Origin of the sequence: Streptomyces sp. NPDC001502, from assembly GCF_042894785.1 — a bacterium.
GTDB lineage: Bacteria > Actinomycetota > Actinomycetes > Streptomycetales > Streptomycetaceae > Streptomyces > Streptomyces kutzneri.
On sequence record NZ_JBIAVW010000020.1, the window covers coordinates 1 to 110323 of the forward strand.

Genomic DNA, 110323 nt, shown 5'->3' on the forward strand with positions numbered 1-110323 from the left:
TCCACGAACGCGGCACCGAACAACCCGGCCAGGGACTCGTCCCACTCGTCCGGCACGACGCCACGCACGTCATACGCCTTGACGATGTTCGAAAGGTCGGACATTTCCACTCCTTCAGGGGGTGACCGGCTGTGCTCAGGACGCTACCCGCCGCCCTGCTCCACACAGCCCGCCCACGCCCCATCCCGCTGAGGCTTTGGCAGATCGCCGTCAGCCCGGGGCGACCCCGCCTCTCTCCCGGTACCACCGGGCCGCCGGGCCGATCCGGCTCAGCGGGCCGGGTCCAGGTGCGATCCCGGCGCGTTCCCATGCAGCGTCGGCGCGGTACCAGTGGTCACCGGCCAGCAGCGTGAACTGACGCTCGCTCACCCATCCCGGGGTCGCGGCCAGGGCGTCCAGGCATCTGCGCCACGGCCAGTCGGCGTCAGGTCGCGCCGGCAGCACGCGGTGCTCGGCGAGGACGTCCATGAGGTCCCGGTTGCGCACCGGCTCGGGGTGGTGGGCGTGCAGGACGCCCGTGGCGTCGGCCGCGGCGCCGCCGCCGAGCGCGAGTGCCACGATGAGCCGCGCCAGGTCGTCGACGTCCACGAAGGAGGCGAGTCCTGCCCCTCCGTCCCACCCCGCCGGTACCCGCCGGAAGGCGTCGACGAGGGCCGGTACGGCCCACCGGTCGCCCCTCCCCAGCACGAGCCCCGCGCGCAGGACCAGTCCCCCCGCTTCGAGCACCGGCCCCTCCCCCGCCAGCCGGCTGCCGCTGGCGGCCGATACCGGAGCGGGCGTCAACTCGCCTACGTCCTGCCCCCGATGGGGCCCCGGACCGTAGACCGCGCAGGTGGACAGGTGGACGATCCGCCCCACTCCGGCCCGCCGGGCCTCGGCCACCAGGGCCGCGGTTCCGGCGGAGTTGACCGCGGTGCACCGTTCGGCGTCCGGTCCGACGTAGGAGGCCAGGGACAGCAGGACGTCCGCGCCGTCGCACACCCCGCGCAGGGACGGTCCGTCCGCCAGGTCCGCGCCCACCCAGTGCGCTCCGGATAAGGTCGCAGGGGCCCGCGTACGGGACACCGTGCGCACGCCGGCCTGCTGGTCCCGCTCGGCCAGTCGGCGCAGCACCGCCGACCCTACGAAGCCCGTCGCGCCGGTGACGACGATCCGAGGGGTACTCACGCCCGCTTCCCCGATGCCGACCTCGACCTCGGCCTCGGCTTGGTCTCCGCCTCCGGCTCCGGCTCCGGCTCCGGCCCCGGTTCCGGCTTGGGCTCGCTCGGCGGCAGCATCAGGCGCAGCCCGCCCCGGATGTCGTCGGCGGCGACCGCGGGCAGCAGGTAGCGCCACAGGGAGGCGATCCGCTGCGGCAGGTCGGCCCGGCCGGTGGACGCCTGGGAGAAGAGCTGTGCCCCGGTGAAGGAGCTGACCAGCACCCAGGCCAGTTCGTGGTCGTCGACGTCCGGCTGGAGTTCGCCCTTGGCCCGGGCGAAGCGCAGCTGCTGGCGGAACTCCAGCACCCAGGCCTGGTAGGCGACGTCGTCGCGCAGGCCGAACTCGCCCTGTTCCACGGCCAGTCGGACGCCGGCGCGGAGCACCGGATTGTGCTGGAGCTGCTCGGCGAGGTAGAGCGTGATGTCCACCAGGTGCTGCAGGCCGTCCTCCCCGGCGGGGAACTCCAGGCCGTCGCCCTGGCCGACCATGACGGCGTAGGCGAGCTCCTCCTTCGAGCTGAAGTGGAAGTACATGCCGCCCTGGGTGACGTCCGCCCGCTTCATGATCTTGCTGATGCTGGCTCCGCTGAAGCCGAACTCGTCGAAGACCTCGGCCGCTGCGCGCAGGATGGCCGCTTTGGTCTGAACTGCCCTGAGTTGAGGGGCACGTTGCTGCTTTCGCTCTGACATGAGCACCTAACTAATCTCGACAAAAAAAACGAACATCCTTTATTTTAGGACCTGCGCCGAACAAGCACCAGCTCATGTCCGACGTCCAGGGGGGCTCAACCATGACTGTGTCAACCGATCACTCCGCCTCACCCGTCGCCGCGCTCAGCAGCGCCTTACCGCGGGAGTACGTACACAAGAGCGCACACTCGGAGGTCCTGCTCACCGGGTGGCGCACCGTCGCGCCGGACGAATACGTCGTCACCGCCCAATGGCCCCGTACCCACAGCTTCTACACACCGGACGGGGGTCACCACGACCCCCTCCTCCTTGCCGAGTCGGTCCGCCAGGCCATCCCGCTCCTCAGCCATGTCGCTTACGACGTGCCCTTCGGCCACCGCCAGATCTGGGACACGTTCAGCTACTCGACCAACGCCGATGCCCTCGCCGTCGGTTCGACTCCTGCCGATATTTCGCTGCACATTCGCTGCTCCGGCATCTCACGCCGCGGTCGCAGACTCGCGGGTCTCACCATGCACGTGACCGCGACCCGCGACGGAGAGTTCCTCGGCACCGCCGAGGCCGGATACACCAACCAGCCCGAGGCCGTCTACCAGCGCCTGCGCGGCCGGAACGGGGACCTGGCCGAGGTGGCCGCCCGCACGATCCCGCTTCCGCCGCCGCTGACTCCCCGCCGCGTGGGCCGCGACCGCTTCCACGACGTGGTCCTCTCCCCCACCAGCTCCACGCGGCGTGCCCAGCTCCGGGCCGATGTCAACCACCCGATCCTCTTCGACCACCCCGTCGACCATGCCCCGGGCATGTTGCTCCTGGAAGCCGTGCGCCAGGCGGCGTACCGTTCCGCCTTCCCCCGGCGGGGAGTCCTGACCGATATGGAGATTCGTTTCTTCCGCTATGCGGAGCTGACCTCGGCCTGCTGGATCGAGACACTCCCGAACGCCGGGGCGGCGACCGCGCCGGACCGTCATCCCGTACGCGTCGTCGCCCGCCAGAACGGCGAGGTCGTCTTCGCCGCCACGGCGACCATCGCCACCGCGACAGCCGTCCCCCTCCGCCTGTACGCCGCGCGCTGACCGGCCGGCCCCGCCGGGGCGACCTCCGCCGATCACGTCGCCTCATGAGCGCGCCGGCTCATGAGCCGCCCGCCGGATCGGCTCCACCCCTGCGGAAGAACGACGAAGGCGCCTGATCGGGACCATGCCCGACAGGCGCCTTCGTGCTCCGCCGGCATCCGCCGACAAACGGCCGGATCCGGTCGGTCAGACCTTCCTGACCACGCTGGACTTCAGCTGCATCGCGCCGAACCCCTCGACCTTGCAGTCGATGTCATGGCCGTCGACGCCGTCGACCAGCCGGATGTTGCGCACCTTCGTGCCCGCTTTGATGCCGGACGGGCTGCCTTTGACCTTCAGGCCCTTGACCACCGTCACGGTGTCCCCGTCGGCCAGGACATTGCCGACCGCGTCCTTGATCACCCGCTCCTCAGGGAGGCCGCCGGACTCACCGGGGGCGTGCGGCCACTCGTGCCCGCACTCGGGGCAGACCAGGAGCGCTCCCATCTCATAGGTGTACGCGCCCGCGCATTCGGGGCAGGGAGGCAGGGAGTTCTCAGTCACCCCGACAGTATATTTCAGGGTCATCACCGCAGGTCGGCGCCCGATCCAGGGCCCGCAGCCCCTGCAGGAGCAGGGACAGTCCGAAATCGAAGTGCACCGCGAAGTCGCCACTGACGAGCGTGGGCAGCACGGCAGCGAGCCGCGGATACCGCTCGGGCTCGGCCGCCCGGCGCAGGCGCTCGGAATCCGCCACCCCCTCACCCTCCGGCGGCCGGAGCGCGGCCTGCTCCTCCAGCGTGTGGCCGATGGTGAAGTGGACCACCGCCATCAGCGTGCGCGCCGCGTCCTCCTCGCCGAAACCGGCCGTGCGCAGCACCCCGACGACCGCTTCGGCGAAGCCGAGGGTGTGGGGCCCGGTCGCATGTGTGCCGGCGTAGACCCGAGCGCCGTCGCGGCGGGCGAGCAGTGCCGTGCGCATGGCCCGGGCGAGGGCGGCCAGCCGTTCGCTCCAGTCGCCGTCGGTCCTGGTCGCCGCGAGGCCGGCCAGCATGCGTTCCGCCATCGCGGTCAGCAGGTCGTCCTTGGTGGCGAAGTACCGGTACAGCGCGCCGGCCTGGACGTCCATCGCATCGGCCAGGCGGCGCATCGTCAGCGCGTCGAGGCCGACTTCGTCCAGGAGTTCCAGGGCCGTGTCGACCGTCCGGTCGCGGTCGAGGCGGGCCGGGCGGCCCCGGGCCGGGGTTGACGGGGAGCTCATGGGCCTCAGTATAGTGAACATCGTTCACGTGAACGTTGTTCACTAATTGTGGGAGGCGTCACCGATGGATACCGATGTGATCGTCGTGGGGGCGGGACCGACCGGGCTGCTGCTCGCCTGTGAGCTGGCACTGGCCGGCGTACGGACCCTGGTCGTCGAGCGGCGCACCGAGCCCCACCAGAACTCCCGGGCGCTGACCCTGCATCCGCGCAGCCTGGAACTGATGGACCTGCGCGGGCTGGCCCCGCGCTTCCTGCAGCTCGGCCGGACCCTGCCGGGATGGCACTTCGCCGCCCTCGACACCCCGCTGGACTTCACCGCGCTGGACAGCCGCCATCCGCACACCCTGTTCCTGGCCCAGGCGCGCACCGAGGCCCTGCTGGCCGAGCGGGCACACGAACTGGGGGTGCGAATCCACCGCGGGCACGCGCTCACGGGCCTGCGGCAGAACGAGGACGGGGTAGAGGCGGAGGTGCGCGGGCCGGACGGGGACCCGCGACTGGTCCACGCCGCCTACCTGGTGGGATGCGACGGCGGGCGCAGCTTCGTCCGGCAGGCGGCCGGAATCGACTTCCCGGGCACCGACGAGACCCTGACCGGGGTGCTCGGGGACTTCACCACCGTCAGGGCCGACCCCGCGGCCCTCGCGACCGCGCGCGCCGCGGGCGTACTCACCGTCCCCCTGGAGGACGGACTCACCCGCTTCGTGTACATCGATCCGGAGCGGATGCGGACGCCGGCGCGGGTGCCGGTGACCCTGGAGGAGTTCCGTACGGCGCTGACACGGATCTGCGGCTCCGACTTCGGGGTCGACCGGCCCCGCTGGCTCTCGCGCTTCGGCAATGCCACCCGGCTGGCCGCCGCCTACCGCTCCGGCCGCGTCCTCCTGGCGGGCGACGCCGCCCACGTCCACTTCCCGGCCGGGGGCCAGGGCCTCAACACCGGGCTCCAGGACGCCATGAACCTCGGCTGGAAACTGGGGGCGGAGGTGCACGGCTGGGCCCCGCCCGGGCTCCTCGACACGTATCACGCCGAGCGCCACCCCGTCGGCCGGGCCGTCACCGAGAACACCGAGGTGCAGACGCTGCTGGCGGAGCTGCCGCTGGTGGCCCGCTACCGGCGGCCGGCCGCCGCGCTGCGCGGGCTCTTCGAGGAACTGCTGGGGATACCCGAGGTCAACCGCCGTCTCGCCGACCGGGTGTCCGCGCTCGGCACCACCTACCCGGCCGGCTCCCCCGACGCGGATCCGCTGGTCGGCCGCCGGATGCCCGACATCGGCCTGAGCGTGACCGGTTCGGACGGTTCCGACGGTTCGGATGGTTCGGACGGTTCGGACGGTTCGACTGGAGCGGACGCGACGCGGGTGTACGAGCTCCTGCACCGGGGTGGCTTCGCCCTGCTCCGGCTCACGGACGCGCGGGACCCGCACCCCCAGGCGTACGAGGCTCCCGCCACCGGACGGGGCCCGCGGATCGGCGCCGTGACCGCCCGCGCGACCGAGGAGCACCCGGAGCTCGGCGGGGTCCGCGAGGTCCTGGTCCGCCCCGACGGGCACGTCGCCTGGGCCACCAGGAGCACCGACGCCGGGCTGCGCCGCACCGGGCGCGAGAGCGCGCTCGCCGCGTGGGCGGCGCGGGCCGCCGCACCGTGAGCGTGGGTGCGCCGCACCCGGGCAGAGGGCGGCCTGGTTGCCACCTCCCCGCGGGCCGAGGCTGAGGGTCCGCATCCCCTCACGGCAGGACCTCCGCATGCCCCGCAATGACACCACCAGCCACGCCGTCCTCGACCGGCTCCGGCTCCGGGCCGGCGATCCGGGACGGCGCGTCCTGTTCACCGGAGCCACGATCGTCACGATGGACCCGGACCTCGGTGTCCTCGACCACGCGGACCTGCTGGTCGTGGGCGATACGGTCGCAGCGGTCGGGCCCGGCCTGAACCGGGACGGCGCCGTGGTCGTCGACGCCACCGACACGATCCTGACGCCCGGCTTCGTCGACACCCACCGTCACGCCTGGCAGACCCAGCTGCGCCGGATCATGCCGGACGTGGACGATCTCGGCGGCTACGTCTCGACCACCCTGGCCGGCTACGCACCGGTCTACCGGCCGCAGGACATGTACATCGGCACCCGCCTGGCCGCGCTGTCCGCCCTCGACAGCGGCATCACCTGCATGCTGGACTTCTCCCACAACGCACGGACGCCCGAGCATTCCGACGCCGCCGTCCAGGCCCTGCTGGACACCGGCATCCGCGGCGTCCACGCCTCCATGGCACCGCACTTCGGGGACTGGGACCGGCAGTGGCCGGGCGACCTGGCCCGCCTCAAGCAGCGCTGGTTCAGCAGCGACGACCAGCTGCTGACCCTGCGCGTGGCCGCACTGGCCACCGACGAGATCGCCGGTCCCGCTCTCGCGTACGGCCCTGAACTCGCGCGTGTGGCCCGTGACCTGGAGGTCGGTGTGAGTGTGGACGCGGTCTTCGGCGCCCCCTCCTCCCGCGCGGTGCTGCGGTGGGCGGCGGACGGCCTGCTCGGCCCCGGCCTGACCCTCATCCACGCCACCGGTCTGACTCCGCAGGCCTGGCGGGCGATCGGGGAGAGCGGCACGACCATCGCCCTGGCCCCCACCTCGGACGCGCAGATCGGACTGGAGACCGCGGTACCGGCCGTCGACGAGGCCCTGGCGGCCGGCATCCGGCCGGGACTGAGCATCGACGTCGAAGTCGCCCTGGCCGGAGACATGTTCACGCAGATGCGGGCCCTGCACACGGTCCAGCGGATGCGGGCGGTGAACGCCGTCCACGGCACGGACGGGCAACCGGAGCGCATCACCACCCATGACGTCCTGGATTTCGCCACCCTCCAGGGCGCCCGTACCAACGGCCTGGACGCGGTGACCGGCTCGCTCACTCCGGGGAAGAAGGCCGACCTGCTGGTCATCCGCGCCGAGGACCTCAACAACATGCCCCTCAACGATCCGATCGGGACCGTCGTCCTCGGCTCGGACGCCCGCAACATCAGCGCCGTCCTCGTGGGCGGCACGCCCCGCAAATGGAACGGACAGGTCCTGGACGTGGACCTGCCCGCCCTGCGCGAGGAGGTCCAGGCGTCCCGCGCGTACGTGCTCGGCGCCGCGGGGGGCCGGGCCGTCAGTCGGTCATGACGGCCGGGGGCCATGACCCCCGGCGGGTGGCGTGCAGGCTGCCGAGCAGGGCGAGGCCCCGGGCGCTCGGGCTTCCCGGTTCGGCGTGGTAGATCACCAGTTGCTGGCCCGGCGCTCCGAGCACGGCGAAGGACTGGAAGCCGAGCAAGAGCGGTCCGACGTCGGGGTGGTCGAGCTCCTTGGTGTCGTGGGTCTTGCCGCGGACGGTGTGAGCGGCCCAGAGCGTCGTGAACTCCGCGCTGACCTGCCCGAGTTCACGGACCAGGGCGCCCAGGCGCGGGTAGTGCGGATCGAGGCCGGCCGCGTGGCGCAGGCCGGCCACCACCGCCTCGGCCGCGCGGTCCCAGCGGACGAAGAACGGCCGGGCCGCGGGGTCGAGGAACGTCATGCGCGCGAGGTTGTCCCGCTGCGCGAACGGGGAGAACAGTGCGTCGGCCATCGCGTTGGCCGCCAGCATGTCGGTGGCGGGATTCAGGACGAACGCCGGGGTGCCCGTGTACCCGTCCAGCAGTTGGCGCAGAGGGGCGCCGATCGACTCCCTCGGCTGCGGCCGGTCACCGTCCGGCGCGGTGCCCGCCAGCCGGAAGAGGTGCTCCCGTGCCGCTTCGTCCAGGCGCAGGGCGCCGCTGATCGCGTCGAGGATCTGCGGGGAAGGGCCGCGTTCGCGCCCCTGTTCCAGCCGGGCGTAGTAGTCGCTGTTCATTCCGGCGAGGACCGCGACCTCTTCGCGGCGCAGCCCTGCCACCCGGCGGCGTCCGTAGGAACGGAGTCCCACGTCGTCGGGCTGCAGGCGTGCGCGCCGGGCACGCAGGAAGTCTCCGAGATCGTTGCTGGTCACGGCTTCAGAGTAAGGGGCGCACCCGAGCGGTTGCCTGGGTGCGGCGCACCCGGGCACGCGCCCCGCCGCAGCCGCCGGCGGGAACGGGATGTGCGGGGGGCGGCTCGCCCGTGTGGCTGAACTGGCGTTCGTAATTGGCGCGTTCCCGCTCATACCGGTAGCCGATCGGTCCGATGATCTTGCGTAGGCTCGTACCGCCCGATTCGTACGACCCCCCACCGAGGAGCATCGTGCCCCTGCCCATGAACCGTCGTCTGGCCCTCAGTGCGGCCCTGCTGGCGGTGATGGCCGCCGTGGCTCCGGCGACCACCGCCCACGCCGCCCCGACCACCCCCGATCTCGAAGCGCTGACCCAGGCGTTGCGGAACACGACCGCCGCCGGTGCGCCGGGCGCCTTGGCCCGTTTCAGCGGACCCGGCGGGGTCTCTGTCCGGACCGAGGGGGTACGGGACAAGACCACAGGCGCAGCGATGGACCCGCAGGCCCGCTTCCGGATCGGGAGCGTCAGCAAGACGTTCTCCTCCGTCGTCCTGTTGCAGTTGGTGAACGAGGGCCGGATCGATCTGGACACCGCCGTCAACCAGTACCTGCCCGGACTGCTGCCCGACGACCGGATCACGGTGCGTCATCTGCTGAGCCACCGCAGCGGGCTGGCGGACTACACGAACGCGATGTTCGAGCACACCGTGCCGGGCTTCGAGTCCGTGCGCAACAAGGTGTTCAGCTACCAGGAGCTGGTGGACCTCTCGCTCCGCGAACCCCGGACGACCGAGCCCGGCGTCGCGTACAAGTACTCGAACACCAACTTCGTGGTCGTCGGCATGCTCATCGAGAAGGCGACCGGCAACGGTGTGGCCAAGGAGTACGAGCGGCGCATCTTCAAGCCGCTGAAGCTGCGCAACACCTCCTACGTGCACCCCAGCGCGCAGATCAAGGGGCTGCACACGCGCGGCTACCTGCACCCCGACGAGGCCGGCGCGCCGCTGGTCGACTCCACCGAGCAGACGGTGTCGTGGGCCCAGTCCGCCGGAGCGGTGATCTCCAATCCCGCCGATCTGAACACCTTCACGTCCGCGCTGCTCGGCGGGCGGCTGCTGCCCGCCCCCATGCTGGACGCCATGCTCACGGCGACGCCGACCGATGCCACGAACACCCGGTTCTACGGGCTCGGCCTGCGCCGCTACGACCTGTCGTGCGGCACTTCGGTCTACGGGCACACGGGTACCGTGCAGGGCTTCTACACCTACGCCTTCTCCACCCGCGACGGGCGCCGCTCCCTCTCCGCGATGGCGAACACCTCGAACAAGGGCGAGGCGAACACGGCCCTCGGCGGGACCCTCGAAGCGGCGTTCTGCGGTAAGCCGGCCCCGAAGGCCACGAAGCGCGGATTCGGGATCGCCCCGGCCGAGATGGACCTGCTGGAGCACAACACGCGCTGACGCCACGGCGCCGTCGCCCCGGGCGGGGCGGACCCGGCTCGCGCACTCCTGCGCGTACCGCGCCGAGCCGGGCCGCTCCCCCGCTCACGTCTCCCTGCCCGGGGTCCTCGCCGGGCAGGGGCGGGCGCTCGACACCGGCCGGCCCGGCCCGTGAACGATGCGTGGCCCGTGAACGATGCGGCCCGACCCGTGAACGATGCGTGGGCCTTGTGAAGGAACGGCACATCTGATGAATCATCAGGTCAGCTGTCCCGGACTATTGACTCTGTCGATGGCAGTCGCGATTCTCGTCCCACTGTTTGTGGGGTCCATGACAAGTCACGCCTGTGGCCGTGGCTCGTCATGCCCCCGGACGGATCCGGCTCCCCGACCGCGCCATCCGGCTGACCTTAAGACGTGAGTGATGACCATTTCTCGACACACGCACCACAGGCGTAGGCCCCTGGCGGTCCTGTCATTGCTCCTCGCCGTGGTGGCCATGGTGCTCGGCCCCGTACCCGCTTCCGCCGCCGACCCCGGCTGGTGGAACCCGGTCGCACGGCCCGCACCCGACTCCGACATCAACGTCACGGGCGAACCCTTCAAGGGGACCGACGCCCAGGGACGGGTCCGGGGCTTCGTCGACGCGCACGACCACCTGATGTCCAACGAGGGCTTCGGCGGCCGCCTCATCTGCGGCAAGCCGTTCTCGGAGGCGGGGGTGGCCGACGCGCTCAAGGACTGCCCCGAGCATTACCCCGACGGCACGCTCGCGATCTTCGACTTCATCACCAAGGGCGGTGACGGCAAGCACGACCCGAACGGCTGGCCGACCTTCAAGGACTGGCCCGCCCACGACTCGCTGACCCACCAGCAGAACTACTACGCCTGGGTCGAGCGGGCCTGGCGCGGCGGTCAGCGCGTGCTCGTGAACGACCTCGTCACCAACGGCGTCATCTGCTCGGTCTACTTCTTCAAGGACCGCGGCTGCGACGAGATGACCGCCATCCGGCTCGAAGCGCAGAAGACCTACGACATGCAGGCCTACATCGACAAGATGTACGGCGGCCCGGGCAAGGGCTGGTTCCGGATCGTCACCGACTCCGCGCAGGCCCGCGACGTCGTCCAGCAGGGCAAGCTGGCCGTGGTCCTCGGGGTCGAGACCTCCGAGCCCTTCGGCTGCAAGCAGATCCTGGACGTCGCACAGTGCAGCAAGGCGGACATCGACCGCGGCCTGGACGAGCTGTACCGCCTCGGGGTGCGCAGCATGTTCCTGTGCCACAAGTTCGACAACGCCCTGTGCGGGGTCCGCTTCGACGAGGGCGCCCTGGGTACGGCCATCAACGTGGGCCAGTTCCTGTCGACCGGGACCTTCTGGAAGACCGAGAAGTGCACCGGCCCGCAGCACGACAACCCCATCGGACTGGCGGCGGCCGCGCCCGCGGTGCAGAGCAAACTCCCGGCAGGGGTGGCGGTCCCGTCCTACGCCGGCGACGCCCAGTGCAATACGCGCGGACTCACGGAACTCGGCGAGTACGCGGTGCGCGGCATGATGAAGCGCAAGATGATGCTTGAGGTCGACCACATGAGCGTGAAGGCCGCGGGCCGGTCCTTCGACATCATGGAGTCCGAGTCGTACCCGGGTGTGATCTCCTCGCACAGCTGGATGGACATGGACTGGACCGAGCGGGTCTACAAGCTCGGCGGGTTCATCGCCTCGTACATGAGCGGTGCCGAGGGATTCAGCGCCGAGGCGAAGCGGACGGACGCGCTGCGCGACAAGTACAACGTCGGCTACGGGTACGGCACCGACATGAACGGCGTCGGCGGCTGGCCCGGACCGCGCGGGGCCGACACCCCGAACCCGGTGCGCTACCCCTTCCGCAGCACCGACGGCGGCTCCGTCATCGACCGGCAGACCACCGGCTCGCGTACGTGGGACCTCAACACCGACGGCGCCTCGCACTACGGTCTGGTCCCCGACTGGATCGAGGACATCCGCCTCGTCGGCGGCCAGGGCGTGGTGGACGACCTGTTCAAGGGCGCCGAGTCCTACCTGACCACCTGGGGGAACTCCGAGAAGCACAAGTCCGGGGTGAACCTCGCCACGGGCTCCCCGGCCTCGGCGTCGAGCGCGGAGTGGTGGAACCCCTTCGTCAGCTTCTCCCCGGGCCGGGCCGTGGACGGGGACTCGGGCACCCGCTGGGCGAGCGAGTGGAACGACAACCAGTGGCTGCGCATCGACCTCGGGTCCGCCAACCGGGTGGGGCGCATCACCCTCGACTGGGAGGCCGCGTACGGGAAGGCGTACCGCATCGAGGTCTCCACGGACGACACGAACTGGCAGACCGTCTGGTCCACGACCGCCAGTGACGGCGGCCTGGACACGGCCCGCTTCTCCGGGGTGCCGGCCCGCTACGTCCGCGTCCAGGGACTCCAGCGCGGCACCAAGTGGGGGTACTCGCTCCACGAGGTCGGCGTCTACAGCAGCTGATCCCGCCGAAGACACGTCCAGGGGCCGGGGCCGGCCGGATCTGCTGATCCGGCCGGCCCCGGCCGCCATGGCATCGCACGGCACGCACCAGGCACAAGGCATCAGGCACCAGGCACCGCAGCACGAACCGAAAGGAACGCCCATGGCACGGATGCCCTCGGCCGAGCGGCGCCGGCAGCTGACCGAGGCCGCCATCCGCGCGATGACCCGCGACGGCGTCGCCGCGACGACGACCAGGTCGATCGCCGCCGAGGCGGGCGTGTCCCTGAGCGTCTTCCACTACTGCTTCGAATCCAAGCAGGCCCTGCTCGAATCCGTCATCGCGGCGATCACCGACCACAGCGTCACCCTGGTGAGGGAGGCGATCCAGCCGAAGGCCACCCTGCGGGAGACCGTCCGGGCGGGCTTCCAGGCGTACTGGGACCATGTGTCCGCCCACCCGGGCGAACACATGCTCACCTACGAACTCACCCAGTACGCCCTGCGCCGGCCGGACTTCGAACACCTGGCGCGGCGGCAGTACGAGCGGTACTGCGCCACCTACACCGAACTGATCGAGCAGCTCCGGCATCACATGGGCTTCGAACTCCGCGTGCCCGTGAGCGTGCTGGCCCGCTATCTGGCCGCCATGACCGACGGGCTGACGCTGAACCATCTCGCTCTGGGCGACGACAGGATCTCGACGGACATCCTCGACGTGATCACCGACCATGTCGCGGGCCTCGTCGGCGACGACGGTCCGGAAGAGACCGCGGCCTAGACCTCGGCGCGGACCTGCCGGGCCGCCTCGACCAGGTTCTCCAGGGAGGCCCGGGTCTCCGGCCAGCCCCGGGTCTTCAGTCCGCAGTCGGGATTGACCCACAGCCGCTCCGCCGGGATGGCCCCCAGTCCCTTGCGCAGCAGAGCCGTCGCCTCGGCCACGGAGGGGATCCGCGGCGAGTGGATGTCCCAGACCCCGGGGCCGACCTCGCGCGGGTAGCCGGCGCCCGCCAGTTCACCGGCGACCTGCATGTGGGAACGGGCGGCCTCCAGGCTGATGACGTCGGCGTCGAGGTCCTCGATGGCCTCCACGATGTCGCCGAACTCGGCGTAGCACATGTGCGTGTGGATCTGGGTGTCCGGGCGGACTCCGCCCGTGGTGAGCCGGAAGGACTCGGTGGCCCAGGCGAGGTAGGCGGCGTGGTCGGCGGCCCGCAGCGGGAGGGTCTCGCGCAGGGCGGGCTCGTCGACCTGGATGACCGGGGTGCCGGCCGCCTCCAGGTCGCCCACCTCGTCGCGCAGGGCGAGCGCCACCTGGCGGGCGGTGTCGCCGAGGGGCTGGTCGTCGCGGACGAAGGACCAGGCGAGCATGGTGACGGGGCCGGTCAGCATGCCCTTGACCGGCTTGGACGTCTGCGACCGGGCGTACGTGGTCCAGCGCACGGTCATCGGGTCGGGGCGGGAGATGTCGCCGGCCAGGACGGGCGGGCGGACGTAGCGGGTGCCGTAGGACTGGACCCAGCCGTGCTGGGTGGCCAGGTAACCGGTGAGCTGCTCGGCGAAGTACTGCACCATGTCGTTGCGTTCGGGCTCGCCGTGCACGAGGACGTCGATGCCGGCCTTCTCCTGGAAGGCCAGGACCTCCCGGATCTCGGCCCGGATGCGGTCCTCGTAGCCGTCGGTGTCGATGCGCCCGGCCCGCAGGTCGGCGCGGGCCGTGCGCAGTTCGGTGGTCTGCGGGAACGACCCGATCGTGGTCGTCGGAAGCAGCGGGAGGCCCAGGTGTGCCCGCTGGGCGGCCGTCCGCTCGGCGTACGGCTGGGCGCGCCGCCCGTCCGCGTCGGTGACGGCGGCGGTGCGGGCCCGGACCGCCGGATCGTGGGTGAGGGCGGAGCCGGCGCGGGAGGCCAGGTCGGCCCGGTTGGCGGCGAGTTCGGCGGCGATGGCGTCCGTGCCGCGGGCCAGACCCCGGGCGAGGGTGGCGACCTCCGCGGTCTTCTGGCGGGCGAAGGCGAGCCAGCGCCGGACCTGCGGGTCGATGTCCCGTTCGGCGCTGGCGTCCAGCGGCACGTGCAGCAGGGAGCAGGAGGTGGCCACGTCCACCCGGTCGGCGAGCCCCAGGAGGGTTCCGAGGGTGGCGAGGGACTTCTCGTAGTCGTTGATCCAGATGTTGCGGCCGCTCACGACACCGGCGACGAGGCGTTTGCCGGGCAGGCCCCCGACGGCGGCGAGGTCGTCGAGGTTTGCGGCCGCCGCCTCGGTGAAGTCCAGCGCGAGGCCTTCGACGGGTGCCTTGGCCAGCACGGGCAGGGCTTCGCCGAGCCGGTCGAAGTAGGAGGCGACGAGCAGCTTGGGCCGGTCGGTCAGGCCGCCCAGTTCCCGGTACGCGCGGGCGGTGGCGTTCAGCTCGGCCGGGGTGCGGTCCTGCACCAGGGCGGGCTCGTCCAGTTGCACCCACTCGGCTCCGGCGGCGCGCAGGTCGGCCAGGACCTGGGCGTAGACGGGCAGGAGCCGGTCGAGCAGGGCCAGCGGATCGAAGCCGGCGGCGACGCCGGGGGCGGGCTTGGCCAGCAGCAGGTAGGTGACGGGGCCGACCAGGACCGGGCGGGCGGTGTGGCCCAGCCCGCGCGCTTCCCCCAGTTGGGCGACCTGACGGGTGGAGTCGGCGGTGAAGATGGTGCCGGGGCCGAGTTCGGGCACCAGGTAGTGGTAGTTGGTGTCGAACCACTTGGTCATCTCCAGCGGCGCCACGTCCTGGGTACCGCGCGCCATCGCGAAGTACCCGTCGAGCGGGTCGGCCGCGACGGCGGCGCGGTGCCGCTCGGGGACGGCGCCGACCATCACGCTGGTGTCGAGCACGTGGTCGTAGTACGAGAAGTCACCGGTCGGCACCTCGGTGATGCCGGCGTCGGCCAGCTGCTGCCAGTTGGTGCGGCGCAGGTCGCGGGCGGTCTCCCGGAGGGCGTCGGCGGTGACGCGGCCCTTCCAGTAGCCCTCGACGGACTTCTTCAGTTCGCGGTTCTGGCCCTGGCGGGGGTAGCCGTACACGGTGGCCACGGTGGGCCGTCCTGCGGTGGCGGGGGTCTTGCGGGTCACGGAACTCTCCTTCGCGAGCGTTCTCCTGTGGACCCGGTGAGGGGCCGAGGGCGCGAAGGGATGACGAACCGGGCGGAGCCCGACCGGGTACGGGTACGTGCAGCTGCACGCGTCCGCGGTCGTCCGCCTGATGTGTCGCCGACCCGCCCACGAGGTCACCGGGATTTCCGTGCGCGATCGGTCGCGTACGGGCAACGGGCAGGTCTTCGGACTCGCGGGCACGTCTCGTCGTACGGATGCCGTACGAGACTCCTACTGGCCGTCGCTTCCCAGACCCGTCCGGGCCCAGTGCGTATGACGGCGGTCGTTCCCGCTCACCGCTGCGGGGCAGTCCCGGATTCCCACCGGGTTCCCTCTTACGACGCATCCCGCCTGGCGGACGGGGCGAACCAGCTGCCCGGCCAGAGTAGACGGCGTTCCCCGTCGGCGCGCGGAGTTGTCCGGCATCCGGATGGTGGGGTGAGACCCACGAGGGTCGAAATCCAGCCATTGAGTGAATTGCATCACTGAGACGCGAGTTGTGTCCCTCTTGTCCGTTTACCGGATCGAACTGCCCGGTCAGGGCAGTACGTTGCAGCTCTCTGCACCGAGATCACTCGATGACCACCGGAAGACCGAGGAAGTATGGGTTCCCCGATGAGCGCCCGGCCGAGGGCCGCCTTCGTCGTACGCGCCGCCCTGGTGTCCGTGCTGGCCTGGGGCGGTCTCACCGCCTGTGCCGCCGACGAGGAGAAGCTGCAGTACGCGACCGATTACGCGGGCCACGAACCCCTGGGCGTGGTCGGGTACCCCACCTCCGAGTCCCTCGGGATCACCCAGAAGCTGATCTGGCGGCTCGCCGACGGCAAGGCCGAGGAGGTGGAGGCGCTCGCCGACGACCCCGATGACGCGAAGGGGGACGTCGAGCGGACCGCCCGGAACTGGATCCGGGCCTTCCACGAGGGGGCCAAGGGGAAGGTGACCGCGGACTTCTACGACGAGGGGTCCGTGCGGCAGCTCGTCGTCGTGTACTTCCACGACACGGGCCAGACCAAGTCGTTCCTGGTGCGCCTCGCCGGAAGGACCGGAGAGGACGGCTGGCGCGTGACCATGCTGGAGCCGGATCCGAAGCAGGCCTCGGCGGTCCCCGACTGGGTTCCGAGGACACCCGGGAGCCTCGGCTCGAAGACGACGCGATGACCCGGTCCGGCCGCCTCGTCGCCAGGTGAAAGGGCGCCGTCCCGCGGATCACTCCGCCGGACGGCGCCCTCGTCTCTCCGGGAACGGGAACGGTCGGATCAGGACCGGTCCAGCAGCGTGGTCAGGACCTCGTGGAGGACCGCTGCCGGATCCGCCACCGCCTGCGCCGAGCGCCAGGCCACGAAACCGTCCGGTCGGACGAGGATCGCACCCTCCTCGGCCGTGCCGTGCACCTCGCTCCAGTCGCCGCCGTTCGCCGGGATCAGGTCGGCCTCCGGGCCGGTGCCGATCGCGTACACGTCCAGGGGCAGGCCCAGCAGTTCGGCGACGGACCGCCCCGCGGCACGCCACGGCGTGCCCTCGGAACACAGCAGGACGAAGGAACGCTCGTAGAGGTCCACGGTGGACTTCGGATCCGGATCCCCTGGACCGCAGAGCCACATGTGCGGTGCACGGCTGCCCGGATCCCCGCAGAGCCGCATCCGTTCGGGTACGACGGGCCGGTCCGGGTCGGCGCCCAGCACCGCGCCCCGGTTGTAGCGGTAACCCATGGCCACGGAGAGGACCCCGCCCTGCCGGCCGCCGCCCCCGCCCGGCGCGGAGTCCGGCCCGGCCGCGGGCGCGGCCCCGGAGGCGGACCCGGGCTCGGGCTCGGGCTCGTACCCCGGGTGGCTGTGCTCCGCCGAACGCGCCGAGGCGCGCTCGCTCGTCGCCCGGGCCACCGGCAACCGCTCGGCCTCGTAGGTCTGCAGCAGCCCCGGCCCGGCCGAGCCGTTCAGGACCGCGGCGAGTTTCCAGGCGATGTTGTGGGCGTCCTGGATGCCGGTGTTCGAGCCGAACGCCCCGGTGGGGGACATCTCGTGGGCGGAGTCACCGGCCAGGAAGACCCGGCCGACGGCGTACCGCTCGGCGACCCGCTCGGCGGCGTGCCACGGGGCCTTCCCGGTGACCTCGACGTCCAGGTCGGGGGCGCCGACGGCCCGGCGGATGTGCTCCACGCAGCGCTCGTCGGTGAAGTCCTCCAGCGTCTCGCCCCGGTCCGGGTGCCAGGGCGCGTGGAAGACCCACCGCTCGCCGTTGTCGACCGGCAGCAGGGCCCCGTCGGCATCGGGCTTGGTCAGGTAGCACACGATGAAGCGCCGGTCGCCGACCACGTGGGGCAGCATCTGCGACCGGAAGGTGATGCTCACGTTGTGGAACAGGTCCCCGGAGCCGCTCTGGCCGATCCGGAGCGCCTCCCGCACGGGGCTGCGCGGCCCGTCGGCGGCGACGAGGTAGTCCGCGCGCACCGTGCTGTGCTCCCCGGTCTCCCGGTTCTTCACGATCGCGGTGACCCCGCCCGGGTCCTGGTCGAAGGAGAGGAGTTCGGTGGAGAACCGCAGGTCGGCTCCGAGTGAGGGGGTCACGGACATCAGGACCGGCTCGATGTCGTTCTGGCTGCACAGACACCATGCCGCCGGGCTGAAGCGCGCGAGCGCGCCACCCGGGTCGATTTCCTGGAAGAGCCACTCCTGGTCGTCACCGGTCAGCGAGCCGCCCTGCATGATGCCGTGGTTGTCCGCCAGGACCGAGGCGGCCTCACGGATCCGGTCCTCGACACGGGCGACCCGGAACAGTTCCATCGTCCGTACGTTGATACCGCGTCCGCGTGGGTGCATCGAGGTACCCGCGTGCTTCTCGACCACCATGTGTCTGATGCCATGCCGGCCGAGGAAGAGCGAGGTGCACAGACCCACCAGCGAGCCGCCCACGATGAGGACCGGGACGTGGTGGTCGACGTTTTCCTTCATGGCTCTTCCATGCCCTGTACGAGCCCGGTTCCCTCGCTCGTTCACCCGCTTGGTTCTCTCCTCTCGCGCCGCAGGGATTACGGGACAACGATCGGTTCGGGTGGCGCCGCCCGTGGCGACCGTGTGGTCTCGAAGGAGTGTGAACGATGACAACCTTGTCGGAACGGATATCCCAGTCCGCCTTCGACGGCTCGAGGCTTCGGGTCGTGCTGCTGCTGGATCTGTACGACGGTGCGCAGAATCAGTTCCTGGAGGTGTACGAACATCTCCGCGAGCAGGTGTCCTCCGTCCCCGGACACATCCGCGACGAGCTGTGCCAGTCGATCGAGAATCCGTCGCAGTGGCTCATCACCAGCGAATGGGAGAGCGCACCGCGGTTCTTGGCCTGGGTCAACAGCGAGGAACACGTCGCGTCGGTGCAGCCGCTCCACGGCTGCGTACGGGACACCCGCTCGCTGCGATTCAGCGTGCTGCACGTGACAGGCAAGGGGCCGGGCCCCGGCTCCCTCTCCCCCACCGGCCCGCCCTCCGCCGCCTCTTCACCGGACGCCGCGGACACGGCCCGGGGCGGCCTCCGGGTCGCTCCGCGGCGCGGTGACGGCGTCGTCCGCCACGCGCTCACCTTCACCGTGAAGCCCGGCAGCGAGCCGGTGGTGGCGGAACTCCTGGCCGGGTACACCTCCCCGCAGGCCCAGGTGGACGAGAGCACCCGGCTGCGCCGCACCTCGCTGTTCATGCACGGCAACCGTGTCGTGCGGGCGGTCGAGGTCGAGGGCGACCTCCTCGCGGCCCTGCGCCACGTGTCCCAGCAGCCCGAGGTACGGGCGCTGGAGGAGGCCATCAACCCGTACCTGGAGCAGGACCGGGATCTCAGCGACCCCGGATCGGCCCGGATGTTCTTCACCCGTGCGGCGCTCCCGGCGGTGCACCATGTGGCGGCCGGCGGCCGCGAGCCCGCGGACGTCAGCCGGCACGCCCTCTTCTATCCCGCGAAGGACGGGTGCGGCATGGCGCTCGCCCGGCTGCTCGCCGGGCAGGACGAGGCGGCCGTGGACGACCCGACGAGTCCCATCGAGGGCAGCACCGTCTTCCAGCGCGACGACATCGTCGTGCGCCTCCTCGACCTGCGCGGCCCGCTCGACGCGCGCCCCGCACTGGCCCTCGGCGTCGAGGGCGGCCACAAGGCTGCTGTGCTCGCCCGGCTGCTCGACAGCGCCAAGGACGGCGTCCCCACCACCGACCAGGAGATCTCACGCTTCCTCGCGCGCTCTGAAATGCGCCTGATCACCGACCGGCGTGCGCCGGTCCAAGCCTGAGGAGTTGTCCGTCATGACCGCTCGACTGACCATGGAAGAACTGGCCGCCCTGATGAAGAAGGGGGCCGGCGTCACCGTCGACCCCGCGGCGATGGCGAGCCGCCCCGACTCGGGCTTCGACGAGTGGGGGCTCGACTCCCTGGGACTCCTCGGCATCGTCGGTGAGCTGGAGAACCGGCACAGCAAGCCCCTGCCCGCCGACGCCGACCGGTGCAAGTCGCCGCGCGAGTTCCTCGACCTCGTCAACAACGCCCTGGCGGCCTGACGCCGAGGCACGGAACACCGAAAACGCCCTCGAGACCGGCTTCGTGCCGGTCTCGAGGCGTGCGGTCCTATGCCGGCCGGCGTCACCCGGGCACGGTGCACTCGAACGCGTGCAGGTACGCGTTGACCGGCCGGATCTCGCCGATCACCAGTCCGGCGTCCTCCATACGGGCGCACAGGCTGGCCTTGGTGTGCTTCGCGCCACCGACGTTGAGCAGCAGCAGCAGGTCCATGGCCGTGGTGAACTTCATCGACGGAGTGTCGTCGACCAGGTTCTCGATGATGACGACCCTGGATCCGGGGCGGGCCGCCTCGACGACGTTGCGCAGGGTCCTGCGGGTGCTGTCGTCGTCCCACTCCAGGATGTTCTTGATGATGTACATGTCGGCGTCGACGGGGATGGCCTCACGGCAGTCCCCGGGGACGATGTCGGCCCGTGCGGCGAGCGGACCGTCCTCCCGCAGCCGCGGATCCGCCTTCGCCGCCACGCCCGGCAGGTCGAGCAGGACGCCTCGTACGGTCGGGTGCTTCTCCAGCAGGCTCGCCAGTACGTGTCCCTGGCCGCCGCCGATGTCCGCGACGACCGAGATCCCGGTGAGGTCGAGGAGCTCCGCGACGTCCAGCGCCGACTGCATGCTGGAGGTGGTCATGGCCCGGTTGAACACGTGGGCCGACTCGTGCGCGTCCTGGTGCAGGTAGTCGAAGAACCCCTTGCCGTACAGCTCGTGGAAGACGCTGCCGCCGGACCGGACGGCGTCGTCGAGCCGCGGCCAGGCCTGCCAGGTCCAGGGCTCCGTGCACCACAGGGCGATGTAGCGCAGGCTGTGCGGGTCGTCCTCGCGCAGCAGCCGCGACATCTCCGTGTGGACGAACTTCCCGTCCTCCGTCTCCGCGAAGATCCCGTAGCAGGACAGGGCGCGGAGCAGCCGTTGCAGGGGCAGCGGCTCGGAGTCGACCGCCACCGCGAGTTCGGCGGCGGTGGCGGGCGACTCCCCGAGGGCGTCGGCCACCGCGAGGCGGGCCGCGGCCCGTACGGCGGCGGCGCAGGCCGCGCCGAAGACGAGCTCCCGCAGGCGCATGGCCGGCTGGGGGGTGTGCTGGGGGGACGGGATCGGGGTCGGTGTGGGACTTACCGTGGTCATGAGGCCTCGATTCTGCTGATCAGGGGGGTCACGCGTCAGCACATCCCGGCCGGCACGGAGGATGCGCACCGGTTGTTGACGAACTGGTTGCCGGTGCCGGTCCCCTGGTTGGCCAGGTCCGCCGGCTTGTTGTCACGCACCACGTTGTCCCGGATGACGTTGTCGGTGTTCGTCGCGCCCACGAAGCTCTTGAACAGCAGGATTCCGCCCGACAGCGGGGAGGCTCCGACGTTGCCGCGGATGTCGTTCGAACGCACGACCGTTTCCTCGGCCCCGGTGAGGACGATGCCGACGCCCTGGATGTCGGGGAGGCGGCTGTTGCCCTTGCAGAACTTGTTGTTCTCGTGGATCCGGTTGTTGCGGATGGTCATGTCCCCGGCGCCGGGCTCGCCCTCGTCGCCGACGACGAAGATGCCGCCGCAGTTGCCGGTGAGGTTGTTGCCGTAGACGGAGAGGTTCCGGACGCGCCGGACGGTGACGCCGATCCGGTTGCCGGTCAGCGTGTTCCTGCGGACCACGGCGCCCAGGGTGTCGGTGGCACCGCCCTCCCGGTCGACGGTGTTGGCGATGAAGAGGCCCGACTCGACGTTGTCGCGGGCGGTGTTGTCGCGGAAGAGCCCGCGGGTGGAACGCTCCTGGGCGATGCCCCAGGTGCCGTTCTTCTCGGCGATCACGCGCTGGACGCTCAGCCGGTCGGTGTAGGAGGCCCAGATGCCGTTGCGCTTGAAGCCCGAGACGGTCAGCGACCGGATGTCCACGTCGACGACGGGCCGCTCCGCCGTCCCCATGACGCAGATTCCGGTGTCGGCCTGCGAGCAGGCGAGCGCCCGGCCGGACGGCGCCGTGGCCGCGGTCGGCGCCGTCGCCGCGGTCGGCGCCGTGGCCGCTCCGGGTGCCACCGGCGCCGCCGACACGCCGGGGGCCGGGGGTGCCACGGGGGCGACCGGCGTGACCGGCGTGACAGCCGTGACCGGCGGCTTGATCACCGTACGGGCACCGAAGCCGCGCAGGGTCAGCCGCTTGGTGATCAGCACGTTCTCGTAGTAGGTGCCGGGCATCACGGTGATGATGTCGCCCGGCCTGGCGTAGTTCACCGCGTCCTGGATCGAGTCGCCCGGATGCACTCTGCGTCCGGCCTCGGCGGCGGCAGTCGGCGCGAGCACGCCGAGACCTGCCGCCATGACGACTGCGATGCACGTGAGGGACTTGATTTGTCGGTTCGTCACGATTCTGAAGTTATGGGCGATTACGACCTATTGCCACACTGCATGGGCGGATGGATACATCCTGTGGGCAAACGGCCGCATTTTGCCGTCCGGAGGAGTGGATAGTCGTACTCCGGGAGACGGCCGAACGGGGGTGACGCCCGATCAGCTCCGGCCCTACGGCGTGTCGCCCGGCCCGGACGGACCCGGAGGCGCGTCACACGGCGGCGAGACTGGCCGCTCCGAAGGAGACGTCGAAGCGATCGCACCAGATGGTGACGCTGGTGAGCTCGGCGACGTTCACGTCGGCGGGCACCGGATAGTTCTGGTCCCCCTTGTTGCCCTTGAGCTTGCCGAGGCTCACGTGCTTGCCGTCGTCGAAGACGCGCCAGCCCGCCACGCCCTCCTTCACCGGGGCGTCGGTCAGCCACACCCGCAGGTCCGGGCCGTTGCTGGTGTCGAGGTTCGCCAGCCGCAGCGTGTGGGACCCGTCGGGGAGCCGGATGAGCTCCACCGTGCCGGTGGTGCTGTGCTCGTGGCTGATGAGCGTCCCGCGGGCCACGGTCACCGGGGCGGCCGCGGCACCCGGTACGGCCGCGGGCGCGCCCGGACCCGACGGCGCGGCGGCGGCCGGGAGCGCCTCGCGGACGGTCTCGTCCTGCCACAGCTTCCACGGCTGCAGCCAGTACAGCGCCACCGCCAACACCACCGCCGCCGCGATCGTTGCTCCGCCCCACAGCCGTCCGCGCCTGGTCCGTGTCACTGCCGTCCCTCTTCTTCGCCTTTGCCGGTCACTACCTACGGATTCAACGCGGCCGGGCCGCCGTGCGCCATGCCCGCACCGATGACGAAAGTCTTACGCCGCCCCGCCCGGCCGTTGCCCGCCGCTCTGCGTCCGGGCTGGTGGCAGGGAGTTTCCCGGGCTCCGCCGCGTTGGGCGACGGGCAACCCGTCGACCCCGGTGCGGGCCGAGGGCAGCCTGAAGCCGTCAGCACGAGGCCAGCACCACAAGGGGAAATCATGCGCAGGATCTTCCGCGGCGCCGCCGCGCTCGCCACCTCCGTCGTCGCCGTGATCGCGCTCAGCGGCACGGTCGAGGCCAAGCCGGCCGACGCGTGGGCCGGCTGCCCGGACGGGGCGGTCTGCATCTACCCTCAGAACCAGAACCCCGCCGTCAAGCCGACGCACGTCTTCTACACCTACGGGGCGCACAACCTGAGCAATCAGTTCGGGAACCACTGGGTGCTCAACAACCAGTACGGCGGTGCGACCGCAAATCTGTGCACGGGTTCCGGAGGTTCGGGCTGCGGCAGCCCCATCGCCGCCAAGACCGGTGTCCACGCCGACCTCACGCCCGTCAACTCGGTCCGGCTCAACCCGTAGCGGCGCCCCCTTCAGAGCGGCGCGCGGAGCCGCCCGACAGGCGGCTCCGCACACTCGTGTTCCGGTCATACCGGTTCGAAAAGGCGGCCGTCCGCCTCACCCCCGCTGTAGCCTGGGCGCTCCCGTACCGCTGCCTGGGCGCGCACTGCCATGGGGGATGTCTTGGGGGATCCGGACCGCCGGCCAGAGACCGACCGCCCGCACGGGTCCGACGACGCCGCGGTGCCCTTTCCCGCACAGCTGAGACGTCTGCGGGTGCAACGTGGCCTGTCCCTCGCGGACCTCGCCCGGCAGACGCATTACAGCAAGGGCTATCTGAGCAAGATCGAGACCGGCTCGAAGCGCGTCACCGTCGACGTCGCGCGACGCTGCGACGACGTACTGCGGGCCGGGGGTGAACTGGTGCGGATGGTGCGGGAAACGGGGCCGCGCGGCGACGGCGGGGCCGACGGCAGTGGCGGCGACGCCGGTCCGCAGGCCGACGGCGAATGTCCCTACCGGGGCCTGCCGGCCTTCACCGCGCGGGAGGCCCGCTGGTTCTTCGGCCGGGAGCGGGCGACGGCCGAGCTGATCGAGCGGGTCTTCGAACGGATCGGCGACGGGCCGCTGATGCTGCTCGCCCCGTCGGGCGCGGGCAAGTCCTCCTTGCTGAACGCCGGTCTCGTGCCGGCGCTGCGCGGGGGCGGCTTCCCGATCCCGGGCTCCGACTCCTGGCCCGTGCTGCGGTTCACGCCCACCGCGCACCCGCTGGAGGAACTGCTGGACTGCGCTGCGAAAGCCCTGGGCGGCGATCTCGGCGTCACCGTGGGCGAGGTCCGGGACCGGCCGCACGCGCTGCTCGAAGCCGTCCGGCGGCGCTCGGGCCCTCCCCCGGCGGACGGCCCGGACCGGACGCCGCCGCCCCCGCGTCCGGTGCTGCTCGTCGACCAGTTCGAGGAGCTGTTCACGCTGTGCTCCGACGAGGACGAGCGGCGCGCGTTCGTCCGGGTGCTGTGTGCGCTGGCGGCCGCACGTCCCGAGCCGGACGGCCTCCTACCGGACGGCCTCCTACCGGACGGCCTCGCACCGGACGGCCTCGAAGCAGAGGGTCTCGAAGCGGAGGGCCTCGACCCCGCCGTCGTGGTGCTCGGCGTACGGGCCGACTTCTCCGGGAACTGCCTGGACCTGCCGGAGCTGGCCCCGGTCTTCACCCGTGGACTCTTCGTCCTGCCCCCGATGTCCCTGGCGGAGCTGCGGGAATCGATCACCCGCCCGGCGGACCTCGCCGGCCTCACCCTCGAACCGGGCCTGTTCCCGCTGCTGATGAGCGATGCCGGACTGCGCGACGATCAGCCCGATCGGACCCCCTCCGGGGTGCTCCCCCTGGTCTCGCACGCCCTGCTGGCCACCTGGCGCCAGCGCGAGGGCGCCGCCTTGACCGTCGGCGGGTACGAGCGCACGGGCGGCATCCAGGGGGCGATCGCCCGCACCGCCGAGGAGGTGTTCACCCGCCTGTACCCGGCCGAGCAGAACACGCTCCGCCGCGTCCTGGTGCGGCTGGTGCACGTCGCCGACGGTACGGGCGCCACGCGCCGCCGGATGAGCCGGGCCGCCCTGATGGAGCAGCTGGCCGACGCGGGCCCCGCCGCGGCCGCGCTCGACACCTTCGTCCGGGCCCGCCTGATCACCATGGACAGTGACGCCGTCGAGATCACCCACGAGGCCCTGCTTCATGCCTGGCCGCGGCTGCGCGGCTGGATCCGCGCCGACCGGGCCGGGCTGCTGGTCCACCAGCAACTGGCGCACGCCGCCGCGGAATGGGAGCGCGAGGGCCGCGATCCGTCGGCGCTGCACCGCGGGACCCGGCTGGAGACCGCCCGGGCCTGGGCCGACGAGCACGACGGCAGGAGCCGGCTCGGCCCGGTGGAGGCCGCCTTCCTGCGGGCGAGCCAGGACGCGCAGGACAGCCGTGAGCAGCAGGCCGGGCGTCAGGTGCGGCTGCGGCAGTGGACGCTGGCCACGCTCGTGGTCCTGCTGGTCCTCGCGGTGGGCGCGGGCGGGCTCGCGTACCAGCAGCGCTCGGGCGCGCTGGGCCAGGAGCGCGTCGCCCGTTCGAGGGCGCTCGCCCTGCAGTCCGCGGCGCTGGCCTCGGGCCGGCCCGAGGCCTCGATGCTGCTCGCCGGGGAGGCGTACCGGACCTCGGCGACGAGCGAGGCCCGCGGGGCACTGCTGAGCACCCAGTCCCAGCCGTTCGTCGCCCGTCTGGGCGGGCACGGCGGGCCGGTCAACGCGGTGGCCTTCGGCCCGGGCAACGGCCTGCTGGCGACGGCCGGTTCCGACGGGACGGTGCTCCTGCGGCGGGTGGCCGACCGCCGGACGATCGCGACCTTCACCATGCCCGGGCGGGTGCGCGCGGTGGCCTTCAGTCCCGACGGGTCGATGCTCGCGGCCACGTCGACGGACGGGCCGGCGCGGCTGTGGGACACCGCCGGCCGTGGCACGGGGGCGCAACTTCCGGAAAGCACGGCGGGCGCCCGGGCCGTGGCCTTCGCGCCCGACGGGCGGAGCCTGGCCGTCGCCGGTGCCGACGGGACGATCGGGCTGTGGGACGCCACCGGGGACCACCATGCCCTCGCGTCCCTCACCGGCCACAGCGGGCGGGTGAACGCCCTGGCGTACGCCGCCGACGGCCGGACGCTGGTGTCGGCCGGCGCCGACCGGACCGTACGGCTGTGGGACCCGGTGGAGGCCGGTCCCGCAGCCGTCCTCACCGGGCACACCGACGAGGTGCTGGGCGTGGCCTTCGCCCCGGACGGCCGTACGGTCGCCACAGGGGGCGTCGACCGCACGGTACGGCTGTGGGACGTGGCCGGGCGCCGGACGACGGCCACGCTGCCCGGGCACAGCGACGACGTCAACGCGGTCGCCTACACGCCGGACGGGACGACGGTCGTCAGCGCGGGCGGCGACGGTACGACCCGGCTGTGGGACGTGGCCGGGGGCCGGGCCACGGCCACGCTCGCCGGCCACACCGACTACGTCCTCGGGGTGGCCGTGGACAGCGGTGGGGCCATGCTGGCCACCGCCGGTTTCGACCAGTCGGTGGTGCTGTGGGACCTGCGGGGCGCGGTTCTGGCCTCGCGGCCGTTCACGGAGGTCTGGCACGCGGCGTACAGCCCGGACGGGAAGTGGCTGGCCACCGCGGAGGCCGATCACGCGGTGCGGCTGTGGGACGTGGCGGGGCGCCGGGTCCTGGCGACGTTCGCGGGGCACGGCGAGACGGTGTTCTCCGTGGCTTTCGCGCCCGACGGGCGGACCCTGGCCTCGGCCGGTTCCGACGGCACGATCCGGCTCTGGGACACCGCGGCGCGCGGCCGGTCCGCCGTGCTCGACGGCCCGGGCGGGACCGTGTTCGCGGTGGCCTTCTCCCCGGACGGGCGGACCCTGGCGTCGGCCGGTTCCGACGGCACCGTACGGCTGTGGGACGTGGCGGGGCGCCGCCCGCTCGCCGTCCTCACCGGTCACACGGACTTCGCCAACGATGTGGTGTTCAGCCCCGACGGGCGCACCCTGGCGAGCGCCGGGGACGATCTGACGGTCCGGCTGTGGGACGTGGCGGGGCGCCGCCCGCTCGCCGTCCTCGCCGGCCACCGGGGCGCGGTGCGCGGTGTGGCCTTCAGCCCGGACGGGCGGACACTGGCGAGCAGCGGCAACGACGGGACCGTACGGCTGTGGGACGCGCGGCGCCACCGCTTCGAGGCGGCGCTGGCCGGGCACACCGGCTCGGCGCGGGGCCTCGCCTTCTCCCCTGACGGCCGCACGCTCGCGAGCAGCGGCAACGACCGCACGGTCCGGTTGTGGGACGTGGCCGGGCGCCGGACGGTGGCCACGCTGTCCGGCCACGCGAACGCGGTGTGGGGCGTCGTCTTCGCCCCCGACGGACGGACGGTGGCCAGCAGCAGTACGGACGGCACCGTACGGCTGTGGGACCTGGACGTCGGGGCGCGGCTGGCGGCGGTCGAGAGGCTGCGAACGTCCGGGTCCGCGGGGCTGGACGGGGGTCCGGCCCGGGAGGGTGCCTTGCCGGTCTGGCTCAGGCGTTCGCGATGACGAGCAGGGTGCGTGCCGCGGCCGGGCCCGACAGGCGGCAGCGGTGCGGGAGTTCGCCCCGGTGGTGGGCGCTCTGGCCCGCGCGCAGGGTCAGCGGGTCCTCGCCCTCGACCTCCAGGACGATCTCGCCCTCCAGGACGTAGAGGAAGTCCTCGCCGGGGTGTTCGAACCAGCCGCGCTCGCCCCGGCCGGGCTCGAAGTGGTGCTCGTAGGCCTCCATCACGGTGCTGCGCCCGCCGGGGATGAGCACCTGGGCGATCTGTCCCGCGGCCTCGTTCACGCGGATCACCTGGGGGTCGCTCTCGTGGCTGACGGCGCCGGGCCGGTCGGGCGGCCGCAGGAAGGTGCCCGGGGTGACGTCCAGGGCCTCGGCGATCCGGTAGATCGAGCTGAGGCTGGGCGTGGCGAGTCCGCGTTCCAGCTGGCTGAGGAAGGGCTGGGAGAGGCCTGAGCGGGTGGCGAGTACGGCCATGGAGACGCCGCGCTGCTTGCGGCAGCCGCGGATCACCCGTCCGACCTCGATCGCTTCGGGGGTGGGTTCTGGGCGAGACACGCAGGTGAACGTACCTCATCGGGTACGGCGTTCCGGGGGGCCGCGGGAGGTTTCGCACTGCCGCAACACTCCCGACATAAGCGTGGTCAATTATTGACCTCACTTATCAACGCGTCGGAACGAACGCGCCGAAACGATCGAGGAGCCGCCCCGTGCACGCCACCCCCTCACCCCCCGGCCGGGGCCTCGCCGGGCTCGGCCCGGCCCTGGGCGCGGCCGGCGTCGTACTCGCCCTCTGGTACCTCCTCGCCCACTCCGGCGGGGTCGCCCCGGGACTGCTGCCCACGCCCGGCGAGACCGCGGCCGCCCTGGCGGACAGCGCCCGCAGCGGCACCCTGGCCGCCGACCTCGGCGCCAGCCTGGCCCGCGCCGGACAGGGCTTCGCCCTGGGCGCCGTCACCGGCAGCGCGCTCGGCTTCACCACCGGCTACCTGCGAGAAGTGTCCGCCGCCGTCACCCCGGTCATCTCCTTCCTGCGGCCGATCCCGGCCATCGCGCTGGTACCGCTCGCGACCGCCTGGTTCGGCATCGGCGAGAGCGCCAAGCGCCTGCTCATCGCGTACGCCGTCCTCCTCGCCGTCTGGCTGTACGTCCACGACGGGGTGTCCCGGGTACCGGTCTCCCATCTGCGGGCGGCCCGGTCGCTGGGGGCCCCGCTGCACCGGCGGTTCACCGAGGTGCTGCTGCCCGCCGCCGCGCCCGCCCTGCTCGCGGCGCTGCGCTACGGGGCCTCGGTGGCCCTGCTCGCGCTGGTGGCGGCCGAACTGGGCGGTGCGGACAGCGGGCTGGCGTACCGGCTGCAGGTGGACGGCCAGTTCCTGCGGGTGGACCGGATGTTCGCGGGGCTGCTCGTCCTCGGGCTGCTCGGGGTCGCCGTCGACCTCGTCCTGGCCGCCGTGGGCCGCCGGTTCGTGCACTGGAGCGCGTCATGAGCCTCGCGGTACGGCTGGAAGGGCTCTCGGCGGGCTACGGGGCCGGCGCGCCGGTGCTGGAGCACACCGACCTGGAGTTCGCGGCGGGCTCGTTCACGGCGCTGCTCGGGCCCAGCGGATGCGGCAAGTCCACGGTCCTCAACACGGTGGCCGGCTTCGTACGGCCCACCGCCGGGCAGGTGACCGCGGGCGCGGAGCCCGTGCGCGGGCCCGGCCCGGAGCGGGGCGTGGTGTTCCAGCACTACGCGCTGTTCCCGTGGCGCACGGCCCGGGGCAACGTCGAGTTCGCCCTGGGGCGCCTCGGGCTGCCCCGTGCGGAGCGCCGCCGGCGCGCCCTCGCGGCGCTGGCCGAGGTGGGGCTCGCGGACGGCGCGGAGAAGTACCCGGCCCAGCTCTCGGGCGGGATGCAGCAGCGGGTGGCGCTGGCCCGGGCGCTGGCCGCCGAACCCGAAGTGCTGTTGATGGACGAGCCGTTCGGAGCGCTGGACGCGCTGACCCGGACCCGGATGCAGACCCTGCTGCGGGAGCTGTGGCAGCGCCGCGGCACCACCGTCCTGTTCGTCACGCACGACATCGACGAGGCGCTGGCGCTCGCCGGGCGCGTGATCGTCCTCGGCGGGAGTCCCGGGCGGGTGCTCGCCGACCACGCCGTGCCGTCCGGACCGCCCGATCCCGACCTGCGCTCCCTGATCGCCCGCCACCTCGGTTCCGAATGATCCCGCCCATGTCCACGGAAGGACTGTTCACCATGTCCGGATTCACCATGCTCAGACCCCGCGCGGTGGCCGCCGCACTGCTGGCCGCCCTGCTCTCCCCGCTCGCCACGGCCTGCGGCGGTTCCCCGTCGGGCCCGGCGGACGGTGGCCGTGCGGCCGTCACCCTCGCCGCGAGCGACCATCTCGGCGGCGCCCCCGTCTACGTGGCCGAGGAGCGCGACCTCTGGTCGGCCGAGGGCATCGAGGCCACCGTCACCACCCAGCCCACCGGCCGCGACGCGCTCAACGCCGTACTCGGCGGCCAGGCCCAGCTCGGCGTCGTCGGCGATCTGCCCGCCGTGACGGCCGCGCTGGGCGGGCGCGAGCTGCGGGTCGTCGCCGACCTGTCCCGGTTCTCCGACTGGCGCCTGCTCACCCGGACCGACCGGCAGATCACCGGCTTCGCCGCGCTGAAGGGCCGCAAGGTCGGAGTCCCGCAGGGCACGAACGTCGAGTACGCGCTGTCGCGGATGCTCGCCTCGGCGCAGCTGACCGCGGCGGACGTCACCGTGGTCAACCTCGCCCCGAACCAGGTCACTTCGGCGCTGGCCCGCGGGGACGTCGATGCCGGGGTCACCTTCCCCAGCTTGTACGACGCCGCGCGCACCGCTCTGGGCGGCTCCTACGCCGAGCTCCCCTTCACCGGGTACACGGCCAGGACCCTCCTCGTCGCCGGGCCCTCGGCGAACGAGGAGAGCACCATCGCGGTCCTGCGCACGCTGCTGCGCGCCCAGCGGGAGCTCGGCGCCGACCCGGCCGGTGCCCGCAAGGCCGTACTCGCCCAGTCCAAGGGCGTCCTCCAGGCCGCCTACGTCGACACCTACCAGCCGCGCTACACCTACGGCGCCACCCTCTCCCCCGAGCTGCTGGCGCAGCTGGAGGAGGAGGCCGCCTGGGCCAAGGCCGCCCAGAACCTGCCCGGCGCCGCCGACCGCGCCGCACTGCTGCGGTACCTGAACGCCGGCCCCCTGGCGGCCGTCGACCCGGCCGCCGTCACCGTCCGCTGAACCACGCGCACGTACACGCAAGCGCACGGGCACACCCACACCCACCCACCCAGGAGAGATCCCATGACCGTCGACCAGAACACCCTGCGCCGCCGCGGCGTCGGCCTGATCGCCCACGACCCCGAGCGCAGCTACGGCGGCCTCACCCTCTACACGCCGATCACCAGTGCCGGCGAGATCCACCTCGTCGACATCGAGGGCCGGCCGGTCCACACCTGGAACTCCCCGCACCCGCCCGGCCGCCAGGCGCAGATCCTGCCGAACGGAAACCTCTTCTACGCGGCCAAGGACACCGGCGGCCCGACCCTCTTCCCCATCTGGGACGTCTACCACGGCGGCATCTTCCAGGAGCTGGCCGCGGACTCGACGGTGATCCGCGAGGTCCGGCACCCCTTCCACCACCACGACGCCTCGCTCCTGCGCAACGGCAACCTGATCATCGGGGCCGTCGAGCCGCTGGACCCGGCCGACGCGGCCCGGATCCGGGGCGGCATCCCCGGATCCGAGGCGCCCGGCGGGGTGATCTACGGGGACGTGGTGTACGAACTGACCTGGGACGGGGAGATCGTGTGGCGCTGGGCCGCCATCGAGCACCTGGATCCGGAGGAGGTGCCGCTGAACCCGCACTTCGCCCGCAACCACTGGCCGATGGCCAACACCGTCAACGAGAGTGCGGACGGCTCGATCGTGGTGGGCTTCCGCAGTGCGTCCACCACCGTGTCGGTGGACCGCGCCGACGGGTCCGTGCGGTGGCGCATCGGCCCGGACGTGCTGGCCCAGCAGCACCATCCGCACGAACTGCCCGGCGGGACCCTGCTGGTCTTCGACAACGGCACCTACCGCGACACCACTTCGGTGCCGTACTCGCGGGTGCTGGAGCTCGACCCGTCCACCGGCAAGGAGGTGTGGGCGTACGAGGACAACCCGCCGCAGAACTTCTTCAGCCCGTACATGTCCAGCGCCCAGCGCCTGCCGAACGGCAACACCTTCATCGCCGAAGGCTCCTTCGGACGGCTCTTCGAGGTGACCCCCGGCGGGGAGGTCGTGTGGGAGTTCGTGGTCCCGCAGTTCCGGTCCTTCGGGGAGGGCGTGGGCCTGGAGTCCTCGGCCGGCGCCCAGAACTCGGTCTTCCGCGCCTACCGGTACGCCGCGGAGCAGATCCCCTGGCTGTGAGACAGACCCTCACGCCCCGTCAGTCCCCCGTGCCCCACACGCTCCATGCACCCCGAATTATTGCGCCGGAAGGCGTTTCATGTACGGCTGATTAAATTGCCGCACGCTTATCCGGATACCGATCAGGAACGTTGACAGCCCTTCTCCGGGCTGCCTAGTTTACGCCGCAGATAACGACATCGGCGGCCTCTTCTTTCCGGCATGACGGCTGCTTTTTCGATTCTTCGATTTGTCGAAGCTGCTGGAGTGTCCGTGACCGAATCCCTTGTCCTCGCCGCGCCCACCGGCCCTTCCGGCCCGCCCGCGCCGGCCGAGCGGGTCCGCCCGCTCCGCCGTCCCGGGCGGTGGCTCGCCACCGGCGTCGTGCTGGTGCTCGCCGCCCAGGCCGCGCACGGGCTGCTCACCAACCCCTTCTACCAATGGGACCGCTTCGCCTACTGGTTCCTGCGGCCCGTCATCCTCGACGGGCTGCTCATCACCCTCCAGGTGGCCGCGTACAGCGCAGTGCTGGGCCTGGCCGGCGGTGTTCTGCTCGCCCTCGCCAGGCTCTCCGCCAACCCGGTGCTGCGGTCGGTGAGCTGGACGTACGTCTGGCTGCTGCGTTCCGTGCCGCTGATCGTCGTCCTGCTCTTCCTCTACAACCTCGGGGCGCTCTACCCCACCCTCGGCATCGGGGTGCCGTTCGGACCGGCCTTCCTCGCCTTCGACGAGTCCCGGCCGGCCCCCGACATGGTCATCGCGGTCGTGGGCCTGAGCCTGGCCGAAGCGGCGTACGCGGCCGAGGTGGTACGGGCGGGCCTGCTCTCCGTGGACCAGGGCCAGCACGAGGCGGCGGCCGCGCTGGGACTGCCCGGGCGCTACCGGTTCACCCGGATCGTTCTGCCGCAGGCGCTGCGCGCGATCGTCCCCTCGTACGTGAACCTGCTGATCGGGCTGGTCAAGGCCACCTCTCTGGTCTTCTACGTGTCCCTGCTCGACCTGTTCGGCTCGGTGCAGAACCTGGCCGGCACCTACTCGGGCGACGTGGTGCCGCTGTTGCTGGTGGCGACCGCCTGGTACGTGATCCTCACCAGCCTGATCTCCGTCGTCCAGTTCTACGTCGAGCGGTACTACGCGCGCGGTGCGCTGCGCACGCTGCCGCCCACCCCGGCGCAGCGGGTCCGGGCGGCCCTGCGCGAGCTGCGGGTCCGCTACCGGAAGGAGACGGCCCGATGACCGCGACCACGACCACGACCACGACCGATGCTCTCGCCGCGCCACCCGCCGCGATCGAGGTCCACGACGTGCACAAGTGGTTCGCGGGCCGGCCGGTCCTGGACGGGGTGAACCTGACGGTCCCGCCGGGCACGGTCACGGTCGTCCTGGGGCGCTCCGGCTCGGGGAAGTCCACCCTGCTGCGGGTCATCAACCACCTGGAGAGGCCCGAGGCCGGGTACGTCAGCGTGGGCGGCGAGCCGATCGGCGTCCGGCGGCACGGAGGGCGGCTGAAGGAGCTGAGCGAGCGGGCGATCCTCGCCCAGCGCAGCCGGATCGGCTTCGTCTTCCAGAACTTCAACCTCTTCCCGCACCTCACCGTGCTGGACAACGTCGCCGCGGCTCCGGTCGCCACCGGGCGGCTCCCCCGCGCCGGGGCCGAGGCCCTGGCACGGGAACTGCTGGACCGCGTCGGGCTCGGGGACCGGACCGGCGCCTATCCGCGGCAGCTGTCCGGAGGGCAGCAACAGCGGGTGGCCATCGCCCGTGCCCTCGCGCTGCGGCCGGGGGTCATCCTCTTCGACGAACCCACGTCCGCGCTCGATCCGGAGCTCGTGGGCGAGGTGCTGTCCGTGATCAAGGAGCTGGCCACCGGGGGCACCACGCTGGTGATCGTCACGCACGAGATCGGCTTCGCCCGCGAGGTGGCCGACGAGGTGGTCTTCCTCCACGACGGGCGCGTGGTCGAACAGGGCCCGCCCGCGCTGGTACTGGACCGGCCCGCCCACCCGCGCACCCGGGAGTTCCTGAGCAAGGTCCTGTGACCCCGCCCCTCCCCCCTCCCCCCTCCCTAGCTCCCACTCCCACTCCCGCAAAGGAACGCCATGCACCACGAGCTCACCCTGCGCGTCGGACTCCTGCGCGGCCTCGGCGCCGCGGCGGCCGCCGTGACCCTCGCCGGCGGACTCACCGCGTGCGGTGACGCCGAGGCCACCGGGACGGCGACGGCCTCCGGCAAGGTCACCGTCGGCGCGGAGTCCAACGGCGCCGCCCGGCAGACCGAACTGTCCGTCCCCGTCGTCGAGTCGCTGCGCGCCCGGCTGCCCGAAGCCGTCCGCGAACGGGGCGAGCTGGTCGTCGGCGTCGGCGCGCTCCCCGCCGGCTTCCCGCCGCTCGCCTACCTCGGCACCGACCAGAAGACGCTCACCGGGGCGGAGCCGGACCTGGGCCGGCTGGTGGCCGCCGCCCTCGGGCTCAAGCCGGTGGTGAAGAACTCCACCTGGGAGAACCTCTTCGTCGGCATCGACAGCGGCAAGGTCGACGTGGCCTTCACCAACGTCACGGTGACCGAGGAACGCAAGAAGAAGTACGAGTTCGCCTCGTACCGGCAGGACAACCTGGCCTTCGAGGTACTGAAGGACAGCCCCTGGAACTTCGACGGCGACTACCGCAGCCTCGCGGGCAGGACGGTCGCCGTCAGCTCGGGAACCAACCAGGAGAAGATCCTCCTGGAGTGGCAGAAGAAGCTGCAGGCCGAGGGCAAGGACCTCACCGTCAAGTACTTCCCCGACACCAACAGCGTCTTCCTCGCCCTGAGCGGCAAGAAGATCGACATCAACTTCGCCCCGAACCCCTCCATCGCCTACCACGTCACCCAGACCGCGAACGGCAGCACCCCCACGCGCAACGCGGGGGCCTTCTCCGGCGCCGGCGAGTCCTTGCAGGGCCTGATCGCGGCGACCGCCAAGAAGGACAGCGGGCTGGCCGAGCCGGTGGCCGCGGCCGTCAACCACCTGATCGAGAACGGCCAGTACGAGAAGCTGCTGGCGGCCTGGAACCTGTCCAACGAGGCCGTCAAGACCTCGGAGGTCAACCCGCCCGGCCTGCCCCTGAGCAACTCATGAGCACCCCCGCGCACACCTCGCTGTCCCCCCACGTCCTGGACAACCCGGCCTGGGCCTCCCTGTCCGGCGCGCACACCGCCTTCGCCGAGTACCCGGCGGGCGGCGCCGCCGACGGCGCCCCCGCGGCCCGCGCGGCCCGCGCCGCCCGCTACTCCCCGGACGTCTCGCCCTTCGCCGCCCTCGCCGACCCGGGCGACCCGCGTTCCTGGGCCGACCTGCGCGCGCTGACCGGCGACGGCGAGGTCGCCTCGCTCGCCGGGGTGCTGACCCCGCCCGACGGCTGGGAGACCGTCGGGCGGATCCAGGGCGTCCAGCTCGTCGACACCTCGCTGCGCGCCGAGCCGGCCCCGGAGGCGGTCCGGCTGGGCGCCGCCGACGTGCCGGAAGTCCTCGCGCTGATCCGGCTGACCGAGCCCGGGCCCTTCCTGCCCCGCACCGTCGAACTGGGCACCTACCTCGGCATCCGCCGGCAGGGCCGGCTGGTCGCGATGGCCGGAGAGCGGCTGCGTCCGCCCGGCTGGACCGAGATCAGCGCGGTGTGCACCCATCCCGACCACCGGGGCCAGGGCCTGGCGACGAGGCTGGTGCGGGCCGTCGCCGCGGGCATCCGGGAGCGCGGCGAGGTCCCGTTCCTGCACACCGCGGCGAGCAACACGCGGGCGATCCGGCTCTACGAGTCGATCGGCTTCACCCTGCGCCGCCGGCCCTTCTTCCTGGCCGTCCGGGCCCCGGGCAACACCGCTGCCAACTTCTCTTAATATTCCGGTCATTGTATGGCACCGCTATCGGGCGTAGCGTTTTCGAAAGAAATTGATGACGGGCCGAATTACGTGATCCCGCATCAGCTTCCCTTTTCCGTACGCCGAGCAGGAAGGCGCAATTCTCCGTGTCCGTTTCCTCATCGTCCCCGGCGCCCCTGCACCTCGCCGTCGCCCTCGACGGCGCGGGCCGGCACCCGGCCGCCTGGCGCGAGCCCGGCGCCCGGCCCGCCGAGCTCTTCACCGCCCGCTACTGGGCCGGTCTCGCCACCGAGGCCGAGACCGGGCTTCTCGACTTCATCACCTTCGAGGACGGCCTCGCCCTCCAGTCCTCCTCGCCCACCGGACCCGACGCGCGCACGGACCGGGTCCGCGGGCGGCTGGACGCGGTGCTCACCGCCGCCCGCGTCGCACCCCTGACCCGGCACATCGGGCTGGTCCCGGCCGTGACGGCCACCCACACCGAGCCCTTCCACATCTCCAAGGCGATCGCCACGCTCGACCACGTGAGCCGGGGCCGGGCCGGACTGCGGATCCAGGTGTCCGGGCTCGCCCACGAGGCAGGGCACTTCGGGCGGCGGACCGCTCCGTTCGCGGACGCGGAGCTGTACGCGGAGGCCGCCGACCACGTCGAGGTGATCCGGCGGCTGTGGGACAGCTGGGAGGACGACGCGGAGATCCGGGACGTGGCCACGGGCCGGTTCGTCGACCGCGCGAAGCTCCACCACATCGACTTCGAGGGCCGCCACTTCAGCGTCAGGGGTCCGTCGATCACCCCGCGCCCGCCGCAGGGACAGCCCGTCGTCAGCGCGTCCGGCGACGGCGAGGCCTCGTACGCGCTCGTCGCCCGGTCCGCCGAGGTCGGATACGTGGCCGCGCGCGACGACGGCGGCACGCGCGCCGCCGTGGCGGCGATCCGGCGGGCCCGGGAGGCGACCGGGCTCGCGGCGGAACCGCTGCACCTCTTCGGGGACCTCACCGTGTTCCTCGACGCGGACGCTCCGGCGGCCGCCGCACGCCTGGAGCGCCTCGACGCGCTCGCGGGTGCCCCGTACGACGGTGACGGCGCCGTCTTCACCGGGAGCCCCGGGCAGTTGGCGGACCTGCTCCTCGAACGGCGTTCGGCAGGCCTGTCGGGCTTCCTGCTGCGGCCGGGTGTGATCGCCCACGACCTGCCCGCCATCACCCGGGGGCTGGTGCCGGAGCTGCAGCGGCGCGGGGCGTTCCGCCAGGAGTACGAGGCGGACACCCTGCGCGGCCTGCTCGGGCTGGAGCGCCCGGCCAACCGTTACGCGCGGCCCGCAGCCTGATCACGGCCCGGCCCGCCGCCGGCCCGGACCCTCCGGAAGGACGAACCATGAGCAGCAAGCCGCTCAAGCAGATCCATCTCGCGGCCCACTTCCCGGGCGTCAACAACACCACCGTGTGGAGCGACCCGGCCGCCGGCAGCCACATCGACTTCGACTCGTTCATCCATTTCGCGCAGACGGCCGAGCGGGCCAAGTTCGACTTCCTCTTCCTCGCGGAGGGGCTGCGGCTGCGCGAACAGGGCGGTGAGATATACGACTTGGACGTGGTCGGCCGGCCCGACACCTTCACGGTGCTCGCCGCCCTGGCCGCGGTGACCGACCGCCTGGGTCTGACCGGCACCATCAACTCCACCTTCAACGAGCCCTATGAGGTGGCCCGCCAGTTCGCCACGCTCGACCACCTCTCGCAGGGCCGGGCCGCCTGGAACGTGGTCACCTCCTGGGACGCCTTCACCGGCGAGAACTTCCGGCGCGGCGGATTCCTGCCGCGTGAGGACCGCTACTCCCGCGCCCAGGAGTTCCTGGCCACCGCCACCGAGCTGTTCGACTCCTGGGACGGCTCGGAGATCGCCGCCGACGCGGGGTCCGGCACCTTCCTGCGCGACGCGCGGGCCGGGGCCTTCGCCCACCGTGGCCGGCACTTCGACATCGAGGGCCGCTTCAACGTGCCGCGCAGCCCGCAGGGCCGTCCGGTGATCTTCCAGGCGGGCGACTCCGAGGAGGGCCGGGAGTTCGCCGCCGCCGGCGCCGACGCGATCTTCGGCCGGTACGGGACCCTCGACGCGGGACGGGAGTTCTACGCGGACGTCAAGGGCCGGCTCGCCGGGCACGGCCGTACGCACGACCAGCTGAAGATCCTGCCCGCGGCCACCTTCGTCCTCGGGGACACCGACGCGCAGGCGCGGGAGATCGCGCACGAGGTGCGCCGCCTCCAGGTCAGCGGGCAGACCGCGATCAAGTACCTGGAGCACGTCTGGAACCGGGACCTGTCCGCCTACGACCCGGACGGTCCGCTGCCCGAGGTCGACCCCCGGGTCGGGGAGAACACCATCGCCCTCGGGCGGGCGAGCGTACGGCAGTTCCGCGATCCGCTCGCCACCGCCCGGCAGTGGCGCGAGCTGGCCCGGGCCAAGAACCTGTCGATCCGCGAGCTGGTCATCAGGGCCACCGCCGACCAGACCTTCGTCGGCTCGGCCGCCACGATCGCCGAGTCGATCAACACGCTGGTGCAGGCGGACGCCGCCGACGGATTCATCCTGGTCCCCCACATCACCCCGGGCGGTCTGGACGGCTTCGCGGACTCCGTCGTACCGCTGCTCCAGGAGCGGGGGGTCTTCCGCACCGAGTACGAGGGCACCACCCTGCGCGACCACCTCGGCCTCGCGGTTCCGGCCCCGGCCCCGGCCCCGGCCCCGACTCCGGCTTCGGCCCCGGCCCCGGCCTCGTGAAATTCCTCGCCATCACCCTGATCACGGACTCCCCCGACCCGGCGACGGGCGGCCTGAAGCCCGCCCGGGAGCGGTTCCGCGAGGTGGTCGCCGCCGCGCTGCTGGCGGAGCAGCTCGGCTTCGACGGCTTCGGCGTGGGCGAGCGCCACGAGCGGCCCTTCCTGTCCTCCTCGCCGCCCGTGGTGCTCAGCCACATCGCCGCGCTCACCCGCCGGATCCGGCTGTTCACCGCCGTCACCACCCTGAGCCTGCTCGACCCGGTGCGGGCGTACGAGGACTACGCGACGCTCGACCACCTCAGCGACGGGCGCCTGGAGCTGATGATCGGCAAGGGCAACGGCACGGCGCAGCGTGAGCTGTTCCAGGTGTCCCCCGAGGATCAGTGGGAACGCAACGCCGAGGGCTACGAGCTGTTCCGCCGGATCTGGCGGGAGGACAAGGTGAGCGCGCAGCCGCGCTTCCGGCCCGCGCTGAGCGGTGCGGAGGTGCTGCCGAGGCCGTTCCAGCGGGCCTTGCGGGTCTGGCACGGCAGTGCCACGAGCCGGGAGTCGGTCGATCTCGCGGCGCGTTACGGCGACCCGCTGTTCTCGGCGAACGTCACCCACCCGATCGGCCCGTACGCGGAGCTCATCCGCCACTACCGGGAGCGCTGGGAGCACTACGGGCACGATCCGGCCCGGGCGGTGGTCGGCGCGGGCACGGCCGGCTACCACGCGGCCCGCACCTCGCAGCTGGCGGTCGCGGCGTACCGGCCGGCGTTCGCGCGCTACCTCGCCTTCCACGGGCAGCTGGGCACGGCCCCCGTCTTCCCGACCCTGGAGGACTTCGTCGAGCGGAGCTCGGCACTGATCGGCAGCCCCCAGCAGGTGATCGAGAAGGTGCACCGCTACCACGAGGCCTTCGGCCACACGGCCCTGCACCTGCAGGCCGAGGCGGGCGGGCTCGCCGAGGCGGACCACCGCGCCTCGCTCGAACTCTTCCAGTCGGACATCGCGCCGGTCCTGCGCCGTGCGATACCCGACCCCTGCTTCCCCGACCTTTAAGGAGCCCGGACATGCCCGGCATCCCTCTCGGGGTCCTCGACCTCGTCCCCGTCCCGTCCGGTTCCACCGCCGCCGAGGCCCTGCGGCACAGCATCGATCTCGCGCGGCGGGCCGAGGAGTTCGGCTACGCCCGCTACTGGTTCGCCGAGCACCACCTCAATCCCGGGGTGGCCGGGACCTCCCCGGCGGTCGTGCTCGCGCTGACCGCCTCCGCGACCTCGGCCATCCGGCTCGGCTCCGGCGCGGTGCAGCTCGGGCACCGCACGGCGCTGTCGACCGTCGAGGAGTTCGGCCTGATCGACGCGCTGCATCCCGGGCGCATCGACCTGGGGCTGGGCCGTTCGGCGGGCCGGCCCCGGCCGTCCGACGGTCCGGGCCCGCAGCCGCCGGTCACCCCGGTCGTGGACGGGTACGCCCCGAACGGGCTGCGGATCCCCGACCCGTTCTCCTTCGCCCATCTGCTCGGCCATCCGCGGGTGGCCCTCCAGCAGAAGCTGCTGAACCTGCCGGGGGCCCAGCCGCAGGAGTACGGCGAGCAGGTCGACGACGTGCTCGCGCTGCTGCGGGGCGAGTACCGCTCGCCGGAGGGGGTGGAGGCGCATGCCGTCCCCGGCGAGGGGGCCGACGTGGAGGTGTGGATCCTGGGCAGCAGCGGCGGGGTGAGTGCGGAGACGGCGGGTCGCAACGGGCTCCGGTTCGCGGCCAACTACCACGTCAGTCCGGCGGCGGTACTGGAAGCGGCCGCGGGGTACCGGGCCGCCTTCAAGCCGTCGGCCGAGCTGGAGCGGCCGTATCTGTCGGTGTCCGCCGACGTGGTGGTGGCCGAGGACGAGGAGACGGCGCGCGAACTGGCCACCGGGTACGGGGCCTGGGTCCGCAGCATCCGGACGGCCGAGGGAGCCATCCCCTACCCCACCCCGGCCGAGGCCCGGGCCCTGCCGTGGACCGACGCGGACCGGAGGCTGGTGGCCGACCGGCTGGAGACCCGGTTCGTCGGCTCCGCCCGGACCGTCGCCGATCACCTGGAGCGGCTCCAGGCGGCGACCGGCGCGGACGAGCTGCTGATCACCACGATCACGCACGGACACGCGGACCGGGTGAACTCCTACCGGCTGCTCGCCGAGGAGTGGCACCGCCGGGCGCACTGAGGAGGTCACACATCCTGCCGAGAGCCGCCCGCTGCCGGAGGGACCCGGCGGCGGGCGGCTCGTTCGTCAGTTGTCGCGGACCGCGACGATGCCGTTGAAGACACCGACGTACGCGGTGCCGTCGGGGCCGAGGGTGATCGGGGCCCAGTTGTTGTCGTAGAGCGGACCGGTGCCGGTCAGCTGCCGCCAGCGGCGCTCACCCGTGCGGAAGTCCACGGCCGTGAGGTACCAGGCGTCGATGCCCCAGGCGTTCGGCTCCTTCTCGTAGAAGTAGAGCAGCCCGTTCGCGGTGGAGAGTTTCGGGACCACGGAGGGAGCGCGGATCGCGCTCTCCCAGACCGTGTCGCAGCCGCTGCCGTCGGCGCGGACGTCGATGCGGGCCACTCCGCCCACGACGGACTTGCCCAGCAGCAGGGTGGTGGGGTTCTCGTAGCCGTAGTTGTTCTCGACGACGATGCTGTTGCCCCAGGTGACGAGGGAGTTGTCGGTGGTCGAGGCGCCGGAGCCGAACACCGGCACCTTGCAGACCAGCCGCCGGTCGGCGGGGACGTCCACGCCCCGCTTGTAGACCAGGACGTTCATCCGGTCGTCGGCGTTGTCGGTGATGGCGACGTAGTCCTGGCCGAAGAGGTCCGGGGTGGTGCCCGAACCCTGGTTGACCGAACCGGGCTTGGACGCCGTGCCCCGGTCGTACGTCTGGCGCCACTGGATCTCGGGGGTGCCGTCGGTACCGGCACGGAAGCTGTAGAGCGCGTGGTCGGAGACGATGGAGACACCGTCCTCGGCGACCGAGAAGGAGTTCTGGATCTCCTCGCCCCGCAGCTGGACGGAGCGGATCCGCGAGGTCGCCGGATCCACCGTGCCGACCCGGCCCTGGCGGGTGACCCACCAGATGCGACCGTTCCAGTCGGGCATCACGGATGTGACGGGGTCACAGGTGCCGCTGGGCCACAGGTTGGTCCACGTCACGCAGTCGTGCGGGACCTGCCCGGTGAGGTCCCAGTCGTTGTCGACCGTGAACTTCCAGCTTCCGTCGGGGTTCTGGGAGTGGGCCAGGCGCAGGATGTGCTGGCGGGAGTCGGCCAGCACGGCCCGGTCCTGGTTGTCCAGGTAGAAGTAGGCACCGCCCGAGGTGTCCTTGAAGATCTTCGCGAAGTCGAGCGAGGTGATCGCCTCGACCGTCGAGGAGCGCTGCGGGAGCTGGTGTTCCGCGAGCGTGGCGAGCGTACGGGGCTCCAGGAGCTTGACCTTGAAGCCGGAGAAGGTGCCGCACACCGTGACGAGCCGGCCGGCCGAGTCGAAGGTCGCGGTCGCGCACTCGCCGCCGAGTGCGGCGATCTTCTCGCTGGTGACCTTCGGGTTCTTGCCGAGCGGCCCCGACCAGGGGGAGGTGGCGCTGCCCGCCGCGTCGGAGTGCATGCCGCTGCGGCCGTTGGGCGCGAGGAAGGGGTGCTGCGGCGGCGCCTCGCCGGGCAGGGGGGCGGCGGCCGCGGGGGCGCCGTCGTAGTGGGTGACGAGGCGGTGGCCGGGGGCCTTGGGTATCTCCTCGGCCTGGGCCGGCGAGCCGCCGTACATCACCGTGAGTGCGGCGACGACGGGCAGCACGGCGCAGTTCAGCGATCTTCGGAACATCCGGGCTTCCTCCATGTCTCTCAGCGTTGTTGACATTGCGTCTGATGTCGCGCCGCCGCCAGACGCTAGATCGCACCGCTTGAGGAGTCCATGGATGGACCGGATGATTCACGAAGGCGCAACAGTCGATCAAGGATGGAGGCTGGACACCACGTTCGCGGTGGCCGTCAGGCCGTCGTGGATGGTCGTGGCCATGCTGCTGCTCGCGAGGTAGAAGCCGAGCAGCGCGCAGACGACGGCGTGCGAGAACTTCAGACCGCCGCTGCGCAGGAAGATCCAGGCCAGGATGAGGAGCAGGACGACCACCGAGAGGGAAATCACCATCGAAACCTCCTTACTCGCCGCCATGGTGGCGCAGGAGGGGGTGCCTTCGGGCGAAAGACATGTCCGCCGTACGGGTGTTGACCGTCCGTGACGGCCGGTCGGTCCTTGACGAACGTCGCGGAGCGACCGGCGCGGGAGCGGAAGGACACGAAGCCGGGCACTCCGCGGGCCACCGGGCGCAGGGGTCTTGTCGGGCTCGCACCCGCCGTGCCATATATGTCTAGACCATTAAGGAAGCCGAGGAAGGCACCCCGTGCGACGCAGCGCCCCCACGCTCGCCCTCTGCCTGGCCGTCGCAGGCATCACCGGCATCACAGCCTGCACCGCGCCCGACACCGAACCCCCGCCCGCCCCCGCCGGACTGACCGCCCAGGCCGGCAGCGCGACCAGCGTGCACGTCATGTGGGACGCGGCGGCCGACCGGGACGGGGTGACCGGCTACCAGGTCTTCGAAGCCGGCCGCCTCGTCCGCGAACTCCCCGCCGAGAAGACCATGGCGGACATCACCGGCCTCGCCCCGCAGACCGGTTACGCCTTCACGGTCCGGGCCAAGGACGCCGCCGGGAACCTCTCCGGCCCCGGCCCGGCCGCCCGGGTGACCACCCCGGCCGCCAAGGCCGAGGACCGCACGGCCCCCACCGCCCCGGCCGCCACCACCGCCCGGGCGACCGGGCCCCGGTCCGCCCAGGTGTCCTGGACGGCGGCGACCGACGACACGGGCGTCACGGCCTACGACGTCTACCAGGGCGGCGTCCGGATCCACACCGCCGGCCCCGGCGAGAGCGCCACGGCCCTGAACACCCTGCGGCCGGACACCGTCTACACCTTCACCGTCCGGGCCCGCGACGGGGCGGACAACTCCTCCCCCGACGGCCCGCCGGTGGACGTGACGACCCCGCCCGCCTCCGGCGACGGTCCCGGCACGGCCCCCGCCGCATTCGCCGCGACCGCCGCCCCGGGCACCGTCACACTGACCTGGACCGCCCCGGACACCGGTGGCGAGACCACCGAGTACGAGCTGTACGTCAACGGACTGCCCACGACCGTCATCCAGTTCGGAGCGGGTGCGGTGCCCAGCGGCCGGGCGGAGCACCGGCTCACGGTGGCCGAGCCGACCGGCACGGTCTGGGCCGTGAAACTGCGGGCGAGACTCCCCGACGGCAACTGGGGATCCTTCTCCGCGGAGCGGCGGATCACACTCGTCGCGTGAAAGAAGACACCGATCCGGCCTGAACGGCACGGCCGCACGGGAAGATCGCGCACAATACATCCGTGTTCGGTGAGTACTCGTTCAATGACAATCAGGCAGACTCCGCGGACGGCGATCCCGGACCGGGTCCCTGCCCGGTGCCCGGCAACCTGCCCCCGGAACCTGCGAGCTTCGTCGGCAGGGTGGACGAACTCCGGCTGCTCGACGGCCTGTTGAACGAGCGAAGACTGGTCACCCTCACCGGGGTGGGCGGTGTCGGCAAGTCACGGCTCGCCCTACGCGCCGTCGCCGCCGCCCGCCAGGCGCGCCCCGACGGGGTCTGGTGGGTGGAGCTGTCGCCCCTGCGCGATCCGAGCCTGCTCACCGCCACCGTCGCCCACACCGTCGGCCTCGCCGACCACTCCCCGCGCCCGCCCGACGAAGAGCTGTGCGCGTGGATGGCCGACAAGAAGCTGCTCCTCGTGCTGGACACCTGCGAGCACCTGGTGGCCGACTGCCGCCATCTGGTCGGCGAACTCCTGCAGTCCGCGCCCGGGTTGACGATCCTGGTCACCTCCCGCGAGCCGCTCGGCATGCCGACCGAGGAGGTCGTCGAGGTCCGGCCGCTGCCCTGCGAGGGGCCCGACAGCGACGCCCTCACGCTCTTCCGGGCCCGCGCCCTGGCCGCGACCCCGCGGGCGGCGGCCGTCTTCGCCGACCCGGCGCGGACGGCGGTGGCCGCCGAGGTGTGCCGGCGCCTGGACGGCATCCCGCTCGCGCTGGAACTCGCGGGCGCCCGGCTGCGGTTGTGGACGCTGGAGCACATGGCCGAGCGGATCGGCGAACGCTTCGAGGTGCTGTCCGACGCCCGGGCCGCGCTGCCGCGCCGGCACCAGACCATGCGGACCACGATCGGCTGGAGCCACGAACTGTGCGAGCCGCTGGAACGGCTGCTGTGGGCCCGGCTCTCGGTCTTCACCGGCGACTTCGACATCGCCGCGGCGCGCGCGGTGTGCTCGGGCGGGCCGCTGCCCGCCGCCCGGGTGGAGCGCGTACTGGCGGGCCTCGCCGCCAAGTCCGTGGTCCTGCGCATCGAGGAGCGCGGGTCCGGGGCCCGCTACCGGATGCTGGACACGATCCGCGAGTACGGACAGGACTGGCTGGGCGAGCTCGGCGAGGTGGAGATCGTCACCGACCGGCACGCCCACTGGTACGCGGCGCTCTCCCAGGCCGCCGACCGGGGGTGGATGGGCCCGGGGCAGGTGGACTGGTACCGCAGGATCACCGCCGAGCACGCGCAACTGCGTACCGCTCTGGAGCACCTGATCGCCGCCGACCCGACGGCGGCGCTGGAGATGGCCGGGGCCCTGTGGTTCTACTGGTTCGCGTGCGGGCACGTGCACGAGGGCCGCGGCTTCCTGGAACGGGCCCTGCGGGGCGCCCCGCGCACGGGGGCCGCGTACAACCAGGCCGTGTGGGCCCTCGGACTCACCGCGCTGCTCCAGGGCGACATGGACGCGGCGCGGCAGCTCGGCGACGAGTGCACGCGCGACGCGGCCCGGCTCGCGGACCCCGAGCGGGAGCTGCGCGCGGGTTACCTGCACGCGGTGTCGGTCCTCATGCCCGGCGACCCCGTACGGGCTCTGCGGCTGGCCGGCCCCCGGGCCCGGGCGGGCCACGGCGGACGCGCCAGCGGCACGGGCTGGCTCCTGTGCAAGCTGGCCACCGGCTACGCCCTGTGCGACCTGCGGCGCTTCGAGGAGGCGACCGAGGAGGCGCGGTCCCTGCGGGAGGCCTGCGCCGAGCTCGGCGAGCGCTGGCTGCGGGCGTACGCGGACTACATCCTGGCGGTGGCGGCGCTGGGCCTGGGCGATCACGGGGAGGCCGCCCGGCACGTACGGGCGATGCTCTCGGGGAAACGGCTGCTCGGAGACCGCTTCGGCATCGCGCTCGGCCTGGACCTGCTGGCCGCGGCGGTGGCCGGGCTGGGCGACGGGGAACTCGCGGCGCGGCTGCTCGGCACCGGGCACGCCTGGTGGCGCACGGTGGGCCGGCCGCAGATGGGCTCACCCTCGCTGACGGCCCTGCGCGACCAGGGCGAGCGGCAGGCCCGCGCGGCGATCGGAGACGCCGCCTACGAGGCGGCGTTCCTGGGCGGCGCGGCGGCGCCCACCGGCTGAGTCTCGGCCGGTGGGTCTGGGGTACGGCCTAAATCCTGGGCTCCCGTCAGTACGGGAGGGGTCTGCCCGACGGTGTGCGCAGGTCCAGGTCTCGGGGGGCGGGCTTCGGGACGGGCTTACGGATCAGCTGCTGGCGCATGCTGCCTCCTCGCTCAGACCAGGGCCGGGCGGCGGGGTTCCACCGTGCGGCTGTCGGGGAGCAGTTCACCGGTGTCGTCGAACATCACGACTCCGTTGCACAGCAGGCTCCAGCCCTGTTCAGGATGGGAGGCCACAATGCGGGCGGCGTCGTGATCGGCGCTGTCGGCAGTAGGGCAGGGTGGCTGGTGGGAGCACATGGCGCACCTCCTCGCGAAGTGGGGCGGGAGGGCCGGTGGTCACCCGGTCGAATCCGCGATCCACGGTGGCGGTGAGTATTACTGATCGCCACCCCCGGACGGAACCCATATCCGCCGTCCAGTTCACGGTGTGTATGCCCGATTACCATGCGCTCATGCCCGCTATCCGGATCATTCACCGCACGTCTTTGCCGCCGGTCGAGGCGTGGCCGATGCTCACGGACTGGGAGCGCCACGGCGAGCAGGTCCCACTCACCCGGACGATCATCGAGACGGCTCCCCCGACCCACGTCGGAACGATCTTCACGGCTCGGACCGGCGTGAGCAGGATCACATTCGACGATCGCATGGAGGTCGTCGTGTGGCGACCCCCCGCGGAGGGTTTGCCGGGATTGGTCCGGCTGGAGAAGCGCGGCCGGTCGGTGACGGGCTGGGCGGAGATCGAGATCCGCCCCCTCGTCACGGGCGGCGCGGAGGTCCTCTGGCGGGAGGAGCTGCGCCTGCGCGGCCTTCCCCGCGCCCTGGATCCCGTGGTCGCGGCGGCGGGCCGTCTCCTCTTCGGCCGGGCCCTCGCACGGCTGCTGCGGCCTTAAGGTTTCGTGATCACCGTGCCGGTGATCACGAAGCGACCGAGGAGATCTCCGTGGCCACTCCGCCACAGCCGCAGCAGCAGGGCGCCGGCCCGTACAACCCCTACGCCGCGCCCGTCCCGCAGCAGGGCGGCCCGGCCGGCCCCGGGTACGCGGGACCGCAGCCCTACGGCACGTACGGGGCGTACGGCACGCACCCGGAGCCGGGCCGGTACGGCTGCCGGCTGTGCGGGGCCTGGCCTGCCGCGCACGCGACCGTACGCGGCCACCAGGGCCTGATCGTGCTGATGCGGTTCCTGAGCCTGCGCGGACCGTTCTGCCGCGACTGCGGGCTCGCCACCTACCGCCGGATGTCCTCGGACACCCTGTGGCAGGGCTGGTGGGGGCCGCTGTCCGCCTTCATCACGCCCGTGACGCTGCTGATGAACCTCGGCCCGCGGGCGGCCTTCCGCAAGCTCGCTCCCCCGGCGGGCGGCCACCGGCCCGCGCTCGACCCGGGCAAACCGATGTGGCGCCGGGCTCCGGTCCTGCTCTTCCTCCTGCCGGTCCTGCTCGTCGTGCTGGCGGTCCCGGCCCTCTTCGTGGCCGCCGCGGTGTTCGGCGACCCCAGGCTGTCCGCGGGACAGTGCGTACGCAACGAGGGCAGCTGGGTCGAGCAGGAGCTGGAGATCGAGTCCTGCGCCTCGCCCCGCGCCGAGTTCCGGGTCACCGAGCGCCTGGGCACGCCCGGTGCGCGATGCGCCGCGGGCGACTACGTATCCGACCCGAAGTACAGCCGGAACGATTTCACCACCTTCTGCCTCACCCCGCTGGGCTGAGGCGCGGGGTACGGGTACGGGGTACGGAGCGTTGTGCCCGTACCCCGTACCTCGCCCGTCCCGACCGGGCCCGTCGGCTAGCGGATCGGCATGCCGGAGATCGTGCGGGCGATCACCAGGCGCTGGATCTCACTGGTGCCCTCGAAGATCGTGTAGATGGCGCTGTCGCGGTGCATGCGCTCCACCGGGTACTCACGGGTGAAGCCGTTGCCGCCGAGGATCTGGACCGCCTGGGCGGTGACCTTCTTGGCGACCTCGCTCGCGAAGAGCTTCGACATCGAGCCTTCCGCCGACTCGAACGGCCGGCCCGCCACCGCCATCCAGGACGCGCGCCACACCAGCAGCCGGGCCGCGTCGATCTGCGTGCGCATGTCGGCGAGCTGGAAGGCCACGCCCTGGTTGTCGATGATCGGGCGGCCGAACTGGGTACGGGTCTTCGCGTAGTCGAGGGCCACCTCGTACGCGGCGCGCGCGGTGCCGACGGCCATCGCGCCGACGGCCGGCCGGGAGGCCTCGAAGGTGGCCATGGCCGCGTTCTTCACACGCTCCCCGCCGCCGCTGCGGGCGCGCTCGTGGGCCCGCGCGAGGCGCTCGTCCAGCTTCTCCTTGCCGCCGAGCAGGCAGGAGCCGGGGATCCGTACGTCTTCCAGCACCACCTCGGCGGTGTGCGAGGCGCGGATGCCGTGCTTCTTGAACTTCTGCCCCTGGGACAGGCCGGGGGTGTTCGGCGGGATGATGAAGGAGGCGTGCCCCTTGGTCCCCAGCGCGGGATCGACGACCGCGACCACGATGTGGACGTTGGCGATACCGCCGTTCGTCGCCCAGGTCTTGGTGCCGTTGAGCACCCACTCGTCCTTGGCCTGGTCGTAGACCGCCCGGGTGCGCATCGAGCCGACGTCGGAGCCGGCGTCCGGCTCGGAGGAGCAGAAGGCGGCGACCTTCACGTCGTCCGGGGTCCCGTACATCTGCGGGATCCAGGTGCCGATCTGCTCCTCGGTGCCGTTGGCGACGACGCCGATGGCCGCGAGTCCGGTGCCGACGATGGACAGCGCGATGCCCGCGTCGCCCCAGAAGAGCTCCTCCATCGCCATCGGAATGCCGAGGCCGGTCGGGTCGAAGAACTGCTGGGCGTAGAAGTCCAGCGAGTAGATGCCGACCTTGGCGGCCTCCTGGATGACGGGCCAGGGAGTCTCTTCGCGCTCGTCCCATTCCGCGGCGGCGGGGCGCATCACATCGGCGGCGAAGCCGTGGATCCAGTCCCGTACCTGCTTCTGGTCGTCGTTCAGCTCCATGGTGAACTCCGCCATGTCCCCTCCACCTGTCTGCACTCGTCCCTGCGGAAGTTACTAGCGGTAACCTACGCGAAGACCACAGTCTGTTACCGGCGAGTAAGCACTGTCAAGCACCGTCCGCACCGGCCACGACGCCGGACGGGGTGACCTCCGATTCGATCGACGGGGTATGCGGGGTGTTACGTTGCGTGGGCGTCACGCACATCGCAAGGGCGGGGAGAGAAACACGTCATGGAGACCACTCAGCAGGCCGGCGAACCGGGAGCGGCCGAACGCCGCCGGCGGGAGCTGCTCGAAGCCGCCGACCGGGTCGTGCTCAGGGACGGCCCCAAAGCCTCCATGAACGCGATCGCGGCGGAGGCAGGCATCACCAAGCCCATCCTCTACCGGCACTTCGGGGACAAGGCGGGCCTCTACCAGGCCCTCGCCGTCCGGCACACCGACGCCCTGCTCGACTCGCTGCGGGCCGCGCTCGACGCCCCCGCCGAGCGGCGCCGCCGGGTGGAGGCGACCCTCGACACCTATCTTGCCGCCATCGAGGCCCGCCCGCAGGTCTACCGCTTCCTCATGCACCCGGCCGAGGACTCCCACAGCGCCGAGCGCGGCTTCGACGTCGGCCTGCACTCGGCCCCGCTGCTGCGCCGGCTCGGCGAGGAGCTGGCCGAGGTGATCGGCGAACGCGTGGACCTCGGCCCGGGGGGCGAACGCCTCGCCCGGATCTGGGGTCACGGCATCGTCGGCATGATGCACGCGGCCGGTGACTGGTGGCTGGGCGAACGGCCCTGCGAGCGCGCGGACCTGGTCGCGGGCCTCACGGACCTCCTGTGGGGCCGCCTGGCCACTGCCGGCAACCGGGTCGACGGCCCGGGCTTCTAGCCGGATTCAGCCTCTCCTGGGCCACATTCAGCCCCGTCGGCGTTTGAGCAGGGGGCACCTCCCAGCGGTAGCTGGGGGAGGTCCGGGCGGAGCCCGGTGCCCGGCGGAGCCGGGTTTCCTGGGCCCCGCCCCAGACCCCGCTCCTCAAACGCCGGAGGGGCTGGACGTGCCCGGATCGGCGCCGGCGAGGCAAAGGGTCGACCGGGCTAGCCGCGCAGTGCCCCGGCTCCCCAAGGGGTCTTGCGGATGGCGCGCCGCAGGCGGCGGGATCGGAGGCCGGTCACGCGGTCCGCGTACACGATCCCGTCGAGGTGGTCGCACTCATGCTGCAGGCACCGCGCGAAGAACCCCGTCCCGGAGATCCGGACAGCCGCCCCGTCCGACGTGACGCCCTCGACCACCGCGTGGTCGAAGCGGACCGTCCCCGCCTCCAGCCCCGGCAGGGACAGGCACCCCTCCGGCCCCAGGAACTCGTCCCCGTCGGCCGTCACCAGCCGCGGGTTGACGATGTGCCCGACGTGGCGGACATCCTCGTCGTCGGGGCAGTCGTAGACGAACACCCGCTGTCCGACGCCGATCTGGTTCGCCGCGAGCCCGACGCCCTCGGCGGCGTACATCGTGGCGAACATGTCCTCGATGAGCCGGTCGAGTTCCGGGCCGAACGCGGTGACTTCCGCGCACGCGGAGTGGAGCACCGGATCACCCAGCAGGCTCATGGTGCGGACGAGGCCGGAGGTACCGGGGATGGGGCGCTGTCGCATGGCCTTAAGCCTACGACGGGCGACTATATGAGGAGATCCGCGGCGGGGCGGGGGCGCCGCGGTCAAGGCTCCGGCCGGTACTGGATAGGCTGGGGCCGACCGACGCAAGGAGGACAAGGGACGATGGCAGGCAACACGGAGCCGCTTTCGCCGCGGGCCAAGCTGGCCGTGACGGCGGGCAAGGCCGCGGCGGCGGTGTCGCGGGCCGCGGGACGCGGAAGCGGATCGGTGATCGGTGGCAAGGTCGCACTCAGGCTCGACCCCGATCTTCTCGGCGCGCTGGCGCAACATCTCGATGTCGTCCTCGTCTCCGCGACGAACGGCAAGACCACGACGACCCGACTGATCGCGGAGGCCCTGCGGGCCAGCGGTCCGGTCGTCTCCAACGCCCTCGGCGCCAACATGCCGGCCGGCATCACGTCCGCGCTGGCAGGCGGCTCGGACGCCAAGTACGGCGTCATCGAGGTCGACGAGAAGTACCTGGCCGGAGTGGCCCGGGACGTCACCCCCAAGGTGATCGCCCTGCTCAACCTCTCCCGCGACCAGCTGGACCGCGCCGCCGAGACCCGCATGCTCGCGGAGAAGTGGCGCGAGGGCCTCCAGGGCTCCAAGGCGGTCATCGTCGCCAACTGCGACGACCCGCTGATCGTGTGGTCCGCCTCCTCCTCCCAGAACGTGGTGTGGGTCGCGGCCGGCCAGGAGTGGAAGGACGACGCCTGGTCGTGCCCCTCCTGCGGCGGTGTCATGCAGCGCCCGGGCGACGACTGGTTCTGCGGCGAGTGCGGATTCCGGCGCCCGACCCCGACCTGGGTGCTCTCCGGCGACCACGTCCTGGACCCGCACGGCTCGGCCTGGCCGATCCACCTCCAGCTGCCCGGCCGCGCCAACAAGGCCAACGCCGCGACCTCGGCGGCCGTGGCCGCCGTCTTCGGCGTCCCGCCGCAGGTCGCGCTGGAGCGGATGTACCAGGTGCAGGCCGTCGCCGGCCGCTACGACGTGGTGAGCTTCCAGGGCCGTGAGCTGCGGCTGCTGCTCGCGAAGAACCCGGCGGGCTGGCTCGAAACGTTTTCGCTGATCGATCCCCCGCCGACCCCGGTGATCCTCTCGGTGAACGCGCGCGGCGCCGACGGCACCGACACCTCCTGGCTGTGGGACGTCGACTACCCGCGGCTGGCCGGTCACCCGATCTTCGTGATCGGTGACCGCAAGCTGGACCTCGCGGTCCGCCTGGAGGTCGCGGGCCTGGACTTCCGGGTGTGCGACACCCTCGACGAGGCCGTGCAGCTCGCGCCGCCCGGACAGATCGAGCTGATCGCCAACTACACCGCCTTCCAGGACGTGCGCCGCCGCGTCGGCAACTAGTACCCATAAGGACAAGAGCATGAGCGACAACAGCCTGCGTCTGGTGTGGGTCTACCCGGACCTGCTGAGCACGTACGGAGACCAGGGCAACGCCCTCGTGGTGGAGCGCCGGGCGCGCCAGCGCGGCCTGGACGTGCAGCGCGTGGACGTGCGCAGCGACCAGCCGATCCCCACCTCGGGCGACATCTACCTGATCGGCGGTGGCGAGGACCGGCCGCAGCGTCTGGCCGCGGAGCGCCTGCTGCGCGACGGCGGCCTGGAGCGGGCCGTCTCGAACGGGGCGATCGTCTTCTCCGTCTGCGCCGGGTACCAGATCCTCGGCAAGGAATTCGTCAACGACCAGGGGCAGCGTCAGGAGGGCCTCGGCCTGCTGGACGTCGTCACCCTGCGCGGTGAGGGCGAGCGGTGCGTCGGCGACGTCCTCGCGGACATCGACCCGCGCCTGGGCCTGCCGCAGCTGACGGGCTTCGAGAACCACCAGGGCGTGACCCACCTCGGCCCGACGGCCAAGGCGTTCGCCCGGGTGACCATGGGCCGTGGCAACGGCACCGGTGACGGCACCGAAGGCGCGTACAACGACACGGTGTTCGGCACGTACATGCACGGTCCCGTGATGGCCCGCAACCCGCAGATCGCGGACCTGCTGCTGAAGCTGGCCCTCGATGTGAACGCGCTGCCGGCCATAGACGACCGGTGGTACGAGGCGCTGCGCGCGGAGCGCATCGCGGCCGCGACGCAGCCCGCGTAGCGCCCCGCGGACCGCTCATCGGGGCGGCCCCCGCATCATGTGTTCGGCCCGGTTTTCCCTAGGGGGAACCGGGCCGACATCGTTTCGTACGACGAGTACGACCAGCATGTGGAGGATGGTTCAGTCCACCTCTCCACCGCTTGTAGGGTGGCCGTAGTTCCAACCGGACGACGTGGTCCGGTCGTCGGCCCACGTTGCAAAGGTCCGTTCCTGCCATGCGCATAGGTGTGCTCACTTCCGGTGGCGACTGCCCCGGTCTCAACGCCGTCATCCGCTCCGTCGTGCACCGTGCCGTGGTCGACCACGGCGATGAGGTGATCGGCTTCCTCGACGGCTGGAAGGGCCTGCTGGAGGCGGACTACCGCAAGCTCGACCTCGACGCCGTCGGCGGCATCCTCGCCCGAGGCGGCACCATCCTCGGCTCCTCCCGGGTCCAGCCCGCGCACCTGCGCGACGGCGTGGAGCGCGCCCGCGGCCATGTCGCGGACCTCGGCCTCGACGCGATCATCCCGATCGGTGGCGAGGGCACGCTGAAGGCCGCGAACCTGCTCGCGCAGGCCGGCCTGCCGATCGTCGGCGTCCCGAAGACCATCGACAACGACATCGCCTCCACGGACGTCACCTTCGGCTTCGACACCGCCGTCGGGGTGGCCACGGAGGCGCTTGACCGGCTGAAGACCACCGCCGAGTCCCACCAGCGCGTGATGGTCGTGGAGGTCATGGGCCGCCACACGGGCTGGATCGCCCTGCACTCGGGCATGGCGGCCGGCGCGCACGCGATCGTGGTGCCGGAGCGCCCCTTCGACATCGAGCAGCTGACGGAGATCGTCGGCGAGCGCTTCTCCGCGGGCAAGCGGTTCGCGATCGTCGTGGTCGCCGAGGGCGCCAAGCCGAAGCCGGGCTCGATGGACTTCGAGGAAGGCGGCACCGACATGTACGGGCACGAGCGGTTCGCCGGGATCGGCAACCGGCTCGCCGTGGAGCTGGAGCACCGCCTGGGCAAGGAGGCCCGGCCGGTGATCCTGGGCCACGTCCAGCGCGGCGGCACGCCGACCGCGTACGACCGGGTCCTCGCCACCCGCTTCGGCTGGCACGCGGTGGAGGCGGCGCACCGGGGCGAGTTCGGCATGCTGACCGCGCTGCGCGGGACGGACATCGTGATGGTGCCGCTCTCCGAGGCGACCTCGACCCTCAAGACGGTTCCGGCCGACCGGTACGACGAGGCGCAGACCGTTCTCTGACGTCCCTTTTGTGCGCCCCTCTATCCTGGGCCGCCCCCGCGCGCAAGAGCGTGCGGGGGCGGCACTACTGTGGTGGGGCACCACGGTCAAGGGAGTGAACAGATGGATCACAGCGGGCACGGCATGGACATGCACATGGACATGGACCTGCCGCCGTTCACTCTCGGGCGCGGACTGGAGTTCTCCTTCGACGCCTTCTTCCTGATCGGCTCGCTGGTCGGGCTCGCCCTGTACGGGTGGGGCGTGCTGCGGCTGCGCCGGCGCGGGGACTCCTGGCCGCTGGGCCGGACCATCGCCTTCACCGTGGGCGTGCTGACCGTGATCCTCGTGATGTGCACCAAGCTGAACGACTACGGCATGGTCATGTTCAGCGTGCACATGGTCCAGCACATGGTGATCAGCATGGTGACCCCGATCCTGGTGCTGCTGGGTGCCCCGGTGACGCTGGCGCTGCGTGCGCTGCCGCCCGCCGCCCGCGGTCACAAGGGGCCGCGCGAGCTGCTGCTGATGCTGCTGCACAGCCGGTACATGAAGGTGATCACCCACCCGGCCTTCACGATCCCGATGTTCATCGCGAGCCTCTACGCCCTGTACTTCACCCCGCTCTTCGACTTCCTGATGGAGAGCCGGACCGGGCACATCGCGATGATGGTCCACTTCCTCGCGGTCGGCCTCATCTTCTTCTGGCCGATCATGGGCATCGACCCGGGTCCGCACCGGCCGGGCTATGTCATGCGGATGCTGGAACTGTTCGCGGGCATGCCCTTCCACGCCTTCTTCGGCATCGCCCTGATGATGGCGAGCCAGCCTATGATCAAGACGTACGCGAACCCGCCGGCGTCCCTCGGCATCGACCCCCTGCTCGACCAGCAGTGGGGCGGCGGCATCGCCTGGGCCTTCAGCGAGATCCCCTCGGTGCTGGTCCTGATCGCCCTCGTCTACCAGTGGTACCACTCCGAGCAGCGGGCCGCGCGGCGCTCCGACCGGGCCGAGGACCGCAGTGGTGACAAGGAGCTGGCGGCGTACAACGCGTATCTCGCCTCGCTCCAAGCGCGTGGCCAGTAGCGCGACACCGCCTTCGCGCGCGACCATGGGGCATGACCGGATCCGTTAAGGCGATGGCTGTCATGACCTTCGCCGCTCTGGTGGCCGTCGCCACGTATTCCGTGGCCCTGGGCAGCAACGGCTGGCTGTGGTTCGGCTGGGTGGTGCTGGGGCTGCTGACCGCCGGGATGGCCGCCACACGCAATGTCTGAGTAAGTCCCCTCCGCCCCCTGCACCCCGTGGCTCACCGTCCGTAAAATGGCTGTGACAACGGGATATCGACAGGAGCGGCCTGGTGTTCTACCACTTGCTCAAGCACGTGTTGCTCGGCCCCCTGCTGCGACTGCTGTTCAGACCTCGGATCGAGGGTCTGGAGAACATCCCCGCCGAGGGTGCCGCGATCGTCGCGGGCAATCACCTGTCCTTCTCCGACCACTTCCTGATGCCCGCCATCCTCAAGCGGCGGATCACCTTCCTGGCGAAGGCCGAGTACTTCACCGGTCCCGGGATCAAGGGCCGGCTCACCGCCGCCTTCTTCCGCAGCGCCGGGCAGATCCCCGTGGACCGGTCGGGCAAGGACGCCGGGCAGGCCGCCCTGCGCGAGGGGCTGGCGGTACTGGCCAAGGACGAGCTGCTGGGCATCTACCCGGAGGGGACGCGCTCGCACGACGGCCGGCTCTACAAGGGCAAGGTGGGCGTGGCGGCGATGGCCCTGGGCGCCGGGGTGCCCGTGGTGCCCTGCGCGATGGTCGGCACCTTCGAGATCCAGCCGCCCGGGAAGAAGATCCCGAAGATCCGGCGGGTGACGATCCGCTTCGGCGAGCCGCTGGAATTCTCCCGGTACGCCGGGATGGAGGGCGAGCGGGCGGTCCTGCGGGCGGTCACCGACGAGATCATGTACGCGATCCTCGGACTGTCCGGCCAGGAGTACGTCGACCGGTACGCGGCCGAGGTCAAGGCCGAGGAGGAGGAACAGCGGAAGAAGGCCCGGCGCACCGCGCGCTGAGCCTTCTCCCGCTCGTCCTGGCCGCTCCCGCCCGTCCTTAACGGACGGCGGGGAGCTCCTCCGGCGCCGGGAAGACCGAGGACTCGGCCGGGGCGTCGGACGACAGGGACTTCGCCGCGGCCGGGGCCGGGGCCACGGGGGTGGCGTGCGGGGCGCACGTCACGTCCTTGGCGTCGACCTTGCCGGTGAGCAGGTAGCTGTCCACCCGGGTGTTGATGCAGGGGTTCAGCAGGCTGGTGACGCCGTGCGAGCCCGCGCTCTTCTCGGTGATCAGCCGCGAGCCGGCGAGGCGGCGGTGCAGCTCGACCGCGCCCTTGTACGGGGTGGCGGCGTCGCGCTCGGACTGGACGATCAGTACGGGCGGCAGCCCGTGCTTGGCGCCGACCGCGATCGGGGTGCTCTGCTTGGCCTTCCAGGTCGCGCAGGGGAGGTTCATCCACGCGTTGGACCAGGTCAGGAACGGGTACTTCTGGTGCAGCTTGGTGTTGTCCCGGTCCCACTTGGACCAGCTGGTGGGCCACTTCGCATCGGCGCACTCGACGGCGGTGTAGACGGCGTTGCCGTTCTCCGACGCCGCGTTGCCCTTGACGTCGGTCATGTCCGGGGCGATGGCGTCGACGAGCGCCTGCTCGTCACCGGCCTCGTACGCGGCCCAGGTCTGGGCGACGGGCACCCAGGAGGAGTCGTAGTACGGGGCGCCCTGGAAGAAGCCGATGAGCTCGGCCGGGCCGACGATCCCGCCGAGCGGGTTGGCCTTGGCCTTGGCGCGCAGCTTCTGGTAGCGGGCCTCGACCTTGGCGCGGGTGTCGCCGAGGTGGAAGACGGCGTCGTTCTTGGCGACCCAGTCCTGCCAGTCGTTCCAGCGCATCTGGAAGGCGACGTCCTGGCCGAGGTTGGCCTCGTACCAGATGTTGTCCTGCGACGGGTCCACCACGCTGTCGACGATCATGCGGCGCACGTGGGTCGGGAAGAGGGTCGCGTAGACCCCGCCCAGGTAGGTGCCGTAGGAGACGCCGAGGTAGTTCAGCTTCTTCTCGCCGAGGCCGGCCCGGATCACGTCGAGGTCGCGCGCGGTGTTCGGCGTGGTCATGTGCGGCAGCATCTCGCCGCTGCGCTCCTTGCAGCCGTCCGCGTACTCGGCGGCGAGCTTGCGCTGGGCGCGCTTGTCGGCCTCGGAGTCCGGGACCGGGTCCGCCTTGGGGGCCTTGACGAACTCCTGCGGGTCGATGCAGGAGATCGGCGCCGAGTGGCCGACGCCGCGGGGGTCGAAGCCCACGAAGTCGTAGGCCTTGGAGGTGTTGACCCACAGCGGGCTCTTGGTGGTGACGCGGCGCGGGAAGCGCATGCCGGAGCCGCCGGGGCCGCCGGGGTTGTAGACGAGCGCGCCCTGTCGCTCCTCCTTGGTCCCGGTGCTGCCGATCCGGTCGACGGCGATGTCGATGGTCTTGCCGTACGGCTTCGCGTAGTCGAGCGGGACCTTCACCCAGCCGCACTGGATGGGCTTCTCGAAGCCCCAGTCCGCCGGGCAGTCCTTCCAGTCGATCCCGGTGCGGGCGGCGCGGGCGGCGGCGATCTGGACACCCAGCGCCTCCGGGAGCCTGCCGTCGCTGCCGGCCGAGGCCGCCGCGGCCGGCGGGGCCAGCAGCAGGCTCGCCGCGAGTGTGCCGGTGATCAGTGTGGCGGCGCTCCCCAGCGCCGCGTTGCGTATCACGTGGTTGTTCCCCCTGCGTCAGGTGCCGCCGTGGGCGGCCGGGTTGGTCGGGTTCGGTCGTCGGCGTGCAGGGGGATCCTGTCGTCTGACCGGGACCCGGCGACAGGGCCGGATCGACTTCTTTGCCAACCCGATAACCGGAAAGGCGTGTACCGCTGAGCGGTGCCTGTTGCGTCCCGCTTTCACCACCCGTAGGTACGGCAGGCCTCGTCGAGCAGCTCGCGCACCAGCAGGGCGTCCGCGGCCAGGACCGTCACCAGGACGGCCGGGCCGGTCAGCGGCGTCACCGCGGCGAACTCCCCCAGGACCGCCGCGGCGGGCGGATTCTCGGCGAAGACGGGGTCCACGACGAGGAGTTGACCGAGCGCCCGGTATCCGGCGAGGCCCGCCGGGCCGTCCCAGCCGCCGGGAGCGCCGGGGCCGCAGGCGAGCTCCTGGTCCAGCAGCGGACGGCCCCCGCGGTCGACGGTGAGGCGGCTGCTCAGCAGGCCCGGAACCTCCCCGGTGCGGCCCAGCACCTGCTCCTCGCGCAGCACCAGCCGTGCTGTGGGGGCCAGTCGGACCCGGGTGCGCACCCTCAGGTCGCTGCCGCGCACCGAGACCAGCGGTTCGGGCAGCCACCGCACCGACGCCCCCTCCCCCAGGGTGAGGTGTACGTCGTAGCGCGCGGGCTCGCCGGACCGGCCGGGCAGGGCCAGGGTGGCCGCCGCCGAAGCGAGGGTGAGCCGCGCCCCGGGCCCGGCGGTGGCCTCGACGGTGAGGTGGTCCCCGCCGAGCGGGGCGCTCATCGCGCCGACCAGCATGACCCCGGCCTCGGCGGCCGACGGCGAGCGGGTGCGGCGCAGCGCGAGTGGTCCCTCCCCGGCGAGCAGCGGCAGTGCGGTGCCGCCCCGCCCGTCGGCGACGGCGTGGATGCGGGCGGTGGCCCGCAGGCCCGCCGGGGGCGCCGGGGGCGCCGGCGCCGTGTCGGTGGTGGTCGCGGCGCTCACCGCGAGGACCAGGCGGCGATCCGCTCGCGTACCCAGGCGGCCACCGGGCCGACCCCCTCGGGTCCGCGCAGCGACTGGAAGGCGACGGGGAGTTCGCCGCGCTGTGCGGCGGCGTCGCGGGCCATCCGGTCGAGGTCGGAGCCGACGTGGGGGGCGAGGTCGGTCTTGTTGACGACGAGCAGGTCGGCGGTGGTGACGCCGGGGCCGCCCTTGCGGGGGATGTCGTCCCCGCCGGCCACGTCGATGACGAAGATCTGGGCGTCGACGAGTCCGCGGGAGAAGGTGGCGGTGAGGTTGTCCCCGCCGGACTCGACGAGGATCAGGTCCAGTCGGCCGTTCTCCCGGAAGACGTCCTCCAGTTCCTCCACGGCTTCCAGGTTGGCGGAGATGTCGTCGCGGATGGCGGTGTGCGGGCAGGCCCCGGTCTCGACGGCGGTGATCCGCTCGGGCGGCAGGACGGCCTCGCGGAGCAGGAACTCGGCGTCCTCCCGGGTGTAGATGTCGTTGGTGACGACGGCCATGGACAGTTCGGTGCGCAGCGCGCGGCACAGGGCGGCGACGGTGGCGGTCTTGCCGGAGCCGACGGGTCCGCCGAGTCCGATGCGCAGGGCCCGCCGGGTGCCGTCGGGCCGCAGGGGATCGGCGCTGTGGGTGTGCCGGTGGGGGTAGGTCACGGCATGGTCGAGGTGCATGAGGGGTCTCCTTCAGGGGATTCAGGAAGCGAAGAGGCGTACCGGCCAGTCGGCATGGACCTCCGCCGAGATGTCCAGCAGCGGCGAGGAGGCCGCGGGCAGCGCGTCCGGGCCCTGCGAGCGGGCCTGCAACGCGGCCCGCTCCGCACGGGCCGCGACGGCGTCGAGCTCGGGGGCGAGCCGGGCCAGTACCCCGCTGGCCTCGAAGGGGTCCAGGCCCAGCAGCCGTACGGTCGCGGTGGCGGGTCCGCCGACGCTCTCGTACGCCGCCACGTGCGCGGCGTCCCCGGGCCCGAGCCCGGCCGCCCGGGCGGTGACGCCGAGCACCACGGGCTGGTGGGCTCCGCGCGGGAACGCCGCGGCCAGGGCTTCCAGTTCGGCGGCGGGCCAGGTGGCCCGGGCGGCGCGCAGCAGCTGCCGCCCGAGCCGCCGGGCCGCGGTGCGCAGCGCCGGCGAGGGGGTACGGGCGTCGGCGGCGGCGTCGAGCACGGCCGGGTCGAGCCCGAGGGCGGCGGCCGCGGCGAGCGCGGCGGCGGTGAGGCCGGTGGTGTGCAGCCGGCCCCGGCAGAAGTCCTCCAGGGTGGCGGCGTCATGGATCCGGCCCGCCTTGCAGGCGGCCTCGGCCCCGCCGGAGTGGGCGTGGCCCCCGGCGGGGAATCGGCCGTCGGCGAGGACGAGCAGCGCGGCGCGGCTCATCGGCAAGGACCTCGTCTCAGAACAGGAAGTAGCGCTGGGCCATGGGCAGTTCCGCCGCGGGCGCCGGTTCCACGGCCTCCCCGTCGATGGTGACCGTGAAGGTGTCGGCGTCGACCTCGACCCTCGGCATGGCGTCGTTGTTGCGCATGTCGGCCTTGCTCAGCTTGCGAGTGCCCTCGATGGCCACGAACTGCTTGCCCAGCCCCAGCCGTTCGGGCAGTCCGTCGTCGAGCGCGGCCTGCGCGGTGAAGTTGAGGGAGTTGAGGCCGGGGGCGCGGCCGTGGCTGCCGAACATGGGCCGGGGCAGGACGGGCTGCGGGGTGGGGATGGAGGCGTTGGCGTCGCCCATCTGCGCGTAGGCGATCTGGCCGCCCTTGATGACGAGTTCGGGCTTGACCCCGAAGAAGGCCGGGTTCCACAGCACCAGGTCCGCGAGTTTGCCGGTCTCGACCGAGCCGATCTCGCGGGCCAGCCCCTGGGCGACCGCGGGGTTGATCGTGTACTTGGCGACGTAGCGGCGGGCCCGGTGGTTGTCGGCGGGTCCGTCGCCGGGGAGGAAGCCGCGGCGCTTCTTCATCACGTGGGCGGTCTGCCAGGTGCGCAGCACGACCTCGCCGACCCGGCCCATGGCCTGGGAGTCGGAGGAGATGATGGAGATGGCTCCGAGGTCGTGGAGGACGTCCTCGGCCGCTATGGTCGAGGGCCGGATCCGCGATTCGGCGAAGGCGAGGTCCTCGGGGACGGCCGGGTTGAGGTGGTGGCAGACCATCAGCATGTCGAGGTGTTCCTCGACGGTGTTGACGGTGTGCGGCCGGGTGGGGTTCGTGGAGCTGGGCAGGATGTTCGGCTCGGAGACCACGGTGATGATGTCGGGTGCGTGCCCGCCGCCCGCACCCTCGGTGTGGTACGAGTGGATGGTCCGCCCGGCGATGGCGGCGAGGGTGTCGGCGACGAATCCGGCCTCGTTGAGCGTGTCGGTGTGGATGGCGACCTGCGCGCCGGTCTCCTCGCACACCGAGAGGCAGGCGTCGATGACGGCCGGGGTGGCCCCCCAGTCTTCGTGGATCTTGAATCCGAGGGCGCCGCCGCGCAGTTGGGAGTGCATCCCCTCGCGGGACATGGTGTTGCCCTTGCCGAGCAGGCCGATGTTGACCGGGTAGGCCTCCAGGGCCGCGAACATCCGGGCCAGGTGCCAGGGCCCGGGGGTGACGGTGGTGGCCTTGCTCCCTTCGGCCGGTCCGGTGCCGCCGCCGACGAGGGTGGTGATCCCGGAGGCGAGCGCCTCCTCGATGACCGTCGGGGAGATGAAGTGCACGTGGGCGTCGACGGCGCCGGCGGTGACGATCTTCCCGTTGCCTGCGATGATCTCGGTCTCGGGGCCGATGACCAGGGCGGGGTCGACCCCGTCCATGGTGTCGGGGTTGCCGGCCTTGCCGATGCCGCAGATCCGGCCGTCGCGGATGCCGAGGTCGGCCTTGACGATGCCCCAGTGGTCGAGGACGACGACCCCGGTGATCACGGTGTCGGGGGCGCCCTCGGCCCGGGTCGTGCGGGCCTGCCCCATGGATTCGCGGATCACCTTGCCGCCGCCGAAGACCGCCTCGTCGCCGGCCCGTCCGGGGCCGCCGCCGAGGTCCTGCTCGATCTCCACGAAGAGGTCGGTGTCGGCGAGCCGGATCCGGTCACCGGCGGTCGGCCCGAAGAGGTCGGCGTACACCTGGCGGGAGAGCTCAGCCATCGAGCGGCCCTCCGGTCTCGCCGCGCAGCCCGGGTACGGTGCGCAGGCCCGCCAGCGGTACGAGTTCCACCGCGACCGGGATGCCCGGCTCGAAGCGGACGGCCGTACCGGCGGCGACGTTGAGCCGGAGCCCGCGGGCGGCGGAGCGGTCGAATTCGAGGCCGGGGTTGGCCTCGGCGAAGTGGTAGTGGGATCCGACCTGGACCGGCCGGTCGGCCGCGTTGAGCACGGTGAGACGGGTGACGGGACGGCCCTCGTTGAGGGGTACCTGGCCGTCCCCGTAGGCGATTTCGCCGGGGATCATGCGGGGGTACTCCGTTTCAGACGATCGGGTCGTGGACCGTGACGAGTTTGGTGCCGTCCGGGAAGGTCGCTTCGACCTGGACGTCGTGGATCATCTCGGGGATCCCCTCCATGACCTCCTCGCGGGTCAGGACGGTACGGCCCGAAGCCATCAGCTCGGCCACGGTCCGGCCGTCGCGGGCCCCCTCCAGGAGGTGCGACGTGATCAGCGCGATCGCCTCCGGATGGTTGAGGCGGACCCCGCGCGCCCTTCGCTTCTCGGCCACGTCGGCGGCCACGTGGATGAGCAGTCTTTCCTGCTCGTGCGGTGTCAGTTGCACTCGTATCACCAAGCTTCCGGGACAAGATCAACAAAGGGCGGGGCGACCCTACCGTCGTTCAACACTTTGTTGACCTGCGCATATCCGAACCAAGCGTCTCTTGCCCAACCCAGGGAAAGGCTTTCCGCCCCGACCACCGCCGCTTTACCGGATCATGGGTGATCATTGGCGGTCGAACGTGGCCGCCACGCTAAGCGCTGCGCTTTTCCGCTGAGTTAACCCACGTTTCGGGCAGGTACCCGGTTCAACTCCGGTGCCCCGCGGACCCGATTCCGTATACGGCTCCGCACACGGATCCCCATCGAGGAGACAGATGTTCATCAACCCCGTCCGGCACATCACCTTCGACGTCCTCGACCCCTACCGGGTCGCCGAGTTCTGGTCCGCGGTGACCGGCTTCACGATGCACCCCGACGACGTGGAGGGCGACGACGAGATCATGCTGGAGCCCGGCGCGCCCGGGGTACCGGGCCTGCTGTTCATCCGGGTCCCGGACGGCAAGTCCGTCAAGAACCGGGTCCACTTGGACATCCAGCCGCCCACCGGCACCCGGGACGAGACCGTCGAGCGCCTGATCGGGCTCGGCGCGAAGCTCGTGGACGACCGCCGCGACGCGGACGGCGTCGCGGGCTGGGTCGTGCTCGCCGACCCGGAGGGCAACGAGCTGTGCATCGAGCGCAGTGCGGCCGAACGCGGCCTCGCCTGAGCGGGTCCCGGCCCAGGTCCGGGCCCCGTTTCGGGTCCCGTTCCGAGTGCGGGTCCGGGCCCCGCTTCGGGTCCCGTTCCGAGTGCGGGTCCGGGGCCGGGTCCGGATGGGATCCGGCAGGTCAGTAGCCGGTGGCGCTCCGCGCCGGGGCCCCGACGCTCCACGGCAGCGCGATCCACACCGTCTTGCCGCCGTCCTCGGTCGGGGTGACCGAGAGCCGGCCGCCCGCCTCCGCCGTCAGCCAGCGAATGATGACCATGCCCCGGCCGTTGTCCTGCTGGACGGCGGCCGGGAGCCGCTTGGGCCAGCGCGGGTGGCTGTCGGTCACCCCGACGCGCAGCCACTCCTGGCGCTCCAGCCGGACGTCGACGGTGAAGGTGGGCGACTGGCCGAAAGTGTGCTGTACGGCGTTGGTCGCGAGCTCCGAGACGATCAGCCGGACACTGTCGGCGGTGTCGGCGTCATCGGGGAGTCCCCATTCGCCCAGCACCTCCGCGACGTAACGTCGGGCAGTGGCGACCGAGGCGGGATCGCTCGGCAGAGTGACGGATGCTTCCTGGTGATCTGCCATGGCGACGGTCCCTTTCCCACCGGGGCGAAAAGCCCCGGATCTGTGCTGGACGCCAGAGTGCCACCCATCGTGCCGTCACATCTGCCTTTCCCCCAAGATGTGCATATATCTGTCGCTCGATGCGGTGAACTCTGCTACGGAAGAGCGTATTTGGACGGCAGACTGGTGCGAGCTGTGCCGGTGGAAGGAGGCGGGTGTGCAGCACGGTCCCGCGGTGCGCCGACGCAAGCTCGGCGAGGAACTGCGTGCCCTGCGCGACCGGTCCGGACTCACCAGTGGTGAGGCGGCCCGGATCATGGGATGGCACCAGTCGAAAATCAGCCGCATCGAGACAGGCCGCAGCGGTGTGAAGCCGGAGGACATCCGGCTCCTCCTCGACGCCTACGGGGAGATCGTGAGCCCCGAGCAGCGCGCGCTGCTGGAGGCGCTGTCGGCCTCGGCCGCCGGCCCCGGTCCGGCGGGCGACACCGGGCGCGGCCGCCAGTGGTGGCACGACTACCGGGGGCTGCTGCCGCAGGAGTACCGGGACTTCATCAGCCTGGAGGCGGGGGCCAGGTCGGCCCGTACGGTGGAGTTGTCCGTGGTGCCGGGGCTGCTGCAGACCCCCGGGTACGCGCGGGCCGTGACCCGGGCCGCGCTGGGCGGGCTGCCGGAGCCGAAGGTGGACGCGCTGGTCGACGTACGGCTGGCCCGGCAGTCGGTGCTGCGGGCCGATCCCCCGCTGGAGCTGAGCGCCGTACTGGACGAGGCGGTGCTGCGCCGGCAGATCGGCGGGCCCGGGGTGATGGCCGGGCAATTGCGGCATCTGGCGGAGGTGTCGAAGCTGCCTCAAGTACGCCTGCAGGTACTTCCGTTCAGCGTCGGAGGGCATCTCGGCCTGACCGGACCGTTCGTTATTTTTTCATTTCCGGACATCGCTGATCTGGATGTGGTGGTACTCGACCATTTGACGAGTAGCCTCTATCTGGAGCGGAAGGAAGACCTTGAGGCGTACGGCGCCGCGTTCCGCACCATCCAGGCGCACGCCCTCCCGCCCCAGGACTCGTCGGATCTCATCAGCTCACTCGCTGACGACGCGTAAGGAGGCACCCCCGTGTCCGCAACCCCCTTATCCACCAGCGGACTTCTGAACAGCGCGCGGTGGCGGCGGAGCAGCCGTAGCACCGGAATGAACAACTGCGTGGAAGCGGCCGTCCTGGACGGCGGCCTGCTGGCCGTCCGTGACTCCAAGCGGACGGACGGCCCGGCCGTGCTCTTCACCGGGCCGGCCTGGACCGGCTTCCTCGCCTCGGTACGGGCCGACGCGCACGCGTAGCCCCGTCCGGGACCACCCGGGAACGCCCTGGACCCGGGAACGCCCAGCACACGGGAAACGCCCAGGACCCCGGCCGATACGGCCTACCGGCCCTGGCCGTCCGTGGCTCCCGCGGGTGCGGTCGCCAGGATCGTCGCGACCGCCCGATCGATCTCGTCCCCCGTGAGATCGGCCCGGGCGGTCAGCCGCAGCCGGGAGATGCCGTCCGGCACCGACGGCGGACGGAAACACCCCACGGACAGACCCGCCTCGCGGCAGTCGGCGGCCCAGCGCAGTGCCGCCGACGCCGACGGGGCCCGTACCGACACCACGGCCGCGTCCGGCCGGGCCGCGGTCAGGCCGGACGCGGTGAGTCGCCCGTACAGCTGGGCGGCCACCTCGCGGGCGCGGTCCGCGCGCTCCGGTTCCCGCTGGAGCAGGCGCAGGCTCGCCAGCGCCGCCCCGGCGGCGGCCGGGGCCAGTCCGGTGTCGAAGATGAAGGTGCGCGCGGTGTTGACCAGGTGCCTGATCACCCGGGCCGGGCCGAGCACGGCTCCGCCCTGGCTGCCCAGGGACTTCGAGAGGGTCAGGGTGGCGACCACGTACGGTGCGCCCGCGAGCCCGGCCGCGTGCAGTGCGCCGCGACCGCCCGCGCCCAGCACGCCCAGCCCGTGGGCGTCGTCGACGAGCAGGGCGGCGCCCTCGTCCCGGCAGGCGGCGGCGTACTCGGCCAGCGGGGCGGCGTCCCCGTCCACGGAGAACACCGAGTCGCTGACCAGCAGCGCGCGGCCCTCGTGCGCGGCGAGCGTCTTGCGTGCGGTGTCCGGGTCGGCGTGCGGGACCACGGCCGTCTCGGCGCGCGAGAGCCGGCAGCCGTCGACGATCGAGGCATGGTTCCCGGCGTCGGACACGACCAGCGTGCCCCGGCCGCTGAGCGCGGTGACGGCGGCGAGATTGGCCGCGTAGCCGGAGGACAGGACGAGCGCGGCCTCGAAACCGCAGAAGGCGGCGAGTTCCCGTTCCAGCTCGGTGTGGAGTTCGGTCGTACCCGTCACCAGCCGCGAACCGGTGGCTCCGGCGCCCCAGCGCTCGGCCGCCTCCTGCGCACCCCGGACGGTCTCGGCGTGCCGGGACAGGCCGAGGTAGTCGTTGCTCGCGAGGTCCAGCAGCGGCGACACCGGCGGCCGGGGGCGCAGCGTGCGGACGAGGCCGGCCTCCTCCCGCGCGCGCTCCGCGTCGTCGATCCACGCGAAGACGTCCACCGGGTCGGGAGTGAGCTCGGGCATCGGCACGTCCTCGTGTTTTGTCGGCAGTCCACAGACCTGCCCCGACCCTAGCTCGCGTGACCGCTGCGCCAGGTGTGGTGATACACACACACCCATCCGGCCATGTTGTGCGATCTCTCCTTGGCCGGGAGCGGGGGTGTGGTCCAGGATCGGGTTCATGGACCTGCTGAACACCCTGGTGGACAAGGGGCTGCGGCGAGAGCTGCCGACCCGCGAAGAAGCGCTCGCCGTACTGGCGACTTCTGACGACGAACTGCTCGACGTGGTGGCCGCGGCCGGCAAGGTGCGCCGCCAGTGGTTCGGCCGTCGGGTCAAGCTGAACTACCTGGTCAACCTGAAGTCGGGCCTGTGCCCGGAGGACTGCTCCTACTGTTCCCAGCGCCTGGGGTCGACGGCCGGCATCCTCAAGTACACGTGGCTGAAGCCCGAGGAGGCCTCCCAGGCCGCCGCCGCCGGTGTCGCGGGCGGCGCGAAGCGGGTCTGCCTGGTCGCGAGCGGCCGCGGGCCGACGGACCGGGACGTGGACCGCGTCGGCAAGACGATCGCGGCGATCAAGGAGCAGAACGAGGGCGTCGAGGTCTGCGCGTGCCTCGGCCTGCTCTCGGACGGCCAGGCGGAGCGGCTGCGGGACGCGGGCGCGGATGCCTACAACCACAACCTGAACACCTCCGAGGCGACGTACGGTCAGATCACCAAGACCCACACCTACGCCGACCGCGTCGACACCGTGCAGAAGGCGCACGGGGCCGGCCTGTCCGCGTGCTCCGGTCTGATCGCCGGTATGGGCGAGAGCGACGAGGACCTGGTCGACGTCGTCTTCTCGCTGCGCGAGCTCGACGCGGACTCGGTGCCGGTCAACTTCCTGATCCCGTTCGAGGGCACGCCGCTGGCCAAGGAGTGGAACCTCACCCCGCAGCGCTGCCTGCGCATCCTGGCGATGGCGCGGTTCGTCTGCCCCGACGTCGAGGTCCGCCTCGCCGGCGGCCGCGAGGTCCACCTGCGCTCGATGCAGCCGCTGGCCCTGCACATCGTCAACTCGATCTTCCTCGGCGACTACCTGACCAGTGAGGGCCAGGCCGGTCAGGCCGACCTCGACATGATCGCGGACGCCGGTTTCGAGGTGGAGGGCGCCGGTACGTCGACCCTTCCCGCGCACCGCTCCGACGTCGCGGCCGCCGCCACCGGCGGGGGCTGCGGTTCGAACGGCGGCGCCTCGCTCTGCGGTTCGGGCGCACCCGCCGAGGGCGAAGCCGCGGGCTGCGGCTCCGCGTGCGGCGGCTGCTCCGGCCACGCGCCGGCGGACGAGGCGCCCGTACCGGTCCAGGCCGAGGCCGGCGAGGTCCGCCCGGAGCTGGTGGCGGTCCGCCGACGCGGCGCGGGGACGGATGTCGCCCCCAATGCCTGATCAGCGTGCATCGCTGGCCGCCGGCGCGGAACTGCTCGCACTGGACCGGCAGCACGTCTGGCACCCGTACGGCCCGATGCCCGGGCGGCAGGAGCCGCTGATCATCGCCTCCGCCTCGGGGGTGCGGCTGCGGCTCGCCGACCCGTCCCAGGGACACGGTCACGAAGAGCTGGTCGACGGCATGTCCTCCTGGTGGTCGGCGATCCACGGCTACAACCACCCGGTGCTCAACGAGGCCGCCACCGCGCAGCTGGGTCTGATGTCGCACGTGATGTTCGGCGGGCTCACCCATGAGCCCGCCGTCCGGCTCGCCGCGAAGCTCGTCGAGATCACCCCGCCGGGGCTGGAGCACGTCTTCCTCTCCGACTCGGGCTCGGTGTCCGTCGAGGTCGCGGTCAAGATGTGCCTGCAGTACTGGCGTTCGCTGGGGCGGACGGGCAAGACCCGGCTGCTGACCTGGCGCGGCGGCTACCACGGGGACACCTGGCAGCCGATGGCGGTCTGCGACCCCGACGGCGGGATGCACGAGCTGTGGCAGGGTCACCTGCCGCGGCAGGTCTTCGCGGACGCGCCGCCCGCGGGTTTCGACACGCCCGTGGACCCGGCGTACGCCGACCACCTGCGCGCGACGGTCTCCGCGCACGCGGACGAGCTGGCCGCGGTCATCGTGGAGCCGGTGGTGCAGGGCGCGGGCGGTATGCGCTTCCACCACCCCGGCTACCTGCGGGTGCTGCGCGAGCTGTGCGACGAGTACGGGGTCCTGCTGATCCTGGACGAGATCGCCACGGGCTTCGGCCGTACGGGCGCGCTCTTCGCGGCCGACCACGCGGGGATCACCCCGGATGTGATGTGCCTGGGCAAGTCGCTGACCGGTGGTTACCTCACGCTGGCGGCGACCCTGTGCACGGAGCGGGTGGCGAGCGGCATCTCCCAGGGCGAGGTACCGGTGCTGGCGCACGGGCCGACCTTCATGGGCAACCCGCTGGCCACGGCGGTGGCCCTGGCCTCGGTCGAGCTGCTGCTCGGCCAGGACTGGGCGACCGACGTCAAGCGGATCGAGGCGGGGCTGCGCGAGGGCCTGTCGGCCGCGGCCGGCATCCCCGGGGTGAAGGACGTACGCGTCCTGGGCGCCATCGGCGTGGTGCAGCTCGACCACGAGATCGACGTGGTGGCGGCCACCCGGGCGGCGGTGCGGGAGGGCGTGTGGGTGCGCCCGTTCCGGGACCTGATCTATGTGATGCCGCCGTTCGTGACCGGTGACGAGGACGTGGACCGTATCTGCCGTGCGGTGTGCGCGGCGGCGCAGGAAGGCTGAGATGTCCGTACTGATGGTGTCCGGGACGGGTACCGAGATCGGCAAGACGGTGGTCACGTCGGCGATCGCGGCCGCCGCGGTGGCCGCCGGCCGATCGGTGGCGGTGCTCAAGCCGGCGCAGACGGGTGTCGGCCCGCAGGAGCCGGGGGACGCCGCGGAGGTGGTCCGGCTGGCCGGTTCCTCCGTCACGGCGGTGGAACTGGTCCGCTATCCGGAGCCCTTGGCCCCGGACACGGCGGCCCGCCGCTCGGGGTTGGCGACGCTGTCCCCGGCACAGATCGCGGAGGCCGCGGAACGGCTGTCGCTGGACCACGACCTGGTCCTGGTGGAGGGTGCGGGCGGGCTGCTCGTCCGCTTCGACGAGTCGGGCAACACGCTGGCCGACGCGGCCCGCCTGCTCGGCGCGCCGACGCTGATCGTCGCCCAGGCGGGTCTGGGCACGCTCAACTCCACCACCCTCACGGCGGAGGCCCTGCGGGCCCGGGAACTGACCGCGCTGGGTGTGGTGGTGGGCAGCTGGCCGAAGGACCCGGACCTGGCGGCCCGCTGCAACCTGGCGGACCTCACGGAGTCCTCGGGCCTGCCGCTGCTGGGTGCGGTCCCGGAGGGCTCGGGAACCCTCGCGCCGGATCGTTTCCGCGCGTCGGCCCCGTCCTGGCTGGCCCCGCCCCTGTCGGGCACCTGGTCGGCGGAGTCCTTCCTGTCCACCTGGCCCCCACCCCCCTTCACCCCCGCCGGCGCACCCGGCCCCGCCGGCGTTTGAGGCGCGGGGCCGGGGGCGGAGCCCCGAGTCCTTGAGGCGCGGGCGCGCCCGGCATCACAGCCCAGCCCCGCCGGCGATTGAGGCGCGGGGCCCGGGGCGGAGCCCCGAGTCCTTGAGGTGTGGCCGCCCGACCAGGGGCGGCCACACCCACCAACCCAGGCACCGGCACGGACACGGGCACCGGCGGCTAGCCGAGCGGCTTGACCCAGCGCGTCCACTGCTCCTGGGGCCGGTAGCCCACCGCGTCCCACACCCGGTGCGCCCGCTCGTTGCGATCGAGCACCATCGCGTCCCCGCGCCGCCCGCCCAGCGCCACGAACCGCTCCTCGGCGGCGGCCAGCAGCGCGGCCCCGATGCCCTGCCTCCGGTAGCCGGGGTGCACGGCGAGCCGGTAGAGGTGACAGCGCCACCCGTCGAACCCGGCGATCACCGTGCCGACGACTTCCCCGTCGCGCCGGGCGAGCAGCAGCGCCCCGGGGTCGCGGTCGTGCAGCCGCTCGACCCCGGCGAGATCGTCGCTGATACTCGTTCCCTCCGCGGCGGTCTTCCAGAAGGCCAGGACCGCTCCCAGGTCTGCGGCCGACGCGGAGCCGATATGAAGATCAGTCATGGCCGAATCCCATCATCCGGGCTTGCTCCGCCAAAAGAATGATCCGTTCCCTTTGCTCGTCCTTTACCATGTGGTGAAAGGCCCCTCTTGAGTGAAAGGTGTGAGCGTCCGCCCATGGGCGAGCCTCCCAGTCCACGACATACGCGTTCGCGACATCGCGCGGTACCCCTCCTCCTGGCCGACCATGGGACGGAGGTGATCGACCGATGACCGAGGTGCTCCTGCTCGTCGTGGCACTGCTGCTCTGCCTTGCCTGCGGAGTCTTCGTCGCGGCCGAGTTCTCGCTCACGACCGTCGAGCGCAGCGAGCTCGAACGGGCCGTCGAACGCGGCGAGCGCGGGGCCGACAGCGCCCTGGCCGCCGTCCGCACCCTGACGTTCCAGCTCTCCGGCGCCCAGCTCGGCATCACCGTCACCGGCCTGGTCATCGGCATGATCTCCAAGCCGTCGATCTCCGCCCTGCTCCAGGGCCCCTTCGAGGCCATGGGCCTGTCGGCCGCCACGGCCTCCTCCGCCGCCCTGATCCTCGGCACCGCCCTCTCGACCGTCGTCCTGATGGTCGTCGGCGAGCTGGTGCCCAAGAACTGGGCGATCTCCTCCCCGCTGGCGGTCGCCAAGCGCGTGGCGACCACGCAGCGGGTCTTCAGCCGGGCCTTCCGGCCCCTGATCAGCCACCTCAACACCACCGCGAACCACCTGGTGCGCCGCTTCGGCATGGAGCCCGCCGAGGAGCTGGCCTCCGCGCGCACCCCGCAGGAGCTGGTCGCCCTCGCGCGTCACTCCGCGAAGGCGGGCGCGCTGGAGAAGGACACGGCCGAGCTCTTCGTCCGGACCCTGAACCTCGCCGACCTGACCGCGGAGAACGTGATGACCCCGCGCGTGCAGGTGACCGCCCTCGACGTGCAGACGACCGCAGAGGACGTGGCGAACGCGACGCTGGCCACCGGCCTGTCCCGCTTCCCGGTGTACCGGGGCAGCCTCGACACGGTCGTCGGCATCGTCCACATCAAGGACGTCCTGGCCCTGCCGGCCGCGGAGCGCCGCCGCCGTCCCGTGTCGCAGCTGCTGCGCGAGCCCCTCCTCGTACCGGAGTCGCTGACCGTGGACCGGCTGCTGGACCGGCTGTCCGGCAAGCAGACGATGGCCGTGGTCATCGACGAGTACGGCGGCACGGCCGGAGTGGCCACGCTGGAGGACATCGTCGAGGAGGTCGTCGGCGAGGTCCGCGACGAGCACGACCCGCACGAGACCCCGGACCTGGCCCCGGCCGGTACGGACGACTCCGGGCGCCAGCTCTACTCCGCCGACGGCGCGGCGCGCACCGACCAGCTCCAGCGGATCGGACTGCGCGTGCCGGACGGCCCGTACGAGACCCTGGCCGGCCTGATAGCGACCGTGCTCGGCCGGATCCCGGCGGTCGGCGACCGCATGGAGCTGAACGGCTGGCAGCTGGACGTGGTGGACGCCGGCGGGCGACGGGCGGCGCGCGTGCTGCTGCACGCCCCGGCCGGGCCCGCCGCGGGAACGGAGGAGAGCCGATGACCGTCATCCAGCTGCTGATCGGCCTGGCGACCCTGGTCGTCAACGCCTTCTTCGTCGGCGCGGAGTTCGCGCTGATCTCGGTCCGGCGCAGCCAGATCGAACCGTACGCCGAGCAGGGCGACCGGCGGGCCCGCGCCGTCCTGTGGGGACTGGAGCACGTGTCGGCGCTGATGGCGGCGGCCCAGCTGGGCATCACACTGTGCACCCTGGTGCTGGGCGTGGTGGCCGAACCGGCCATCGCCCATCTGCTGACCCCGCTGTTCGACCTCGTCGGGGTACCGGCGGGCGTGACCCACGCGATCTCCTTCGTGGTGGCGCTGACGCTGGCGACGTACCTGCACATGCTCTTCGGGGAGATGCTGCCGAAGAACGTGGCGCTGTCCGAGCCCGTGCGCACCGCGCTGCTGCTGGGGCCGCCGCTGGTGACCCTCACACAGGTGCTGCGGCCGGTGATCTTCGCGATCAACGCCTTCGCCAACGTCCTGCTGCGGCTGCTGCGGGTGGAGGTCAAGGACGAGGTGGCGGCGACCTTCTCGGACGACGAGCTGGCGCGGATGGTCAAGGACTCCAGTGACGCGGGGCTTCTCGACGGCCGGGCGAGCGAGCGCCTGCACGACGCGCTGGAACTGGGCCGGCGGCCCGTGACCGATGTGGTGCTGCCCGCGGACCGGGTGGTCCCGGCCCGGGAGGGCATCACTCCGGGCGGCCTGGAGCTGCTGTCGGCCGAGTCCGGGTACTCCCGGTTCCCGGTGATCGACGCGCAGCACAAGATCCTGGGCTACCTGCACGTGAAGGACGCCCTGGACGCGGACGACGAGGAGCGGGACGAGCCCTTCCCGGTGTCGGCGCTGCGGCCGATCGCCCAGGTGCGGGCGGAGACCCCGCTGGACGACGTGCTGACCGCCATGCGGCGCAGCCGTACGCACCTGGCGGCGGTACTCGGGGCGGACGGCGCCATGACGGGCCTGGTGACGATGGAGGACGTGCTGCGGGAGCTGTTCGGCAGGCCCGCGTCCACGTGATCCTTCGAGGCGTGCGGTCCCCGGCCCTGCGAAGCCGGGGTACCGCGCGGTAACATCACTCCGCCATGGAGATGAATGCCTCTTACACCAGTTTTGTCGCGATCGGTGACTCCTTCACCGAGGGCATGTCCGACCTGCTTCCGGACGGCTCCTACCGCGGCTGGGCCGATCTGCTGGCCGCCCGCCTCGCCGCCCGGGAACCGGCCTTCCGCTACGCGAACCTCGCGGTCCGCGGCAAGCTGATCGGCCAGATCGCCGAGGACCAGGTCCCGGTGGCGGCGGCGATGGGCGCCGACGTGGTGACCTTGGTGGGCGGGCTCAACGACGCCCTGCGCCCCAAGGTGGACATGGGCCGGGTCCGCGACCACCTGGAGTCGGCGGTGGAGCTCCTCGCCCCCTCCTGCAAGCGCCTCGTCCTGATGCGCTCGCCCGGGCGCAACGGGCCGGTGATGGAACGCTTCCGGCCGCGCATGGAGGAGCTCTTCGCCGTCATCGAAGAGCTCGCCGCCCGGCACGGCGCCGTGGTGGTGGACCTGTACGGGGCGTCCGTGCTCGCGGACCCCCGGATGTGGGACGTCGACCGGCTGCACCTGACCGCCGAGGGCCACCGCCGGGTGGCGGAGGCCGTCTGGCAGGCGCTGGGCCTGCCCGCCGAACTGGACTGGCGCACCGAACTGCCCGTCTCCGCTCCCCCGGGCTGGTCCGTACGCCGGGCCCAGGACCTGAGCTTCGCCCGGCAGCACCTGCTCCCCTGGATCGGCCGCCGCCTGACGGGCCGCTCCTCCGGGGACGGCCGCCCGGCCAAGCGCCCCGAGCTGCTGCCGCACGGGGACTCGCCGCTCTCGTAGCAAGGCACAATCCCGAGTGGTGGCCCTACCTGCGTAAACACACAGCGGTGGCCCAAGTAGAATCCCTCCACTGTTCTACCCCATTGGGCGTTTGGCCTGATCAGAGGCCGTGAGAGTGAGCTCCTGGGAGATCATCTCTCACAATTTCTCACGAGATGGCTGTGAGCTCACCTCCGTAGAACGTGTCGAGCGCGTCCGCGGCGACCCGCATGTCCTCGGCTTCGATGGACACGTACTTACGCTTCGTGAGCGCCGCGTTCGTGTGGCCGGCCCACGCGGCGAGGATGACGTCCGGGACGCCGCTGAGCGCGATGGCCTTCAGGGTCGAGTGGCGAGCGTCGTACAGGCGGACCCGGCGCAGCTCCGCCAGGCGCATCAGTCGGTACGTGTACTCGCGGAACTGGCGGGTGTTCAGCGGGATCCCGAGCTCGTCGACAGCGACGTAGCCGGAGTCGGTGTACCCCTCGCCCGCGGCTTCCTTCTCCTGCTCCTGCTGGGCCCGGAGCGCCTTGAGGGCGGCCCAGGGCCAGCGGGGCAGGGGCAACGCGCGCTCGCCGGCCGCGGTCTTCGTGTCCTTCTCCAACACCCGGTGGTTGCCCACCATGGTGCGGGTCTGCGTGATGTGCAGCAGCCCGTTGTCGAGGTCGATGTCCACCCACCGCATGCCGCAGACCTCGGCGGGCCGGAGGCCCATCAGGGACAGCAGTAGCGGCGCGAACAGCCGGTCTTCGAGGTTGCCGCGGATGAACGCCTGGACCTCGTCCACGGACCAGGGCTTTGCCCGGGCGCACTCCCGCTTGTCGGTCTTCTTGTCCGCCAGTGAGGGCCGCACCTCCTTGGCCACGTTCACGGCGACGAGCCGGCGGACCACGGCCCGGTCAAGGGCCTCCCGCAGGCGCGTCAGCAGCCCCTCGACCGTCGACACGGCGAGGCGGGTCCCCGGCTCACCGCCCTTGCGGCGCCCGGTGGCGATGACCTCGTCCACGAAATCGCGGACGTCGTCCTCGGCGAGCTCCTGGAGGCGGATGTGGCCGAGCCGGTCGTGTGCGTGGACGAGGGCCAGCCGGTACGTGCGGATGGTGGTTTCCTCGACGTCCCGTCGCTTGTACTCCAGCCACTGGTCGAGCCACTCACCCACCGTGATCTTGTTGGGGGCGATCAGCGTCCCGGCGGACCGTTCGGAGCGGATCCGGGCCCGCTCGTTCTTGACTTCGGTGATGGTGTCCCGGGTGATGGTGAGCTGGATGCGCTTGCCGGTCTCGTCGTAGCCGGCATCGACGACGGTGCGGTACCTGGTCTTACCGCTCTGTAGGACAACCTTCTTGATCTCGGCCATCGCTCCCCCTCCCCTGGCGCTCTCGGCCTACTGTGCGTCGCCGTCGGTGGTCCCGCCCTGGTGGGCGCGCCGCTCCTGGTGACGTCGGGCCAAGTCAGCCTGCGCCACTTCTGCGCGATCCAGCTCGTGACCAAGGCGCGCCAGGGACTCCCGCGCGAGGGACAGCCGGCGCTTGAACTCTTCATCCACGCCTGTGGTGTCTGAGGCGATCTGCGAGAACTCCAGCATCCGGAAAACGTCGCTGCGGAGAACCTCCGTCGCCCGCCCGGCCGGCTGGGCCCTGCCGTAGCGGAGGGCAGCGGGCAACGCGAGTTGCTCGAACTCTTCCTGCTTCTGCGGGTCCGCATTCTCCCAAAGTGGCGGCAGCGTCTCGTCTCCACGCCCCCATGCCCATACACGGTCGGCCTTCGCGGCGACCTCCGCCGTGACGTGCACCGTTGAGACGCTGTCCCCCTCCGGCGGAAGCAGCAGAGTCAACGGGCTCACGTTCATCGCGAGAGCGAAGGCGATGACGTCGTCGGTGTCGACCCTCCGTTCACCGCGTTCGATCTTGCTGATCACGGTTGCCAGGATCGGCCGGCCCACGGCGCGGAGCCGGTCGGACACGTCTTTCTGCTTCAGCTGCCGAGCCTTACGTACCCGCTCGATGTTCCGAGCGACCTGCGTGGGGGCCGATCCGGACTTCGGAATCTCCATAACCGAGATTCTGCACCATGGACTAGCGAAAGTACAGTGGACTGCGCTACGTTCTCTAAGACAGCGAATCGACTCCACGGAAACGAGAGTCGATGCCACAGTCTCGTGCCTGAAAACGGAGAGCCATCGTGAATGACCTCCCCACACTCGAAGAGATCCGAGGTTGGCCCGCGACCGTTGAGGTCCCCATGGCCGCAACGGCGATCGGCTGCTCGAAGAGCCACCTGTACGCGCAGATCAAGCGTGGCGATGCACCGGTTCGGGTGCTGACCTTCGGTACCCGCGTCAGGGTCGTAACCAGCAGCCTCGTCAGGCTCCTCGAAGCCGCATGAAAGCGGCCCCCAGCAGGTGCGCTAACACCTGTTCGCCGGGGGCCTGAAGCACCGCCGTCCTATCCGGAACAGCCAAACGGCCGCGCGGGAGTCGCAATCCCATATGCGCGGCCGTGAAGGAGCTTCAATGCCCAACGCTACCTCCTCCCTGCCCGTCCTCGCGAGCACGGAACTGAACATCTTCGACGCCGACCAGCGCAGCCGGATCCCGGCCGCCGCCGGCCTCGCCGCCACCACCCCGGCGAGCATCTACGCCGACAACCTGCGCAACCCCGAGCTTCGCGCGGCCTGCCGCCGGTCCACCCTCCCCCCGATGACCGACCGCGGCTGGCGCGTCCTCATCGAGATCGCGGAGATGAAGGTGGGCCAGCCCGCGAACTACGTGGCCTTCCTCGACCACCTCGCGAGCCTCATCTGGGACGCAGGCGACAGCAAGGCCGTCCTCGCCCAGGTCGCCGACCTCATCAGCCGCGTCCGCGCCGAGGCCGGCGAGTGACCACCAGCCGCACGACCGATCGCCCTGCCGCACCCGCGGCGGGGCCTTCGGGCGTGCCCGGCGGCGAATGGCCGCTCTGCCCCTACACGGACCCGCTGCTGAAGCGCGCACGCGCCGAACGGGCCCGCCGGGTACTCACCCTCGGCTCCATCCGGGCCGACCTCGAAGACCAGCCGTCCGCGCGCGCCGTTCGCACGGCCGCACGCCGCTGGGTCGCCGACCTCCTTGCCCTCGCCGAGGACGTCGCGACGGAGAAGACGGAGAACGCACGTTGACTGCGTACGACCGCGTCATCGACGCGCTGAACGCCCACGGCTGCCGCGGACGCGGCCGCGACTGGCAGTGCCCTGCCCACGAGGACCGCTCACCGTCCCTCTCCATCACCCGCAGCGAGAAGGGGGCCGTACTCCACTGCCACGCCGGGTGCGCCACCGAGGACGTCGTAGCGGCCCTCCAGCTCGCCATGCCGGACCTGTTCGATCAGCCGCTCGACCGGGCAGTCAAGCCGACCGTCGTCGCCCAGTACCCGTACGTCGACGAGCACGGCGAACTCCTGATGACCGTGAAGCGGCTGGAGCCCGGCTACGACGGCCAGCGCAAAACGTTCCGCCAGTACGCCCCCGACGGCAAGGCCAGCGTCCGGGGCGTCCGAAGGATCCTCTACCGACTCCCCGAGGTCCTCGCGGCTGCGCAGGCCGGCGGCCCCGTGTTCGTGGTCGAGGGCGAGAAGGACGCCGACAACCTTGCCGCCACCGGCGCCACCGCAACCTGCAACGTCGGAGGCGCGGGAAAGTGGTCCGACGACTACGTGCACGCTTTCAAAGGGGCCTCCGAGGTCATCGTCATCCGGGACCGCGACGAGCCCGGCGCCAAGCACGCGGCGGCCGTCGCAGCGTCGCTTCAGCGGGCCGGGATCCCCGTGCGCGTGCTGGAACCCGCCAAGGGCAAAGACGTCTCCGACCACCTGGCCGCCGGCCTCGGGTACGCAGACCTCATCGATACGACCGCCGCCCCGGCCGACCCGCCAGAGGAACCTACTGAGGAGCCGGAGGCCGCCGACCGGTTCCCGTCCCTCGACTGGCATGCCGCGTTCGCCACCGACTTCTCCCGCATCGACTGGCTTCCCGGCCGGTTCATGGAACGCGGCCAACAGGTCGCCCTCGTCGGCGACGGCAAGGTCGGCAAGACGCTCTTTGCCCACGACTGGCTCTGGCGGGCCGTCACCGGCCGCTCGTTTCTCGGCGATGAGCGACGGCCGCCGCTCCGCGTCACGTACTTCGACCGCGAGAACGGCCTCCGCGACATCATCACCCGCATGCTCGCACTCGGCGCCCGCCCTGAAGAGCTGGACGGCTGCTTCGACTACCGGATGTTCCCGAAGTTCAGCGGGGGCCTCGACGCCGCACAGATTGCCGCGGCCGAACTCCTCCGCATCGTGCAGGAGACAAAGCCCGACGTCGTCGTCCTCGACACCGTGTCCCGGTTCATCAGCGGCAAGGAGAACGACTCCGACACCTGGTTGCAGCTCTACGGCCGCGTACACGCCCCACTGAAGGACTGGGGGGTCGCCTGTACCCGACTGGACCACATGGGCAAGGACAGCGAGCGGGGCAGCCGCGGAAGCAGCGCCAAATCCCAAGACGTCGACCACGTCTGGGAGATGACCCGGCTGACCGAGACCAGCACGACCGAGGACGCCGTCGAGACCGTCGTCACCCAGATCAAGTTCAAGCGGACCCACACCCGCACCGGCCTCGGCAGCGACCTCATGAACATCACCCGGCGCGGCCGGAAGAGCGCGTCAGGCATGTGGCTGCCAGGCCAGACCCGCCACGAACTCACCGACGGCGGCGCAGTCCGGCAGCAGGACATGGTGATTCAGAGCTACGTGGACCACCTCCTGACCGCCGGCGTTCCCGGGGGCCTCGGCCGCGACGCACTCAAAAGGTGGGCGGACCAGCGCCAGATCAGCCTGCCCGGTGGAAGCAGCCCAATGGCCGAGGTGGTGAAGCGCGTCAAGGCCGCCCGGCAAGAGTCCGAGTTGTCCTAAAAAAGCTGCCCCCTTCCGAATCGACTCCCGCACCTGTCCTGGGCCTGTCCTCACCTGTCCCTCGAATTACGAAAACAGCAGGTCAGGCCCGTCCCCTCGCCTGTCCCCACCTGCACTCCCGCCGATCCTGGCACCTGTCCTCTCCCCCTCTCTCCCTAGGGAGAGGACAGGGGACAGCCCGGTACCGCAGACCCCAGGAGCATCCCGTGAGCGACCTCGCCCAACGCCTCGAACAACTCACCCAAGACGCCCACGCACTCTGGCAAGCCGGAGCTACCCAACACGACGTCCTCGTCCACGTCGCCGCTGGCCTCGGCGGCTGGACCCGCACCGACGAAGACCACCTGGAACTCCTCGCCGCCCTCGACCTCACCCGACAGCAGATCCACGACAACACCCCCGCCTGACGGCGCGCCGACCCGGTTCGACCCACCCTCGTGCGCACCCGCGCGCGTCCCCTCTCGGAGGACTCATGAAGCTCGCCCTGGCTCAGCTCGAATGGAACGACCGCGTGATCACGCAGGCCCGCAAGCTCGGGTGGCAGGCCTACCTTCAGGTCGGCGTGAACTCCCGCCCCGGTGACCCGTCGCTGATCCTCACCAACGGGCCGCGCGTGCTCCTGGTGTGGCTGCGGACCGGCCGCCGTCGCGGAGACCGTCAGCCGCCCGTGGAGCGCTTCCCCGACGGCATGGAGACCGCCTGCTGGTGGCCGGAGGACTGGCCGCGGGTGCTCGGCGCCCTGGCTGGCGGGCAGGTCTCCGGTGTCGGCGCCTGACGGGCCGCGGGTCCTGCCCGACGGGTCGGTCGTCGTACCGGCCCGGCTCACGTCCACCGTGTTCGCGGCCACGGCCCTGTACCTGTCGGCCCGTACGCGGACCTCGGGCGGTGCGCTGACCCCCGAGGCCCGCGACCTCCTGCGAGCCCTCGACGCGGGCGCCCAGGGCCCCACCCCCTCACCTGCAACTTCCTCTGAAGGAAGCGTGATCGGCGACTCAGCCACGCTCGGGGCGAGTGAGGTTGCACGGGTGCTCGGCTGCTCCAGACGCTGGGCTACCTATCTCCTGGGGTCCGGTCGGCTCAGCGCCTGGCGGGTCGGCCGGACGTGGGTGACAACACAGCGCGACCTCGACCGCTACCGCTACCGCTACCGCTACCGCTACGGCGAGGAGACGCACGATGACCGAACAGAGGACCCAGGATCAGCGCCCGCGGCCTGACCTGCTGGCCGCGATCCACGCGGATCAGACCCGCAGGCAGCAGGCCGCCGACGAGGCCGCCGCACCCGAGCGCGAGCGGTTCACCGCCGGCCTCGCCCGCGACGCGGCCCTGTTCGGTACCCCCGGCTGGAGCCGCCTCAGCGAGGCACGCCAGGCGCGGGTCGCCCGCTACGAGGCCGAGCGCGCCGAGCAGGGGGCGGCGTGATGACCCCCGACGAGGCCCGTGAGGGCCTGGACACCGCCCGTACCGAGGCCGAGCAGGCCGCCGAGGTCGTCGAGGCCCTGGCCGAGCGTGTACGCGAGGGCGACGAGGACGTCACCGGGGAGCAGATCCTCGCGCAACGTCAGCTCGCCGAGCTCGCCGGCCTCCGCGTCGAGGCCGCGGAGCGCAAGCTCGCCGCCGCCGTGGGCGCGGACCGGGACGCTCGCGCGAAGGCCATCGGTGCCGCCGCCCGCAAGCTGATCTCTACGGACGACACGCAGCCCGTCATCGACGCTGTACGGGACGCTGTGGCCGCGCTGGAGAACCTGCTTGCCGTCACCGCCACCCGCACCGCCCGGATTCACGAGGTGGCCGAGCAGGCCGTCCGGATCAATGACGAGCTGAAGAGCGTGGCAAGGGCCGCGGTTGAGGCCGAGGGCCAGGCCGAGCTGGCACAGGGCCGGGGCGTCCCGGTCCGTACGACTGCCGAGCAGGCGTGGCCGTCGGGTGCCTACGGCTTCCGCGCGCAGACCTTCCCCGCCCACGTCGCAGTCATGGGTGAGGGCACCGCTACAGCCGTCCGGCCCGGCCGCATGGCCGCCACCATCCTGGCGCTGGCCCTGAACGGTGACCGGTCCCTGATCGCTGAGGCCCGCGAGGTGTTCAATGCCCCGCTCGCGGCCGTCATCGAGCGGCTGAAGACCGAGGTGCCGGGCCTTGATGAGGCGCTGCTGGACAGGTGAGCGGTCAGATCCAGACCGACCACACGCTGGCTGCGGTCCCAGCGGCGAGCCCGAGGATGGTCAGCACGATCGACGCCGTATTGTCTGCCGCCTGCTCCAAGATAGCGAGGCGCGTCACCTGACGCAGGCGGTACACGTCCTCCCAAGTAGACGTCGTCGGCAGGGTTTGATCACACAGATCCTGCTTGGCTTCCGGCGTGAGCTCGCTCCGGTTGATGATGTGGATGCCCCGAAAACGCCATTGCAGATCCCGGAACTCACGCTTCAGGTGATGCACGCCGCGGATGACTCCAGCCCCGGCGACCGCACCGGCCGCGATCGCCAACACTGCGTTGCTGGTCTTGACGCCGGCGAACGCCCCGGCGACCGCAGGTGCCAGCACGACCAATGCCACCCCAGCCGCGATCATGGTTCTGTCCCTCATTGGCGGAACCTATCCAGAGCGCAGTCGTATTGGAAAGGTCGAGCGCCCAGGGAGGAGCAGTTACCGCAGGGCGGCGACCGCCCCTACGATCAGCGCCCGCGCGTCGGCCCCGTACACCGCCATCTGCTGGAGCCCGGCGAACGCCTTCTCGTAGAGGGCGATCTCGCTTGGCTGGGTGACCGTGACACGGGCTGAAAGCAGCTCGACGGACACGAGAGTGTCGTCGTACATGTGGAACGTCTCCAGCGGCCACTGGGCGCGCTGCGGGATGCCCATGGGGATGATGCCGAGGCTGACGGCCGGCATGGCGCCCACGGTCATCAGGTAACCGAGCTGGGCAGCCATGGCCTCGGCGTCGGCGAGCTGGTGGCGGAGCGCGGACTCCTCGACGAGGAGGACGTATCGGCGGCCGGGCTCGCGCAGGATCTGGTTGCGCTGCATGCGTGCGGCAACGGCCTCGGCGACGTCGTTGGGGATCTCCCGGAACTCGCTGATAGCGGTGAGCAGCCCTGTTGCGTACCCCTCGGTCTGCACGAAGTGCGGGAGGAGCGTCGCGGAGTAGACGCGGAACAAGCGGGTGGACCGGAACAGGGGGACGTAGCTGTGCTGTAGCTGCTTCAGGCCGCTGCGGGCCCGGCGCCGCCACTCGGTGTAGAGCGACTCGGCGTTCTGCGACTGGGCGATGATGTCCCGCGCCTGGCCGGCCGCGTTGCAGGCCTCACACCAACGGCGGATGTCGTCCGGGGTCGGTGGCGTGCGGGCGTTCTCGATGCGGGACGACTTGGAGTGCGTCCAGCCGCAGCGGTTGCCCAGCTCACTGCCGCTGAGACCCGCCTCCGCGCGCAGCTCACGCAGGCGGTGAGCCACGCTGCGGCGGGCCGCCTGCGCCGCGGATGACGGGGATACGGACATGAGCTGGGCTCCGCCTACCTGATCTCGAAACTGTCGTGCGGGATCGCGCGGGCCCAGACGGTCTCGAAGGCCTCCGCGCACAGCTTCGCCGCGGCCAGGTCTTCGCTCATCTCGCCGCCGGCTGACGCCCCGTCCCCGGTGAAGTGGTTCCAGCGGATGAGGCGCCCGTCGATGAGCCAGAAGTCGTTGCCGGGCAGGGCGATGTCACTGGCTCGCCGCCGAGGTAGCCAGCGCACGTCTTCTCCGGCGGAGATGTTCGTGAACGTCCCGTCGTACAGAAACTGGGTGTACTCGCTGACGGGCTCCGAGACGATACGGGCCCGTCGCACGGTGACACCGCGGGCGACGGTGGCCGAGATGAGGTCGAGCCAGGGTCGCCACCACGCCGCCGGGTCGGCTGGGTCGTGGCGGTGGCCTGCTCGCCAGTCCGCGAACGGGCCGGTCTCGTAGTCGACCGCGTACGCGTCGCGAGTCTCCAGGTGGACGACTGAGTGCTCGGCGGAGCCGAGGAGGTCGGGCCAGCTAGGGACGTTCAAGGGCATCGCAGGCCTCCCTGATCATGTGCACCATGCGCGCGGGGATCCGCACCACGGCTTCCCCCTCGGGAATGCCGGCCCCGTGGCCAGGGAGTTCCAGGGCAGCGCACTCGGCCTCCAGCTCAGGACTGGGCTTCCACCCCTGGAACACGAGCTCCTTGTGTTCCTTGTCGACCCACACGGTAGGGCTCTCGCCGTCGCTGCTGTTCGGGTCGATGCCCACGAAATCTAGCGCCATGGTGTCCTCCGTTGCTCGGGTTGTGCACGGATGAACACCACAGTCATGGCCGCAGGTTGAGTGGTCAAGAGGACGTCTTCAACGTCGTCCGAATCGGGCCTGACCGTGAACATCGGTGCACATTCGTGGCGACCGTGCGGCGCCCCTCGTCACGCTCTGAACACCATCCGCTGACGACGGTAGGGAGCCCCCGGCATGGCCACCCCGCGCGACGCGAACGAACACCTTCCCCACCCCCTCCTGTACCGGCCGGTTCGGGACATCGCGTCCGGCAGGCGGGGCGTCCTCATGGCGGTCGTCCACGAGGAAGTGGGCTATGGCCGCTGGCAGGACATCGCCTACATCCGGCCGCCTCGCGGGGGCCGGGAGACGACCACGGCCGTCGCGAACATCGAGGCGTGGGCGTGACAACCGACGAGGTCACCTGGCAGCGGCGCGACGTCCCGCCCCCGGAACCGTGCTCGTGCGGCGCCGAGCCCCTGCCACTCGGCGGCCCAGAGGGCGGAGCCCTGGTTCACGCCCCGGGCTGCCCTCACGGCGGCCGCCACGGGATCACCTGATCCCCACCCCTCTGTCCCTGCCTCAACGCCTCTGTCGGGCGCCCGGGGCGGGCCCCTCGCACCATCGGAACTCACCACCGAGGAGCACCTGATGACCGCTGCATGCGGTACTGGCCCGCAGAAGCCGCCTCCGCCCGGAGCGCTGGCCCTCAGGCCGACCAACCCGCGCGCCCTGCTCAGCGACGCCGACTTCAACGCGGCGATGCATACCGTCCTGGACAACAACCCCGGGATGGAGCCTGACATTGCCAGTCGCATCGTGGTGGACGCGCTCGCGTTCCTGGCCACCGCAGCCGCCAGTACAGAGCCCCTCGTGCCGTCGCGGGTCGTCGATGAGGGCTGGCATGCGCTCATCCTGCACACCCCGCTCTACGCCGACCTATGCGCCCGGTTGGGTGGCTTCGTCCATCACATCCCGGAACGCCCGGACCCCGGTCGGCGGTCCCACGGCGACATCGAGCGGACCATCGCCGCGATCGAGGCGGCCGGCTACACCCTCGACCGGGACCTGTGGTGATCACCACCGAGTACGTGACATCGACGACCGACGTCGTCGTCTGTGAAGCCTGCTGGGTCGAACTGGTCGAAGCCGTCCGCACCACAGAACACAGCCACGTACGGGACCTGCTGTGCATCCCCTGCGCCGAGGCCGGCTACCCGACCCGCGTCGACCTGTTCCCCCCGCTCGGAATCTACGGACTCAACGGAAGGAAGCTGAAGATGGGTAAGCACGGATCTGGAAGCCCGAAGATGCCGCCGAACCCCGGCCCTGCGCTGCCGTCACCGCCGCCCACGCCGACCCCCGGCCGCCCGCCGGTATAGCCCCCAGCTGCTGAACCCCTGGCCGTCCGTGGTCACGGCGGAACACGGCCGGGCCGGGCAACACTGGGCCCCCGACGCGATTCCTGCGCGTCGGGGGCCCAGTGTGCAACCAGTTGCAGAAGGGTGGGTCAGTGTCCGCAGAAGGGCTTCATCCACCAGCCGCAGGCCTCGCAGTACTCCGCGCGCAGGCAGGTCAACAGGCGCTGGATCATCGTTCGTTCACCTCCGCCCGGACCGGGTAGATGATCGTCAACCCCTCCCCCGGCCCCCTCTCGATGCGGTCGACTTCGACGCGCTCATCTGCGTAAACGTCGCCGAGAGGGGCCTCCGGTGGTGGCGGGGGAGTGGCGGACGAATCGGACAGCCACCACACGGCCACCAGCCACGCGACGGGCACGGCGTAGATGAACTGCGGGGCCCGGCCGAGGAGCAGCCCGTAGAAGACGGCACCCCCAAGGGGCGCGGCGATCCGGACCACCAGAGCGCCGAGGGTGGGCACGTCGAACCAGCGGGCGGGGGACTCCAGCAGCCGGCCGTTGCCGACCGCGAGACGGTGTTGAAGCACAGCCAGGCGGGACGGGCGGGGGCCGGTCACAGCAGGCCGGCCACGGCGTCTCCGGCGGCCGAGACGACCGGCGAGAGGACGTACCCGGCCACGCCCGCGACACCGGAGGCCAGGCCGAGGCTGATCCCGGAGATGATCGCGCGCACGATCATCCAGTTGAAGCCCCGCCGCTTCGTCCACACCGCGATCAGGACCACGGTGGCGATGATGACGACGGCGTGCCCGCCGGGGCTGAGAACGAGGTTCGAGGAGCGGGTGACGTCCGGGGTGTCGCCGCCGACTCCGTACTCCAGGACCGCGTCACCGATGGCGGAGGAGCCCCACAGGGACCAGTCGGCGCCCGCGCCGAGCAGGCCGCCGGCGGACAGGATGAGGAGCATCCCGTACAGCCAGACGAGGAGGAACGGGAGGAGCTTCAGGAGGTGCTTCGGCTTGCCGGCCTGCTTGGCGCCGGGCCACCAGCGGGTGATCTCCCAGCCGAGGAGGGAAAGGCCGACGGTCACGCCGCCGAGCGAGACGATCCCGTACGTGGGGAAGTTCATGAGGGTCCTCAGAGGAGGGCCGCGCCGAGCGCGGCGAGCAGCAGAATGAGGGCGCACGTCCCGAGGGCGGGGAGTGCGTACAGGCCGCGGGCGCGGGACGGGCCCGCGAGGCAGAGCCCCGCGAACCCGCCGGCGGCCGCCGCGGCGAAGAGCACAGCGAGCAGCACGAGACGCGCCAGTCAGCCGGTGGCGCAGGGGTAGCACTCGGCGAAGGCGTCGGCCTGCGCCGCGAGTGCGTCGGCTGCGGCGCGGAGTGCGCCCCACCAGCGACGGGCTGTCTCGTCGTCGGTGATCTGGTGCGACGGCCGTGCGTCAATCACGGCCTGAGCTGCGACGCTTGCCTGGCGCACCGCTTCCTCGGCGTGCGCCAGCTTCTCCGCCCGCAGCGCAGCGCGCGCCGTGGCGATGTCGTCGGGCTGGGCGAGGTCGCGGAGCACGGTGTCCTTCGAGACCCCAACCTCCTTGGCGATCTCGCGAGAGGATGCGCCGCCCTGCGCCAGCTGGCGCACCCTGACGCGCCGCTCTGCGACAGCCGTGGGAGTCGTCACCACGCACCTCCCGCGCGGAGCACGGCCAGGCGCAGCGCCAGTCGGCGGAGCTCGGCCGCCTGCTCGACGAGGACCGTGGCGAGGCCTTCGAGGCCGGGCGGGTCGAGGGTGACGTCCGGCACGTGCAGCTCGACGTGGACGCTCGCGGGTACCGGGGTCTCGCCGTACGGGAACGCGACGAGCTCGGCGCGCAGGGCGATCCCGTCGCCGTAGCGGACGACGTGCTCGGGCCCGGTGTGGTGGACGTCGCCGAAGACGTCCGGCGGGCCGGCGTGGCCGGTGCACCAGGACGGTTCAGGGATCGTGACGGGGCCGTGGTCGAGGGTGGGCACGGTGACCGTGCGGGCCGCGGTCATCGGCCGGCCTCGGCGTCGTACGCGTCGAGGAGGTGCCGGAGCGCGATCTCCAGACGGACGGCTGCGCCGAGCATGGCCCGGTCGTCGTAGATGTTGGCGGCCTGCTGCTCGGCGAGGGTCTCGCGGGCCGCTTCGAGTGCGACGTCGAGGGAGGGCGTCCAGCCGGAGGCCTGCGGGGTGTGCAGCGGGTCGAAGGGCGTGCTGTTCATCGGTCACCGCCTGCGGCCTGGCGGAGCTCGGCGGCGTACTGGCTGCGGGTGGTGCCCTTCTCGACGGCGGGCGCGTGGGCGAGGAGGAGCTCCTCGGCACGGGTGGCCCGGGCGGTGCCGTAGCCGTGGCGCCGGGCGGCGAAGGTGAGGGCGAGGGCCTCGCGGAGGCTGGCCCGCATGGGGTGCTGGGGTCGCTCGGCGGTGAGGCGTGCGGCGATCTGCTGGAGCAGGGCGCGGGTGTCCGCGTCCGGCTGGCGTGTACGGTCCTGCATGGGTTCGGTCTCCTTGATGCGAAGGTCCGGATCAAGGCCCTGGGTCGGTGTTTGCGTCACCGCCCGGGGCCGCCCCGTCTCACACGCGTCTCACAGACGGTGAGGACGGGGGTGGATCACAGACCTCTGATCAGGCAACCCATGGACGCAGTGGACGCTGCGGGACCGGCCTGGATAGCCGGTATGCTCCCTCCACGTGACTGCCAAGCCCCGCATCCCCAATGTCCTGGCCGGCCGCTACGCCTCCGCGGAGCTCGCCGTCCTGTGGTCCCCCGAGTACAAGGTGACGCTGGAGCGGCGGCTGTGGCTCGCCGTGCTGCGCGCCCAGAAGGACCTCGGTATCGAGGTCCCGGACGAGGCCCTCGCCGACTACGAGCGCGTCCTCGACACCGTCGACCTCGCCTCCATCGCCGAGCGCGAGAAGGTCACCCGGCACGACGTGAAGGCCCGCATCGAGGAGTTCAACGCCCTCGCCGGTCACGAGCACGTCCACAAGGGCATGACCTCCCGTGACCTGACCGAGAACGTCGAGCAGCTGCAGATCCGGCTCTCGCTGGAGCTCGCCCGGGACCGCACGGTCGCCGTCCTCGCCCGCCTCGGCAAGCTGGCCGGCGAGCACGCCGAGCTGGTCATGGCCGGTCGCTCCCACAACGTGGCCGCGCAGGCCACCACCCTGGGCAAGCGCTTCGCGACCGCGGCCGACGAGCTGCTGGTGGCGTACGCCCGCCTTGAGGACCTGCTGGGCCGCTACCCGCTGCGCGGGATCAAGGGCCCGGTCGGCACCGCCCAGGACATGCTCGACCTGCTGGGCGGCGACGCCGCCAAGCTGGCCGACCTGGAGCAGCGGATCGCCGCCCACCTCGGCTTCGCCCAGGCCTTCACCTCGGTCGGCCAGGTCTACCCGCGCTCGCTCGACTACGACGTGGTCACCGCGCTGGTGCAGCTGGCCGCCGCCCCGTCGTCGATCGCCAAGACCATCCGCCTGATGGCCGGCCACGAGCTGGTGACCGAGGGCTTCAAGCCCGGCCAGGTCGGTTCCTCGGCTATGCCGCACAAGATGAACACCCGCTCCTGCGAGCGTGTGAACGGCCTGATGGTCATCCTGCGCGGCTACGCCTCGATGACCGGCGAGCTGGCCGGCGACCAGTGGAACGAGGGCGACGTCTCCTGCTCCGTGGTCCGCCGCGTGGCCCTGCCGGACGCCTTCTTCGCCTTCGACGGCCTGCTGGAGACCTTCCTGACGGTCCTCGACGAGTTCGGCGCCTTCCCGGCGGTCGTCGCCCGCGAGCTGGACCGCTACCTGCCCTTCCTCGCGACCACCAAGGTCCTGATGGGCGCGGTGCGGGCCGGCGTGGGCCGCGAGGCCGCCCACGAGGTCATCAAGGAGCACGCGGTGGCTTCCGCGCTCGCCATGCGCGAGCAGGGCGCCGAACGCAACGAGCTGCTGGACAAGCTGGCCGCCGACGAGCGGATGCCGCTGGACCGGGCCCAGCTCGACGCCCTGATGGCCGACAAGCTGTCGTTCACGGGCGCCGCGGGCGACCAGGTCGCGGTGGTGGTCTCCCGTATCGAGGCGATCGCCAAGCAGCACCCGGAGGCCGCCGGGTACGCGCCGGGGTCGATCCTCTGACCCCCGACGAGCTGAACGCCGCCCGCGACCGCGTCCTCCCGGACGTGGTCGCGGGCGGTCTGCGTGTGCTCTTCTGCGGAATCAACCCCGGACTCCTCTCCGCCGCGACGGGCCACCACTTCGCCCGCCCCGGCAACCGGTTCTGGCCGGTCCTGCACCTCTCGGGCTTCACCCCGCGCCGCCTCGCCCCCGCCGAGCAGGAAGAGCTGCTGACCTACCGTCTCGGCATCACCAACGTCGTGGCCCGGGCCACGGCCCGCGCCGACGAGCTGAGCGCCGAGGAATTCCGCGAGGGGGGCCGCATCCTGACGGCCAAGGTGGAACTGCTGCGCCCTCAGTGGCTGGCGGTCGTCGGCGTCACGGCCTACCGCACCGCCTTCGGCGAGAAGAAGGCACAGATCGGCCCCCAGGAGCGGACCATCGGCTCCACCCGCGTCTGGGCCCTCCCCAACCCGAGCGGTCTCAACGCCCACTGGACCGCCGAGTCCATGGCCCAGGAGTACGCCCGCCTGCGCACGGCCGCCGAGGCGGACGAGGACCGGCCGGGGCCGACGCGGCCTACCGGCCAACAGAATCTCTAGGGCGGGTCGGTGACCGTGACCCCTGCCATCAGCTGGTAGGGGTCCTCGTCGGCCCACTGCGCCACGTAGGCCACCAGCCAGTGGGCGCCGACGCGCCACAGGTGCACGTGGTCGGTGCTGTGGCCCAGCTCGTCCCACGGCTGCGGTATCTCCTCCCCGGCGAATCCGCGGTCTCTCAGCGTCCCCAGGCTGAAGACCTGCGGTTCCCCCCACCGGTCGGCCGCGGCCTGGGCGAGCGCCCCGTACTCGGCGCCGATCTGGTCGGCTGCCTCGATCCGGCCCGAACCGTCGTCGTCCCAGAAGCCCCGCGTCCGGGCGAGCTGGACCAGGTGGAATCCCGGGCCGCTGCTGTTTCCTCCGGTCCGGACCGGCTCGGGCGGGAACTCCCTCGCCCGGAGCCGGTCGATCGTGTCGAGGTGCTCTGCCGTGGTCATACCGTCAGTATCCCGAGGGCCACTGACAACTGGCCCGGCGTCACGCGTCCCGGCGGCGCACCGCCAGCCAGCCCCCCAGCACCGCGGTCAGCGCCCACAGCGCCAGCACTCCGAGCCCGGCCCACGGACCGAAGTCGCCGTACTGCTGGCTGCGCATCATCGCCTGTCCGGCCCGGTCCGGCATGAACTGCCCCACCCCGGTCGCCGCCGCGCCCACGATGAAGGACACCATGACGACGAAGGGTATGAGAATGCTCAGCACGGCCACCCCGCTGCGCAGCACCGCCGTGAGTCCGGCCGCGAACAGCGTCATGAGCGTCAGGTAGAGACCGCAACCGACAACGGCCCGCACGGTGCCGGGGTCGCCCAGCTCAAGGGCGTCGGGGCCCATGAACGACTGTCCGGCCACGAAGGTCAGCAATCCCGCGAGCTGACCGGCCACGAGGGCGAGCGCGCCCAGCATCGAGATCTTCGACAAGTAGAACCGCGTACGGTCGGGCACAGCGGTGAGGCTGGTGCGCAGGGCTCCGTTGTGGAACTCGGCGGAGAAGGCGGTGGCCCCGAAGGCGATGGCCGCTATCTGGCCGAAGTTGATTCCGTAGAAGGCCGCGAGGAGCGGGTCGTCCCCCATGCTGCCCTCCCCGGCCCGGCCCAGGGCCGCTGCCACCAGCGCCTGGATGCCCACGGTGAGGACGAGGACGGATATCAGCGACCAGAAGGTGCCCCGGAGAGACCTGATCTTGATCCATTCCGAGTGCAGTACGGGGGTTGTGGGCAGTGCGGCGCTCATGGGGAGCCTCCAGAGGGTAGGGGAGCGGGCGGACGGTCAGTGGGCCGCGCTGAACTGCGCGTGATCGGCGGTGAGGTCGAGGTAGGCCTGCTCCAGCGAGGCGCGTTCGTCGGACAGTTCCAGCAGGGGAACCCCCTCACGGGCGGCCAGGCCGCCGAGCTGCCCGGCCCGTATGCCTTCGACGCTCCATCGCCCGTCGTCCGCGGCCACCAGCTCGAAGCCGTCCCGGGCCAGTGCGGCCCGCAGCCGGACCGGGTCGGAGGTCCGCAGGCGCGCTCTCGGGGTGCTGCGGGCGTCGATGAACGCCTCCATCGAGCTGTCGGCCAGGAGCTTGCCCTTGCCGAGCACGACCAGGTGGTCGGCCAGCGCCGACGTCTCCGACATCAGATGGCTGGAGACCAGGACGGCGCGTCCTTCGGCGGCGAGGGAGCGCATCAGCTCGCGGATCCAGATGATGCCCTCGGGGTCGAGGCCGTTGGTGGGCTCGTCCAGCAGGAGCACTCCGGGGTCGCCGATGAGAGCGGCGGCGATACCGAGGCGCTGGCGCATGCCGAGCGAGAAGGACTTGACCCGCCGCTTCGCGACGGAGGCCATGCCGGTCTGCTCCAGGACCTCGTCCACCCGGCGCATCGGGATCCGGCCGGCCGCGGCGAGCAGGCGGAGGTGGTCGTGGGCGGTGCGGCCGCCGTGGGCCGCGTGGGCGTCGAGGAGGGCCCCCACCCGGTGCAGCGGGTCCGTCAGGTCCCGGTAGGGCAGGCCGCCGATCGTGGCCGTGCCGGATGTGGGCCGGTCCAGACCCAGGAGCAGGCGCATCGTGGTGGACTTCCCCGCGCCGTTGGGGCCCAGGAAACCGGTCACCCGCCCTGGCAGGACATCGAAGGTGAGGCCGTCTACCGCACGGTGGGTGCCGTATCGCTTGGTGAGTTCTCGGATCTCGATGCTGTTCATGGCTCAAGACTCGCCGCCGGCCCCGCCCCCGTCCCTCCCCCATGCGAGGGTGTCGTCTCCCCCACGTGGGGGAGACGGCCGCGAACAGGGCGCTGCCACCATGGAGTCATGAACCGACTGCTGCGCGCCCCGTTCCAACCGGTGACCTATTCACGCTGGTTGCACCTCTGCGTGCCGCTGCTTCTGCTGGCGGTATGGATGTTCGTCATGCCCCGGTGGCCCTGGGTGCCGCTGCTGCTCGTCCTGCCGTTCGGGCTGGTGCCCTGGGTGCGACTGGCGGAAGGTCTTCAGGCACAGTTCCTGCTCACACCGCACGACCGCGGCTCCTCCGACAGCGCCATAAGCCTCGCTCCGTCGGCCCACTGGGGGGACCGCTGGCGAACCGTGCTGTGGCTGGAGACGCGGATGGTCATCGCGGTAGGTGCGTTCGGCGCCACGGTCTGGCTGTCGGCGATGGCCGTGGAGCTCGTCGCGATAGCCATCGGACATCCCCTGGGTCCGGACGACTTCCTGCCGTTCGTGCCCGGGCGGTGGGCCGCCGCACTGCTCGTGCCCGTGCCGCTGGTCGTCCTCATCGCCATCGTGGCCGTGCTCGGCGAGTTGATCACCGCGGCCGCCACCCGCCTGCTCAGCCCGTCCGCCGCCGAACGGCTGACCGCACTGGAGGCACGCACGGAGCAGCTGCTGGAGCGCACCCGCATCGCGCGGGAACTGCACGACTCCATCGGGCACGCGCTCACCGTGGCCGTCGTACAGGCGGGTGCGGCGCGCGCCGCGGGTGATCCCGCCTTCACCGACCGGGCACTGTGTGCGATCGAGGAGACGGGCCGGGCCGCGCTGGAGGATCTGGAACGGGTGCTGGGGGTGCTGCGGGAGTCGGGGCAGCCGCCGTCACAGTGGCCGACGCTGGCGGAGGCCGACCGGCTCCTGGAGTCGGCCCGGGCCTCCGGCTCCGCGGTGGACGCGCAACTGACCGGACCGCTGGAGAAGTTGCCGGAACCGGTCACCCGGGAGGGTTACCGGATCCTGCAGGAGGCACTGACCAACGTACTGCGTCATTGCGGCCCGGTGCCGGTGCGCATTCGGGTGGAGATGGCCGCGGGCCGGCTGGACCTGGAGGTGACGAACCCGCTGCCGGAACGCCCCGGGGTCACGGTCGGCGGCGGCAGTGGCCTGCGCGGGATCCGGGAACGGGCCGCGCTGCTCGGCGGAGAGGCCGAAACCGGGCTGTACGACGGCGGTTGGAGAGTGCGCGCCCGGCTGCCGCTGGAGCGAATACGCTGACCGGATGCCGGTTACCGTACTGCTCGTCGACGACGAACCCCTGGTGCGTGCGGGTCTGCGCGCCGTCCTGGATGCCCAGCCCGACATCGAGGTGGTGGGTGAGGCGGCCGACGGGGCCTCCGTGATCCCGCTGGTCCGGCAGTTGCGGCCGGATGTGGTGGCGATGGACGTGCGGATGCCGCTCCTCGACGGGATCGAGGCGACCCGTGCGGTACTGCGGACGGTGGACTCCCCGCCGAAGATCCTCGTGGTGACCACCTTCGAGAACGACGAGTACGTCTACCAGGCGCTGCGGGCGGGAGCGGACGGCTTCCTGCTGAAGCGGGCCAGGCCTTCGGAGATCGTGCACGCGGTACGGCTGGTGGCGGAGGGCGAGACGCTGCTCTTCCCGGCGGCCGTGCGGGCCCTGGCCGCAGAGTACGGGAACCGGCAGGCCCGGGCGGCGCTGGAGCGGGCCGCCCTGACCGAGCGGGAGGAGGCGGTCCTGCGGCTGATGGCGCGGGGGCTCACCAACGTGGAGATCGCCTCCGAGCTGATCATCGGCACGGAGACGGTCAAGTCCCACGTCAGCGCGATCCTGGCGAAGCTGGGGGCGCGGGACCGGACGCAGGCGGTGATCACGGCGTACGAGTCGGGGTTCGTCTCTCCCGCATGAGGGAAGGTCTGCTTCCGGCCGATGGGGGGCTGCTTCTCGCCGACGCAGCGGGCGGGCAGTACGATCCGGCTGACAAGCTCGCTACCTGGGAGGACACACGTTGGGGCAGCTGACCGGCGGGGACCCCTCTCTGCTCCGGCGGATCAATTCCGCCGTGGTGCTGCGCGCACTGCGGACGGCCGGATCGCCGACCCTCACCGACCTCACACGGCTGACGGGGCTCTCCCGGCCGACCGTCGAGGGTGTCGTGGAGGGGCTGATCGGGACCGGGCTCGTCGTCGAGGCGGACGCGGAGGAGGGCGCGCGGCGGCAGGGCCGCCCGGCCAGGCGGTTCCGCTTCCGGACCGAGGCGGGGCACCTGCTGGGCATCGAGATCGGCTCGCACCGGATCGCGGTGCTGCTGTCCGGGCTGGACGGACGCGTCGTCGGTGCCGGTACCAAGGACGTCGCGGAGACGGCGTCCGCCGATGAGCGGCTGGAGCGGGTACGTGCGGCCGTCGCCGATCTGCTGCGCCGCGCCGGCGTGCCACGGGACTCGCTGCGGGCGGTAGGTGTCGGCAGCCCCGGGATCGTGGAGGCGGACGGCACGGTCCGCCTCGGCACCGCGCTGCCCGGCTGGACCGGACTGCCGCTCGGTGAACGGCTGCGGCGCTCTTTCCGCTGCCCGGTCCAGGTCGAGAACGACGCCAATGCGGCAGCGGTCGCCGAGCACTGGAAGGGCGCCGCGCGGGACACCGGCGACATGGTGTTCGTGATGGCCGGGCTCAGCCCCGGCGCCGGCTCGCTGATCGGCGGCAGGCTGCACCGGGGCTTCGGCGGGGCGGCCGGCGAGATCGGCGCCCTGCACCTGCTGGGCCGTGAGGTCACGCCCGAGCGGCTGCTGTCGACCACCGGTGAGCCGCTGCATCCGCTGGACGAGGCTGCCGTCGCCGAGGTCTTCGCGATGGCCAAGCGGGGCGACGAGCGGGCGGTGGCCGCCGTGGAAAGGTTCCTGCAGCGGCTGGTGCACGACGTGGCGGCGCTGGTCCTGGCGATGGATCCGGAGCTGGTGGTCGTCGGCGGCTGGGCGGCCGGTCTGGACGGGGTCCTGGAGCCCCTCCGCCAGGAGCTGGAGCGCTACTGCCTGCGCCCGCCGAGGGTGGCCCAGTCCATGCTCGGCGAGGCCGCGGTGGCGACCGGCGCCCTCCGGCTCGCGCTGGACCACGTCGAGGAGGAGCTCTTCGCGGTGGAGAAGACGGTCACGGCCCGCCGCTGACCCCGCCCCGCGCCCTCCCGTCCACGCGGCTGCGGCCGGGCCCCAGCCACTGCTGGGGCCCGGCCGCAGCCGGGTCCGCGTGCTCGGAAGGATCGGGGACCGAAGCCGCCCCGGGCGGCGTCAGGAGGCGACGCGCGGCTCGTGGGTGATCTCGACGTTGCCCGAGTCACCGAAGGTGAGGCGGCAGGTGTCCGCGCGGTAGGTGGCCACCGAGACCGCCGCCGTGCCCGCGGTGGTGAAGTAGCGCGTGGTGACCAGGAGCACCGGGGCGCCGGGCAGGCGGTCCAGTTCCTTGGCGTCGTCGGCGCGGGCCGAGCCGAGCTCCACCGAGCGGTCCTGGCCGTCGAGCACCAGCCGCTGCAGTTCGCGCAGGACGGCGCGGGCGCGGGCCGGTCCGGCCGGGGCCTCGATGGCGGGGAGTCCGGGCACGGACGCGGCGGGGACGTAGAGCAGTTCGGCGGCGACGGCCTGGCCGTGGGTGACCCGGGTCCGGCGCACCGTGTGCACCGGCTGGTCGGCGGCGAAGGCGCCCCCGGTACCCAGGAGTTTCAGCACCGCGGCCGTCGGCAGGGTCTCGGCCGCGTCGACCGGCTCCCAGCCGTCGCCGCTCTCGCCGGGCCAACTGTGCTGCGCGCTGCCCACGGCGACACCGACACGCGGCGGGGCGACGGTGGTACCCACACCGCGGCGGCGCTGCAGCCGGCCTTCGAGCTCCAGCTGCTCCAGCGCCTGACGCAGCGTCGCGCGGGCGACACCGAAACGGGCCGCGAGCTCACGCTCGTTGGGCAGCACCTCGCCGACGGCGAAGTCCTGGTCGAGCGCCTCGCTGAGGACGGTCTTGAGGTGCCAGTACTTCGGCTCCGGTGCCGTTTCGAGCTGCGTGGTCCCCACCCTGACTCCTCCTGCCATCGCTGCACTCGCCGTGTGTTCCAGCGGCAGTTCCGCGCCCTTGTTTATTAAAGGTTCCTGCACTATCCCTGCGACGATAGGACGGCACACCCCCTTGGTCAAGACCAATGCTCATACCTTTGCCGGGCAGAACGGGCATACGTATCAAGCCGTTCATAGGATGTTCTCGTAGGCGCGGAAGGCTTGTAGTCAAGGGCTACCGGACGGTAATCATGGCGGTAGGCACTACTGACATCCTGTCTCGCACGCGTCCAACCGACGAGGAGCAGCATGACCGCCACGGTCTCCTTCACGATCGATTCGCCGCTCGGCCCCCGCCCCACCACCGTCGCCTACGAGCGCAAAGGCGCCGGCGAACCGCTCCTCCTGCTGCACGGCATCGGCCATCACCTCCAGGCCTGGCACCCGGTGATCGACATCCTGGCCGCCGAGCACGACGTGATCGCCGTCGACCTGCCCGGCTTCGGCGCCTCGGAGCCCCTTCCCAAGGGCGTTCCGTACTCCCTGGGGACCGTGGCTCCGGCCCTCGGGGCGCTCTGCACGGCCCTCGGAGTCGAGCGCCCGCACGTCGCGGGCAATTCGCTCGGCGGTCTGCTCGCCCTCGAAATGGGCCGGAGCAACCTCGTCCGCTCCGTCACCGCCCTCTCCCCCGCCGGGTTCTGGACCGAGGCCGAGCGCCGCTACGCCTTCGCCACCCTCCTCGCGATGCGCGCCGGCGCCAAGGCGCTGCCCCTGCCCGCCGTACGACGGCTCTCGCGCACCGCGGCCGGCCGCGCCGCGCTCACCGGCACCATCTACGCCCGCCCGTCCCGCCGTCCGGCCGAGGCGGTCGTCGCCGAGACCCTCGCCCTGCGCGATGCCACCGGCTTCGAGGACACCCTGGCCGCGGGCGGCTCCGTACGGTTCACCGACGACGTGCCCGGCCTGCCGGTCACCATCGCCTGGGGCACCCGTGACCGGCTGCTGCTGCGCCGCCAGGGCATCCGCGCCAAGCACACCGTCCCCGGCGCCCGGCTGGTCCGGCTCCCGGGCTGCGGCCACGTCCCGATGAACGACGATCCGGCGCTCGTGTCCCGAGTGGTGCTGGACACGGCCCGCAGCGTGCGGCTCGTGGCCGCCTGAAGGGCCACCCACCCGGGCGGACGGACCATGCGGACGGACCGGGCGGACCGCGCGGACGGACCGTGCAGGCCGGACGGACCGGGCGAGCCGGGCGGGCCGGATCCCGGACCGACCGATTCGGCCGAGTTGGCCGAATCGGCCGAATCGGCCAAACACCTGAACAGATGAACGAATGAGCGGCTGACGGCTGTTCATCCGCGGTTCGCGTGGGAGACGCGGCCGGGCCGGTGTGCGACGGCACGCTGGTCCGACCCGTCCTCGCCGGCCCCAGGAGACGTACCGATGGCATCGATCCCGCACACCCGACGGTCCCTCATCGGCGGTTCCCTCGCCCTGTCCTCCGCGCTGATCGCCGCCCCGGCGCTCGCCGTCCCCGCCTTCGCCCGCTCCGGCCGGCCGAGCGCGCTCTGGGGCGTCCAGTCCGGCGAGATCACCGCCCACTCGGCCACCGTGTGGACCCGCTCCGACCGTCTGGCGCGGATGTACGTCGAGACCTCCCCGAGCGAGGCGTTCCGCTACGCCGTACGCCGCCACCGCGGCCCGCTGCTCGGCCCGTCGAGCGATTTCACCGGAACCACCGTGCTGCGCGATCTGCCGCCCGGCCGGCAGATCCACTACCGGGTCGTCCTGACCGACCCCGACGACCCCCGCCGCAGCTCCGCGCCGGTCCACGGCACCTTCCGCACCACCCCCGTCTCCCGCCGCCACGACGTGCGCTTCCTGTGGTCCGGCGACCTGGCGGGCCAGGGCTGGGGCATCAACCCCGATCTCGGCGGCTACCACGTCTTCGAGGAGATGCGGCTGCGCAACCCCGACTTCTTCCTCTTCAGCGGGGACACGATCTACGCCGACGGGCCGATCAAGGCCACCGCACCGCTGCGCGACGGCAGCCTCTGGCGCAACGTCACCACCGAGGAGAAGGCGAAGGTCGCCGAGACGCTCGCCGAGTTCCGCGGGAACTTCCGCTACAACCTGCTCGATCGCAATCTGCTCGGCTTCAACGCCCAGGTCCCGGTCCTCGCCCAGTGGGACGACCACGAGGTACGCAACAACTGGTACCCCGGCCAGCTCATCGACGACCCCCGCTACACCGTCAAGGAGGCCGACACCCTCGCCGCCCGCGCCCGCCAGGCCTTCGGCGAGTACTTCCCCGTCACCGACCTGCGCGGAGGCCGCACCGAGGGCCGGATGTACCGGGTGATGCGGTACGGCCCGCTGCTCGACGTCTTCGTGCTCGACATGCGCACCTACCGGAACGCCAACTCCCCCGGCACCCAGACCGAGGACCCCATCGGCATCCTCGGCCCCGAGCAGCTGGCCTGGATCAAGCGCGAGCTGTCCCGCTCCCGCGCCACCTGGAAGGTCATCGCCGCCGACATGCCCCTGGGCATCGTCGTCCCCGACGGGGCCGCGAACTTCGAAGCCGTCGCCCAGGGCGACCCGGGCGCTCCGCTGGGCCGCGAGCTCCAGATCGCCGAACTCCTGCGGCACATCAAGCACCAGCGCATCACGGGTACCGTCTGGGTCACGGCCGACGTCCACTACACCGCCGCGAACCACTACGCGCCCGAGCGGGCGGCCTTCGCCGACTTCGCGCCGTTCTGGGAGTTCGTGTCCGGTCCGATCGGTGCCGGCGGCTTCCCGGCCGGGCGGCTCGATGCCACCTTCGGCCCGGAGACGGCCTATGTGCAGTCGGCCCCCTTCGCCAACATGTCACCGTCCGAGAACCCTCCGTACTACGGCGAGGTCGACATCGACGGCGGCAGCGGGGAGCTCACCGTCCGCCTGCGCCGTCAGGGAGGGGACGTACTCTTCACCCGGACGCTCCAGCCCGGGCGCGTGGGCCAGTAACGCCCGGGAGCATCCAGATGCCTCCGACTGCCCCCGGAAGTCTCCACAGCCCCCGGAACCACCGGCCCCTCCGGCCTCCGATCCGGAAATGGCCCCGAAAACTGGGTGAAATCGGCCAGATGGACACTTAACCAGTCGGTCACAGATCGTTCGTGATCACGCAACACCCCTGCGCCACAGTGGTGTGCATGACTGACCGTAACCCCGCCTCCGCCCACCGTTCCCACCGTCACCACTGGCGCCGCGACGTCGTCGAACTCGCCGCAATGTTCTGCGCCGTCGCGGTGGCCGACGCCATCGCCAATCTCGTCGCGCACGGCCCGAGGGGCCCGGTCCTGCTCGTGGCCTCGGCCGTCGTGCTCCTGGTGACGGCGGCCTTCCACACGTGGTGGGCACGGCGCCACAGCCATGCGCCCCCGCCGCGGAGCACAGCCCCCACCGATCCGGAGCCGCTCCCGTCGACGAGCCCCGGCGCGACCTCGACAGCAACGGCAACCGCGACCGCCAGCAGCACCGCCCTCTGGCGGATGCGCACGACCGTACGGGACGAGCCGGGCTCCCTGGCCGCCCTCTGCACCGCCCTCGCCCGCAACCGCGTCGACATCCTGACCCTCCAGACGCACCCGCTCCCCGAGGGCGGCACGGTCGACGAGTTCCTGCTGCGCGCCCCGCAGGAGCTGCCCTCCGCCGACCTCGCCCGGGCGATCTCCCGGGCCGGCGGCCACAGCACCTGGATCGAGCGCGCCGACGCCCACGACCTGGTCGACACCCCGACGCGGGTCCTCGGTCTCGCCACCCGCACCGCCCTGGACGCCGCCGAGCTGCCCCTCGCCCTGCGCCAGCTGCTCGGCCGCTGCACGATCCACTCGATCCCGGCGACCACCCTCTCCGGCCGCCCCAACGCCGGCGCGGACGCCCCGGTCGAGGGGGTCCTGGAGGCCACGGTCATGCGGCTGCGCGACCCCTCCGGCGGTGCCATCACCGTGGAGCGGCCCTACCTTCCCTTCACGCCGACCGAGTTCGCCCGGGCCCGCGCCCTCGTCGAGCTCGACGCCCGGCTCGGCCCCCGCGTCCCGCGCAGCCAGGACGTACTGACCCTGCCCGAGGGCAACGAGATCACCGTGCGCCGCGCCGACGGCTCCGACCTGCCGGCGGCCCGCGCCATGCACGACCGCTGCTCCGAGCGCACCCTCTCGCTGCGCTACCACGGCCCCGTCCACGACGCCGACCGCTACCTCGGCCACCTGCTGAGCCCCCGCTTCGGCCGCACTCTCGCCGCGACCACCGCCTCCGGGAAGCTCGTCGCCCTCGGCCACCTGCTGTGGGACGGCGACGAGACCGAGGTCGCCCTGCTCATCGAGGACGACTGGCAGCGCCGCGGCATCGGTTCCGAGCTGCTGCGCCGGCTCATCGCGATGGCCGTCGAGGCCGGATGCGACAGCGTGTACGCCGTCACCCAGGCCTCCAACACCGGCATGGTCGCCGCCATGCGCGGCCTCGGCCTCCCCCTCGACTACCAGATCGAGGAGGGCACCCTGGTGATCACGGCCCGGCTGGACGCGACCCCGGTCAGCTCCCGGCTGCCCTACGAACTTCCCTACGAGCACCCCCGCGAGCTCCCGCACGAGCGCCCGCACGAGCAGTCGGCTCCGCGCCGCCGCCCGTGACGATCCGCCCGGACCGGGGCCCTGCCCGGGCGCCGGCTCCGGCGGAATCCGGCCAAGCTACGCGCGCCACGCCCCCGGCGGTCTACGCCCCGGGGGCGTGAAGTCGCTTGTCCGGCAAGGTGGTTGAAGATTTCTCGCACGCATTGCCGACCCTGCTCCGGCCCACGTCAGCAGTCCGACGGCAATCGGTGATGACGGGAACCCGTCCCGCATACGAAGATGTCCGCATGTCAGAGACCCTCCACAACGGCAGTGCACCGCGGCTGCCTCGCCAGGTGGCCGACGCGTACGTCGACGACCTCATCGCCCTCGACCCGATCACGGGCACCTACCTCGGTGTCGCCGCGAGTTCGAGCAAGCTCCCGGACTTCTCCCCGGCGGGCCGTGCGGCCGTAGCCGAGCTCATCCGCGAGACCCTCACGCGCCTCGACGCCGCCGAGTCTGCGCCCGGCGCCGACAGCGACGCCGAACGCCGCTGCGCCCGGCTGCTGCGCGAGCGCCTCACCGCCGAGCTCGCCGTACTCGAGGCCGACGAGGACCTGTGCGCGGTCAGCAACATCCACAGCCCCGCGCACTCCGTCCGTGAGATCTTCTCGCTGACCCCCGCCGACACCGACGAGGACTGGTCGGCGATCGCCGAGCGCCTGCGCGCCGTACCCGCCGCCTTCGACGGCTACCGCGAGAGCCTCGGACTCGGCCTGGAGCGCGGCCTGTACGGTGGCCCCCGCGCCACCACGACCATGATCGGCCAGCTCACGACCTGGGTCGGCCAGGACGGCTCCGAAGCGCCCTTCTTCGAGGGCTTCGTCTCCGCCGGTCCGGACTCCCTGCGCGCCGAACTGGACGCCGCGGCCGCCGGCGCGAGCGCCGCCGTCGTCGAACTGCGCGACTGGATGAGCTCGGTGTACGCCCCGGCCGTCGAGGGCAGGCCCGACACCGTGGGCCGCGAGCGCTACGCCCGCTGGGCCCGTTTCTTCAACGGCACCGACCTGGACCTGGAAGAGGCCTACGCCTACGGCTGGTCGGAGTACCACCGGCTGCTGGCCGAGATGAAGTCCGAGGCCGCCAAGATCCTCCCGGGCGCCGGCCCCTGGGAGGCGCTCAAGCACCTGGACCAGCACGGCACCCACATCGAGGGTGTGGACGAGGTCCAGGCCTGGCTGCAGGGCCTGATGGACGAGGCCATCGAGAACCTCGACGGCACGCACTTCGAACTCGCCGAGCGCGTCCGCGAGGTGGAGTCCCGCATCGCCCCGCCGGGCGGCCCCGCGGCCCCGTACTACACGTCCCCCTCCGAGGACTTCTCCCGCCCGGGCCGCACCTGGCTGCCCACGATGGGCCTGACCCGCTTCCCCGTGTACGACCTGGTGTCCACCTGGTACCACGAGGGCGTGCCGGGCCACCACCTGCAGCTCGCGCAGTGGACGCACGTGGCGGACCGGCTCTCGCGCTACCAGGCCACCGTCGGCATGGTCAGCGCCAACGCCGAGGGCTGGGCGCTGTACGCGGAGCGGCTGATGGACGAGCTGGGCTACCTCAAGGACGCCGAGCAGCGCCTGGGTTACCTGGACTGCCAGATGATGCGCGCGGCGCGGGTCATCGTGGACATCGGCATGCACGTGGGCCTGGAGATCCCGGCGGACTCGCCGTTCCACCCGGGCGAGAAGTGGACGGTGGACCTGGCGCAGGAGTTCTTCGGCCTGCACAGCGGCCGGCCGGCGGACTTCGTCGAGAGCGAGCTGACCCGCTACCTGTCGATGCCGGGACAGGCGATCGGCTACAAGCTGGGTGAGCGCGCCTGGCTCCTGGGCCGGGACAACGCGCGTGCCGCGCACGGCGATTCCTTCGACCTGAAGGCCTGGCACATGGCGGCGCTGTCGCAGGGCTCGCCGGGACTGGACGACCTGGTGGACGAGCTGTCGAAGCTCTGACAGCCCGGCCCGGCCCCGGCTCAGCCCAGCTCAGCCCGGCCCGGCCTCGCCGGCGGCGAACGACGGACGGGCCGCTCATCCCCGGGGGGATGGGCGGCCCGTCCGCGTGGGCCCGGCACAGGCACTCGGCCCCGTACCGGCCCTCGGCCCCGTAAGGCGCTCACTTCAGCAGCCGCAGTCGTCCGAGTCGGTCGGCGCGGTCAGCGGGTCGGCCTCGGCGCGCTGCCGGCCGCCCTGCCAGGTCTCGACCTCGATGCCCTCCCGGATCCAGTACTCGATGCCGCCGAGCATCTCCTTGACCTGGAAGCCGAGTTCGGCCAGGGCGAGGGCGGAGCGGGTGCCTCCGTTGCAGCCGGGGCCCCAGCAGTACGTCACCACGGGGACGTTCTTGTCCAGGAGCCGCTCGGCCTGCTCGGGGATGAGTGCGGTGGGCAGGTGGACGGCGCCGGGCACGTGGGCCTGGTCCCAGGACGGGGTGGAGCGGGAGTCGACGAGCTGGAAGCCGAGCTCGGCGCCCTGCTCGCGGTGGGCCTTGAAGGCGGCGGCGACGTCCGACACGTCCGCGTGGAAGGCCAGGCTCGCGGCGAAGTACGCGGCGGCCGCGGCCGGGGAGGCCGGGGCCACCCGGAGCACGGGGTTGGTGGTGGCGGGGGCGGCGGAGCCCGGGGAGGCCGGCTGATTCGTGTGCGTCTGCGTCGTCGTCATGGCAAGAAATCTACGATCTGTTGATCATCGTCGGAAGTAGGATTCCCCGGGCTTTTCCTTGTCCGACCGGGGAATCCCCTGCTAGACCTGCACCATGACCGACTATTCCCCTGACGCCACCGACTGGCGGATCCTCGAAGCGCTCCAGCGGGACGGCCGCGCCAGCTTCACCGAGCTCGCCCGCTCCGTGTCCATGTCCGCGAGCGCCGTCACCGAGCGGGTCCGCCGGCTGGAGGAGACCGGCATCATCACCGGCTACACGGCGGTGGTGGACCCGGAAAGGCTCGGCAAGTCGATCCTCGCCCTGGTGCGGCTGCGCTACCCGCACGGCAACTACAGGCCCTTCCACGACTTCCTGGAGGCCACCCCGGAGATCCTGGAGGCCCACCACGTCACGGGCGACGACTGCTTCGTCCTCAAGGTCGCGACCCGCTCGATGTCGCACCTGGAGGAGGTCACGGGCCGTATCTCGGGGCTCGGTTCGGTGACGACGAGCATCGTCTACTCCTCTCCGCTGCCCCGCAGGCCGCTCAGTCCGTGAGCGCCGCCGTCCGGTGGCGCACCACGGAGCCGCCGCGCTGCTTGACGATCTCCAGCTGGGCCTGGACCCGCGTCCGCAGGTCGGCGACGTGGCTGACGATGCCGACACTCCGGTCCCGCTCGCGCAGCGAGTCCAGGACGTCGAGCACCTCGTCCAGCGCCTGGTCGTCGAGGCTGCCGAAGCCCTCGTCGATGAAGAGGGTGTCGAGGCGCATCCCGCCCGCCTCGTCGGTGACCACGTCCGCGAGGCCGAGCGCCAGGGCGAGCGAGGCGAAGAAGGTCTCGCCGCCCGACAGGGTGGCGGTGTCCCGCTCACTGCCGGTCCAGGCGTCGACCACGTGCAGCCCGAGGCCGGAGCGCCCGCGTCCGCCCGCCCGCGCGTCGGAGTGGACCAGGGTGTAGCGGCCGCCGGACATGCGCAGCAGCCGTACCGTCGCGGCGGCGGCCACCTGTTCCAGGCGGGCGGCCAGCACGTAGGCCTCCAGGCGCATCTTGCGCTCGTTGTCGGCGGAGGTGCCCGCGGTGAGTCCGGCCAGCCGGGCGACGCGGTCGTAGGCCTCGCGCAGCGGGCCGAGCGCGCGCAGTTCCTGCTCGGCCTGCCGGGAGAGCCGGTCGAGCTCGGTGCAGCGCACCCGGGCCGCGTCGGCCGCCGACCCTGCCGTACGAAGCTTCGCCGCGGCCCTGGCCTCGTACGCCTCGGCCGCCTCCGGTGCGGCCGGAGGCAGGGCTGCGGCTTCGGCGGCGCCGGTCTCGCGACGGCGGTCCGCCAGCAGGGCCTCCTCCGTCTGCCAGGCGTCCAGCCGGTGCTGGAGCGCGGTGCGCTCGTACTCGGGGAGCACGGCGTCGGCGGCGGCCTCGATGGTGTCGAAGCCGGCCTTGAACGCGGCGTCGGCGAGCTGGTCGTCGGCCTCCTTCAGCCGGGCCGCGGTGGTCTCGGCCCGGCGTAGCGAGGTGGCCGCGCCGGAGACCATCCTGACCCGGTCCTCCAGGGTGCGGGCGCGGGCCGCCACGCTGGGTGCGCCGTCCCGTACGAGGGCGAGTTCGGCCTCCAGCCCGGCCTGTTCGCGGTCCAGGGCCTCGCGCCGGGAGGCCCTGGCGGCTGCCCGGGTCTCGGCGCCCTGCCGGTTGGCGCTGCGTGCGGCGTGCTCCCGCTCGGCCCGGGCGAGCTGCTCGCGGGCGGCGTGCAGGCCCGCGGCCGCGGCGTGGGCGGCGGCATGGCGGGCGCTCAGGTCGGCGGTCAGGTCCAGGAGTTCGGCGGTCGTGGCCTCGCCGGCGGCGGCCGCGGCCTCGGCGCGGGCCTCCTGCGCGGCGGCGAGGCGGCGCTCGACGGCGGCCCGGGTCTGCTCGGCCCGTTCGAAGTGGGCGTGGGCCGCGTCCTCGGCCGCGCGGTCCACGTGGCCGGGGGCGGGGCGGGCCGGAGCGGGGTGTTCCGCGGACCCGCACACGGTGCAGGCCTCCCCGGCCACCAGTGCCTCGGCGAGCTCGGCGGCGATCCCTCGCAGGCGGGCCTCCTTGAGCTCCAGCCAGCGCTCCCGGGCGGCGGCCGACTCCTCGCGCAGGGTGAGCAGTTCGGCCGAGGCGCGCGCCGCGTCGGCGTCGAGCTCGTCCCGGCGGCGGGCGGCGTTCAGCTGCATGCGGGCGGGTTCCAGCCGGCCCGCGAGCTGCTCGGCCAGGGTGGCGGCCTGCTGGGCGGCGTCCGCGCGCTCCTGCAGCGCCGTCCGGGTCGCCTCCCAGCGCTCCAGCCATTCGGCGGACTCCTGGTGCTGCTCCTCGGCCGCCCGGCACTCCCGTTCCAGGTCGGCCCGTTCACGGCCGATCTCGGCGCTGCGCTGTTCGGTCCGCTGCGCCGCGCCGAGCGCGCCGAGGGCCTCGCGCAGCCGTTGCTCGATGTCGGCGAGCTGCTCGGTTCCCGCCTCCTTCAGCGTCGGCGGGAGCTGCGCGCGGGCGGAGGTCTCGGCGTGCGCGGCGGCGAGGTGTGCGGCGGAGGCGGCGCCGCGCAGTTCCAGGGCGGGGGCCACCAGGGCGCCGCGCCGGGCCCGGTCCAGCAGGCCGCGTACCCGGTCCCGCTCGGGCGCCGCCTCGGCGAGCAGGGCGGCCCGGCGGAGGGTCTCCGCGTGCCGGCGCTGCAGCCGGTCGAGCTCCCGGGCGTCCTCGGCCGCGTGCCGGGCGGCGGCGTGCCGGCTCTCGACGGCGGCCAGTGCGTACTCGGCGACGTCGAGGCGCTCGCGGGCCGCACACCGGGCGACGGCCGCCCAGGCCCGGACGGCCTCGGCGAGCCCGGGGTCGCCCGGCTGGTGTCCGGGCATGGGCCAGGCCCGCAGGTCGGCGCTGTCCCCGGCGGCCTGGGCGAGCCGCTGGGCGGTGTGGAGCACCTTCTCGTCGCCGGCCCGGACCCTGGCCTCGGCGGCCCGGCGGCGCTCGCCGAGCAGGGCCTCGACGGCGGCGAAGCGGCGGGTGTCGAAGAGCCGGCCGAGCAGCCGGCCGCGGGCCGCCTCGTCGGCGCGCAGGAAGCGCGCGAACTCCCCTTGCGGCAGCAGTACGACCTGGCAGAACTGTTCGCGGCTCATGCCGAGCAGCTGCTCGATCTCCTCGCCGATCTCCTGGTGGGAGCGGCTGAGCGGCTCCCAGCCCGCGCCGGTGTGCTCGCGCAGCCAGCTCTGGGCCTTGTCCTTGGTGGTGCCCGTGCCGCGCTTCTTCGGGCGCTCCTGTTCGGGCCGCCGGGTGATCTCCAGGCGGCGGCCGCCCGCGGTGAGTTCGAGGGTGACCTCGGTCGGGGTGTGGGCGGCGGCGTGGTCGCTGCGCAGGCTCGTGCCGGGGGCCTGGCGGGGGCCGGGCACGGAACCGTAGAGCGCGTAGCAGACGGCGTCGAGCACGGAGGTCTTCCCGGCGCCGGTGGGTCCGTGCAGGAGGAAGATGCCGGCGCCGGACAGGGCGTCGAAATCGATCTCCTGGGGCTCGGCGAACGGTCCGAAGGCGGTCACGGCCAGCCGGTGCAGCCTCATCGGTGGGTCTCCCGGTGGCTGTCGTCGGCGCGTACGTCGTCGAAGGCGCCCTGGAGGACGGCCCGTTCGGCCTCGTCGGCGTGGCCGCCGCCGCGCACGTGGGCGACGAAGTCCTCGGCGATCTCCTGGTCGCTGCGGCCCTTGAGCCGCTGGGCGTAGGAGGCGCCGGTCTCGTCCTGGCGGCCCTCGGGGTCGAAGGCGAGGGTGAGGGTGTGCGGGAAGCGTGCGGCGAGGCGTGCCATGGGGTCGTCGGGGCGGACCGGGTCGGTGAGGGTGGCCTCGACCCAGGCGTCCTCGTGGACCTGGTGCGCCGGATCCTGCAGCAGGTCCTCCAGCCGTCCGCGGAGCCGGGCGAGGGCGCGCGGGACGGGGGTGCCGATGCGCTCGGCGGCGGCGATCTCGCCTTGCGCGCCGAGTTCGATCAGCCACATGGTCTTGCGGTGGCCGGCCTCGGAGAAGGAGTAGGCGAGCGGGGAACCGGAGTAGCGGACCCGTTCGCCGATCGTCTGGCAGCCGTGGAGGTGGCCGAGGGCGGCGTAGTCCACGCCGTCGAAGACGGAGGCGGGTACGGCCTCGACGCCGCCGACGGTGATGTCGCGTTCGCTGTCACTGGCCTGGCCGCCCGTGACGAAGGCGTGTGCGAGGACGATCGAACGGGTGCCGGGCGCGCGGGTGGCCAGGTCGGCCCGGATCCGGTCCATGGCGGCGCCGAGGACCGCCTCGTGGCTCACCTTCTGCGCGCCGAACTGGTCCTTGACCAGGGCGGGCTCCAGATACGGCAGGCCGTACAGCGCCACGTCGCCGTGTACGTCGGCCAGGACGACGGGGTCGGCGCAGCCGGCCGGGTCGGTCCGCAGGTGGATCCCGGCCCGGTCGATCAGCCCGGCGCCGACGCCGAGGCGGCGCGCGGAGTCGTGGTTGCCGGAGATCATCACGGTGGGTACGCCGAGGTCGGCGAGGCGGTGCAGGGCCCGGTCGTACAGCTCGACGGCGGACAGCGGGGGCACGGCCCGGTCGTAGATGTCACCGGCGACGAGGACGGCGTCGACCTCGCGCTCGCGCACGGTCTCGACGAGGTGGTCGATGAAGAGCGCCTGGGCGCCCAGCAGGTTGACCCGGTGGAAGGCCCGGCCGAGGTGCCAGTCGGAGGTGTGCAGGAACTTCACTCGCCGGCCCCGCCGCGCATGCCGTCTCCCCCTGGTCGTCTCCCGCTCGCTGAACCCCTCTACGCTAACCCGTCCCCGGGGGCGCTTAGGGCGCGTACGTCTCTCCGCCGAGGGTGAGACCGGCGCTGCCCGCGGTGGTGTCGGCGAGCCAGGCCTCGAAGGCGGGCAGGTCCGCCTCCGGGAGGGCCACCTCGATCTCCACCTCGGCCCCGTAGCGCAGGTCCACCACGGTCCGGCCGGTGGAGCGCAGATCGTTCTGGGTCTTGCCGGCCCGCTGGTGGTCGACGGTGACGGTGGCCAGCCGGTAGCGGCGCCGGGTGACGGTGCCGAGCTCGTCGAGGGCCTCGCCGACGACCCCGCCGTAGGCCCTGATCAGGCCGCCGGCGCCGAGCTTCACGCCGCCGTAGTAGCGGGTGACGACGGCGACCGCGTAGCGGATGTCGCGGCGCATGAGCATCTGCAGCATGGGCACCCCGGCGGTGCCGCCGGGCTCGCCGTCGTCGCTGGCCTTCTGGACGGAGGCGTCCGCGCCGACGACGTAGGCGAAGCAGTTGTGCGTGGCGGTGGGGTGCTCCTTGCGGATGCGCGCGACGAAGTCCTGGGCCTCCTGCTCGGTCGCGGCGGGCGCGAGCGAGCACAGGAAGCGCGAGCGGTTGATCTCGGACTCGTGCACGCCCTCACGGGCCACCGTCACGTACTGGTCTGCCTTCACCTCACCACCCTAAGCGGTGCAGAACGGGCTCCCGCCCGTCCGTGGCAGGGCCGGGGGTAGGTTGGCGGACATGGAGCTGCGGGGGTGGCACTACCGGTACGTGGGACCGGCCGAGCTGAGGGCGCTCGTCCGGCCGGAGGGCGAGGGCCGGAGCATCCGCTCGGCCGCGGAGTTCGAGGACTGGGCCTCGGGTCCGGCGGCGGCCGAGCTCTCCGAGCCGGTCACGTTCGTCGTGGACCGTGCCGGTGTGCTGCGGCTCGCGCCGCGGCGGAGCGAGCACGTGGTTTGCGCCGGCGGCGGCGCGGTGCTGAGCGCCGGGGAGATCACCTTCGGTCGGGAGGCCGGGCGGTGGGTGGTCCGTGCGGTGAGCAACCAGTCGACCGGATACTGCCCGGACACGAGCTCGTGGCCGGCCGTCGCGGACGCCCTGGACGCGGCCGGACTCGGCCTGCGCCCGGTCGGCTTCACCCACGAGGTGGTCTTCCGCCGCTGCCCGGCCTGCGCGCAGCTGAACATCGTCCGGGACGCGCACTTCGTCTGCGTCTTCTGCGACGCATCCCTGCCACCGGTCTGGAACGTGGACCCGTCAGCGGGGTAGGCAGCCCAGCACGGCCCGGAACCTCTCGCGCCCCGACGCGACGCTCGCTTCCCACAGGCCCGCGGCGTCACCGCTCAGCGAGCGGGCCTGCAGCGCTTCCTCCTCGGCCCGGAAGCCGGCGCCACCGGCCAGGTTCTGGTCCAGCAGACCCATCGCGGTGAGTGCGGCATGACCGCAGGACAGCGCGTGGTCGGCCGCCGCCGAGGCGTTGGCCAGCAGTGCGTAGCGCAGGACGAGGACACCGAAGAAGGCATACGTCCCGGCGACATCGGTGATGCCCTCTTCGCACGGCCGCAGTTCCGGGAAACCCTCCAGCGCGCGCACCCGCTCAGCGGCGTCGGGCAGTGGCCGGTCCGCGTACCAGAGGCCGTGCACGGACTCCACGCAGAGGTCGAGATCGGCTGCGCGGTCCGGCATGCCCGCCCGCATGCCGATGAACAGGGGCGCCATGCGTTCGGCGCAGGCGGCCACGTACAGGCGGACCGCCTCGCCGTCACCCGTGCGCAGGGCCTCCACGACGGAGCCCGTCACCAGCCTGTCCACGTTCCGCCCCTCGTACCGTTCGAACGGATCGACAGAGTACAGAGCGGCTCCGGGGGAATGGCGCCCGGGAGTTTTCGGTTGACGCCGCTGAGCGCCGACCGGTCCGAGGCGGTGGAGAAGCAGCGGACAGGGCCGGCGGGGACAAGGGCATCAGGAGGCGGCACACGTGTACGGCGATCCGGCAACCATCCGCAAGATCCTCACCGAGCTCGGCGACACCTGGGCCGTGGTGGGGCTCTCGAACAACCAGGACCGCGCGGCCTACGGGGTGGCCCGTGTGCTCCAGCGGTTCGGCAAGCGCGTGATCCCCGTGCACCCCAAGGCCGAGACCGTGCACGGTGAGCCCGGGTACGCCTCGCTGGCGGACATCCCGTTCAAGGTGGACGTGGTGGACGTCTTCGTGAACAGCGAGCTGGCCGGCCCCGTCGCCGACCAGGCGGCGTCCGTCGGCGCCGAGGCCGTCTGGTTCCAGCTCGGCGTGATCGACGAGGCCGCGTACGCCCGCACCCGCGAGGCGGGGCTGACGATGGTCATGGACCGCTGCCCCGCGATCGAGATCCCGGCGCTCTAGCCGGCGGACGCGCCGGTGCCCTTGCCTTCGACCCCGTGCGCGCGTGCGGGGGCATGCGCGGGCACCGGTGCCGAGACCGGCGGGACCGACACCGCGAGGGTCATCTCCATCGGTACGGAGCCGTCGTTGCGGTAGGAGTGCGCGAGGTTCGCCTCGAACGCGGCCGCGGCCCCGGCCGGGACGCGGAATTCCTCCTCGCCGACCACCAGGGTCAGCTCCCCGGCCGTGACGTGCAGCATCTCGATGGTGCCGGACGGGTGCGGGACGGAGTCCGTCCCCTCGCCCGGCACCAGGTGCCAGGTCCACAGCTCCATCGGCCCACGCTCGTCGGTGCCGATCAGCATCGTCGTCGAACTGCCCGCCTCGCTGGACCAGATCCGC

General features: G+C 72.1%; 116 protein-coding genes and 1 riboswitch (1 of these 117 cut by a window edge). Of the genes, 67 read left to right on the plus strand and 49 right to left on the minus strand.

The features are described from left to right. Nucleotides 1-210: 210 nt before the first annotated feature. Both ACFY0D_RS29325 and ACFY0D_RS29330 read right to left on the minus strand, forming a co-directional pair. On the minus strand, nt 211-1167 hold the full coding sequence (locus ACFY0D_RS29325) for an NAD-dependent epimerase/dehydratase family protein (protein ID WP_390801035.1): 957 nt from the start codon (nt 1165-1167) through the stop codon (nt 211-213). Further along, complete coding sequence (locus tag ACFY0D_RS29330; RefSeq protein ID WP_390801036.1) at nt 1164-1889, minus strand: ScbR family autoregulator-binding transcription factor; 726 nt, start codon at nt 1887-1889, stop codon at nt 1164-1166. Before ACFY0D_RS29330 ends, ACFY0D_RS29325 begins: the two co-directional genes overlap by 4 nt. Before the next feature lie 101 nt (nt 1890-1990). On the opposite strand from ACFY0D_RS29330, the gene ACFY0D_RS29335 reads away from it, so the two are divergent. Next, entirely contained in the window at nt 1991-2962 is a 972-nt protein-coding gene (locus ACFY0D_RS29335) for a ScbA/BarX family gamma-butyrolactone biosynthesis protein (RefSeq protein WP_390801037.1), read from the plus strand. Nucleotides 2963-3148: 186 nt separating this feature from the next. On the opposite strand, the gene ACFY0D_RS29340 is transcribed toward ACFY0D_RS29335, so the two are convergent. Both ACFY0D_RS29340 and ACFY0D_RS29345 read right to left on the minus strand, forming a co-directional pair. Then, entirely contained in the window at nt 3149-3505 is a 357-nt protein-coding gene (locus tag ACFY0D_RS29340) for a zinc ribbon domain-containing protein YjdM (RefSeq protein ID WP_390801038.1), read from the minus strand. Continuing rightward, entirely contained in the window at nt 3498-4202 is a 705-nt protein-coding gene (locus tag ACFY0D_RS29345; protein WP_390801039.1) for a TetR/AcrR family transcriptional regulator, read from the minus strand. The genes ACFY0D_RS29340 and ACFY0D_RS29345 overlap by 8 nt, the downstream gene beginning before the upstream one ends. 64 nt (nt 4203-4266) lie before the next feature. Here ACFY0D_RS29345 and ACFY0D_RS29350 point away from each other — a divergent pair, with 64 nt between their 5' ends. Together ACFY0D_RS29350 and ACFY0D_RS29355 are read left to right on the plus strand one after the other, a co-directional pair. After that, nucleotides 4267-5853 carry a monooxygenase gene (locus tag ACFY0D_RS29350; RefSeq protein ID WP_390801040.1) on the plus strand — a complete coding sequence of 529 codons (1587 nt, stop codon included), beginning with the start codon at nt 4267-4269 and terminating at the stop codon, nt 5851-5853. Nucleotides 5854-5950: 97 nt separating this feature from the next. Beyond that, nucleotides 5951-7363 (plus strand): amidohydrolase family protein, encoded by a 1413-nt coding sequence (locus tag ACFY0D_RS29355; protein ID WP_390801041.1) that lies wholly within the window; start codon nt 5951-5953, stop codon nt 7361-7363. Here ACFY0D_RS29355 and ACFY0D_RS29360 read toward each other — a convergent pair. After that, entirely contained in the window at nt 7350-8201 is an 852-nt protein-coding gene (locus ACFY0D_RS29360; RefSeq protein ID WP_390801042.1) for a helix-turn-helix transcriptional regulator, read from the minus strand. The two genes, ACFY0D_RS29355 and ACFY0D_RS29360, sit on opposite strands and share 14 nt — an antisense overlap. 242 nt (nt 8202-8443) lie before the next feature. Here ACFY0D_RS29360 and ACFY0D_RS29365 point away from each other — a divergent pair, with 242 nt between their 5' ends. From ACFY0D_RS29365 to ACFY0D_RS29375, 3 genes are all read left to right on the plus strand, one after another. After that, the gene (locus ACFY0D_RS29365) at nt 8444-9640 is read left to right on the plus strand and encodes a serine hydrolase domain-containing protein (RefSeq protein ID WP_390801043.1); all 1197 of its coding nucleotides are present in this window, start codon (nt 8444-8446) and stop codon (nt 9638-9640) included. 403 nt (nt 9641-10043) lie between these two features. Next, nucleotides 10044-12113 carry a discoidin domain-containing protein gene (locus ACFY0D_RS29370; RefSeq protein ID WP_390801044.1) on the plus strand — a complete coding sequence of 690 codons (2070 nt, stop codon included), beginning with the start codon at nt 10044-10046 and terminating at the stop codon, nt 12111-12113. A 142-nt stretch (nt 12114-12255) separates the two neighbouring features. Further along, nucleotides 12256-12873 carry a TetR/AcrR family transcriptional regulator gene (locus tag ACFY0D_RS29375; RefSeq protein ID WP_390801045.1) on the plus strand — a complete coding sequence of 206 codons (618 nt, stop codon included), beginning with the start codon at nt 12256-12258 and terminating at the stop codon, nt 12871-12873. Here ACFY0D_RS29375 and metE read toward each other — a convergent pair. Then, nucleotides 12870-15188, minus strand: coding sequence for a 5-methyltetrahydropteroyltriglutamate--homocysteine S-methyltransferase (metE, locus tag ACFY0D_RS29380; RefSeq protein ID WP_390801046.1), 2319 nt, complete (start codon nt 15186-15188; stop codon nt 12870-12872). The genes ACFY0D_RS29375 and metE overlap by 4 nt on opposite strands. Before the next feature lie 179 nt (nt 15189-15367). Then, nucleotides 15368-15597: riboswitch (cobalamin riboswitch) on the minus strand. Between the two features lie 227 nt (nt 15598-15824). Between metE and ACFY0D_RS29385 the strand changes: the two genes are divergently transcribed. After that, on the plus strand, nt 15825-16367 hold the full coding sequence (locus tag ACFY0D_RS29385; RefSeq protein ID WP_390801047.1) for a hypothetical protein: 543 nt from the start codon (nt 15825-15827) through the stop codon (nt 16365-16367). A gap of 98 nt (nt 16368-16465) precedes the next feature. Here ACFY0D_RS29385 and ACFY0D_RS29390 read toward each other — a convergent pair whose 3' ends face one another. Beyond that, nucleotides 16466-18202, minus strand: a complete 1737-nt coding sequence (locus ACFY0D_RS29390) for an FAD-dependent oxidoreductase (protein WP_390801048.1) — start codon at nt 18200-18202, stop codon at nt 16466-16468. A gap of 101 nt (nt 18203-18303) precedes the next feature. Between ACFY0D_RS29390 and ACFY0D_RS29395 the strand changes: the two genes are divergently transcribed. Next, complete coding sequence (locus ACFY0D_RS29395) at nt 18304-19473, plus strand: SchA/CurD-like domain-containing protein (RefSeq protein ID WP_390801049.1); 1170 nt, start codon at nt 18304-18306, stop codon at nt 19471-19473. A 13-nt stretch (nt 19474-19486) separates the two neighbouring features. Beyond that, entirely contained in the window at nt 19487-19738 is a 252-nt protein-coding gene (locus tag ACFY0D_RS29400) for an acyl carrier protein (RefSeq protein WP_314251526.1), read from the plus strand. Nucleotides 19739-19820: 82 nt separating this feature from the next. Here the strand turns inward: ACFY0D_RS29400 and ACFY0D_RS29405 are convergent, their stop codons facing one another. From ACFY0D_RS29405 to ACFY0D_RS29415, 3 genes are all read right to left on the minus strand, one after another. Further along, nucleotides 19821-20879 carry a methyltransferase gene (locus tag ACFY0D_RS29405; protein ID WP_351161795.1) on the minus strand — a complete coding sequence of 353 codons (1059 nt, stop codon included), beginning with the start codon at nt 20877-20879 and terminating at the stop codon, nt 19821-19823. 35 nt (nt 20880-20914) lie between these two features. Continuing rightward, nucleotides 20915-22105: a nitrous oxide reductase family maturation protein NosD gene (locus ACFY0D_RS29410; RefSeq protein WP_390801050.1), complete on the minus strand. Its 1191-nt coding sequence runs from the start codon at nt 22103-22105 to the stop codon at nt 20915-20917. Nucleotides 22106-22301: 196 nt separating this feature from the next. Beyond that, nucleotides 22302-22847, minus strand: coding sequence for a DM13 domain-containing protein (locus ACFY0D_RS29415; RefSeq protein ID WP_390801051.1), 546 nt, complete (start codon nt 22845-22847; stop codon nt 22302-22304). A 257-nt stretch (nt 22848-23104) separates the two neighbouring features. Between ACFY0D_RS29415 and ACFY0D_RS29420 the strand changes: the two genes are divergently transcribed. Both ACFY0D_RS29420 and ACFY0D_RS29425 read left to right on the plus strand, forming a co-directional pair. Then, complete coding sequence (locus tag ACFY0D_RS29420) at nt 23105-23467, plus strand: hypothetical protein (RefSeq protein ID WP_390801052.1); 363 nt, start codon at nt 23105-23107, stop codon at nt 23465-23467. A 150-nt stretch (nt 23468-23617) separates the two neighbouring features. Then, nucleotides 23618-27556, plus strand: a complete 3939-nt coding sequence (locus tag ACFY0D_RS29425) for a helix-turn-helix domain-containing protein (protein ID WP_390801053.1) — start codon at nt 23618-23620, stop codon at nt 27554-27556. Here ACFY0D_RS29425 and ACFY0D_RS29430 read toward each other — a convergent pair. Next, nucleotides 27540-28109 (minus strand): XRE family transcriptional regulator, encoded by a 570-nt coding sequence (locus tag ACFY0D_RS29430; RefSeq protein ID WP_351161803.1) that lies wholly within the window; start codon nt 28107-28109, stop codon nt 27540-27542. The genes ACFY0D_RS29425 and ACFY0D_RS29430 overlap by 17 nt on opposite strands. Nucleotides 28110-28261: 152 nt before the next feature. Between ACFY0D_RS29430 and ACFY0D_RS29435 the strand changes: the two genes are divergently transcribed. The 12 genes from ACFY0D_RS29435 to ACFY0D_RS29490 all read left to right on the plus strand — a co-directional run bounded on the left by ACFY0D_RS29435 (nt 28262) and on the right by ACFY0D_RS29490 (nt 40781). Next, entirely contained in the window at nt 28262-29041 is a 780-nt protein-coding gene (locus tag ACFY0D_RS29435; RefSeq protein ID WP_390801054.1) for an ABC transporter permease, read from the plus strand. Continuing rightward, nucleotides 29038-29757 (plus strand): ABC transporter ATP-binding protein, encoded by a 720-nt coding sequence (locus ACFY0D_RS29440; RefSeq protein ID WP_390801055.1) that lies wholly within the window; start codon nt 29038-29040, stop codon nt 29755-29757. Before ACFY0D_RS29435 ends, ACFY0D_RS29440 begins: the two co-directional genes overlap by 4 nt. An 8-nt stretch (nt 29758-29765) precedes the next feature. Then, on the plus strand, nt 29766-30803 hold the full coding sequence (locus tag ACFY0D_RS29445; RefSeq protein ID WP_390801056.1) for an ABC transporter substrate-binding protein: 1038 nt from the start codon (nt 29766-29768) through the stop codon (nt 30801-30803). 63 nt (nt 30804-30866) lie between these two features. After that, nucleotides 30867-31976 carry an aryl-sulfate sulfotransferase gene (locus tag ACFY0D_RS29450; protein ID WP_390801057.1) on the plus strand — a complete coding sequence of 370 codons (1110 nt, stop codon included), beginning with the start codon at nt 30867-30869 and terminating at the stop codon, nt 31974-31976. A 201-nt stretch (nt 31977-32177) separates the two neighbouring features. Beyond that, nucleotides 32178-33191, plus strand: coding sequence for an amino acid ABC transporter permease (locus ACFY0D_RS29455; protein WP_390801058.1), 1014 nt, complete (start codon nt 32178-32180; stop codon nt 33189-33191). After that, a complete protein-coding gene (locus tag ACFY0D_RS29460) occupies nt 33188-33994 on the plus strand; it encodes an amino acid ABC transporter ATP-binding protein (protein ID WP_390801059.1) in 807 nt (268 codons plus the stop codon). The genes ACFY0D_RS29455 and ACFY0D_RS29460 overlap by 4 nt, the downstream gene beginning before the upstream one ends. A 60-nt stretch (nt 33995-34054) precedes the next feature. Further along, the gene (locus ACFY0D_RS29465) at nt 34055-35074 is read left to right on the plus strand and encodes an ABC transporter substrate-binding protein (protein WP_390801060.1); all 1020 of its coding nucleotides are present in this window, start codon (nt 34055-34057) and stop codon (nt 35072-35074) included. After that, nucleotides 35071-35832 carry a GNAT family N-acetyltransferase gene (locus tag ACFY0D_RS29470; RefSeq protein WP_390801061.1) on the plus strand — a complete coding sequence of 254 codons (762 nt, stop codon included), beginning with the start codon at nt 35071-35073 and terminating at the stop codon, nt 35830-35832. Before ACFY0D_RS29465 ends, ACFY0D_RS29470 begins: the two co-directional genes overlap by 4 nt. Before the next feature lie 128 nt (nt 35833-35960). Further along, a complete protein-coding gene (locus tag ACFY0D_RS29475) occupies nt 35961-37142 on the plus strand; it encodes an LLM class flavin-dependent oxidoreductase (protein ID WP_390801062.1) in 1182 nt (393 codons plus the stop codon). A 47-nt stretch (nt 37143-37189) separates the two neighbouring features. Continuing rightward, nucleotides 37190-38590 carry an NtaA/DmoA family FMN-dependent monooxygenase gene (locus ACFY0D_RS29480; RefSeq protein ID WP_390801063.1) on the plus strand — a complete coding sequence of 467 codons (1401 nt, stop codon included), beginning with the start codon at nt 37190-37192 and terminating at the stop codon, nt 38588-38590. Next, nucleotides 38587-39633 (plus strand): LLM class flavin-dependent oxidoreductase, encoded by a 1047-nt coding sequence (locus tag ACFY0D_RS29485; RefSeq protein ID WP_390801064.1) that lies wholly within the window; start codon nt 38587-38589, stop codon nt 39631-39633. Before ACFY0D_RS29480 ends, ACFY0D_RS29485 begins: the two co-directional genes overlap by 4 nt. Before the next feature lie 11 nt (nt 39634-39644). After that, entirely contained in the window at nt 39645-40781 is a 1137-nt protein-coding gene (locus tag ACFY0D_RS29490) for an LLM class flavin-dependent oxidoreductase (protein ID WP_390801065.1), read from the plus strand. 66 nt (nt 40782-40847) lie between these two features. Here ACFY0D_RS29490 and ACFY0D_RS29495 read toward each other — a convergent pair whose 3' ends face one another. Together ACFY0D_RS29495 and ACFY0D_RS29500 are read right to left on the minus strand one after the other, a co-directional pair. Continuing rightward, entirely contained in the window at nt 40848-42413 is a 1566-nt protein-coding gene (locus ACFY0D_RS29495) for a hypothetical protein (protein WP_390801066.1), read from the minus strand. A gap of 129 nt (nt 42414-42542) precedes the next feature. Beyond that, nucleotides 42543-42737, minus strand: coding sequence for a hypothetical protein (locus ACFY0D_RS29500; RefSeq protein ID WP_390801067.1), 195 nt, complete (start codon nt 42735-42737; stop codon nt 42543-42545). A gap of 253 nt (nt 42738-42990) precedes the next feature. Between ACFY0D_RS29500 and ACFY0D_RS29505 the strand changes: the two genes are divergently transcribed. Together ACFY0D_RS29505 and ACFY0D_RS29510 are read left to right on the plus strand one after the other, a co-directional pair. Further along, nucleotides 42991-43947 carry a fibronectin type III domain-containing protein gene (locus ACFY0D_RS29505; protein WP_390801068.1) on the plus strand — a complete coding sequence of 319 codons (957 nt, stop codon included), beginning with the start codon at nt 42991-42993 and terminating at the stop codon, nt 43945-43947. 62 nt (nt 43948-44009) lie between these two features. After that, nucleotides 44010-46106, plus strand: a complete 2097-nt coding sequence (locus tag ACFY0D_RS29510; protein ID WP_390801069.1) for an ATP-binding protein — start codon at nt 44010-44012, stop codon at nt 46104-46106. Nucleotides 46107-46258: 152 nt separating this feature from the next. On the opposite strand, the gene ACFY0D_RS29515 is transcribed toward ACFY0D_RS29510, so the two are convergent. Continuing rightward, nucleotides 46259-46444 carry a DUF5999 family protein gene (locus ACFY0D_RS29515; protein ID WP_030388211.1) on the minus strand — a complete coding sequence of 62 codons (186 nt, stop codon included), beginning with the start codon at nt 46442-46444 and terminating at the stop codon, nt 46259-46261. 155 nt (nt 46445-46599) lie between these two features. Between ACFY0D_RS29515 and ACFY0D_RS29520 the strand changes: the two genes are divergently transcribed. Beyond that, on the plus strand, nt 46600-47037 hold the full coding sequence (locus tag ACFY0D_RS29520) for an SRPBCC family protein (RefSeq protein WP_390801070.1): 438 nt from the start codon (nt 46600-46602) through the stop codon (nt 47035-47037). Nucleotides 47038-47087: 50 nt separating this feature from the next. Continuing rightward, a complete protein-coding gene (locus ACFY0D_RS29525) occupies nt 47088-47852 on the plus strand; it encodes a hypothetical protein (RefSeq protein ID WP_390801071.1) in 765 nt (254 codons plus the stop codon). 77 nt (nt 47853-47929) lie between these two features. On the opposite strand, the gene ACFY0D_RS29530 is transcribed toward ACFY0D_RS29525, so the two are convergent. Beyond that, nucleotides 47930-49159 carry an acyl-CoA dehydrogenase family protein gene (locus ACFY0D_RS29530; RefSeq protein WP_329104625.1) on the minus strand — a complete coding sequence of 410 codons (1230 nt, stop codon included), beginning with the start codon at nt 49157-49159 and terminating at the stop codon, nt 47930-47932. 216 nt (nt 49160-49375) lie between these two features. On the opposite strand from ACFY0D_RS29530, the gene ACFY0D_RS29535 reads away from it, so the two are divergent. Then, on the plus strand, nt 49376-50020 hold the full coding sequence (locus ACFY0D_RS29535; RefSeq protein WP_301372652.1) for a TetR family transcriptional regulator: 645 nt from the start codon (nt 49376-49378) through the stop codon (nt 50018-50020). 206 nt (nt 50021-50226) lie between these two features. Here the strand turns inward: ACFY0D_RS29535 and def are convergent, their stop codons facing one another. Continuing rightward, nucleotides 50227-50781: a peptide deformylase gene (gene def, locus ACFY0D_RS29540; protein ID WP_390801072.1), complete on the minus strand. Its 555-nt coding sequence runs from the start codon at nt 50779-50781 to the stop codon at nt 50227-50229. Nucleotides 50782-50904: 123 nt separating this feature from the next. On the opposite strand from def, the gene ACFY0D_RS29545 reads away from it, so the two are divergent. The 6 genes from ACFY0D_RS29545 to ACFY0D_RS29570 all read left to right on the plus strand — a co-directional run bounded on the left by ACFY0D_RS29545 (nt 50905) and on the right by ACFY0D_RS29570 (nt 56182). Further along, the gene (locus ACFY0D_RS29545; RefSeq protein WP_030010289.1) at nt 50905-52143 is read left to right on the plus strand and encodes a MurT ligase domain-containing protein; all 1239 of its coding nucleotides are present in this window, start codon (nt 50905-50907) and stop codon (nt 52141-52143) included. 19 nt (nt 52144-52162) lie between these two features. Next, nucleotides 52163-52891 carry a type 1 glutamine amidotransferase gene (locus ACFY0D_RS29550; RefSeq protein ID WP_150256333.1) on the plus strand — a complete coding sequence of 243 codons (729 nt, stop codon included), beginning with the start codon at nt 52163-52165 and terminating at the stop codon, nt 52889-52891. A gap of 215 nt (nt 52892-53106) precedes the next feature. Further along, a complete protein-coding gene (locus tag ACFY0D_RS29555) occupies nt 53107-54132 on the plus strand; it encodes a 6-phosphofructokinase (protein WP_351154518.1) in 1026 nt (341 codons plus the stop codon). Between the two features lie 102 nt (nt 54133-54234). After that, nucleotides 54235-55197 (plus strand): cytochrome c oxidase assembly protein, encoded by a 963-nt coding sequence (locus ACFY0D_RS29560; protein ID WP_373039141.1) that lies wholly within the window; start codon nt 54235-54237, stop codon nt 55195-55197. Nucleotides 55198-55229: 32 nt separating this feature from the next. Then, nucleotides 55230-55388 (plus strand): hypothetical protein, encoded by a 159-nt coding sequence (locus tag ACFY0D_RS29565; RefSeq protein WP_030010293.1) that lies wholly within the window; start codon nt 55230-55232, stop codon nt 55386-55388. A gap of 83 nt (nt 55389-55471) precedes the next feature. Then, nucleotides 55472-56182, plus strand: a complete 711-nt coding sequence (locus tag ACFY0D_RS29570) for a lysophospholipid acyltransferase family protein (protein WP_390801073.1) — start codon at nt 55472-55474, stop codon at nt 56180-56182. Between the two features lie 37 nt (nt 56183-56219). Here ACFY0D_RS29570 and ACFY0D_RS29575 read toward each other — a convergent pair whose 3' ends face one another. From ACFY0D_RS29575 to ACFY0D_RS29605, 7 genes are all read right to left on the minus strand, one after another. Beyond that, entirely contained in the window at nt 56220-57893 is a 1674-nt protein-coding gene (locus tag ACFY0D_RS29575; RefSeq protein WP_390801074.1) for an alpha/beta hydrolase, read from the minus strand. A 182-nt stretch (nt 57894-58075) separates the two neighbouring features. Continuing rightward, a complete protein-coding gene (locus ACFY0D_RS29580) occupies nt 58076-58882 on the minus strand; it encodes an urease accessory protein UreD (RefSeq protein ID WP_390801075.1) in 807 nt (268 codons plus the stop codon). Further along, the gene (gene ureG / locus ACFY0D_RS29585; protein WP_390801076.1) at nt 58879-59574 is read right to left on the minus strand and encodes an urease accessory protein UreG; all 696 of its coding nucleotides are present in this window, start codon (nt 59572-59574) and stop codon (nt 58879-58881) included. The genes ACFY0D_RS29580 and ureG overlap by 4 nt, the downstream gene beginning before the upstream one ends. Before the next feature lie 21 nt (nt 59575-59595). Then, nucleotides 59596-60270, minus strand: a complete 675-nt coding sequence (locus ACFY0D_RS29590) for an urease accessory protein UreF (protein ID WP_390801077.1) — start codon at nt 60268-60270, stop codon at nt 59596-59598. Between the two features lie 16 nt (nt 60271-60286). After that, entirely contained in the window at nt 60287-62008 is a 1722-nt protein-coding gene (locus ACFY0D_RS29595) for an urease subunit alpha (protein WP_390801078.1), read from the minus strand. After that, nucleotides 62001-62312 (minus strand): urease subunit beta, encoded by a 312-nt coding sequence (locus ACFY0D_RS29600; RefSeq protein WP_390801079.1) that lies wholly within the window; start codon nt 62310-62312, stop codon nt 62001-62003. The genes ACFY0D_RS29595 and ACFY0D_RS29600 overlap by 8 nt, the downstream gene beginning before the upstream one ends. Nucleotides 62313-62328: 16 nt before the next feature. Then, on the minus strand, nt 62329-62631 hold the full coding sequence (locus ACFY0D_RS29605) for an urease subunit gamma (RefSeq protein WP_030011137.1): 303 nt from the start codon (nt 62629-62631) through the stop codon (nt 62329-62331). 313 nt (nt 62632-62944) lie between these two features. Here ACFY0D_RS29605 and ACFY0D_RS29610 point away from each other — a divergent pair, with 313 nt between their 5' ends. Continuing rightward, entirely contained in the window at nt 62945-63337 is a 393-nt protein-coding gene (locus ACFY0D_RS29610; RefSeq protein WP_390801080.1) for a VOC family protein, read from the plus strand. Nucleotides 63338-63458: 121 nt separating this feature from the next. Here the strand turns inward: ACFY0D_RS29610 and ACFY0D_RS29615 are convergent, their stop codons facing one another. After that, complete coding sequence (locus ACFY0D_RS29615) at nt 63459-63908, minus strand: ATP-binding protein (protein WP_351154527.1); 450 nt, start codon at nt 63906-63908, stop codon at nt 63459-63461. A gap of 196 nt (nt 63909-64104) precedes the next feature. Between ACFY0D_RS29615 and ACFY0D_RS29620 the strand changes: the two genes are divergently transcribed. Both ACFY0D_RS29620 and ACFY0D_RS29625 read left to right on the plus strand, forming a co-directional pair. Then, nucleotides 64105-64989 carry a helix-turn-helix domain-containing protein gene (locus ACFY0D_RS29620; protein ID WP_390801081.1) on the plus strand — a complete coding sequence of 295 codons (885 nt, stop codon included), beginning with the start codon at nt 64105-64107 and terminating at the stop codon, nt 64987-64989. A 12-nt stretch (nt 64990-65001) separates the two neighbouring features. Continuing rightward, nucleotides 65002-65223: a DUF397 domain-containing protein gene (locus ACFY0D_RS29625; protein ID WP_390801082.1), complete on the plus strand. Its 222-nt coding sequence runs from the start codon at nt 65002-65004 to the stop codon at nt 65221-65223. An 83-nt stretch (nt 65224-65306) separates the two neighbouring features. On the opposite strand, the gene ACFY0D_RS29630 is transcribed toward ACFY0D_RS29625, so the two are convergent. Continuing rightward, the gene (locus tag ACFY0D_RS29630) at nt 65307-66488 is read right to left on the minus strand and encodes an 8-amino-7-oxononanoate synthase (RefSeq protein ID WP_390801083.1); all 1182 of its coding nucleotides are present in this window, start codon (nt 66486-66488) and stop codon (nt 65307-65309) included. Nucleotides 66489-66645: 157 nt separating this feature from the next. Between ACFY0D_RS29630 and bioB the strand changes: the two genes are divergently transcribed. Genes bioB through bioD form a run of 3 tightly spaced genes read left to right on the plus strand, consistent with a single transcriptional unit; the run spans nt 66646 to nt 69971 of the window. After that, nucleotides 66646-67893 (plus strand): biotin synthase BioB, encoded by a 1248-nt coding sequence (gene bioB / locus ACFY0D_RS29635; protein ID WP_382547546.1) that lies wholly within the window; start codon nt 66646-66648, stop codon nt 67891-67893. Continuing rightward, nucleotides 67886-69208 carry an adenosylmethionine--8-amino-7-oxononanoate transaminase gene (locus tag ACFY0D_RS29640; protein ID WP_390801084.1) on the plus strand — a complete coding sequence of 441 codons (1323 nt, stop codon included), beginning with the start codon at nt 67886-67888 and terminating at the stop codon, nt 69206-69208. Before bioB ends, ACFY0D_RS29640 begins: the two co-directional genes overlap by 8 nt. Before the next feature lies 1 nt (nt 69209). Further along, nucleotides 69210-69971: a dethiobiotin synthase gene (gene bioD / locus ACFY0D_RS29645; protein ID WP_390801085.1), complete on the plus strand. Its 762-nt coding sequence runs from the start codon at nt 69210-69212 to the stop codon at nt 69969-69971. A 187-nt stretch (nt 69972-70158) separates the two neighbouring features. Here the strand turns inward: bioD and ACFY0D_RS29650 are convergent, their stop codons facing one another. Beyond that, the gene (locus ACFY0D_RS29650) at nt 70159-70581 is read right to left on the minus strand and encodes a GNAT family N-acetyltransferase (protein WP_390801086.1); all 423 of its coding nucleotides are present in this window, start codon (nt 70579-70581) and stop codon (nt 70159-70161) included. Nucleotides 70582-70787: 206 nt separating this feature from the next. On the opposite strand from ACFY0D_RS29650, the gene ACFY0D_RS29655 reads away from it, so the two are divergent. From ACFY0D_RS29655 to ACFY0D_RS29665, 3 genes are all read left to right on the plus strand, one after another. Continuing rightward, nucleotides 70788-72122 (plus strand): hemolysin family protein, encoded by a 1335-nt coding sequence (locus ACFY0D_RS29655; RefSeq protein WP_390801087.1) that lies wholly within the window; start codon nt 70788-70790, stop codon nt 72120-72122. Next, a complete protein-coding gene (locus ACFY0D_RS29660; protein ID WP_390801088.1) occupies nt 72119-73144 on the plus strand; it encodes a hemolysin family protein in 1026 nt (341 codons plus the stop codon). The genes ACFY0D_RS29655 and ACFY0D_RS29660 overlap by 4 nt, the downstream gene beginning before the upstream one ends. Before the next feature lie 65 nt (nt 73145-73209). Continuing rightward, nucleotides 73210-73992, plus strand: coding sequence for an SGNH/GDSL hydrolase family protein (locus ACFY0D_RS29665; RefSeq protein WP_390801089.1), 783 nt, complete (start codon nt 73210-73212; stop codon nt 73990-73992). A gap of 148 nt (nt 73993-74140) precedes the next feature. Here ACFY0D_RS29665 and xerC read toward each other — a convergent pair whose 3' ends face one another. Together xerC and ACFY0D_RS29675 are read right to left on the minus strand one after the other, a co-directional pair. Then, complete coding sequence (xerC, locus tag ACFY0D_RS29670) at nt 74141-75328, minus strand: tyrosine recombinase XerC (RefSeq protein ID WP_390801090.1); 1188 nt, start codon at nt 75326-75328, stop codon at nt 74141-74143. 27 nt (nt 75329-75355) lie between these two features. After that, nucleotides 75356-76024: a helix-turn-helix domain-containing protein gene (locus tag ACFY0D_RS29675; protein WP_390801091.1), complete on the minus strand. Its 669-nt coding sequence runs from the start codon at nt 76022-76024 to the stop codon at nt 75356-75358. A gap of 128 nt (nt 76025-76152) precedes the next feature. On the opposite strand from ACFY0D_RS29675, the gene ACFY0D_RS29680 reads away from it, so the two are divergent. The 9 genes from ACFY0D_RS29680 to ACFY0D_RS29720 all read left to right on the plus strand — a co-directional run bounded on the left by ACFY0D_RS29680 (nt 76153) and on the right by ACFY0D_RS29720 (nt 81064). Further along, complete coding sequence (locus ACFY0D_RS29680) at nt 76153-76356, plus strand: DNA-binding protein (RefSeq protein WP_390801092.1); 204 nt, start codon at nt 76153-76155, stop codon at nt 76354-76356. Between the two features lie 127 nt (nt 76357-76483). After that, entirely contained in the window at nt 76484-76852 is a 369-nt protein-coding gene (locus ACFY0D_RS29685) for a hypothetical protein (RefSeq protein ID WP_390801093.1), read from the plus strand. 53 nt (nt 76853-76905) lie between these two features. Beyond that, on the plus strand, nt 76906-77127 hold the full coding sequence (locus ACFY0D_RS29690) for a hypothetical protein (RefSeq protein WP_390801094.1): 222 nt from the start codon (nt 76906-76908) through the stop codon (nt 77125-77127). After that, nucleotides 77124-78902 (plus strand): AAA family ATPase, encoded by a 1779-nt coding sequence (locus ACFY0D_RS29695; RefSeq protein ID WP_390801095.1) that lies wholly within the window; start codon nt 77124-77126, stop codon nt 78900-78902. The genes ACFY0D_RS29690 and ACFY0D_RS29695 overlap by 4 nt, the downstream gene beginning before the upstream one ends. A 206-nt stretch (nt 78903-79108) precedes the next feature. Beyond that, nucleotides 79109-79309: a hypothetical protein gene (locus ACFY0D_RS29700; protein ID WP_390801096.1), complete on the plus strand. Its 201-nt coding sequence runs from the start codon at nt 79109-79111 to the stop codon at nt 79307-79309. 65 nt (nt 79310-79374) lie between these two features. Next, nucleotides 79375-79677, plus strand: coding sequence for a hypothetical protein (locus ACFY0D_RS29705; RefSeq protein WP_390801097.1), 303 nt, complete (start codon nt 79375-79377; stop codon nt 79675-79677). Next, entirely contained in the window at nt 79664-80119 is a 456-nt protein-coding gene (locus tag ACFY0D_RS29710) for a helix-turn-helix domain-containing protein (protein ID WP_390801098.1), read from the plus strand. Before ACFY0D_RS29705 ends, ACFY0D_RS29710 begins: the two co-directional genes overlap by 14 nt. Next, nucleotides 80079-80324 carry a hypothetical protein gene (locus tag ACFY0D_RS29715; protein WP_390801099.1) on the plus strand — a complete coding sequence of 82 codons (246 nt, stop codon included), beginning with the start codon at nt 80079-80081 and terminating at the stop codon, nt 80322-80324. The genes ACFY0D_RS29710 and ACFY0D_RS29715 overlap by 41 nt, the downstream gene beginning before the upstream one ends. Next, on the plus strand, nt 80324-81064 hold the full coding sequence (locus ACFY0D_RS29720) for a hypothetical protein (RefSeq protein ID WP_390801100.1): 741 nt from the start codon (nt 80324-80326) through the stop codon (nt 81062-81064). Before ACFY0D_RS29715 ends, ACFY0D_RS29720 begins: the two co-directional genes overlap by 1 nt. Before the next feature lie 4 nt (nt 81065-81068). Here ACFY0D_RS29720 and ACFY0D_RS29725 read toward each other — a convergent pair whose 3' ends face one another. Genes ACFY0D_RS29725 through ACFY0D_RS29740 form a run of 4 tightly spaced genes read right to left on the minus strand, consistent with a single transcriptional unit; the run spans nt 81069 to nt 83174 of the window. Continuing rightward, on the minus strand, nt 81069-81488 hold the full coding sequence (locus ACFY0D_RS29725; protein WP_390801101.1) for a hypothetical protein: 420 nt from the start codon (nt 81486-81488) through the stop codon (nt 81069-81071). Between the two features lie 60 nt (nt 81489-81548). Further along, entirely contained in the window at nt 81549-82400 is an 852-nt protein-coding gene (locus tag ACFY0D_RS29730; RefSeq protein WP_390801102.1) for a helix-turn-helix domain-containing protein, read from the minus strand. Nucleotides 82401-82414: 14 nt separating this feature from the next. Next, nucleotides 82415-82942 carry a DUF6879 family protein gene (locus tag ACFY0D_RS29735; protein WP_390801103.1) on the minus strand — a complete coding sequence of 176 codons (528 nt, stop codon included), beginning with the start codon at nt 82940-82942 and terminating at the stop codon, nt 82415-82417. Next, nucleotides 82923-83174 carry a hypothetical protein gene (locus ACFY0D_RS29740; RefSeq protein WP_390801104.1) on the minus strand — a complete coding sequence of 84 codons (252 nt, stop codon included), beginning with the start codon at nt 83172-83174 and terminating at the stop codon, nt 82923-82925. The genes ACFY0D_RS29735 and ACFY0D_RS29740 overlap by 20 nt, the downstream gene beginning before the upstream one ends. A gap of 195 nt (nt 83175-83369) precedes the next feature. On the opposite strand from ACFY0D_RS29740, the gene ACFY0D_RS29745 reads away from it, so the two are divergent. From ACFY0D_RS29745 to ACFY0D_RS29755, 3 genes are all read left to right on the plus strand, one after another. Beyond that, nucleotides 83370-83582: a hypothetical protein gene (locus ACFY0D_RS29745; RefSeq protein WP_390801105.1), complete on the plus strand. Its 213-nt coding sequence runs from the start codon at nt 83370-83372 to the stop codon at nt 83580-83582. 243 nt (nt 83583-83825) lie between these two features. Then, nucleotides 83826-84251, plus strand: a complete 426-nt coding sequence (locus tag ACFY0D_RS29750) for a hypothetical protein (RefSeq protein WP_390801106.1) — start codon at nt 83826-83828, stop codon at nt 84249-84251. A gap of 14 nt (nt 84252-84265) precedes the next feature. Then, a complete protein-coding gene (locus tag ACFY0D_RS29755) occupies nt 84266-84556 on the plus strand; it encodes a hypothetical protein (RefSeq protein WP_390801107.1) in 291 nt (96 codons plus the stop codon). 208 nt (nt 84557-84764) lie between these two features. Here the strand turns inward: ACFY0D_RS29755 and ACFY0D_RS29760 are convergent, their stop codons facing one another. From ACFY0D_RS29760 to ACFY0D_RS29790, 7 genes are read right to left on the minus strand one after another with little or no spacing between them, the layout of a single operon-like run. Continuing rightward, complete coding sequence (locus ACFY0D_RS29760; RefSeq protein ID WP_390801108.1) at nt 84765-85121, minus strand: hypothetical protein; 357 nt, start codon at nt 85119-85121, stop codon at nt 84765-84767. 26 nt (nt 85122-85147) lie between these two features. Beyond that, complete coding sequence (locus tag ACFY0D_RS29765; RefSeq protein ID WP_390801109.1) at nt 85148-85663, minus strand: hypothetical protein; 516 nt, start codon at nt 85661-85663, stop codon at nt 85148-85150. A gap of 8 nt (nt 85664-85671) precedes the next feature. After that, nucleotides 85672-85830, minus strand: a complete 159-nt coding sequence (locus tag ACFY0D_RS29770; protein WP_371588260.1) for a hypothetical protein — start codon at nt 85828-85830, stop codon at nt 85672-85674. 12 nt (nt 85831-85842) lie between these two features. Further along, the gene (locus ACFY0D_RS29775; protein WP_390801110.1) at nt 85843-86211 is read right to left on the minus strand and encodes a hypothetical protein; all 369 of its coding nucleotides are present in this window, start codon (nt 86209-86211) and stop codon (nt 85843-85845) included. Continuing rightward, nucleotides 86208-86567 carry a DUF6907 domain-containing protein gene (locus ACFY0D_RS29780; RefSeq protein ID WP_390801111.1) on the minus strand — a complete coding sequence of 120 codons (360 nt, stop codon included), beginning with the start codon at nt 86565-86567 and terminating at the stop codon, nt 86208-86210. The genes ACFY0D_RS29775 and ACFY0D_RS29780 overlap by 4 nt, the downstream gene beginning before the upstream one ends. Next, nucleotides 86564-86776, minus strand: a complete 213-nt coding sequence (locus tag ACFY0D_RS29785) for a hypothetical protein (RefSeq protein ID WP_390801112.1) — start codon at nt 86774-86776, stop codon at nt 86564-86566. The genes ACFY0D_RS29780 and ACFY0D_RS29785 overlap by 4 nt, the downstream gene beginning before the upstream one ends. Continuing rightward, a complete protein-coding gene (locus tag ACFY0D_RS29790) occupies nt 86773-87048 on the minus strand; it encodes a hypothetical protein (protein ID WP_390801113.1) in 276 nt (91 codons plus the stop codon). Before ACFY0D_RS29790 ends, ACFY0D_RS29785 begins: the two co-directional genes overlap by 4 nt. Nucleotides 87049-87244: 196 nt before the next feature. Here ACFY0D_RS29790 and purB point away from each other — a divergent pair, with 196 nt between their 5' ends. Both purB and mug read left to right on the plus strand, forming a co-directional pair. Further along, nucleotides 87245-88678 carry an adenylosuccinate lyase gene (purB, locus tag ACFY0D_RS29795; protein WP_390801114.1) on the plus strand — a complete coding sequence of 478 codons (1434 nt, stop codon included), beginning with the start codon at nt 87245-87247 and terminating at the stop codon, nt 88676-88678. Next, nucleotides 88675-89259 carry a G/U mismatch-specific DNA glycosylase gene (gene mug, locus ACFY0D_RS29800; protein WP_390801172.1) on the plus strand — a complete coding sequence of 195 codons (585 nt, stop codon included), beginning with the start codon at nt 88675-88677 and terminating at the stop codon, nt 89257-89259. Before purB ends, mug begins: the two co-directional genes overlap by 4 nt. Here mug and ACFY0D_RS29805 read toward each other — a convergent pair. The 3 genes from ACFY0D_RS29805 to ACFY0D_RS29815 are packed head-to-tail and all read right to left on the minus strand — an operon-like array spanning nt 89256 to nt 91431. Then, nucleotides 89256-89693 (minus strand): hypothetical protein, encoded by a 438-nt coding sequence (locus tag ACFY0D_RS29805; protein ID WP_390801115.1) that lies wholly within the window; start codon nt 89691-89693, stop codon nt 89256-89258. The two genes, mug and ACFY0D_RS29805, sit on opposite strands and share 4 nt — an antisense overlap. Before the next feature lie 40 nt (nt 89694-89733). Continuing rightward, nucleotides 89734-90483: an ABC transporter permease gene (locus ACFY0D_RS29810; RefSeq protein WP_390801116.1), complete on the minus strand. Its 750-nt coding sequence runs from the start codon at nt 90481-90483 to the stop codon at nt 89734-89736. A gap of 36 nt (nt 90484-90519) precedes the next feature. Next, nucleotides 90520-91431 carry an ABC transporter ATP-binding protein gene (locus ACFY0D_RS29815; protein WP_390801117.1) on the minus strand — a complete coding sequence of 304 codons (912 nt, stop codon included), beginning with the start codon at nt 91429-91431 and terminating at the stop codon, nt 90520-90522. Between the two features lie 108 nt (nt 91432-91539). On the opposite strand from ACFY0D_RS29815, the gene ACFY0D_RS29820 reads away from it, so the two are divergent. The 3 genes from ACFY0D_RS29820 to ACFY0D_RS29830 all read left to right on the plus strand — a co-directional run bounded on the left by ACFY0D_RS29820 (nt 91540) and on the right by ACFY0D_RS29830 (nt 94625). Further along, on the plus strand, nt 91540-92715 hold the full coding sequence (locus tag ACFY0D_RS29820) for a sensor histidine kinase (protein ID WP_390801118.1): 1176 nt from the start codon (nt 91540-91542) through the stop codon (nt 92713-92715). A 4-nt stretch (nt 92716-92719) separates the two neighbouring features. Continuing rightward, the gene (locus ACFY0D_RS29825; protein ID WP_390801119.1) at nt 92720-93370 is read left to right on the plus strand and encodes a response regulator; all 651 of its coding nucleotides are present in this window, start codon (nt 92720-92722) and stop codon (nt 93368-93370) included. Nucleotides 93371-93470: 100 nt separating this feature from the next. Continuing rightward, nucleotides 93471-94625 (plus strand): ROK family transcriptional regulator, encoded by a 1155-nt coding sequence (locus tag ACFY0D_RS29830; protein ID WP_390801120.1) that lies wholly within the window; start codon nt 93471-93473, stop codon nt 94623-94625. A 120-nt stretch (nt 94626-94745) separates the two neighbouring features. Here the strand turns inward: ACFY0D_RS29830 and ACFY0D_RS29835 are convergent, their stop codons facing one another. Further along, entirely contained in the window at nt 94746-95516 is a 771-nt protein-coding gene (locus ACFY0D_RS29835; RefSeq protein WP_390801121.1) for a GntR family transcriptional regulator, read from the minus strand. A gap of 288 nt (nt 95517-95804) precedes the next feature. Here ACFY0D_RS29835 and ACFY0D_RS29840 point away from each other — a divergent pair, with 288 nt between their 5' ends. The 4 genes from ACFY0D_RS29840 to ACFY0D_RS29855 all read left to right on the plus strand — a co-directional run bounded on the left by ACFY0D_RS29840 (nt 95805) and on the right by ACFY0D_RS29855 (nt 102105). Beyond that, the gene (locus tag ACFY0D_RS29840) at nt 95805-96656 is read left to right on the plus strand and encodes an alpha/beta fold hydrolase (protein WP_373040071.1); all 852 of its coding nucleotides are present in this window, start codon (nt 95805-95807) and stop codon (nt 96654-96656) included. Between the two features lie 282 nt (nt 96657-96938). Beyond that, nucleotides 96939-98507, plus strand: coding sequence for an alkaline phosphatase D family protein (locus tag ACFY0D_RS29845; RefSeq protein WP_390801122.1), 1569 nt, complete (start codon nt 96939-96941; stop codon nt 98505-98507). A 188-nt stretch (nt 98508-98695) separates the two neighbouring features. Further along, a complete protein-coding gene (locus ACFY0D_RS29850; protein ID WP_390801123.1) occupies nt 98696-100174 on the plus strand; it encodes a GNAT family N-acetyltransferase in 1479 nt (492 codons plus the stop codon). A gap of 227 nt (nt 100175-100401) precedes the next feature. Then, a complete protein-coding gene (locus ACFY0D_RS29855; RefSeq protein ID WP_390801124.1) occupies nt 100402-102105 on the plus strand; it encodes a DUF885 domain-containing protein in 1704 nt (567 codons plus the stop codon). 165 nt (nt 102106-102270) lie between these two features. On the opposite strand, the gene ACFY0D_RS29860 is transcribed toward ACFY0D_RS29855, so the two are convergent. After that, nucleotides 102271-102810 carry a rhodanese-like domain-containing protein gene (locus ACFY0D_RS29860; RefSeq protein WP_390801125.1) on the minus strand — a complete coding sequence of 180 codons (540 nt, stop codon included), beginning with the start codon at nt 102808-102810 and terminating at the stop codon, nt 102271-102273. A gap of 94 nt (nt 102811-102904) precedes the next feature. On the opposite strand from ACFY0D_RS29860, the gene ACFY0D_RS29865 reads away from it, so the two are divergent. After that, on the plus strand, nt 102905-103351 hold the full coding sequence (locus ACFY0D_RS29865; protein ID WP_390801126.1) for an Lrp/AsnC family transcriptional regulator: 447 nt from the start codon (nt 102905-102907) through the stop codon (nt 103349-103351). Here ACFY0D_RS29865 and ACFY0D_RS29870 read toward each other — a convergent pair. The 3 genes from ACFY0D_RS29870 to ACFY0D_RS29880 form a co-directional block, all read right to left on the minus strand. Beyond that, nucleotides 103341-106352, minus strand: a complete 3012-nt coding sequence (locus ACFY0D_RS29870; RefSeq protein WP_390801127.1) for an AAA family ATPase — start codon at nt 106350-106352, stop codon at nt 103341-103343. The genes ACFY0D_RS29865 and ACFY0D_RS29870 overlap by 11 nt on opposite strands. Further along, nucleotides 106349-107518 (minus strand): exonuclease SbcCD subunit D, encoded by a 1170-nt coding sequence (locus ACFY0D_RS29875; protein WP_390801128.1) that lies wholly within the window; start codon nt 107516-107518, stop codon nt 106349-106351. Before ACFY0D_RS29875 ends, ACFY0D_RS29870 begins: the two co-directional genes overlap by 4 nt. An 85-nt stretch (nt 107519-107603) precedes the next feature. Beyond that, nucleotides 107604-108230, minus strand: coding sequence for a YigZ family protein (locus ACFY0D_RS29880; RefSeq protein WP_301372608.1), 627 nt, complete (start codon nt 108228-108230; stop codon nt 107604-107606). A 70-nt stretch (nt 108231-108300) separates the two neighbouring features. On the opposite strand from ACFY0D_RS29880, the gene ACFY0D_RS29885 reads away from it, so the two are divergent. Further along, the gene (locus ACFY0D_RS29885; protein WP_390801129.1) at nt 108301-108828 is read left to right on the plus strand and encodes a hypothetical protein; all 528 of its coding nucleotides are present in this window, start codon (nt 108301-108303) and stop codon (nt 108826-108828) included. Here the strand turns inward: ACFY0D_RS29885 and ACFY0D_RS29890 are convergent. Next, on the minus strand, nt 108817-109371 hold the full coding sequence (locus ACFY0D_RS29890; RefSeq protein WP_390801130.1) for a hypothetical protein: 555 nt from the start codon (nt 109369-109371) through the stop codon (nt 108817-108819). The two genes, ACFY0D_RS29885 and ACFY0D_RS29890, sit on opposite strands and share 12 nt — an antisense overlap. 166 nt (nt 109372-109537) lie before the next feature. Here ACFY0D_RS29890 and ACFY0D_RS29895 point away from each other — a divergent pair, with 166 nt between their 5' ends. Then, the gene (locus ACFY0D_RS29895) at nt 109538-109942 is read left to right on the plus strand and encodes a CoA-binding protein (protein WP_314251420.1); all 405 of its coding nucleotides are present in this window, start codon (nt 109538-109540) and stop codon (nt 109940-109942) included. Here ACFY0D_RS29895 and ACFY0D_RS29900 read toward each other — a convergent pair. Beyond that, a protein-coding gene (locus tag ACFY0D_RS29900; protein WP_390801173.1) for a cupin domain-containing protein crosses the window boundary here: on the minus strand, nt 109939-110323 show its 3' portion. 260 nt of this gene lie beyond the right edge of the window; the window shows 385 of its 645 coding nt (coding positions 261-645); the start codon falls outside the window, past its right edge; the stop codon is at nt 109939-109941. The two genes, ACFY0D_RS29895 and ACFY0D_RS29900, sit on opposite strands and share 4 nt — an antisense overlap.

Bases quoted from the DNA above. Each gene is read 5' to 3' on its own strand.
- ACFY0D_RS29330 (WP_390801036.1), bottom strand. From the start codon at position 1,889: ATGTCAGAGCGAAAGCAGCAACGTGCCCCTCAACTCAGGGCAGTTCAG.
- ACFY0D_RS29335 (WP_390801037.1), top strand. From the start codon at position 1,991: ATGACTGTGTCAACCGATCACTCCGCCTCACCCGTCGCCGCGCTCAGC.
- ACFY0D_RS29345 (WP_390801039.1), bottom strand. From the start codon at position 4,202: ATGAGCTCCCCGTCAACCCCGGCCCGGGGCCGCCCGGCCCGCCTCGAC.
- ACFY0D_RS29350 (WP_390801040.1), top strand. From the start codon at position 4,267: ATGGATACCGATGTGATCGTCGTGGGGGCGGGACCGACCGGGCTGCTG.
- ACFY0D_RS29355 (WP_390801041.1), top strand. From the start codon at position 5,951: ATGCCCCGCAATGACACCACCAGCCACGCCGTCCTCGACCGGCTCCGG.
- ACFY0D_RS29365 (WP_390801043.1), top strand. From the start codon at position 8,444: ATGAACCGTCGTCTGGCCCTCAGTGCGGCCCTGCTGGCGGTGATGGCC.
- ACFY0D_RS29370 (WP_390801044.1), top strand. From the start codon at position 10,044: ATGACCATTTCTCGACACACGCACCACAGGCGTAGGCCCCTGGCGGTC.
- ACFY0D_RS29375 (WP_390801045.1), top strand. From the start codon at position 12,256: ATGGCACGGATGCCCTCGGCCGAGCGGCGCCGGCAGCTGACCGAGGCC.
- ACFY0D_RS29385 (WP_390801047.1), top strand. From the start codon at position 15,825: ATGAGCGCCCGGCCGAGGGCCGCCTTCGTCGTACGCGCCGCCCTGGTG.
- ACFY0D_RS29395 (WP_390801049.1), top strand. From the start codon at position 18,304: ATGACAACCTTGTCGGAACGGATATCCCAGTCCGCCTTCGACGGCTCG.
- ACFY0D_RS29400 (WP_314251526.1), top strand. From the start codon at position 19,487: ATGACCGCTCGACTGACCATGGAAGAACTGGCCGCCCTGATGAAGAAG.
- ACFY0D_RS29405 (WP_351161795.1), bottom strand. From the start codon at position 20,879: ATGACCACGGTAAGTCCCACACCGACCCCGATCCCGTCCCCCCAGCAC.
- ACFY0D_RS29420 (WP_390801052.1), top strand. From the start codon at position 23,105: ATGCGCAGGATCTTCCGCGGCGCCGCCGCGCTCGCCACCTCCGTCGTC.
- ACFY0D_RS29425 (WP_390801053.1), top strand. From the start codon at position 23,618: ATGGGGGATGTCTTGGGGGATCCGGACCGCCGGCCAGAGACCGACCGC.
- ACFY0D_RS29440 (WP_390801055.1), top strand. From the start codon at position 29,038: ATGAGCCTCGCGGTACGGCTGGAAGGGCTCTCGGCGGGCTACGGGGCC.
- ACFY0D_RS29445 (WP_390801056.1), top strand. From the start codon at position 29,766: ATGTCCACGGAAGGACTGTTCACCATGTCCGGATTCACCATGCTCAGA.
- ACFY0D_RS29450 (WP_390801057.1), top strand. From the start codon at position 30,867: ATGACCGTCGACCAGAACACCCTGCGCCGCCGCGGCGTCGGCCTGATC.
- ACFY0D_RS29455 (WP_390801058.1), top strand. From the start codon at position 32,178: ATGACGGCTGCTTTTTCGATTCTTCGATTTGTCGAAGCTGCTGGAGTG.
- ACFY0D_RS29460 (WP_390801059.1), top strand. From the start codon at position 33,188: ATGACCGCGACCACGACCACGACCACGACCGATGCTCTCGCCGCGCCA.
- ACFY0D_RS29465 (WP_390801060.1), top strand. From the start codon at position 34,055: ATGCACCACGAGCTCACCCTGCGCGTCGGACTCCTGCGCGGCCTCGGC.
- ACFY0D_RS29470 (WP_390801061.1), top strand. From the start codon at position 35,071: ATGAGCACCCCCGCGCACACCTCGCTGTCCCCCCACGTCCTGGACAAC.
- ACFY0D_RS29480 (WP_390801063.1), top strand. From the start codon at position 37,190: ATGAGCAGCAAGCCGCTCAAGCAGATCCATCTCGCGGCCCACTTCCCG.
- ACFY0D_RS29490 (WP_390801065.1), top strand. From the start codon at position 39,645: ATGCCCGGCATCCCTCTCGGGGTCCTCGACCTCGTCCCCGTCCCGTCC.
- ACFY0D_RS29495 (WP_390801066.1), bottom strand. From the start codon at position 42,413: ATGTTCCGAAGATCGCTGAACTGCGCCGTGCTGCCCGTCGTCGCCGCA.
- ACFY0D_RS29500 (WP_390801067.1), bottom strand. From the start codon at position 42,737: ATGGTGATTTCCCTCTCGGTGGTCGTCCTGCTCCTCATCCTGGCCTGG.
- ACFY0D_RS29515 (WP_030388211.1), bottom strand. From the start codon at position 46,444: ATGTGCTCCCACCAGCCACCCTGCCCTACTGCCGACAGCGCCGATCAC.
- ACFY0D_RS29520 (WP_390801070.1), top strand. From the start codon at position 46,600: ATGCCCGCTATCCGGATCATTCACCGCACGTCTTTGCCGCCGGTCGAG.
- ACFY0D_RS29530 (WP_329104625.1), bottom strand. From the start codon at position 49,159: ATGGCGGAGTTCACCATGGAGCTGAACGACGACCAGAAGCAGGTACGG.
- ACFY0D_RS29535 (WP_301372652.1), top strand. From the start codon at position 49,376: ATGGAGACCACTCAGCAGGCCGGCGAACCGGGAGCGGCCGAACGCCGC.
- def (WP_390801072.1), bottom strand. From the start codon at position 50,781: ATGCGACAGCGCCCCATCCCCGGTACCTCCGGCCTCGTCCGCACCATG.
- ACFY0D_RS29545 (WP_030010289.1), top strand. From the start codon at position 50,905: ATGGCAGGCAACACGGAGCCGCTTTCGCCGCGGGCCAAGCTGGCCGTG.
- ACFY0D_RS29550 (WP_150256333.1), top strand. From the start codon at position 52,163: ATGAGCGACAACAGCCTGCGTCTGGTGTGGGTCTACCCGGACCTGCTG.
- ACFY0D_RS29555 (WP_351154518.1), top strand. From the start codon at position 53,107: ATGCGCATAGGTGTGCTCACTTCCGGTGGCGACTGCCCCGGTCTCAAC.
- ACFY0D_RS29560 (WP_373039141.1), top strand. From the start codon at position 54,235: ATGGATCACAGCGGGCACGGCATGGACATGCACATGGACATGGACCTG.
- ACFY0D_RS29565 (WP_030010293.1), top strand. From the start codon at position 55,230: ATGACCGGATCCGTTAAGGCGATGGCTGTCATGACCTTCGCCGCTCTG.
- ureG (WP_390801076.1), bottom strand. From the start codon at position 59,574: ATGCACCTCGACCATGCCGTGACCTACCCCCACCGGCACACCCACAGC.
- ACFY0D_RS29590 (WP_390801077.1), bottom strand. From the start codon at position 60,270: ATGAGCCGCGCCGCGCTGCTCGTCCTCGCCGACGGCCGATTCCCCGCC.
- ACFY0D_RS29595 (WP_390801078.1), bottom strand. From the start codon at position 62,008: ATGGCTGAGCTCTCCCGCCAGGTGTACGCCGACCTCTTCGGGCCGACC.
- ACFY0D_RS29600 (WP_390801079.1), bottom strand. From the start codon at position 62,312: ATGATCCCCGGCGAAATCGCCTACGGGGACGGCCAGGTACCCCTCAAC.
- ACFY0D_RS29610 (WP_390801080.1), top strand. From the start codon at position 62,945: ATGTTCATCAACCCCGTCCGGCACATCACCTTCGACGTCCTCGACCCC.
- ACFY0D_RS29615 (WP_351154527.1), bottom strand. From the start codon at position 63,908: ATGGCAGATCACCAGGAAGCATCCGTCACTCTGCCGAGCGATCCCGCC.
- ACFY0D_RS29630 (WP_390801083.1), bottom strand. From the start codon at position 66,488: ATGCCCGAGCTCACTCCCGACCCGGTGGACGTCTTCGCGTGGATCGAC.
- bioB (WP_382547546.1), top strand. From the start codon at position 66,646: ATGGACCTGCTGAACACCCTGGTGGACAAGGGGCTGCGGCGAGAGCTG.
- ACFY0D_RS29640 (WP_390801084.1), top strand. From the start codon at position 67,886: ATGCCTGATCAGCGTGCATCGCTGGCCGCCGGCGCGGAACTGCTCGCA.
- bioD (WP_390801085.1), top strand. From the start codon at position 69,210: ATGTCCGTACTGATGGTGTCCGGGACGGGTACCGAGATCGGCAAGACG.
- ACFY0D_RS29650 (WP_390801086.1), bottom strand. From the start codon at position 70,581: ATGACTGATCTTCATATCGGCTCCGCGTCGGCCGCAGACCTGGGAGCG.
- ACFY0D_RS29655 (WP_390801087.1), top strand. From the start codon at position 70,788: ATGACCGAGGTGCTCCTGCTCGTCGTGGCACTGCTGCTCTGCCTTGCC.
- ACFY0D_RS29660 (WP_390801088.1), top strand. From the start codon at position 72,119: ATGACCGTCATCCAGCTGCTGATCGGCCTGGCGACCCTGGTCGTCAAC.
- ACFY0D_RS29665 (WP_390801089.1), top strand. From the start codon at position 73,210: ATGGAGATGAATGCCTCTTACACCAGTTTTGTCGCGATCGGTGACTCC.
- xerC (WP_390801090.1), bottom strand. From the start codon at position 75,328: ATGGCCGAGATCAAGAAGGTTGTCCTACAGAGCGGTAAGACCAGGTAC.
- ACFY0D_RS29675 (WP_390801091.1), bottom strand. From the start codon at position 76,024: ATGGAGATTCCGAAGTCCGGATCGGCCCCCACGCAGGTCGCTCGGAAC.
- ACFY0D_RS29685 (WP_390801093.1), top strand. From the start codon at position 76,484: ATGCCCAACGCTACCTCCTCCCTGCCCGTCCTCGCGAGCACGGAACTG.
- ACFY0D_RS29705 (WP_390801097.1), top strand. From the start codon at position 79,375: ATGAAGCTCGCCCTGGCTCAGCTCGAATGGAACGACCGCGTGATCACG.
- ACFY0D_RS29715 (WP_390801099.1), top strand. From the start codon at position 80,079: ATGACCGAACAGAGGACCCAGGATCAGCGCCCGCGGCCTGACCTGCTG.
- ACFY0D_RS29720 (WP_390801100.1), top strand. From the start codon at position 80,324: ATGACCCCCGACGAGGCCCGTGAGGGCCTGGACACCGCCCGTACCGAG.
- ACFY0D_RS29725 (WP_390801101.1), bottom strand. From the start codon at position 81,488: ATGAGGGACAGAACCATGATCGCGGCTGGGGTGGCATTGGTCGTGCTG.
- ACFY0D_RS29730 (WP_390801102.1), bottom strand. From the start codon at position 82,400: ATGTCCGTATCCCCGTCATCCGCGGCGCAGGCGGCCCGCCGCAGCGTG.
- ACFY0D_RS29735 (WP_390801103.1), bottom strand. From the start codon at position 82,942: ATGCCCTTGAACGTCCCTAGCTGGCCCGACCTCCTCGGCTCCGCCGAG.
- ACFY0D_RS29740 (WP_390801104.1), bottom strand. From the start codon at position 83,174: ATGGCGCTAGATTTCGTGGGCATCGACCCGAACAGCAGCGACGGCGAG.
- ACFY0D_RS29745 (WP_390801105.1), top strand. From the start codon at position 83,370: ATGGCCACCCCGCGCGACGCGAACGAACACCTTCCCCACCCCCTCCTG.
- ACFY0D_RS29750 (WP_390801106.1), top strand. From the start codon at position 83,826: ATGACCGCTGCATGCGGTACTGGCCCGCAGAAGCCGCCTCCGCCCGGA.
- ACFY0D_RS29765 (WP_390801109.1), bottom strand. From the start codon at position 85,663: ATGAACTTCCCCACGTACGGGATCGTCTCGCTCGGCGGCGTGACCGTC.
- ACFY0D_RS29780 (WP_390801111.1), bottom strand. From the start codon at position 86,567: ATGACCGCGGCCCGCACGGTCACCGTGCCCACCCTCGACCACGGCCCC.
- ACFY0D_RS29785 (WP_390801112.1), bottom strand. From the start codon at position 86,776: ATGAACAGCACGCCCTTCGACCCGCTGCACACCCCGCAGGCCTCCGGC.
- ACFY0D_RS29790 (WP_390801113.1), bottom strand. From the start codon at position 87,048: ATGCAGGACCGTACACGCCAGCCGGACGCGGACACCCGCGCCCTGCTC.
- ACFY0D_RS29805 (WP_390801115.1), bottom strand. From the start codon at position 89,693: ATGACCACGGCAGAGCACCTCGACACGATCGACCGGCTCCGGGCGAGG.
- ACFY0D_RS29810 (WP_390801116.1), bottom strand. From the start codon at position 90,483: ATGAGCGCCGCACTGCCCACAACCCCCGTACTGCACTCGGAATGGATC.
- ACFY0D_RS29815 (WP_390801117.1), bottom strand. From the start codon at position 91,431: ATGAACAGCATCGAGATCCGAGAACTCACCAAGCGATACGGCACCCAC.
- ACFY0D_RS29820 (WP_390801118.1), top strand. From the start codon at position 91,540: ATGAACCGACTGCTGCGCGCCCCGTTCCAACCGGTGACCTATTCACGC.
- ACFY0D_RS29825 (WP_390801119.1), top strand. From the start codon at position 92,720: ATGCCGGTTACCGTACTGCTCGTCGACGACGAACCCCTGGTGCGTGCG.
- ACFY0D_RS29840 (WP_373040071.1), top strand. From the start codon at position 95,805: ATGACCGCCACGGTCTCCTTCACGATCGATTCGCCGCTCGGCCCCCGC.
- ACFY0D_RS29845 (WP_390801122.1), top strand. From the start codon at position 96,939: ATGGCATCGATCCCGCACACCCGACGGTCCCTCATCGGCGGTTCCCTC.
- ACFY0D_RS29850 (WP_390801123.1), top strand. From the start codon at position 98,696: ATGACTGACCGTAACCCCGCCTCCGCCCACCGTTCCCACCGTCACCAC.
- ACFY0D_RS29855 (WP_390801124.1), top strand. From the start codon at position 100,402: ATGTCAGAGACCCTCCACAACGGCAGTGCACCGCGGCTGCCTCGCCAG.
- ACFY0D_RS29860 (WP_390801125.1), bottom strand. From the start codon at position 102,810: ATGACGACGACGCAGACGCACACGAATCAGCCGGCCTCCCCGGGCTCC.
- ACFY0D_RS29865 (WP_390801126.1), top strand. From the start codon at position 102,905: ATGACCGACTATTCCCCTGACGCCACCGACTGGCGGATCCTCGAAGCG.
- ACFY0D_RS29870 (WP_390801127.1), bottom strand. From the start codon at position 106,352: ATGAGGCTGCACCGGCTGGCCGTGACCGCCTTCGGACCGTTCGCCGAG.
- ACFY0D_RS29885 (WP_390801129.1), top strand. From the start codon at position 108,301: ATGGAGCTGCGGGGGTGGCACTACCGGTACGTGGGACCGGCCGAGCTG.